Origin of the sequence: uncultured Kordia sp., assembly GCF_947489565.1 — a bacterium.
Classification (GTDB): Bacteria; Bacteroidota; Bacteroidia; order Flavobacteriales; family Flavobacteriaceae; genus Kordia.
The window spans coordinates 57,672-173,014 of sequence record NZ_CANLEA010000011.1 but is presented as its reverse complement, the minus strand read 5'-3'; the positions used below and the strand labels follow the sequence as shown (position 1 = coordinate 173,014).

The following is a 115,343-nucleotide window of genomic DNA, read 5'->3' as shown; positions in this document are numbered from 1 at the left end:
CCTGTTCCGTATCCGCCACCTTTAAGAATAATTTTTTTGTCAATTTCAAAGTCAAATCGCTTTTCTTCTCGTTCACCAGGAATTCGTTCCCATCCAACATGGCTTATATTTTTGTATCCCAATTCGTCATGCAAAAACAAGGTAAGTTTATACAAACGAGTTCGTTCCGATAACGAAGAAAGTGGTGCAACTATCTTAATGTTTTTCATTGTCAAAAAACTTAATGGCGTAGGTATGAGAAATGATCAAACGCATTGTCCAATGCAATGCTGTTAAGCCTGCAATTCCAACAACTAAGACATTTGTGTCCATACCTGTGATTAGTACTACTAAAATTAAAATTATATATGCTATTAAAACGCTCCAGTTGAGTCCGGCCGTTTTGTATAGATGTTTGTTACTTGCAAAAACTCCCAAGTATAGCGAAGATGTTGTGTATACCGTTCGAATCATACACGTTATTAATACAGCTAAGGTTAGCCATAAGTTTATTTCGCTAAACGAAACATTTTTGAATCTATCTAATAAAAATATACCTACTACAAAAGATATTGTTGCCATTACAATCGCAAAGATGATAAGCTTCAATTGTAATGAGTTGTAATCTTTTCTGGTTACAGTTTCTTTGGCTCTTAGTTTTGGTCCGATAATAAATCCAATAAATCCGTTGGCACTTAGTATGATTGGACTAAAGATGGCAAAGTACATAAACAACTCTGACGAAATAGCATCGTTTCCGTAGAGGTTAATTATAAATTGTTCTCCATACACCGCACTTGTAAGCGTCATGTTATGAAGAAAAAATGCGACTCCAGTTTTTCGGTAATCTTCGTATTTTAATGCAACCGCATCTTTTTCAGGAGCTCTGTATAGATTTGTATAGATTACGATGAGCGTAAGACAAATAACAGCAAGACTGATTCCTAAAAAGCTAAGCATTTGTTTTTGAGCCACTAAAAAGAAAATGATCACCAATACTATTTTCCAACCGTTGGTAGCCAATTGTGCTATGGTATATTTTTGATTGGCTCTAAAAATTCCGGATAGAAAAACAGTAATTGAAAATAGGTTGAGTATGATGAAGAATAACCAGATTCTTTCTATGGGATAAAAAATCCACACGAGTGTCGTTCCAATAACACTCAGTAAGAATGATTGAAATAAGAACTTTTTCTTGATGTAGAAATGCAATTTAGGTTCGCGAACCATTACCTGATCAAAACCTAAAATACAGAAACCACCGAGAATAAAGATACTGGATTTATAAAATGCCCATTGGCTTATAAATTCTTTACTATAATCAGCAGTTGATATGTAAATATCTAAAAAGAAAAAACTAGCGAGTCCTAATCCGTACAGCGCTAGTGACGGTAAAATTTTAAGAATTCTGTTCATTGAGTTCCTCCACATTTCTCATGGCAATCTTTTTCGCTGGATTTCCAACATAGATTCCATAAGGTTCTGTATCTTTTGTAACAATAGCTCCTGAGCCTATGATACAACCTTCTCCCAAACGTTTTACTGATGGCATAATAAGTGCATCAGATCCAACCCATACATAGTCTTCAATAACTACATCAGAATAGGTAATACCATTTTTTTGCCAATTTTTAAATTTACCATTCACATCATGATTGTGTGTAAATATTTTAGCTCCTGATGAGATGGCAACTGCGTGTCCTATTTTCACGCCTCCAGAGTAGTCGATATATACTCCTTTTCCAAGGTTTATTTTTCCTGTACCTTCAAAACTAGCATTACTGTTTCTGTGTGCAGAAGAGATATCGACACCACTATCTACGTATAGTTTCGGAGCAGCGTAATATTTTCTATAAAAAAACCATCGTATACCTCGCAAACCACGAACTTGAAAAATATCCATGTTCTTGGTTAAGAGGATCATTATTTTAAGAATGACGTTGTTCTTCACTACTTTTAAAAATTTTTAGCAAATGTAGTAATTTTAGGCTTCTTCGTTTGATTTTACTGAGAAAAAACAATAAAAGAACGTGAAAAATGAAATTCCTACATATCGATTTAATACCGTTTCAGAAACAGAAAAAATAAATATTAATGCTATGAATGAATATTTTAAATATTTGTATTTTGAATGTTGACGTATAATCGTAATCACATAGGTTATTAATACTGCCAAGTATGCAAGAAAACCAAAAACTCCTGCTTCTCCAAATACTTGCAAATATTGATTGTGCGAATTGAATCCTACCTTATCTAAGATGTTGTAACTCCAACCTACATTTTCATGCATTCGTGCGTTAAAAGCAATGTCAAAGCCTTCTTTTCCGTAGCCCCATAAAGGATTTTCGCAAACGAGTTGATACGAACCTTTCCACATTTCCCATCGGAATCGTAAGAAGTCTTTAGGAATGGACTCAGGTTCATTGATATATTTCCAGGTTTGCGATACATATTCTGAAAATCTTGGCGAAATGAACATCGCTACGATGAAGAATAACGGAAATAACAATAAAATGTATGGCTTTTTAGCTTGTAGGATGACAAAAAATAAGATGACTCCTAAACCTAAGATTCCTATTAAACTGTTGGATAGAAATATGTTGATGACAAAAAATAAAATCAGCAGTAATTTGTGAAGCATTTTCCAACGCAGCACATACCATACAAGCGCAATAGCCAAACATAAGTACACGCCATAGTAAGAACGATCCATGAAGTTTGGAAAGTGAATGGAATAAAAGTGATTCATCCAATGTTTGCTTCCTTTGAAAACTATTTTCTTTTTGTCCTCTATTTCTAGGAATTCAAATGTGCTCCAATTAAAATCGTTGATAAAAGGCTCTATAAAGTTTAGAACACATCCTAAAACCACACCAAATACAAAGAATTTACATATGGCGTAAAACGTTTTTTTGTCTATGTGAACCACCGAAAATATAATAGGAACTGCCACTAATGAAAACCGTTTTTCAATGGTTTTGATAGAAATGACTTCATCTACCAAAAAATGAGTAAAAATGTAAATACTGAATAGAATCAGCAATACACTTAAAGGTTTTAGCTTTTTAAGGTTGAGTTTTTTGATGTTGAATATGCTGAGTGCAAAAAGTGCCACCAATAATAGTGTAGAAATCTTTTCGCTCACATTCATTACAAATGCAAAGGCTATGAGCAATAAAACGATGTAATCGTTCAGCGTGTTTTTCTCTTTGAAATAGTTTTGAATTGCAGCTTTCATGTATAAAATTATAGCTTATTTGTGGTTGATACACTTTTACTTAAATATAAAAAGACAACTACAAAACAAAAAGAATTTGTAGTGGAGAAGAACAGGTTTCCGCCAAGAGAACACACAAATAATACGACTAAAAATAATACTACATATAGCGTTTTTGGTTTGTTGGCTAAGAATACTTTCTTTAATACTAATAAGTACAAGCAAATACCTATCATTCCAAAAAAGAGGAAAATGTCTATAAATTCAAATTCTACGCGATGCATTCTGAAATCCATTCCACCAATAACGTATTGCAAAGCCGACCAGTTTTCGCTGATGTATGCAATGGTATCTTGTAGTAGCAAATCTCTCTTTGAGGTAATGAACGTTAAGAGTCCATGTTTTTCATACAAATAGGTTCCAAAGTTGAACGAATTGATTGCAAGTTGAATGAGTTTATCTTTCAATACAAACCCGGATATTAGCAAGATAGCAATGAACGATATTTGATATTGTAATTTTTTTAGCAGATATAAAATGTGAATAAAGATCAATATTCCGATAAATAAATAACCCGATTTTGTTCCCAAAAACACAATGGCAATGAGCATAAATACCGTTGTCCAATAGCTGTAATTTTGATAGCGATAACGCAAATAGGAAATTATAGCTAGTAACATGTACAGATAGGTACTGATACCAGGTTCGGCCATAATTCCATTAAAACCGAAACGATCTGTATGCGGATAGGATTTGAAAAGATTGATATCAAACAATGCACCTAGTAAAATGAGCATTAGATTGAACTTTCCTATGAAAAGCAAGACATTGATAGGCTTTTCAAGTTCTTTTTTTCCTAAATCTTTGATTCCGATAATCAGCAGAAAAAAGAAGATTCCTTTAAAAAAATAATACGATCGGTTGTAAATGACTTGATTGGGAACTTCTTGAAATATTTTTATTAAAAGATCAACTCCAAATACGATGAGAAGTCCATAAATATACCATGCAAACTTCTTTTTTCGCAAGTACATGACAAAATAAATAAAAAGCAGTGCTACTGCCGATAATTTTAAAATGGTACTTGGATAGAGTGGAATCCTTACGGAAAAGATTTCTTTTAAAAGTTTGGACAAGAAGTTAAAGAAAAAAAGGAGCGCAGTAAAAATAGCTAAGCTTTTGTTAGATATAAGATTACTAAATATTTTTTGCATCCTTTTTTTAAGTCTTATATATGAATGTATGCGATAAAGGTCTCTTTGGATAGGATTCCAAAAAGACCTTTAGCATGTATTGTTTTGAATTATAAAGAAAAGTTTTTAATAAGTAACTTTTGCTTTTTAGGATTTAAAATTCCATCCTTGGTGTATAAATATGCTTTTACTTCCTTCACTTTGGTAACATTAGCAGGATAATCCGCAAACACTACTACAGGATATTTTCCTTCTCTCATTACTTTACATTTGGTACTTTTTACCATAAATCCTTTTTTCTGGTCTTTTTTAGCCAGTTCTTTAGGGTTTTCTGGATATAGCATTACTGCTAATGTGTACTGAGATAGTGCTTCTAAGTTTGTATCATCTCCTACATAAAAAAGAAAACTATGTGTTCCTTCAGCGCTTCCTTTTACCACTCCAACTTCTTCAAATTGAATATCTTCCGAGAATTCATGTACATCTTCACGAATGATTAATGGTTCCGCAGAAAGCTTCGAAATTTCAGGAAGTGCCATAATTGCCAATTCTTTTTCTGTTGGCTTTTTTACTTCCGGTTTTTTAGTTTCTTCCTGCTTAGGCTCTTCCCCATTTTTCTTTTTTTCGTCTGATCCACATGCAATCAGAAAAAGACCTAAGGCTACTACTAATACTTTTCTCATAATTACGTTCTTATGTTTTATTTATAAATTCCACAAAAATCTAGTGTTTGCTTTACTCTTTCAGAATTAGCAAACTCTCTATGCGCAACCAAATATACAATAATATCTGCTTGTTCTATAGCATCTTCCCTATCGTAAATTTCATATTTGTTGTGCGACTTAATATTTGGCTCAACTGCCAATACGTTGAAACCATCATTTACTAAAGTAGCTACTACTTGTAATGCTGGAGATTCACGTAAATCGTCAATATTTGGTTTGAAAGCCAATCCCATACAAGCGATTTTAGCGTCTCTACCATTGTCTATCTTAAATTGTAACGCCGTACTTTTTACTTTTTCAATAGCCCATTCTGTTTTGTAATTGTTGATTTCTCTTGCCGAACGAATGATTTTCGCTTGCTCTGGAAATTCAGAAACAATAAACCATGGATCTACTGCGATACAGTGTCCACCAACTCCTGTTCCCGGTTGTAAAATGTTTACACGCGGATGCTTGTTGGCTAAGTTGATCAATTCCCAAACATTGATTTCTGCTTCATCACAAATCATAGAAAGCTCATTTGCAAAGGCAATTTGAACGTCTCTTGATGAGTTTTCAACCAACTTACACATTTCTGCTGTTCTAGAGTTGGTTTTGTGCAAGGTTCCTTTTACAAAGTGTCTGTAAAATTCAACTGCTTTTTCAGTAGACTCAGGGTTGATTCCACCAATAGCTCTATCGTTGTGCTCTAATTCGTAAATTACATTTCCTGGCAATACACGTTCTGGACAGTATGCCATGTATATTTTTCCAATCAATTCTGGACGTTCAGCTTCAATAACTGCTTGCATTTTTTCAGTAGTTCCTACAGGACTTGTAGATTCTACAATAACCAATGCACCTTCTTTTAACGTTGGTAATAAAGCTCTTGTTGCTGATTCTACGTATGAGATATCTGGCTCATAATCGCCTTTAAATGGTGTTGGCACAGCAATTAAATATACATCTGCTTCTACTGGCGATGTACTTGCTGTTAGGTATCCATCTTTTACTACTTTGTGTACCAAACCATCTAAGTCTGGTTCTACGATGTGGATTTCTCCTTTGTTTATTGTATCTACAACATGTTGATGAATATCAACTCCTGTTACTTTAATTTCTCTACTTGCAATTAACGCTGCGGTAGGAAGTCCAATATATCCTAGACCTACCATCACAACACTTGGTTTGTTACTTCCCATGATTCTTATTGTAATTTTGACATGTATTTAACGATCTTATCACAAGCAGTTCCGTCTCCGTAAGGATTGTGTAGTTTACTCATTTTGTGATAAGCAGATTCGTCTGTTAGTAATTTGTTAGCTTCACTGATAATTTTTTCGGTATTTGTTCCCACCAATAATACGGTTCCTGCGTCTACAGCTTCTGGTCGCTCTGTAGTATCACGCATTACCAATACTGGTTTTCCTAAACTTGGTGCTTCTTCTTGCACACCACCACTATCTGTAATAATTAAGCTCGATTTATCCATTAACCATACAAATGCAGGATATGATAACGGTTTTATTAAATTCACGTTATCTATGTCTGCTAATAATTCATATACAGGCTTTTGTACGTTTGGATTTAAGTGTACAGGATAAATAATTTGTGTATCAGGATGATCGGTTGCAATTTGCTTTAAAGCCGTGCAAATGTTGATAAATCCTTGTCCGTGATTTTCTCTACGGTGACCAGTTACTAAAATTAATCGTTTAGAAGTGTCTAAAACTCCTTTTACGTCTTCAATTTCTTGGTCTTGGAATCCGTCTGATTTTACTTTGTCCGCACTAAAATGCAAGGCATCAATCACGGTATTTCCTGTAATTAATATATTTTCATCTGCAACATTTTCGTTAAGCAGATTTTGCTTTGAAGTTTCTGTTGGCGAAAAGTGATAGTCACAGATACTTCCTGTAACACATCTGTTGATTTCTTCTGGGAAAGGCGATCTTTTGTTAAAAGTACGCAATCCTGCTTCTACGTGACATACTTTTGCACCCGAATAAAACGCTGCAATACTTGTTGCCATTGTCGTAGTTGTATCTCCATGAACATATACATAGTCTGGTTGAAAATCTTCCAATACAGGCTTTAAGTTCGTGATGATATCTGCTGTTAAACCATATAAATTCTGATTAGGCTTCATCAAGTCCAAATCATAGTCTGGAGTTATTTCAAAAAATGAAAGTACCTGATCCAGCATTTCTCTATGCTGTGCCGTGATACAAACTTTTGTTTCAAAAGTGTCTTGGTGTTTTAAAAATTCCTTTACCAGCGGTGCCATTTTAATAGCTTCTGGTCGTGTACCAAATACAATTAGGTTTTTTTTCATCAGTTTGTTTTTGTTCTTTGTTTACTTTATTGTTCTTACGGCTATAATCTCTCTGTTACGATTGGTTTTGGGAAGAAATTTTTCGCGTCAAAAATAATACATCCTGCTTTAAAAAAGGGAGTTACGTCAATTTTATTGAAACTTTTATGTGCAACTGCCAAAATAATCGCTCTAGTGTCTTTTGAAATAGAAGACACCAAGTCAATATTGTATTCTTTCTTTACTTGTGATGTATCTACGTTGTCGTCAAACACCTCAACTTCAATCCCATATTCTGTGAGTTCATGCACAATGTCAATCACTCGTGTATTTCTAATGTCTGGGCAATTTTCTTTAAACGTGATACCTAATATGGTCACTTTTGCACCTTTGATTAGTTTTTCTTGTTTAATCATGAGTTTTACCACGCGTTCTGCGATGTATTTGCCCATGTTATCGTTTATTTTTCTTCCTGCTAAGATGACTTGTGGAATGTATCCTACACTTTTTGCTTTGTGTGTTAAGTAATACGGATCTACACCAATGCAATGTCCACCAACCAATCCTGGCGTAAACGGTAAGAAGTTCCATTTGGTTCCTGCAGCTTCTAATACTTCATGTGTATCAATACCTAATTTCCCAAAGATTAAGGCTAATTCGTTGACAAACGCAATGTTGATATCGCGTTGCGAATTTTCAATGACTTTGGCAGCTTCCGCTACTTTGATGGAAGATGCTTTGAACGTACCAACCGTTATGATACTTTTGTAAAGCTCATCAATGATTTCTGCAATTTCAGGCGTGCTTCCCGAAGTTACTTTGACAATATTGCTGACTCTGTGTTTTTTGTCTCCCGGATTGATTCTTTCAGGAGAATATCCGCAGAAAAAATCTGAATTAAACACCAAATTACTTTGTGCTTCTAAGATTGGCACACAAACTTCCTCTGTACATCCTGGAAATACTGTTGATTCATAAATGACAATATCTCCTTTTGCCAACACAGCGCCAACTAAGTTTGAAGCAGCTTCTAACGGTGTTAGGTCTGGAAATTTATGTTCGGTAATCGGTGTTGGAACAGTTACGATATACACATTTGCTTGCGCAATGGCTTCCGCTTTGTTTGTGTATTGTAAGGTGGAAGCTTCTTGTAGTTCTTCTTTGCTAACTTCAAGCGTATGATCTTCTCCTTGTTGTAGCTCTTGAATTCTAGCTTCATTGATATCAAATCCGATGACTTGATATCCTTTTTTACTGAATTCAACCGCTAAGGGCAATCCAACATATCCTAAACCTATTATGGAGATTACCTTATTTGTCATTTGTTAAAGATTGCTTTTTAAAAAAGTCGTACGTAATGGACAAACCATCACGAACTGTATATGTAGGATTGTATTGCAATAGTGTTTTTGCTTTTGAAATATCGGCCAATGAATCGCGCACATCTCCTATCCTGCTTTCTCCATGAGATGCTTCTATTGTACTTTGCGTAATTTCTTTGATATTATTCCACAAATCATTCACACTAATACGATCGCCAACGGCAACATTGACTACTTCATGTTTTGTAATTTCTGATAATGCTGCTTTTATATTTGCTTGCACTACATTCTCTATAAAAGTAAAATCTCTGGTTTGATTTCCATCACCATTGATTGTTACTTTTGTGTTATGTATTCCTGCATTGAAAAATAATGGAATTACGGCTGCATATGCACCTTTTACGTTTTGTTTTGGTCCAAAAACGTTGAAATAACGCAGTCCTACCGTATGAAAGTCAAAGTTTGTAGAGAAGTTATCTGCATACAATTCGTTTACATATTTCGTAATTGCATACGGAGATAAAGGTTTCCCAATAATTTCTTCTTGTTTTGGTAATGCTTTGCTATCGCCATACGTACTTGAAGAAGCTGCATATACCATTCGTTTTACACCTGCATCACGCGAAGCGACTAACATGTTTAAGAAACCTGCAATGTTTACTTCATTGGACGAAATAGGATCGTTAAAGGAACGTGGCACTGAACCTAAGGCAGCTTGATGCAATACAAAGTCCATTCCGTCGACAGCTTTCTTACACGTTTCCAAGTCTCTAATATCACCTAATACAAATTCGAAATTTGGGTTTGACTCAAATTCCTCAATATTATGTTTAAAACCTGTAGCTAAGTTATCTAATACACGTACTTTTTTGGCGCTGTGTTTTAATAGATATTCTACTAAATTGGATCCTATGAATCCTGCGCCGCCAGTGATTAAAAAACAGTAATTATTGAGGTCTTCTTGGTGATATGCTTCTTGATACATGTTGCTATTATTCGCTGCAAAACTAGCTATAAATTTTAATTCTAGGAAATAAATGAATTTTAAGGGGAAATACCCTTTTTGGAAAGGGTTTTATCCCCTTTTATTTTATCCTATTTTTCTAACAAGAAACCACGGATTTAGTAGATTTTCTTTGTTGTATTTTAGGGGTTTGTTGGTTTCTAGAGAATATACTTCAAGTCCAACAGCATTACAAATAGCGTGTCCTGCTGCCGTGTCCCATTCCATTGTTGGTGCACAACGCGGATAGTATGACGCTTTTCCTTCTGCCATTAAGCAAAATTTTAACGAACTTCCTGCTTTGATTAAGTTGATCTCTTTTCCTTCTGTGTCAAGCGTATCGATGAGTTCTAACACATCTTGATTTTTAGAGAAATGACTTGATGCTATTGTAACTACATCATTTTCTGGAGTTGCAAATATTTCAACAGCATTTTGCAGCATACTTTCGGTAATTGTATGTGCTTCTAATTCTATTTTGAATGCTTTTTTTTCTTCTGTTATCGCAAAATATAACGATTTTGTGACAGGAATATAAATGACACCTAATAATGAGATGCCGTTTTCTACCAACGCAATATTGACAGTAAATTCGCCATTTCGACTGATAAATTGTTTGGTGCCATCAAGTGGATCTACAATCCAGCATTTTTGCCAATTTTTACGAACTTCATAGTTTGCGTGTTCGCCTTCTTCACTTAATACTGGAATTCCTGTACTTTGTAAAGCATTTTGAATGTATATATCGGCTTTTTTGTCTGCGATAGTTACGGGAGAATCGTCCGTTTTTCGTTCAACATCTACGATTTGATTTTCATAGATATTCATAATAATCGCACCTGCATCAACAGCAGCTTTTATAGCGGTATGTAGGTAGTTGTTCATCAAGTTATAAGTGATTTTGCATCAAATTACGGAGACTTTCTTGCCATGGGATCGTCATTATCATACCACGGACTTTCGTTTTGTCTAAAACACTGTTTTTGGGACGTGCGGCTTTGGTTTTATAGCTATCCACACTTTTTAACGAAGGTTGGTCCGCTTCCGCCAAATTTAAATTTTGAATAATTTCTTTGGTAAAATCGTACCAAGTAGCTTCTCCTTCGTTGCTAAAGTGATAGATTCCGTACTGTGTATTTTCTGTATTTATTATGTGTAGAAGCAATTCCGCCAAATCATTTGCGTTTGTCGGTGTTCCTTTTTGTTCTGTAGTAATGGTTAGGTTTGCTTTTTCTGCTGCTTTTCGCAGAATAGTCTTGTAAAAGTTTTTTCCAAATTCAGCATATAACCAAGAGGTACGGATGATAAAGTACTTTTCTGTAACTGCTTGAATGTTTTCTTCGCCTTTTAGTTTAGATGCGCCATATACACTAATCGGATTTGTAGTGTCTGTTTCTACATACGGCGATGTTTTGGTGCCATCAAACACATAGTCTGTAGAAATATGAAGTAAAGTCACATTATTGTCAGCACAGGCTTTCGCTAAATTTTTAGCAGCTTCTGCATTTACTAAATAAGCTTTGTCTTCTTCGCTTTCGGCCAATTCTACATTGGTATAGGCAGCACAATTTACACAGTAATCAAAAGTATGATTTGAAAAATAGTCTTGTACTGAAACTGTGTCTGTAATGTTTAATTCCTTAGAGGATTTAAAGTGAAAGTTGATGTTTGGATGTTGCTGTTGTATCTTTTGAATACATTGTCCTAATTGACCATTGGCGCCCGTAACTAAAACCGTTTTCATAGCGATAATGATTTCAGATTTGAAAGCAGTTTGTCTTTATCGGAAAGTATGATTTCATTTTCTTGTAACATCCAATCAACAGCAATGTCTGGATCGTTATAAATAATTCCTGATTCCGCTTCTTTGTTGTAAAAGTTATCACATTTATACGCAAATATTGTATCGTCTTGCAATACTGCAAAACCATGTGCAAATCCTCTCGGCACAAAGAGTTGTTTATTGTTTTCAGCGTTCAGAATGATCGAAAAATGCTGTCCGAAGGTTTTAGAATCTGGTCTTATATCAACGGCTACATCCAATACTTCTCCACGAATTACACGCACTAGTTTTGCTTGTGCATGCGCTCCTTTTTGAAAGTGCAATCCGCGCAACACACCTTTTTGAGATATGGATTGATTGTCTTGTACAAAATGAACGTTTGCTGGAAATTTTTGTTCGTTGTAACTTTCCATAAAGCTTCCTCTAGAATCCCCAAATACTTGAGGTTCTATGACAAAACAGTCTGCTAATGGTGTGTGTGTTATGTTCAAGACGTTTTTTTATTGTATTTCTAATAGATGTTTTCCGTACCCACTTTTTAATAATGGCGCCGCCAATTCATCCAATTGTTTTTTGCTAATGAATCCCATTCGATATGCAGCTTCTTCAATAGCACCAATTTTGAGTCCTTGACGTTCTTCAATGACTTGTACAAATTGCGATGCTTGCATTAATGAGTTGAATGTTCCGGTATCTAACCAAGCCGTTCCTCTGTCTAGAATACTTACACTTAGTTTTCCTTTTTCTAAATATACACGATTTACATCGGTTATTTCGAGTTCTCCTCTTCCACTTGGCTGAATGTTTTTGGCAATTTCAACCACTTCATTGTCATAAAAATAGATCCCAGGAACTGCATAGTTTGATTTTGGCTGTGCTGGTTTTTCTTCAATAGAAATTGCATTGCCATTTTCATCAAATTCTACGACTCCATAACGTTCCGGGTCGTGTACATGATATGCGTAAATGATTCCTCCTTGCGGATCGTTATTTGCTTGTAATAAGTCTGCTAAACCTGAGCCATAAAATATATTATCACCCAAAATTAACGCAACTTTGTCGTCGCCAATAAAGGCTTCTCCAATGATGAAAGCTTCTGCCAATCCGTTTGGCGCTTCTTGTACTTCATAGTGAAATTCGCAACCAAATTTTTTACCATCGCCCAGTAATTTTTGGAATAATGGTAAATCTTGTGGTGTAGAAATAATGAGTATTTCTCGAATTCCTGCACTAATTAAAGTTGAAACGGGATAGTATATCATCGGTTTGTCATACACAGGCATCAATTGCTTGCTTACGGCTAAGGTAAGTGGATGCAATCGTGTTCCTGATCCTCCTGCTAATACTATTCCTTTCATTTATATATTATTTCGTTTCGTATTTATTCAAATACCATTCAATGGTTTTTAAAATGCCCGATTCAAAAGTTTCCTCCGCTTTCCAACCAAGTTCATTTTCTAACTTATTAGCATCAATTGCATAGCGAAAATCGTGTCCTGGTCTATCGGTTACAAAGGAAATTTGCTCTTTATATGAAGTTTCTTTTGGACGTAATTTGTCCAATAACTCACATATTGTATTTGCAATATACACATTGGTACGCTCATTTCTTCCTCCAACATTATAAGTTTCACCTACTTTTCCTGTTTGGTATACGAGATGAATTCCTTTGCAATGATCTAATACATACAACCAATCGCGAATATTCATTCCGTCACCGTAAATAGGAATATTTTCTCCTGTAATTGCTTTACGTATGATGGTTGGAATTAGTTTTTCATCATGTTGTTTTGGTCCATAATTGTTTGAACAATTTGTCGTTACCACATTCATTCCATAGGTATGAAAGTAACTGCGCACAATAAAATCAGACGATGCTTTGGAAGCACTGTACGGACTGTTTGGTGCGTACGATGTATCTTCTGTAAACAATCCTGTTTCGCCTAAGGTTCCATATACCTCATCGGTTGAAATGTGATGAAATCTGCACGCTTCATAGCCAGCTTTCACTTGGTTTGGACCATCCATCCACGATTTTTTGGCTACATCTAATAAGTTAAATGTTCCAAAGATATTCGTTTGTATGAATGCATCTGGATTTTTGATAGAATTGTCTACATGTGATTCTGCAGCAAAATGAATGACTCCTTTAAAATCATACGTTTCAAAAAGCTTCTCTATCAAACTTCTATCGCAAATATCACCTTGTACAAACTTATAGTTTTCATGATTGCTTATTTCTACCAAATTACTTAAGTCGCCAGCATACGTAAGCTTATCAATATTCACAACAATTGTGTCTTGGTGTTGTTCCAAGAAATACGGAATATAGTTTGCTCCTATAAATCCAGCTCCACCAGTAATAAGTATAGCATTTTTAGGCATTCGATCGTTTGTTATCAGCGTATGTATTTAAATATTTATTTAATTCTCTCAATAAGATAAACATTAATAACAATGAAATTGTTACCATTGGAATTCTGTATAGATATTTATCGTAGAAAGATCTAATCCTTGCTCCAGGAGAAAAATCACTCAATACATTAATCGTTTCTTTTTCTAATTCTTTTTGTCTATTGATTTCAAGAATTCTATTCGCAAGCTTTTCGTTTACAGCTAATAACTCAATTTCTTTTGTTTTTCTTTCGTTATTTGCAGCCAGTTGAATATAAGTATTTGAAGCTTTTCCTGCTGTTTCTTTTACAGGTTCTTGCAATAATATTTCCTTATATGCTTTTCCTAACGAATCAATATTTACCAATTGCTTTGCAAGTGCTTCTGCCTGTTTTTCAAGACTCTCTAAATTGATTTCTTTTTGTCTCTTGATATGAAAGTTTTCTATATTTTCGGTAATAATTGGGTTTTGTAGCGTAGGAATAACATCTTTATCAGCCGAATAAACAGAAACTTGATGTACAGAAAAATCTAATGGGCTTACATTTCGTTTAAACTTGTCAAAGTCAATTTCTCTTAAAACAAATGTAGTATCAGCCGTTTTCATAAATTCATTATATGCTTTCAGCATTCCATTATCTGTCACATCTGGCTCTATTACAAATCCACGTAAACCTCCTGCTTGATCTTTAGTGATGTTAAAAAGACTTGCTAATTTTGTACTATCTCCTTCTTCTACAAGTCCTTGATAATATTTAACATTAGAGTATAGTTGACGTGTACTTCCGTAGTTTGTTTGCACATACATACTTGAGCCATATACCGCCTCTTTTCTAGAGTCAATAAACCAGCCAATAACAATACTTAAAAACCCTACAATCACAAATTTTACGATATGTACCCTAACTATAATTAAGGCTCTTATTAATAAGTCTAGTAGGAATAAAAGTATATTTCTTATAAATAAAAAGAGTCTGTTAAAAGCACTTCCTATCATTCTGAAGAGCTCTTTCAGATCTATCTCATTGCCAGTTTGTGGTGGTTTTTCAGGCAGCACATTTTGGTTATTTTCGCTCATATTCTCGTTATTAGTTGTTAAATAGTTGTTCTAATATTTTTCTTGTTATTAAATATGTTGGTTTTACACCTGTTGTTCCTAATCCTCCAGAAGCCAATGTACTTCCTGTTTCTAGCGGATTATCAGATGCATAATACGCATATCTTACTTTTACATTTTCAGAGATACTTCCTCGTATCTTAGAAGCCGATTGAATGGCTTTTTGATAATGTGCTCCTTCCATTTCGAGTCCAATGACATTCCAAGTAGAATCGTGGAAGAATTTTAAAATGTCTTTGTTTTGCAAAGACGTTCCTAATACGGTAATCATAGAACCTTCAAATACTTCCAATCCATGACCTTCCAAATCTTCTTTTTCCAGTTCATTTTTAAAAGGATAGTTATCTGCTGTTCCTTCAAAAATGTGTGCCGACGGAATCATAATGTCTCCTTTTCCTCCTTCTAAAATTCCCGCTTTTCCCATAATGGAAATTGACGCCACATTTAGGTATTCTTTTTCTGTTTTGTCTGCGCTAGTATATGGCTTTAAAAACTCGTCTATGGTTTCATAGGCTTGTTCTCCAAAAGCATAATCCATGACAAACAATACTGGTTTTTCATCATCATTTGTAGCACAACACGAATAACTTGTTTTGCTAAAATCTATTTTAGACGTATCAAAGATTTGCACGTTGATGTTTGTTCCCGATTCATCTTTGATATAAATCATTCCCTTCTTCAACGCTTCTTTTTCTACTTTATTTCTAAGTGTATTTTTTCCTGAGGCACTTAAGGCTTCAAAAATATCAAATTCATCGGTAGTATTGAGTTCTTTTTGCAATAGTTTTGGTGCAAATATAGAGTTCATCACACTGTGCATATTGGCACTAATGATATGAATAGGTCTATGCAACAGTTTATTGTCTTTAAGTACTTTTTTAATATTATTTGCCCAAACTTCTCCGTGAATATGATGTCCTAAGCGTTCACGCAATACAGGACTAAACGTAATGGTTCTTTTTTGTCCCAAAACTACTTCATCTATGGCCAATTTTCCTAACCAATAAATGATATTTAAAAAGCGTTCTGGATTTTCTTTCGTAGAAAACGTTTTATGGGCATGTAAAATTTCTTCAAAAGTTCTGCCTAAAATATTCGCGGTGTGCGTAATAGCAATTTCACGTTCGGCTAAACTTAATTTTTTCTTTTTACAGACTGCTTGTTCTAATTTTTCCCAATCGCGAATGGTTTCTCCATCTTCACCAATAAGAACACGATCACTTATTTTGTGTGATTCTATAAATAAAAACGTCAAGTGTGTTAGAATATCATAGATTTCAGAGCGACCTCGCGTAATTTCGATGTTCATTTGCTCTTTATCGATTCGGTAACAATTTCTACGTCTTTTGGGTGGAATTATGACTTCGAAATGCGAATTTTTGAAGCCTTCATCAGAAGTTAAATTGATAAAACGGCATTCTTCTATACCAATAGGCAAACGATCAATTACGTATAGTAAACCGTTAATTTCTGCCTTGTCTTCAGCTACTGAGCCATATATTTCGGGACGTAACAATAGTAAAGACTGTCGCAATGTTTCCCCAGAAACTCCCATAGGTTTGTAAAAGCCACGATTAAATAAATGTCTCATGGTAATATACAAACGTTCAATGGCTCCCGAAGATTCTTGCGCTCTCGTTCTTTCGTGTACTCTGATGTTACTCATAAATGGTTTTTCCGCACAAAAATACAAGTTAATTTGATATTTCTAAGCTTTTTTATGATTCGTTAGTATTTCAGCGATTTTTCTATCGTTTGACAATCTAGGAATTTTATTTTGTCCACCCAATTTTCCTATCGATTTCATATAGTTTTGAAAGCCGTCTTTTTGAATTTGGGTAATTTGTAATCGTTTTAAAACTTTCCCTTCTATTAAATCAAAATAATAACTGTTTTGTTGCTGCAATGAAGCATCAATAGTTGCTGCAAATTTTTCTATGTTTTCTGGCGCTTTTTCAAATTCAATAAACCATTCATGATAAGGTAAACCTACTGCTGGATTGATTTGCGGTGCGACTGTAAATTCATTGATGCTTGCGCCAGCATCTTGCAAAGCATCGTTGAGTGCTTGTTCCACTTCTTTTCCGATGACATGTTCGCCAAAAGCCGAAATAAAATGTTTGATACGTCCAGAAACAATAACTTTATAAGGTTTTACAGAAGTAAACTCCACAGTATCGCCAATATTATAACTCCACAGTCCTGCATTGGTAGAGATAATCATGACATAATTTACACCTACTTCTACATCTTTTATGGTGATTCGCGTCGGATTTTCATCAAAAAAATTGTCTGCTTTGACGAATTCATAAAAGATACCCGAATTCAGTTGCAACAACATTCCTTTGTCATTTTGCTCGTCTTGAAAGGCAAAAAACCCTTCACTAGCAGGATATAATTCGATGCTATCTACTTTTCTTCCAATTAGATTTTCAAACTTATTGCGATACGGCTCAAAGTTGACTCCGCCAAAAATAAAGAGATTGAAATCTGGGAAAACTTCGCCTATTTTTTTGCCAGTTCGTTCTTCTATTCGCTCAAAATACATTTGAACCCACGAAGGAATTCCGCTGATAATTGCCATTTTTTCGTCCAAGGTTTCATCGACAATGGCTTCTACTTTGGTTTCCCAATCTTCGATGCAATTGGTTTCCCAGCTTGGCATTCTGTTTTTTTGAAGATAGCCTGGTACATAATGCGCAACAATTCCGGAAAGTCTTCCGAGTTTTACACCGTTTTTTTCTTGCAATACAGGACTTCCTTGCAAAAAGATCATTTTTCCGTCTACAAAGTCTGCATTTCCAGTTTCAGCAATATAAAGCAAGATGGCATTTCGAGCAGCTTCTACATGTGTTGGCATCGATTCTTTGGTAATGGGAATGTACTTGGCACCAGAAGTGGTTCCTGAAGTTTTGGCAAAATATACCGGTTTTCCTTTCCAAAGAATATCTTTTTCTCCTGCGACAACTCTATCTACATACGATCGTAACGCTTCGTAATCGCGAATGGGAACACGTTTTACAAAATCATCATGTGACTGAATGTTTTTAAAATCGTGATCTTTCCCAAATTCAGTATTCGCTGCTTCTTTAATGAGTTTTTTAAAGACTTTTTCTTGCGTTTCTATTGGATTATTTGCCCATTTTGACACTTTTTTTCGAATGTGCTTTGCAAAAGGTTTTGCTAAAATGGCTTTGATTGATTTCATCTGTGTGTTTCCTTTCTTAAATTAAAATCAGATGTATATTTTGTATTGACTTTAGGGTTTAAAATCTATAAATGATTCTGGATCAATGGAATATCCTTCGCTCCAGAGTTCAAAATGTAAATGTGGTCCTGTGGTTAATTCTCCTGTATTTCCTACTTTGGCAACCACTTCTCCTACGCGTACCAAATCACCTTGTTGTTTGGTTAAGGACGCATTATGCTTGTAAACCGATATCAAATTGTTTGAATGTTCAATGATAATTACATATCCTGTTTCGGCAGTCCATTCGGCAAAAATAACCATTCCGTCAGCAGTTGCTTTTACAGGCGTATCTTTGGGCACTACCACATCTACTGCAAAATGTTTTTCTTTGGCGTTGTATTTTTGAGATACTTCTCCTTTTACAGGCGGAAACAATTTAAAATTGACTTTGGATGTCGCTGTTTCAAACAAATTGTATTTGTCTTCCTGTGCTACTTCTTCACGCAATAAAGAATCTTGCTTGTTTGGCGCTAAGCTTACCTGATCAGGATCTGCTTCAAACGACTTAAATAAGGAATCTTTATTTATGCTTTTGCTTTTCACTTCTCCCGTAAGGACATCACGAATCGATTTTAAGTAAATAGAATCTCTACGTGCAATTTGTTCTAAGGAATCAATTTTTTCATTCAAATGAATCGCTTTTTGCTTTAATGCCGTAGACGAATATCCCGGAATATATTCCCGCAAGGAAGTAAACGCAATTAAAAAAGTGGTTAATACAATGAGCATGATAGCAGAAAATGTAACTAATACAAATACATTTAAGCGTGTGAGTTTAAAAGAAATACGCTCTTCAAAAGTATCTTCATTGAGAATAACCAAACGATACTTGTGCAAAAGCTTCTTTTTGAGTTGTCGTTTTTTTCGATTTTCTTTTGCCATGATTATTTTCTGCGTTACAAACTTAAAAGAAAAATATTAGGAATAAATTGTATTGAAGTGTTTTTTTTATGCTTCTTTAATGCTAAGTATCTATTTATTTTTACCTTTGTAACTTAAATAACAAACATTATGATGTCATTAAATATGTTTTTAGCTATCCCAGGAGGAACTTCGATTATCTTAATTGTAGTTGTTGTATTACTTTTGTTTGGAGGAAGAAAGATTCCAGAATTAATGCGCGGTTTAGGAAGCGGAATTAGAGAATTTAAGGATGCAAGTAAAGGTGAAGACGAAACTAAGAAAGTAGAAAAAGAATAATTTCCTTTTTAGATATAAAAGATACAAAAATCCACACTGTAGCAGTGTGGATTTTTTGTTTTTAGACCAGAAAAGAACTAGCTTTAGATTTATAACGAAGATTCCAATTTTATTATGAAAAAAATAACGCTACTTATATTGTTTGTGTGCACTAGTTTCAGCATTTATGCACAAGACTCATGGAAATCAATAACTCGAGACGCATATTCAATACAGTATCCTAGTGATTGGAAAATTGATACTTCTGGAAGTATTGGAGCAGATTTGATTATATACAGTCAACTAAGTTCAGCGGATGATATTTTTACAGAAAATATAAACGTATTGATTCAAGATTTGACAGGTTATAATATGGATCTTGATTCGTATACTGAAATCTCTGAGGAACAAATAAAAACGGTGATTCAAAACGGAAAAATTATTGAAAGTAAACGAGTTACCAGCGGCTCAAATCCCTATCATCGCGTTGTTTATCTTGGAGAACAAAATGGTTATAAGTTAAAATTTGCACAGCATTATTATGTTATAGATAATAAAGCCTTTGTACTTACACTTACTTGTGAAGAGGATCAATATGATAACTATATCAGTACTGCAAATACAGTTTTTAAGAGTTTTCAGTTAAAATAATATACTTTCACTTTTTTAGAAGAAGAAATTCAACCTATGGAAATTACCCAAAAAGAAGTTGCTCAACTCATTGTCATTGAAAAACCCGATACATTTCGGGCGCATTTTTTGTGTTTTCTTTTTAAGAATAAAAAACTACATGGAAGTAGCACTGAAAGAGAAGTTCGACTTTGGCAACAGAATAGTTGGACTGCGAGTTTGTATGCTGTTTTCATTTTTACATTTAACAGTCAACATCACTTGATCAATATTAAAGCAAAGCCCAATATATATGGAAAAGTATTTTTCTCAGGAATATTTGTGCTATTGTTTGGCTTTTTTTCTTGGAAGCTTTTTTATTTATATGAAAACGAACGTTTTTGGTTGTATACAGGTATTGTTGCTGTTTTTATGATACTGTATATTTTGTTTTGTGTTATTGTGTATCAAAGCGAGAAACGTTTTCAGCGGCAAGTCATTTATGAAAAACTCAATATTGACAAGACTGATTAGTATATAGTTTTTGCATATTTTACTACTGATATCAAAAAAAACACATAAACCATTTCCTATCGAAACGACCGAAAACATATTTGAACATTTTGAGCAATACATTAAACTTTCCGATAAGCTTAAAGCTGAATTGAAAGATAAATTGCACGTCGTTACATTTAAAAAAGGGGAACTTGTATTAGATGCGGATCAAATTTCCACCAAAAGTTATTTTATCCGAAAAGGAATTTTGCGCACGTATTTTTTAAAAGATGGCAAAGAAGTGAGTGAATATTTTTGCAGTACAAATGAATGGATAAATTCTCCCAGAAGTTTTATGCAACGCAAAAAAGACATCTATTATATTGACGCCATTGAAACCACCGAAGCTTTTTCATTGCACGTAAACGATTTGGTATATTTGTTTGATCATTTTCCTGAGATGGAACGTTATTCTAGACTTTCTATGGGAACTATTTTTGGGCATTTGATGGAACGAATTACTTCGATGCGTTTTGCTTCTGCCAAAGAAAAATACGCCCATTTTTGTGAAACTTACCACGATATTTACCATCGCATTCCACTAGGAATGGTCGCTTCTTATATTGGAATTACGCAGGAAACTTTGAGTAGAATTCGCGCTGAAAAATGATTATTTGATTTATGTCAAATGTTTTGAATGTATGATACAGTTACTTTGTCTAAAAGCAAACAACTATGATTTTATTCAAAAAAGTACCATTCATATTTTTTCTATTACTGTTTTTTGTTGCTACAAAAAGTTACGCACAAGAAACTCTTTCCACTAAAAATACAGAAGCAGTTTTATATGTTGGAAACGGCAACAATCAACCTTTAGTGGTTGGACTTGGCGGTTCGGAAGGCGGAAATGCTTGGACCTCTGATTATTGGAAAAAAACGAGAGATCAATTTCTTGCAAAAGGATATGCGTTTTTAGCCATTGGCTATTTTAATGCAAAAGGAACACCCAAAGTTTTAGAGAAAATTGCCATTGAAGATATTTACAATGCTATTGTGAAAGCTACAGAACATCCTCTCGTACATACTGAGCGAATTGCGATTGTTGGCGGTTCTCGTGGTGGCGATTTGGCTTTGTTGCTCGCTAGTTATTATGATGAAATTGATTGTGTTGTCGGAATTGTTCCAAGTCATGCTGTATTTCCAGGAAACACACAACATTTTTCCACCTCATCTTGGACGTATAATAAAACTGAATTGCCTTTTATTCCTGTAAATGAAGCTGCTGTACCTTTTATCATGAAGCGCGATTTACGCGGTGCTTTTAACGCCATGCTACAAGACAAAGAAGCAGAAAAAAAAGCCTTGATTACCGTTGAAAAAATACAAGCGCCTATTTTACTAATTTCTGCCACCGAAGACGAAATTGCACCTACAACACCTATGTGCAACAAAATTATGAAACGACTGGATCGTTTTCAGTTCAAATATGATAAAGAACATATTGCTATTGTAGGTTCGCATGCAGCGCCACTAAAACATTTTGAATTGGTTTTTAATTTTTTACAACATGTATTTCCTGTGAAAAAATAATTTAATTTTGGTATTGTTTGTGCGAAACTATTACAAACACTACCAATCTTTATTATGAAAAAAAGCATCCATACGTTGATCATCTGTATACTTGTAAGCACAAGTTTTTTTTATACAGCTGCGCAATCCAATCAAAATAATTTATTTCAACTCGGAACTAAAGATATTATCTATTCAAAAGTTCTTGCAGAAAATAGGCAAGTCTGGATTCAAATTCCCGAAAGTGCTAAAGCAATTACAAATCATCCGAAAAAATATCCTGTTGTATATGTGTTAGATGGCAGCGTACATTTTTTATCTATTTGCGCCGTACTGAACCAATTAACACCAGACATTATTCCTGAAATGATTGTTGTTGGTATTGAAAATTCTCAGCACAGAGTCCGTGATTTAACACCAACAAAAGTAACAGAAGCTAATGGCGCATCTGATTGGGTAAAAGATTCTGGTGGCGGAGAAAGATTTACTGATTTTATTGCAAACGAATTAATTCCATATATCGATAAAAAGTATCCAACGACAAGTCATAGAATACTTGTGGGACATTCATTTGCAGGATTATTTGTGGTGAATACACTTTTAAATCATTCTGAATTGTTTTCCAATTATATGGCAATTGATCCTAGTTTATGGTGGGATAATGAAGTTTTAAATACACAACTAGCCGAACGTTTGTCTGATAAAAAATACAGTGGCAAATCGTTGTTTATTTCTATGGCAAATCCGTTTCCGCCAGATACCGAAAAAGACATCAATGTACTTGTAAAAGACGCTACACAGAGAACAGAGCCTTTTCGCGCAATACATAGATTTTCTAAAATTGCTTCCGAAATACCTTCAAGCACGTTGGAGTTTGCCTATCAATTTTATGAAAATGAAAACCACGGAACTGTTCCGTTAATTTCTATCTATGATGGAATGAATTATTTGTATTCTTGGTATAAAATGAGTGGGCAATTTATAGATGTGTTAAGAAATCCTCAGGCTTCCGTTGAAGCTGTCGAAAATGCTTTTAATGAGCGTTATAATACCCTTTCCAAACGAATGGGTTACAAAGTACATCCTGAAGAAGATTTGCTCAATAATTTAGGATATGCGTTTATGAATAATGACCCAAAAAAGTCGTTTACAGTGCTTAGCATGCTTATAGAAGCTTATCCTAAAAATGCAAATGGATATGATTCTATGTCAGATTATTATATTTCGCAAGGCGATATTAAAAATGCCATCAAATATGTGCGGATAGCGTATACCATAAGTGGTTCTAACTATCACAAAAAGAAACTTGAAGGTCTACAAAAAAGGTAATTCATTTTGTTGTACATTGATAACATGAAAACATACTTTGCTTTTTTATTGGTTCTTTTTTTAGGATTTTTTGTTGCTTGTAAAGAAAAAGCAACCACAATTCCTACCAAAAAACCACAACCAAAAGTTGTAAAAGACACAATTTCGCCAAGCGTCAATTCTCACGAAAGTGACACTGAAAAACAGATAGATTTAACTTCAAAACTAAAAGAAAAAGTAACGCAATTAGCGACTTTGAAATACAACTATCAACTGAAAAGTTTAGATACGGTAGTTGCTAAAAAAACCATTCTTTTAGGAGGTTTGAAACGTTTGATAAAATTACGAGATACTGTTTATAAGGATATAGATTTTACCATTTTTGAAAAGGAAATGCATCAAATGTCAACGTCATTTTTAAAAGGAACAAAGCCAATGCCACAAACTACAAATTTGTATCCTAGAGTCACCGTAGAAGAATATATTTTTAAAACTCCTGAAAGTGCTCAAAACGCACTAAATCTGCTGGAAAAATTAAAGAAATACCGAGGTTTATGGACATATATTGGCAAAGCACCACACGATTTGTTTCGAGAAGAAAACCGAATCTATTTTGTCAGTACGGGCGGACATTATATGATGGGAATGGAAAAAGATATTACTTCATTACTTAAAGAATAGTCTGTATGAAAAAGTACGTTAGGTAATTGGTTGTATTATAAAAACAGCATTCACTTTAGTAGAATATTAAATTTCAAACAATTAACAACGAAAAAATTAGTTGCTAAAAAGTCTTTTCTTAAGAAGAATGTATCTTATAAGGCATTGATACATTCTTCAGGAAAACAAAAGACTAACAAATTAAAGCTTACTAGCCTTTTAAATTCTAACCAAAATTATGTTTATCCGTTTGCAGGTGCGCTTGGACTTGCTGGTGATGGCGAATTTCCTACAGGTGGAAACTCACAACAAGTAGTTCGTAAACAGGAATTACATGTAATTTGAGATGGACACGCACGATCAGATGGAGGCAAACCTCCTTCGATTTGAAGTGTAGTTACATCAGAAATAACCCTTTTGTTAAGCTTCAGTGATTTTAAATTTCTTTTTTTCATGGTTAATTAGTTTTTGGTGGTTTTTAGAAACCATTTTTGACTTCTTCCTGTCCATATAACCTGTAGAAATTTAAAAGGTGACATTTTTTGTAATTTAGAAGCTGTTTTCGGCGTTGTTTATTTGACGTCTATATATTGAAGCTTATGAAAAAATATTTCCTGTTATTTTGTGTATCATTATTTCTTCTTTCTTGTAAAAAGAAATGTATTGTCGTTAAAGATTTTATGTTAGCTAAAACTGAATATACGATATTACCGTTTAGTGAAAATCGTCCGTATCTTTTTGAGAATGCAACAGAAACAACGCTTTCAGATAAAGAGTTGATTCTTATAGAGGAATTATTCCAACAAATGAGAATTGAACACAATGCAAAACTAGCGGAATCACGTATTCAATATAATAAGGAAGATCCTTATGGAAAGTCTGGTTTGGAATTAGAAACCAAAGGTTTTAAACGTCAATATTTGCCTGTAATTAATGAAAAAGGCGAAAAAGAAGTCTGGATTAATTTTTTCTGTGCAGCTCACTTAGAAGGTTCTTGGTGGAAAACAAAAAGATACCAAGTAGCCGATGGAGGAAATTGTTATTACAACCTAAAAATTAATTTGGCAACAAAAGAAATTTATAATGTGCGTATTAACGGTGTTGCCTAATAAAAAAAGTGCCGTTCCTTAGAGAAAAACGACACTTTCATAGTTAATTGCTAATCAATCTAGACCTAACTCAATGAAAAATTGAATTAATTTTTAATGATTTTTTCACGCAAAATAACCGCTCCATTTTCATCTAATAAGTGTACAAAGTAAACTCCTGTTTGTAGCTTTGAAGTATCTACTGTTGTTTTCTCAGTATTCAATATTTCTTCTTTTACTACCATTCCTTTGCTATTGTATAAAATTGCACTGGTAGCTTTGTCTTTTCCTAAATCTATTGTCAATTCATTTACAGAAGGATTTGGATATAGTTTTACATCAATAGCCGTAAGAGTAGCTGCTTCATCAATGGTAATAGTACGTTTTGCTATTGGTTGCTGCGTTGTTGCGCTTCTTGCTGCTTCGCATGCTGCTACCGTAAAACGTACAGTGTATGGCGCACAACCTGGCCTTGATACTGTGGCAGTATATGTTCCTGCAGCTACATTAAATGTAGTTGATGTTCCTCTTGATAATGTAAAGTTTGCTGAACCTATTTGAACTGTTACAGGTAAAAAACTGCTACTATTGTTTGCAAATTGCACTTGGCGCAATCCGTTTGTGTTACAGTCTAATTGTCTTACTACAAAGTTTCTTGCATAAATGTTAAATACTTTGCTAGATTCACAACCATTTGCATCCACAATGGTTGTTCTATAGGTTCCTGGAGGCAATCCAATGTTTAATGATCTTGAGTTTGTAGTAGTCGCTGCTGTTAAGCTAGAGTTTACATCATCAATTGTAAAGTTAAATGGTGCTTGTCCGTCAACAATAGCAATATTTACAACTCCATTGCGTCCACAGTCGTCAATGCGTGATGAAAAGCTAAGGTTTTGATCAAAACTATCACAATTTGTTTGTGCTGTAACTGAAGTGAAGCTACACAGCATTAACATGAAAATAGATAGTACTTTTACGGAATTAGAAAATCTGGTTTTTGTAAATTTTGGTTTCATAAATTGTTAGTTTTTGTTTGGTTCAAATATAAAGTTGCTTTGTACAGCAATACCAATATTTAGCCTTGACAAAAACTAAAATACACCTTGATTTGTTCTTGAAATTAAATTTTTAAAATGATGATTTTCATACATTTAAATTTTAAAAACCGATTTTAAATTTCTTTAATGTACTCGCTTAGTTTTTGCTTCTTTGGTACATTTATTTTGTTTCGAATTTTAGATCGATACGTATCAACACTATTGATAGAAAGTTGTAAGCGCGTCGCAATTTGTTTGGAAGATGCATCTAAACGTAACATGAGTATAATTTCTTTTTCTTTCACTGTTAAGTCAGGATATAACTTGCTCAGGTTCTCTAGAAAGTCGCCATTATTTTCTTGTACTTTGGTATACAATTCAATTTGAGATTCATTCTTCCGAATATCTTCATTGATTGAACTTAATACATTGGACAATAAAGGTTTGTTGTTTGCATCTTGTTTGTAGATTTTAAGTATTTTTTTCTTTATGTTTTGTAGGAGTTTGTTCTTTTCTTTGATGTGTAGAGAAAAATCAATGACTTGTTTATTCTGAAACTCAATCGTTTGTTGCAACGCTTCTTTTTCTAATAGTTGTGTTTTGCGTTCTGACCGAAGTAGTTTTCGTTGTTTTTTAAATACGAGGATTAGCAGTAGTAATAATAAGATAAAACTAATTCCTAAAATTGTATTGTAGAGCGAACGCATATTGCTTTTTTCCTCCATATATGCAAGTTCTTCTTCTTTCTTTTCGAGTGCAAACGTTGCTTTTTCGGCATCAAAATCGGCTTTTAAAAAAAAGGCTTCACTCGCTTTTCCCAATTCGTAGATACTATCGTTTATGGCAATATATTCTGCTAAAGCTTCATTCGATTTTTTATGATTACCTATTTCTTCATAGGCTTTTGCAAGCAGTGAAAACATGATTTTTTGATGTCCCAAACGTTTGAAACGCAATACATCATCCAACGTGTTTTCTAAAATTGAGATGGCTTTCTTATGATCTCCCAATTTCAAGTATATATCAGCTTCTATCATGTTTAACGCCACATGATAAGAACTCGATTCATCTTTTAAAGTTTCTCTTGCCTTTTTTACATATGAAAGTGCTTTCGTGTACTGTTTCTTATTCACATAAATACACGCCCAATTGTAATAAATACGTATCAAATGATCGTAATAGTCAATGTTTTCATCAACCGTTTTTAATAAAGCTTCTGCCTTTTCAGTTTCTTCAAACTGCAAATACGCAGATACCATATTGATCCGATTTCCTCTAATGTTAGTTTCGCTAAAATTACCATCTGTTTCTACAACTTTGAGTCCTTCTTCCATGTACTTCATAGCACTTTCAAACTCTTTTTTGATGATAAAGAGCTGCGACATATTTGTGTACACTTGTAATAAAGCACGTTTGTCGGGAAATGGCAGTGCATATGTTTGTGCTTTAGAAAGTCGCTGTAACGCCTTTGGGAAACGAGAATATATCGAATAAATAGCACCTAAGTTGGTAAGGTTGATAATTTTTGTGAGTGTGACTTTTTCTGTTTTCTTATAAATAAATTCAGATAGTGAATAATAATCTAGCGCACTTTTTTCATCATTTATACTTTCATAAATCTCTCCTATTTCATTGTAACAATAGCCTAAATCTAAATCATTATTTTCTTCTTTTAATAATAAAATAGCTTCCAATAAGGTTTCTATGGCGTCTGAAAATAATTCCTTTTTGCGAAATTCGTAAGCATCAGCTATTAATAACTTTGCTTCGTCGTTTTGAGTGGTAATTTCATGCAAACGTTTGGGCAACTTCTTTAGTTCAGAAGTACCTTCTTGATCTTGAAAAAAACCCACAGTGGTATTTCCCAAAGTATGAGTGCTCGTTAAAAAAAATAGTAGACAACTTAAAATAAACAGCCGTTTCATCTTTATTTTTTTGATCGGTAGCTAAGGTAATCAATCGTAGGGAATTGCTTTCATATATTCAAAAAAGCATTCATGGTTACGTTTTCAACTCCGCTTTATGCGATACACAATCTAATCAATCATAGACAATTGAATTCGTTTGCGTGCTTCGTCTACCTCAACAACAGTAACTGTGACATGTTGGTGTAGTTTGACAACGGCATTGACATCGCTGATAAATTCGTTCGCCAATTTTGAAATGTGCACCAAACCACTTTCTTTGATTCCGATATCGACAAAACACCCAAAATTGGTAATATTGTTGACAATTCCCGGCAACGACATGCCTACTTTTACATCGGAAATGGTTTTTACATTTGGATCAAATTCAAAGAGTTTGGCTGCTTTTCGCGGATCTACTCCAGGTTTTTCCAATTCTTTGATAATATCGTTTAAGGTTGGCAAACCAATGGTTTCTGTGCAATAGTTTTGAAGTTTTATATTGCTTAAAATAGCTTTGTTTCCAATTAATTCATCGACAGAAATCTTAGCATCTTTCGCCATTTTTTCTACAATATGATAACTTTCTGGATGCACTGTCGAATTGTCTAATGGATGTTTGGCATCTGTAATTCGCAAGAATGCAGCAGCTTGCTGAAACGCTTTTGGACCTAATCGCGGTACTTTTTTCAAGCTATTACGCGAATCAATTTTTCCGTTTTCGGTTCTGAATTTCACGACATTTTCTGCCAAATTCACACCAATTCCAGATACATAACTCAACAAAGCGCTACTTGCGGTATTTACATTCACGCCAACAGCGTTTACACAACTCATTACAACCGTATCGAGTTCATCTTTGAGTTTTGTTTGATCGACATCATGCTGATATTGTCCCACACCAATCGCTTTCGGGTCAATTTTTACCAATTCTGCCAATGGGTCTTTGAGTCGTCTTCCAATAGAAACGGCTCCACGAACCGTAACATCATAATTTGGAAACTCGGCACGTGCAATTTTAGACGCAGAATACACTGATGCGCCAGCTTCATTCACAATAAAAACTTGCAAATCGCGATCAAATTGAATCTTTTTTACAAAGAATTCTGTTTCACGCGAAGCCGTTCCATTTCCGATAGCAATCGCTTGAATTTTATAAGCATTCACCAACGAACGTATTTTTTTTCCTGCTTCTGAAGTTTTTCGCTGCGGCGGATGCGGATATATATTTTCATTATGTAATAAATCGCCTTTTTCATCCAAACACACCACTTTACATCCTGATTTAAATCCTGGATCAATCGCCAATACACGTTTTTGTCCTAAAGGAGCTCCTAATAATAATTGCTTTAAGTTATCGGCAAAAACTGAAATCGCAGTCGTGTCAGCCTTCGCTTTTACATCATTCATGACTTCATTGACAATTGCGGGCGATAATAAACGTTTGTAGGCATCTTCAATTGCAATAAAAACCTGATCGGTACAAGAATCAATATTCGTTTTAATGATTAAACCGTCAATACTATCTAATGCTTCTTCTTTGTCAACGGCAACTTTAAGTTTGATGAATCCTTCTTTTTCGGCGCGCATCATGGCAAGCAATCTGTGCGAAGGTGCTCTGTGAAGCGATTCGCTCCAATCAAAATATTGCTTGTATTTCTGCGCTGTATCGTCGTCTTTTTTTGTTTTGACAACTTTGGTCGTTATGGTAGCTTTTCGTTGATAGAGACGTCTTATTTTGTTTCTAACATATTCGTTTTCGTTAATCCATTCCGCCATAATATGTCGCGCACCTTCAATCGCTTTTTCTACCGAAGCAACTTCTCCTTTTACAAATCGCTGTGCGGCGTATGCAACGTCTTCATGTTGCTGCTTCATGATGATTTTAGCCAACGGTTCCAATCCGTTTTCTTTGGCAATTGACGCTTTGGTTTTGCGTTTTTTCTTGAACGGTAAATACAAATCTTCCAACGCTGTCAAGGTTTTAGCTTGTGCAATTTTTTCTTGTAATTGTGGCGTTAGCGCATCTTGTTCTGTAATTGCTTTTAGAATTGCTTCTCTTCGTTTTTCTAGCTCTTCGAAAGCCGTTTTTAGTTTTACAATTTGCCCTATTTGCACTTCATCCAAGTTTCCTGTCATTTCTTTTCGATAGCGAGAGATGAAAGGAATGGTACAATCTTCATTTAGTAATTCAATCGTTTTCAAAATACTTTTTTCTGGCAATGAAAGCTGTGATTGTATGTATTGAAGTTGCGTCATAAAATTTGTATTGAAAGATTATTTTTGGAGACGCAATTTAGTTTTTTAGTTGATTGAATGAAAGATTATTTTTATTCGGTTAGTATTTGCTAAATTAGTTGCTAAAATCACACACTAACATATTATTGGCAAAATCAAAAAAATAAATCGATGAGCAAATACAAAGGAATATTGAATAACATAGCCAGATATGTTGAGTTAACAGATGATGAAATAACGCAGTTTACTTCAATATTAAAAACGACAAGAATAAAGAAAAGGCAATTTGTGATTCAACCTGGATTTGTATCAGAATATCAAAACTATATAGTAAAAGGTTCAGTCAGAGTTTTTTATTTGGATGATCTTGGAAAAGAGCATACGATAATTATTGGTATTGAAGATTGGTTTTTTTCAGACTTTTATAGTTATGTACATAGAACTCCTGCAAAATATTTTGCGGAAGCACTTGAAGATTCTATCATCCTGCAAATGAAATATGAAGATGTTGAAGAAATCTGTTCTAAAATACATCCGATATGTCAATATTTTAGATACATCACGGAAAAAGCGTTCTCCTATGCTCATCAAAGAATTGTTTCTAATATTAGTAAAACTTCAGAAGAACGCTATTGGGAATATGTTACTAAATATCCTGAAATTGCAAATAGAATTCCGCAGTATGTCTTAGCATCGTATTTAGGAATTTCTCCAGAGTCATTAAGTAGAATCCGTTCGCGTTCATAGCTAAAAAGTTGATTCAAATCAATTTTACTTCTTGATACAGATCAAGCGTTTTTCTTACCACACGTCATATAAATCTCTTCATATATGATGCAACTTTGCCATGTTAATAATTGACAAATCAGTGTAAGGTGTATTTGAACATCAGTGCAATACAACCAAACCTGATTCTTTAAAAAAAGAACCCAATTAATATTGTCATGAATAAGTATTTACTTCCAGTTATTGCCATCGTTATAGGTGTTATGATTGCTTTGATCACCAGAAAACAAAAATCAATAGGCACTAAGCTATTGTTATCGTTTAGTGGTGCATTTTTATTAGCACTAACACTTTTTGATTTATTGCCAGAAGTGTATCATCATTTAGAAGCCAAGCAAACGGGACTTTTTATCATGTGCGGAATCTTATTGCAAATTATTTTAGAATTTTTATCTAAAGGTGTTGAGCATGGTCATGTGCATACACATACAGAAGGAAATGAGTTTCCGTGGATACTATTTATAAGTCTTTGTATTCATAGTTTTTTTGAAGGATTTCCTATTCATCAACATAATGACATGGTGTATGGTGTATTGATTCATAAAATTCCGATAGCGGCATTGATAACTACATTTTTGTTTCAATCTAGCTATAGCAAAGTTCAAATTATTGGTTTCTTGGTCGTATTTGCTATAATGACACCTTTAGGTACTTACATATCTAACAATACTGTTTTGGCAACCGAATATATAGATATTGTGAATGCCGTTGTGATTGGTATTTTTTTACATATTGCGACAACTATTCTCTTTGAAACTGGTGAAGGTCATACGTTCAATGTATCAAAACTAGTAGTGATCTGTTTGGGTGTTTCCGTTGCTCATTTTATCTAAATGTCTTCAAAAACTTGATATAGATCAAGCTTTTTTCTTAACACTAGTCATTTTAATCTCTTTAAATCTAACCCAACTTTGCCATAGTATTAAGTAACAAATAGTTGTGTTCAACTAAACCTTAATCTTATTAAAAACAAAAAAATTAAAATATATGAAAGCAGTAGTTTATAAAGAACGAGCAAAAATTGAAGTCGTGGATATACCAAAGCCACAATTAGTAAAAGATGATGATGTTATTGTACGCATTACACTTGCAGGTATTTGCGGAGCAGATTTAGAATTTACCCAAAACGGACCTGAAATGGGTTTATTTAAAGGCATGCGAATAGGACATGAATTTGTGGGTGTTGTAGACCAAGTAGGGAAAGATATTCATAGTTTAAAAGTTGGAGATCGTGTGGTAGCTTCCGCCATGTTTATTGATGGAGAATGTCATTACTGTAAACGTGATTTACATTCGGCATGCGAACATGGAGGTTTGTTTGGTACGCCATTATTTGCTGAGCATGGAGGTGACGATATTCAAGGAGGTCAATCTGAATTTATACGTGTTCCTTATGGTAATACGTCACTATTTAAGCTTCCTGAAGGTTTAAGTGGCGATGAGCACGATACAAAAGTGCTTCCATTAGGAGACAATTTTGCAACAGGATATCATGGTGCATTAAATGCCAATATTAAGACTGGAGAAACTGTAGTTGTTATTGGTGATGGTGCAGTAGGTCAAAGTGCGGTAATGGCTGCTACATTATTTGGCCCATCTACTATTATTCTTGTAGGACGTCATGAAAGCCGATTGGAATTAGCAAAAACGGTTGGAGCAACACATGTAGTGAATTCAAAAAATGAAGATCCTGTAGAATTTGTAAAATCGCTCACTGACGGACGAGGCGCAAATTCTGTGATTGACACTGTTGGTAATAAAATAGCAATTGCACAAGGTATGGAAATGACTCAGGCGGGCGCATCGATCAGTGTTTTAGGATTTGGGCATCTTTATGAACCTGTTGAGCAACCGTATTCATCAGCCTTGTTTAGAAATATTACGATTCATACAGGTGTTGTAAATGTAGCTGCATATGTAAAAAAATTACTTCCATTGGTAGAAAGAGGTGTTATTGATCCTAGTGCAATTTTTACTGATATTTTACCCTTATCAGAAGCAGAAAAAGGCTATAATTTAATGCGTGACCGTTCATCAGGAACTCTTAAAGTTGCATTGCGACCTTAATATTTCACAATAGAAATTATAAAAAAAGCACCTAATTTTTAAACTTAGGTGCTTTCTGTGTTTTATATGATTTTAGAATTTACTTCTGAATCTTCAATGATTTTAAAATCGCTTCAATTTCAAACATAAAATCTCTTTTGTCTTCCGATGGTGCAAAGGTAAATCCTTCAATAACCATTAAACGATTGTGCTCTTTATCTTCTACCACATAATTGATAAAAGGACCTGCCATTTGGTAGCCATATACTTCCCACATTCCTTTGGTTTCAAATGCAAATTTATTGTCTACTGTAGCTTCAAATAAATAAGGCGCATAGGCTTTTTCAGTAATCATATACATGGTTTCCGGATCTCTTCCTGGCACATAAGCTTCTCCGATAGAATCGCGCATTTTTATAATTGCATCAATCGTGGTATCGTCTTTTGGAATACTTCCTAGTGGCATTGTATAGGCAATAATATTCATGGTTCCAGTTTTCACTTTTCGCTCAAACCAAACAAAGTTGTCTTCCTTTTTTACCATGTTATAAACGGAAGGAATGTTGAGTGAAATTCCAAATGTTTCTTGCAATGCCTTGTCTTTATTTATAGACTTTCGGATAAATTGCTGTTTTGAAATAAGCTCATTTTCTTTAAGCGTTTTTATGGAACTTTTACCATTTTCGCTTAGCTGCTCTACAATTTCTTGTTCATTTCCTGAAACATAGATAATTTTTTGAGGCTTAGCGTATATGTTTCCACGTATTTTATATTTCTTTTTCTTGGATTCCTTTACCATTAAAACACTTCTGTATTTGGTCACTGCTCCTTTAAATACTTCTGGATTTAAATGTCTTAGTGAAAAAATAGGTTCTTCCATAGGTAAACCATCCGTTGGTACTCCATAAATGCTACGAATACTGTCACCTATTCTTCCTTTCCACTGATCGCTATCCATCACAACCGCTATCATGTTTACTGTTCCAGAAGATACTGGCAAATATTGTTCTGCCACATCTTTATCTTTTGGGTCTTCGCATGCTGAAAATAATGCCAAGACAAATAGAAATACGTATAATTTTTTCACGTCAAATCGGTTTTATGATTGTTTACTATTTTTTAGAAACCCGCAATTTCATTCCAGGTTTTAATTTATTCCCACTAATATCGTTCCATTTTTGAATATTTTTCACAGAAATTCCAGGAAATTTTTGCGCAATGCTCCACAAAGAGTCGCCAGACTTGACCGTATAGGTTTTTGCGTTTCCATTATTTTTTTTCGTTTTGGATGGTTTTTTAGTCGCAAAACCAGGTTTTCGAGGATATACGGTTAAGCGTTGTCCAATTCGCAATCGGTTTGAGCGGAGTCCATTCCATCGTTTTAAGTCGCTCACACGCACTCCAAATCGTCTTGCAATTTTCCCTAAATAATCTCCTTGGCGAACACGATATCGTGTACGTTTATCCATTTCAAAAAGTTGTGGCAATGGTTTTTCGCGTTTGGCGAGTTCTTCTTTTGCTAAATCATAAATAGCAGCTTCATTGTTGACAAACTTTCCAACTTCCTGAACAGGCAATCGCAATGTATAGTTTCTTCCTTTTATGTGTGGAATGATGTCTAGTTTATACGCCGGATTGAAAAATTGTAAATCTTCTACTTTTACGTTTAAGACTTCTGAAATTTGATCGAACGTCAATATTTGTTTTACACGAATGGTATCGGTTGCAAAATGCGGCACTTCTATTTTTTCAACCTGAAATCCGTGTTCGTCTGCATATTCAAAAATATACATGGTTGCTAAGAATGCTGGTAAATATCCTGCTGTTTCGCGTGGTAAATTTGAACGAATATTCCAATAATTTACATATCCGCCAGAGCGTCGTATAGCTTTTGATACATTTCCTGGTCCTGAATTATAGGCGGCTAATGCCAAATCCCAATCGCCAAATATTTTGTATAAACTGGCTAAATATTGACAAGCGGCTTTGGTTGATTTTTCAGGATCGCTACGTTCGTCCACATACGAACTCACATTTAAGTCGTATTGCTTTCCTGTTTGATACATAAATTGCCATAATCCTGTGGCACCAACACGTGAACGCGCTCGTGGATTTAAAGCAGATTCTACAATGGCTAAATATTTTACTTCTAATGGAATGTTGTAATTGTCCAATTCTTGTTCAAACATTGGAAAGTAATATTGACTGATTTTCATCAATCGTTCCATAGATTTTTTACGTCTTTTTAGAAATCTACGAATCACACTTTCCAACGACGGATTGTACTCAATATTGAAAGGTGTTTTTGCATTCAATCGTGCCAAACGCGCTTTTAAGGTATCTGTTGGCAATTCTTGATATACTACAGGATCATATTCTAATTCAGAAATTTCTTTGTGAATGGTATCAAACAATGCTGCTCCACCAAGCTCACGAAGCCATAAACTATCAATTTTAGCTGCCATTTTGTTGTCTAACAGCTTATAGTTTTCATCTACCTTGTTAAGTCCATTAAAACCTTCCAAAGCCGTTTTCGTACTATCCAATTGCGGAAGTGCATCATCAAATGTACGTTTGATTTCGTTTTTCGTATCTAGATAAATAGTATCCGTCATGATGGTTTTCTTGCCATCAAGAATGATTGTGTCTTTTACTATCTTAAACGCAGGTTTTTTTATTTCCGGCTTTTTTTCATCTTCTTGGGCAATTCCTATAGAAGCCAGTAATAAAAATACAATGCTCACTAAATATTTCATGTATGTAGGTCGTTTTATCGTTTTTATACAAATTTCTATGTGTAGAAACGTGATTGCTGCTAAATTCGTGTTTTTTCTTCGAATTTTGAAATTCACACATATTAAAAAAGTCTAACTACAGGAATTAGACTTGGTTTTAGGGTTCGTTTTTATTGAAATTTTACTCAATAATTTAAGTTTTAAATTCGCTATAAACTTGCTGTTAAGTGATTTATTCTAAGATTTCAAGGGCTTTCTCCATCATCATATCTCTTTCTGGTTGCGAAGCCATTTGGGTTACTTTATAATCTATTTTTACTCCTTTTCGTTGCACATTGGTTCCATCAGGATAAAAAGCACCCATACTCGTAAAGTTTATGGCTGCTCCTTCTGGCATAGGAATGCTTGTGATATTCATAACTGCGCCCAAAGTTTCTTCTCCAATAGTGATACAGTTTGGACTATTTTGAATGGCCATAGAAATGTATTCTGCTTGACTTATGGTCGATTTATTTACTAGTAAGATTACTTTTCCTTTGTAATAGTTTTTATTTTTTCTTCCTCCCGAAAACGGATCTGACACAAAATTTAAAGGCGCTTCCGCATCGTATTCTCCTAAACCAGGCACTTTTGTGGGAAATAATACTTTGATAAATTTACTTCTATCTGGATAGAGCCATTTGGTCAATTTCGGCAGCTCTACATGTTGCGGATATTTTCGCAAGTCAAAAATGACAGCTTCGTATTTTGCTGCTTTTTTTAGGAGTTTTTTTAAATCGTTTTTTTCTAAGTATCCTAATCCGATATAGGCTGTTTTAGGTGTGATTTCATAGAATTTCTTTCCATAAAACGCTTGTTTTGGTAGGCTTTCCTTTTGCTTATCAACTTCCATTCGGTCAAATAATTGAATCGTTTTTGATTCACTTGTATCATTGTTAGCATTTGTATAACGTATGTTGATTTCATTTCTATTTTCTTGATATAAAGCAATTGATTCCGCTCTATACATCAATGCGTTTTCATGTGCATGATTGTAAAAAGTTTTGAAGTTTGCTTTTATGTATTCTTTGACCGTTTTGCCTTCTATTTTGGTGATCATTCCTCCGAGTTGCACACCGTTTTTTTGACAAAGTTCTTTGTTCCAGAATTTTGTAATAACCAGTGTATCATTGATATAAGTAGTTTGAAAAGGAGCTTTGTATTTAAATTTCGGATATCCGTAGGTTTTCCCGATGTAAAAGGTATGCGAATCGTTCAGCTTTGCGATGAGTTCCGTTTTTGCTTTGTCATAGGTTTTGGCGTCGTGTGCATGTAGAAATTGATCTAGTGAGTTTTCTAAAACATCATTCCAATTTTCCTCTGCTAAATATTTATTGACATCGTAATAATTGATCACATTCCAAAAGCGAAATAGTGTAAGCATTCTATGTGCTAATTTTTTAGGAGAAAAATCTTCTAGCTTTTTTTCGGCATCAAAACTTACAAAACGTGTGAGTGATTCCAATTTGGCATAGTGACCTTTGCAGTTTTTTACGTTGGCGCGCAATGCCAAAAGTGTTTGTTGAAGTGCTGGATTAAATGCTCCATTTTCAATCCAATCTAGGTTTAGATTTTTTGTGAATTTATAAGCTTCTTTTGGTTTTTTGACTTTGTTTGAAACTTCTCCATAGCTCTGAATCCAATTCAAAAAGAATGCATTTAATTCTTTTCTATCCGAGATATCTTTTAATTGTTGGAAGTGATTTAGAAATTCGACATCAATGTCTTTTTTTCCTGCCGAAAGTTCTGGATGGTGGTATTTTAAAAATCCCCATATAAGTCCAAATTCTTTGATTTTTACTTTTTCATTTACAGACTGTGCTTTTGCACTGACCATGAATAGCAAACATGCTATAAAAAGTAGTGGTTTTTTCATGTAGTTTATTTGATCGGAAAAATATAGCTAGGCAAAGAAATAGCCGTTTTTTTTAACATTTTTAACGCTGGTTAACTAGAATTTAAGTTTTCTTAAAAACGAAAAATCCCGCATAATTGCAGGATTTTTTTATGTTCAATTTAAGTATCTAATTAAAAATGGCTTATTTCATAAGCGTCTCATGAGCTCCGCTCGGTATCTACGATAATGCTCAAAGTGACAATTGTAAATTCTTTGTTACGATAAAATCGCAGCAATTCCAGGTAATGTTTTTCCTTCCAAGCTTTCTAACATGGCGCCACCACCTGTACTTACATAACTTACTTTTGGTTCAAAACCAAACTGTTTTACAGCAGCTACAGAATCTCCACCGCCAACTAAAGAGAAGGCTCCGCTTTTTGTAGCTTCGGCAATAGCTTCCCCCAAAGCAATGGTTCCTTTAGCAAAGTTTGGCATTTCAAAAACGCCTAAAGGTCCGTTCCAAAGAATGGTTTTTGATTGCGCTATAACCTCAGCAAATTTTGCTTGTGTTGCGGGTCCAGCATCTAGTCCCATCCAATCGTCAGGAATTTGTGTTACATCGACAACTTTGGTGTTTGCATCATTTGCAAAAGCATCTGCAATCACTGAATCTACAGGCAAATGAATGGTTACATTTTTTGCTGCAGCTTCTGCCATAATTTCTTTGGCCAATTCCAGTTTGTCATCTTCTACCAAAGAGTTTCCAATGCTTCCGCCTTGTGCTTTTATGAATGTAAATGTCATTCCACCACCAATAATTAGGTGATCTATTTTGTCCAAAATATTATCAATAATGGTAATTTTTGAAGATACTTTAGCACCACCAAGTACGGCAGTTACTGGTTTTTCTCCTACTTCCATCACTTTGGCAATACTTTCTATTTCTTTCGCTAATAAAAGACCAAAACATTTATTATCTGCAAAATTTTGTGCAATCACTGCTGTTGATGCATGTGCTCTGTGTGCAGTTCCGAATGCGTCATTTACATATACATCTCCATGTTTTGCAAGTTTTGCCGCAAATGCTTCATCTCCTAATTTTTCTTCTTCGTGAAAACGTAAATTTTCTAACAGTAAAACTTCGCCATTTTCTAATCCTGCAACTGCTTTTTCAGCTTCTTCACCAATACAGTTTCCTGCAAATTTTACTTGTACACCAATAATTTGTGAAACTTCTTCTACGATGTGGCGTAATGAAAATTCTTCTTGAAATCCTTTCGGTCTTCCTAAGTGAGACATTAAAACGCAACTTCCGCCATCTTCTAATATTTTGATGATGCTTGGTTTTGCTGCGCGAATACGCGTATCATCAGTTACTTGAAATTCATCATTTAACGGTACATTAAAATCGACACGAATTAATGCTTTTTTATCCTTAAAATTAAAATCGTTTAGCGTTTTCACTGGTATTGTTTTTAAGAGTTATTTGTTGTTTTAAATCCTGAATCAGCAAGCAATATAAGTTCTTTTATATTTTCGGGAACGACTTTTTTGAAGTTTTTTTTCATCAAACGTTTTAGTAAGATACCGAAAGGCTTAAAATCGACAAATATCTCAATTCGAAGGCGTGTTTTTTGATCATTTTCGGGAGTTAAGACATAATACACATTCAATTTTTTGGTGAACGGAACTTCGGTTGTCGATTCGCCATACACCAATTGATTTTTAGCAGATTTTTTGGTGACTGTCGTCGGATTGATTGCTTTTTTGTCAATTAAACATTTGTGCTTGTCTCCTACTCGATTGACTCTGTTTTTTTCGTATTCTACTTTGTCTATTCCTTTTGCCCACAACAAACGGTAATCAAAATTGCTTATGATTTCATAGAGTTCTAACACTGGCATATTGATACTTGCTTCTGTGCTATATAAGTTGTGTTTGGGCACATTGTCTGGTATTGGCGAAATTTCAGGAAGTTCGCTTTTGTAGTCAGAAAGCGATTCGTATGCATAGTTAATTGCTCCAAAATCGTAGTTGGCTTGCAATGTATGTTCTGCATTTTGAACCGTTGTTGTATCAACATCTTGTGTAAATAAAGCGTATTCTGGAATAGGCACGTCGTTTTTGAGCAATCGATGTACTTTGATGACATTACTCCCATACGGTTTGTTGGTGTCTTTTACAGAAATGAATTCTATATCGCCGTAGTGAATGATAAATTTTAAAGAAAGATTGTATACCGAAGAGCAGGCGCCACATTGACAAATTTTCTCATATTCATAGCGTTTTAAATATGTATGAAATGCCAAATACATTCGTTTGACTTGCTCTCGAATTTGCTTGATATCTACATCACCAATTCTGTAAAAAAACAAGGCATCACCTTCTATTTCTGCTAGTTGCAAACCTATGATGTTGTTATCAATCAATAATTCCAATAATTCTGAAATGATATGGCGACTGTGTTGAATGGCTGTGTGTTGTACAAATTCGGTAAATCCGGAGATGTCAGGTATAAATAGAAGCGCTTTGTCTGCCATTTTGAGAGTGTTTTTGATCGAGTTGGTATAAAGATATTGAGTTTGTCGTAATTTTTAATCAAATCCTTCAAAAACTCCTATTAATTCCACATTTTTAGAAGCTTTTCTGATTTAGAGTAAGATTCCTAGTGTTGATGGTTTTAAATCTGAAAAAGCAGAAAAATTAAAAAGAGTATGCCTTTAATGTGGATTCAAAAAAAATTACCTGCTTTCATTCCTGATTTCGCAATTTTTTATTATTTTGAAGTATGTATCAATTTTGAATGTAATCTCATGAAAAAGTATCTTTTTTTAGCCGTTATTTTTAGTTTTTTCTCAAGCGTTATGTATGCGCAAAGCTCCAATGTGAACGTAGGAGATGTTTTTACAATTGGTGAAGCTTATAATAATAATTACAAGCATATCAATTTTCCAAAAGCAAATTTTATTATCAAAAAAGGTGGAATTGCGAGTTATAAAAACATTAAAGGCGCAAAAGTTACCGTAACTTCAGTAGATGAAAAGAAAGATGGAAGTGTGATTGCTACCATTAAATTAACTTCTGATACGTCTTTTTTTAATAGTCACAAGTATGTAACTGTGAATGTTGAAGAAGCGCTTCGTCAAAAAGAACTCTTTAAGAACTAAAATAGCGTTCTATTGATAAAAGTTTTATTCTTGGATACTTTGAGTTCTATAATTCAAAGGTTACTCCTATATTTGCCACATGCTTTTCCAAGATATTTTAGGACTTACACATATTAAGAAACATTTGACCTTAAGTGCCGATCGTGGACGAATTCCGCATGCGCAGCTTTTTGTGGGTCCCGAAGGTTGCGGTACGTTACCTATGGCCGTTGCGTACGCGCAATATGTGTTGTGTAAAAATATAGATGGTGAAAATGCAGGCGGAAACGAAGCGTGTAATTTAAAATTGAACAATCTTTCGCATCCCGATTTGCATTTTGCTTTTCCTGTGGCGGGAAATCATAAAGTGAAAAGTCATCCTGTGTCCAAACATTTTTTAGAAGAATGGCGTCAATTCATCAAAGAGCAACCGTATGGAAATCTTTTTGATTGGTACAAAATGCTTGGTATTGATAATAAGCAAGGACAAATTGGTGTTGATGAAGCGCTCGATGTGGTAAAATCGCTGTCGCTAAAGTCATATGAAGGCGGTTATAAGGTAATGGTTATTTGGATGGCAGAACGCATGAATACGGCTGCGGCAAATAAGTTACTGAAATTGATTGAAGAGCCGCCAAATCAAACATTGTTTATTTTGATTGCCGAAGACGAAGAACAAATTATCAATACGATTCGTTCACGTTGTCAAATTCTACATTTTCCACCTTTGGGTGAACAAGCCATTAAAGAGTCGCTGATTAAAAATTTGAATGTTTCCGAAGCTGAGGCTACTAAAATTGCACATCAAGCGAATGGAAATTATAACAAAGCGGTTGATTTGGTGCATCAAGATTCAGAAGATTTGATGTTTGAAACTTGGTTTGTGCAATGGGTTCGTTCTGCTTTCAAAGCAAAAGGAAATAAAACTGCGATTCGCGATTTAATTTCTTGGAGTGAAGAAGTTGCCAAAACAGGTCGTGAAACTCAGAAGAAGTTTTTAGGCTTTTGCCTGAACCTTTTTAGACAAGCGTTGCTACAGAATTATACTGCTACCGATTTGGTGTTTTTTGAACCACATACCAAAGGATTCTTTTTAGAAAAATTTGCACCTTTTGTACACGGAAATAATATTTTAGATATTACCAATGAGTTGCAAGATGCTATTTATCATATAGAACGCAACGGAAATGCCAAAATCGTATTGACCGATTTATCTATTAAATTGACACGATTGCTACACAGAAAAGATCTTCCTTTGTAGTTTTTTCATTTTTTAACTTTTGTTTTGGGTTACGTTTTTCATGATGATGAACTTTAAGTTGAAACTTAAAACAATTCATTATGAAAAAACAAGCATTTAAAAAGATTCAATTAAATAAACGAACTATTTCTTCATTTGACGCACATCAAATTGGTGGAGGAAAAGCTATTAGTATTACTTGTGTTTCTTGTGATTTTGCAGGTTCAGACGATCCAACAGATCCAAATGCAGTTTGTTTGGATGAGCCAAAAAAAGAAGATTAGAAATCCACTCTAAATACTAAATTAGGAGTCATTCCTAAAGAGAATTTATCAACCGTTTCTAAACGAAATTGCACATTGTTTTCTTGGTTTAGGAACGGTCTGATTTCATAATAACGTTCTAACAAGTTATTACGATTGTAGATATTGAGTAACGAAAACCCTATTTTTCCTTTCCAATTGTTCTTTTTGTCAAAATCAAATGTATACGTCCCTGAAAAATCCAAACGATGATAGTCTGGGATGCGCGTACTGTTCGTTTCTCCAATAAAGACGAATAAGTTACCGTTAGGCTGTGTTTGAGACGTTACAGGCGTGTATGGCGTTCCTGTTCGGTAATTCCATCCAAGAGAGAATTTAAAGTTGTTTATGGTGTACGAATGTGCCCAACGAAAGTAGTGACGAATGTCATAATTCCCAGAAAATGATAGTCCGTTATTGATACGTGAAAATTCAAAGTCATTTTCTGTGAATGAATAACTCATCCACGTTTGGTAATCATTGACCTTCTTTTCAATCAATACATCCACTCCATATATTTTGCTATTCCCTTCAGTAAAGGTTTCTAAAACACTTGTGTTACCAAAACTTCTGTTTAATGATGTTAGTCCTGTAATATTTTTTTGGTAGGCATCTAAGTCAATACGCCAACCATTTTTGCTGAATAAAACTCCAGCAGAAACTTGCCTACTTTTTAATACTGGAAATTCATTTCCGTTTGCAAGAGCCCACACTTGGTTTTCCAATCCGAAGTTTATCGTATTAAATTCTAATATTTGACTTACCGCTTGGTGTCTTAATTCTCCTGAAAAATTGATACTAAAAGCATCATTTAATTTTTTCTCTATATAGAGTCTTGGTTCAAAGAATGCAGCATCTACGGTACTAAAATAATTCATTCGCAAACCTGCGTTAATGATCAACTCATTTTTATTATTGTATTTAAACGACGTAAATAGTGCATGCGAATTGTTAATACTTTCTTCTCCTACATTATACGTTTCTACTCCTTCTTCGGTACCACTAAAGCCAGAGAAACCAAAAGAGACTTCATTAGAAGAGAATTGATATCCTGATTGTAAACTACGTTTTTCATCTATTTTCCAATCGGTATTGTATAAAAACCCAATGTCTTTGATTTTGTTTCGTTTTTGATCTTGTTCTGTAGCGCCTACAATATTGCCTCGAAATGTTCCTAAGTAGTCAAAATCAAATCGTGAATAATACGCATCAAAAGTATGCGAAAAGTTAGGATTCCATTGTCGTTTCCAAAATCCACTTATACCATCATTGTTTATGCTTAGTTGGTCTCTGGAGGTTTCTTCAAAAAGATCTACTTCAGACATAAAGTCGAGTTCATTTTTTGTACGTAGGTTACTTACTGTGATTTCGTCTTTATCTGAGAGTTTTGCAATCAGTTTTATGGTATAATCCGTAAAAAAGAATTTATTTTCTGTTTCTGAAAATACATCTTCTACAATTTCGGAGCTCTTGGTAATTTTCGTATTCTGAAATACACGATCTGAAAAGTTATTATACGTAAATGTTTCCCAGATATCTGTAAATGCTCTACGTGCAGAAACCATTACACCAAGGTTTTTAGTAATTGGTACTTTTAAATACGCATCAGCATGCGTCATATTAAATCCGAATCCTCCTGATAGTTTTTCTGGCACTTTGGTATCGGTTTGAATGTCGATAACTCCTGAAATACGATCGCCATAACGGGTTTCAGTTCCGCTTTTGTACACAGAAACTTCTTCTATTACATACGGATTAAACGCAGATATTAGCCCAAAAAAGTGCCCTGAATGATACATTTTTATTCCATCCCACAAAATTAAGTTTTGATCGGGCGTTCCACCACGAATAAAGAGTCCTGAAGCAGTTTCATTTGGACTTTGAATTCCCGGTAATAGTTGAATACTTTGTAATACATCTGGCTCAGTTAACCCTGGAAGTATTCCTAGTTTTGAAGGAGAAAGAGACAAAGCTCCGTCGTTATTTTTATTGATTCCTGAAGTAAGATAGTTGCTAATTAAAACCGTACCTAGATCAAACTGACCTGCTTCCATTAAAATGGTTTCACACGGATCTTTTTGCAACTCTTGAGCTGTTAGGCGTTGTGTTTTATATCCTAGGAAACGTAGTTCTATGGTATCTGTTGGAAATGCTAAGAACAATTCAAACTTTCCGTTTGCATTGGTTACAGTTCCTTTTTTTTGTGAAATATTGACTGCTGAAGCTTCTACAATTGGTAGTTGACTTTTGGCATCGACCAAAACACCACAAACTCGTATTTTTCCTTCTTGCGTTTGACTTCGGATGATATAAAATCGATGATTTACTTTTTCAAAAACTATAGGTACTTGTTTTTGTATACGCTGAATAACAGTGTTTAAGGTAACTTCTTTTAAAGTGAATGTAATGGTTTTATTTTCGGCAAGTTCTGCTTTATAAGAAAACTTTATATCGTAGGCTTCTTCTACCTCGGTAAGTACGTTTTTCAGTGGTTCTTTTTCAAAAGAGAACGACCCATTGTTTTGGGCTAACAATGAACAGGTGATGAACAGAAAGACAACACTTAAAACACTTCTCATAAACGTAACTGTAAAACTTCATTTCGCGAATCCTTATTTTGTAAAAAGGACAGGTTCTTATTTCGCTTCTCTGAGTATAACCGTTTTTTCGCCCTTAAAAGTATATGAAATTTCCATAGGATCAAAAACTGTTCGCAACGCAAGTTTTAAATTGTTGTGTGAAAAAGTTCCCGTAAAACGTTCTGTAGTGCTTATATTTTCGAAAATAAATTGTACTTCGTATTGATCTTGTAATGCTTCAATCACATATTTTATAGGCATTTCCCTAAAATTGCTTTCGTCATTTCTCCAGCTAGGTTCGTTTGTATTGAAGCTCCAAGAACTAGTTTTTCCTTCAATAGAAGAAAATGCTTTTCCTTGTGTTAATATTTCAGTTTTTTGTGCTTTTGATGTTGCTTTAACTTTTCCTTCGTGACATTTTACTTCAAAAATAGTGTCATCATGCGTAAGAACATTGAATTGAGTTCCTAATACTTCTACAGTTCCAGAAGTTGTAGCAACTGTAAATTTTTCTCCTTTTTTTACTTTGAAATACGCTTCTCCATCAAGTGAAACCGTTCGATCCGTATCCCAGGAGTTTTCATTGAATGACAGTGTTGTTTTTGCATTAAGCATCACTTCAGAACCATCTGGTAAGTTTACTGTAATTTGCTCACCAAAACCTGTCTCAAAAGTTTCATCAGCATTTAAGTACATATATGAGAAACCAACAAATAAAAGCACCACAGCTGCCGCTGCAGTATATAACCACGAAGTGCGTAGTTTTCGGACTTTAGGGGTATGTAATTGTTGTTTTTGTTGAATTGAAGTCAACACAGATTTCTTATCAAAAGAAGGTGCTTCCATAAGGTCTACACTTTCTATGATATTTAGATAGTCCTGATGCTCAGCAGAATTTTCAAAACGGAGTTTTTCCTCTTCTGTGAGATCGTCGGCAAGCCATCTTGCTAGGAACGTATCATCATATTTTTCTTCCATCATTTGTGTTTGATTCGCTTATTAAACAGTTTCTCTGTAAAATACCCTACTTTTTTTTAAATATTTCCTATTTCTTTTCTCAATGTCACCAAAGCTTTGTGCATTCGCTTCTCTACAGCTTTTACAGAAAGCCCTATAATTTCTGCAATTTCCGCATAGGTTTTCTTATCTATTCTGTTGAGTAAGAACACTTCACGTTGTCCTTCTGGCAATTTTGCAATGGTGCGTTGTAGCTTTTCTTGAAATTCTTTTTGTCTTAATATAAATTCAGGCGTTTCATTAGAAATTTTGCTCCCTACTTGTTGTTTGTACTTTAAAACTACTTTTTTATGTGCCACTTCGTTTAAAAACATATTGTTTGCTACCGTGAATAGGTACGACTTGGCTTTTGTGAAAATAACTTTTGCACAGTTTTTCCAAAGCTTAATGAAAGCTTCTTGTACAATATCTTCAGCTTGTTGTTCACTACCGCATTTGTAATACACAAAATTCCGAAGAGTTTCGGCATGTGTATTAAAGATACTTTCATAGTGTTTTGATTCGCAAACAGATTTGTCTTCCGAAGTCATTAATTACTGGGTTATTAATTTCGTTTTCCAAAACTACGTAAATTTATTTTTAAATTTTTTTTAAAATATTGGTAGGGTATTTCCAAAGTTACCTGTTTTATCATCAAAATAAGCATAGAAAAGATATTAATCACTTAGAAATTTAACATTTCTAATACGTTCATAAAACAAATTAAGTTCAATTAAGTCGGTTTTTTATTAGTTGAAAATAAGCGGCAGCAAAGCTATTGAGATCGAGGCTAAAGTCTTTGTTGCCCTTTTTTTTAACTGAACTAAAGAATTAGGATGGGAAACGAATTGTTATGAAAAAGAAAAGCAACTATTTCGATAGTTGTCTCACAAAATTCGGGAAAAAGAAAATACATCTCAAAACCTATTTACTAGTTTTTCTTCCCTCGGTAATCTCTAAATATTACCGAGGTTTTTTTATGCCTTTTTTTAACCTAAAAGCTAAAATTTGTCTTTTATTTTTTTCTTTCTTCCCATATTGAAGATTCCTATTTTTAAACCAATACCAACAGAAAACCCTTTGATATTTTCTTTTCCATAGTAAGGCAACCGGAAAGATTCAGAGATGCGATATCGAAATCCTGCTTCTATTTGTAAAAAGCGGGAAACGTTGTAAAGTATATTTACACCAGGTTCTGCAATAAAAAAAGAATCATCATCACCAGTATCGTTTTCCAGAGGTGATTCATCAAATTCGCCATCTTCTTTTTTTTCTAGAATTGTTGCCAAGCCACCTCCAATCATTAAAGGAAATGATATACTTACGGATCTGTTTCCATAAAGAATTGGTTCTAAATGCAAGCCACCGTAACCACCTGCTAACAATACTTCATTGCCTCTGTAGATGTTGGTATTGTTGGGTTGTATACTCCCAAAAACAGTTCCTGAGAAGCCTATTTCAACCTTTCTATTAGCTACATAAGCAAATTTTATATTTAGAAAACCTGCATTTTCACCAGAGATTCTTCCGTATTGTGGTGTAACGCCTAAATAAATTCCATGCACTATGTTTTTACGATCGTCAAATTCGACATACTCGTCTGTTTCATTGGTTTGTGCAATAAGAGAATTGAAAATGAAAAGTGTGAATACTGCAGTGATTAACTTCTTCATTTTTATATTTTTTTCTTAGTTAGTTTATAATTCTTTTAAAATAATGACGCCTTTGTATCCTTTACAGGTAATTTGTCCGTTTTGATCACCATAAGAAGCGCTTATACGTCTTATTTTGTCTTTTCGGTTGATGACTTCACTTTCTATGTTATCCATTTTTTTAGGAATGCGCAATACGCCTTGTTCAAGCATTGCATTGAACGTAAAATTGGTTTCTGAAATATTTATATATACCTCTGCTTCTTTTTGATCGATATTGATTTCTGGTGAATTTGTGAGGTGATTTAAAATTCTCAATTCACCGTAATACAAATCAAGTATTGTTTTTCCGCCCAAATTTTTTAGAAAGGTTTTGGAGTGTTTTATCGTTCCAGAAACTCCTTCTAGCTTTAAGATATCTAGATTGTCTTTATTTGAGTTGATGTCTAGATTTTTGATGTTATTCAACGTCATTTCCGAACCATCGGAATCAATTTTGAGTCCAGTTCCGCTATGAATTGTCACAGTTGCATCTTTGCTTTTGATATGTGAATCGTCTAAACTTACAGCATTGAGTTTGCCAGATTTTATAGCTAAATCGGCGTTGTGTAATGCTGTTGATAGTTGCATATCGCCATGTTCAACATCGGCTTTTAGTATTCCGTTCCAATCCGATATGACAAGATCTCCATATTGATTATAAGCTTCCATCATGGATTCTTTGGGAAGATAAATGGTGTAGTTAATTTTTGTTTTCTCGTTTTTAAACGGATCTAATCTTCCAAGAAAACCACCTTTTTTGGGCGAAATTTTAGAGAAAGCCTTTATTTGATTGTTGTTTGCTACAATAGAAACCTGTACTCTGTCTAACAATTTTTGCGCTTTTTCAGCATTTTTACTTTCGGCTTCTACATCAACTACTATTTCAATGCTATTTTTGTCCCAGCCACTCACAAAAATGTCGCCGTACTTATTTTCTAAGTATAGTGTACTTTCATTGCTAAAGGCATGCGTTTCTTTGATTTCTTTGGTGAGTTTGTGTTGTGCTACTGCACTTTGATACGACAGCAAACAAAACACCACTAACCAGCATGTTTTATAAAATGAGTTCGCCATCGTCTACTGAATTTTTTATAGGATAAGATCTTCGTAGCAGATCTTCCATGATTTGTATTTTTTTTCTATAATTGTTAATAATTGCTTCTATAATGATTTGATTGTTAACACCTTGCTTTAATTCTTTTTTTAGCTTGATGTATTCTTGATCCAATTCATCAATATAACTCAGAAAATCGGCTTGTTCTTCTTTTGTGAGATGCGCATTATTTTTTACCAATTGAATCTGGTTTTCAACCAACGATTTGTAATGTCTATCTATTTGACGAAATTCATCACTAACCATATCATATTCTCCTTCAACTTCATTTGTAGTATAGTAAGCAAATAAGCATGCAACTAGTAAAACAACTGCAGCTGCAACTCTGAAAGAAGCTTTTTTCCATAGCGGAATTACTTTTGTAGGAGTTTCAGGGAGTTCTTCACTAATTTTTGCCCATAGTTTTAGCTTGTCGGCTTCTTCTATGGAGTGATCATCGAATTGATTTTTATGTGCTTGTATATACTCTTTTAATTCGTCTTTCATGATCAATTAATTAATTGGATTAACTTCTTTTTGGCTCTGTGGTACTGTGATTTAGAAGTTGACACACTTATTTCGAGTATGTCTCCTATTTCATTATGGTCATAACCTTCTATGAGGTATAAATTGATAATTGTTTGATAGCCATTTGGTAATTTTTGAATGGCCGTTTTTATTTTTTTTATGTCTAATTGTTCTGGTTGTAATTCTTCTGCTTCCGGAGTCCAATATTCTTGATTTTCGATCTCTACTAAGGGAATGCGTTTTACTTTTAAATAGTTAATGCTTTTGTTGATGACAATGCGCTTTAACCATGAGCCAAACGTGCTTTCGTATTTGAACGATTCCAGATTTTTAAATGCATCTACAAAACTGTCTTGTACCACATCTTCAGCATCTTCTTTTATTTTCACTATTCGAATACTTACATTGAACATAGCGTCTACGTATAATGAATACAGTTTGTATTGCATTTTACGATCTCCAAGCTTGCTCTTTTCTATAAGATCTTTATGTGTAAATAAGATAGCGTTGCTCACTATGCTCTAAAATATGGTGACAATTATGGTGTTTCTTTTCTTTATAGACAACTGAAATAACAAAAGGTTGCATTTTTTCAAAAAAATACTTTTTGATTGCTAAAATTATAGGTTTTCAACGTTTTTTTGAGATTAAAATTTTTTCAACGTGAACATTATTTTTGAAAACAAAAAAGCGCAATTTCATAAGAAACCACGCTTTTTCTCGAATATGAATAATTAAACAAACTATTCTTTTTTATCTTTTATTGAAAGGTATAATCAATTTGATCAAATTCTGTAACTCTGAAATAACCAAAAGCGTAATTAGCTTCGTTGGTTTGATTGATACAGTTTCCTCTAATTTCTGCTGGCGTTACTGCAAATGGATCTCCACCAGAATCATATTGTTCAATGAGTAATGAAATATAATTGTAGTAACGTTGCGAAATTCCATAGAGTTTTATGTTTACAACATCTCCAGGATTGTATTCGGCGGTTTCATCTTCATCATCTCTTTCTTCTTCAAAGAATTCTTCTTGTACATTTCCATTGGTAAATTCATCCGATTGCGTTTCTAAATATGCCAATAAATCGCCTTCTTCTTTTACACGAATCATATAAAAGTTTTCTTCATCTGCGGGATCATCAAAAAATATGGTTACGTCTAGCACCTCATCATCAAACCCGCCTTCTAAAGATTGTGTAGGATTCATAATTGGCGATACTGCCATCAAAGTTTCCGTTGCTGTATACGTTTCTCCTTCATGAAGTACCGTTAAGGTATACGAGTTGTTGAAAACAGGTACAAAGTTATCAATAGTATAGTTTCCATCATTTTGATCTGTAAAGTTGTATACTACGTTCGAATTGTTGTTTCTAACACTTACAGTAGCGCCAATAACACTTGTATTTAAAGTTGTTTCAAAATACGGTGTTGACGTGCTTAGTTTTATGGTTTGATTGTTTCCAGTAGTTCCTTTTTCCCAATCCAAAGAAGCTTCAATTACCAAACGTGGAGCTGCTTCCGGAACATCAACATCAATTTTGTCATCACAAGAAATAAACGTGATCAATATGACTAAAAGCGTTGCTAGTTTTATATATTTTATCATGATTTTAAAATTTAAAGTTATAGGTTATAGATGGAATTACACTTCCAAAGATGGAAAGTCTACGTGCTTCATTGACACCTGAGTCGAAATCTTGCGTAAACGAGATTGAAGCTGCGTTTCTTCTAGCGTAAGCGTTGTAAAGTCCAAAAACCCATTCGCTCTGCCAACGTCTGTTTTTATTTTTACTTGGTGTATAAATTGCTGATATATCTAATCGGTGATATGCTGGCAAACGATTGGCATTTCGCTGATCGAAACTAGCAATAGATAAACCTTCATATTCATATTGTCCATTTGGATAAGTTACTGGACGACCTGTTTGGTATACAAAATTGGCGCTAAATTTCCATTTGTCATTAAAGTCATAACTTCCTGTAACCGATATATCATGTGTTCTGTCAAATGGCGTATTATACCAATTTCCACGGTTGATTCCTGGTCCGCCAGCATTTCCGCCAAGCGCTCTTTGTTCTGATTTTGATAAAGTATATGCAAACCAACCTGTGAATTTTCCTTTGTTTTTTCGAAATAAAATTTCCAAACCGTAAGCTCTGGCTTCTCCATTCAAAATTTCAGTTTCAATAGTATTGGTTCCAATTAAGTCTGAACCATCAATATAATCGATTCTGTTGTCTACATTCTTATAATAAGTTTCTACTTCTAAAGAATATTTTTTGTCGTTGAAATTTCGATAATATCCAACGGCATATTGATTGGATTTTTGTGGTTTTATATAACGACCACTTGGTGCCCAAACATCTAATGGCGTTACTGAAACTGTGTTGGATAATAAATGTACATATTGTACAGAACGTGTATAACTAGCCTTTACAGATGATTTGTCATTTAATTGGTATGAAAGTCCTAATCTTGGTTCAAAGTTTGAAAATGTTTCAATGCTTTCGCTTTTCTTATAATTAGTAGTACCAATTTCTTCACCTTCTTCATAAATTCCAATTTCATCATTGTATACTACTGGCAAATCGTTGGCATAATCAGATAATTCTTGTCCGCCCAAACGACTAAACGTACTAAAACGCACACCATATTGCGCTGTAAGTTTGTCTGTTAATTCATGTTCTGCACTGATATACGCAGCTGCTTCAAACGCTCTTTTTTGATCGAGTTTTCTAAAGTTAATGGACGAACTTGGATCTGAAGGTTTTACTTCTCCCGGATTAAAATCATAGGTAATTCCGCTAACTCCAAAGTCTAGTTTTATTTTATCATTCGCATAATAGCGCAAATCGTATTTTAGGTTGAAGTTTTTAATGTCTGAAACCCAATCGAGTTTGATAAAATCTAACACAATTCTGTAATCGTATTTACTGTAGATTAAGGATAAATTAGAGAATAATTTTTCATTGAATACATGATTCCAACGCAAGTTTGCCGTAGCGTTTCCATATCGGTTTTTGATGAATTTAGAAATGTCAAAAATATCTCGACCAAAGTATCCCGAAAGATAGATTCGGTTGTTTTCATTGATCTCGTAATTTGTTTTTAAATTTAAATCGTAAAACGAAATTTTGTCATCTTTTATTTCTTGAATTAATGGCATGAATAAGTGTGCGTATGATGTTCTTCCTGCTACTAAAAAAGAGCCTTTTTTATTGAACATTGGTCCTTCTACCGCCAAACGACTTGATATTAAACCAACGCCACCGTTGACTTCTAAATTTTTACTATTTCCATCTTTCTGACGTACGTCTAATACAGAAGAAATTCTTCCTCCAAATTTTGCTGGAATGTCTCCTTTATAGAGTTTGATATCTTTAATCGCGTCTGCATTAAAGACGGAGAAAAAACCAAAAAAGTGGGAAGTATTGTAGATAATTGCTTCATCGAGCAATACCAAATTTTGATCGGCTGCTCCACCACGTACATTAAATCCTGCCGTTCCTTCTCCTCCATTGGTAACTCCTGGTAGCATTTGAATAGATTTAATCACATCTACTTCTCCCAAAACTACAGGCATTTGTTTAATAGTTGCCGCATTGAGTTTAGAAACACTCATTTGCGGTTTTCGAATGCTTACACGTTCGGATTCTTCGGCTTCTATGACAACCGTTTCTAGTGATGTAGAAGCTTCTTTGATTTCAAAATTTACCGTTTGATCTAGCTCAAGTGTAATTTCTTTGGTAACATTTTCATAGCCAAGAAAAGAAACCACTAATGTGTATGTTCCTTTCGGCGCTGTAATGGAATAAAAGCCATATTCGTTGGTAACGGCTCCGTTGGTAGTTCCTTTGAGATACACTGTAGCACCCAATAGCGTTTCTCCATTTTTGCTGTCTTTTATGGTTCCGCTTACGCTAAATTTTTCTTGCGCAAACAACATGGTACTCATTAAAAGACATATCCAAATAAGATTGTTTTTCATCTGTTTGTTTGATTTTTTTCGATTGATATTATATCGCTATTGACAGTTGCTAAAATGAAAGGTTGCACGTTTAACATTTTTTTAAGAACAAAAATAACGCTATCCAAGCGGAGCCTGAACTTTTCATGGATTTTTTAACAAAGTATTATAAAATCAGTTAAACCGATCATAGAATCAACTCAACAGTTCTTATGACTACTATATAATATTAGTCTTCTCTACTTCATATTTGCTGCATTCATTACGTAATAATACAAATTAAACTAGGCGGAAACCGAAAAGCCTTTAAAGAATAGAGTAGGAAATTTTAAATAAAACATATTTATGAAGACTAGTAAAAACTGTACTGAAACACGAGCAATTAAAGGAACATATTCTTGTGATAATTATGCCGATGTGTATGTTGGCGATTGCAACCAAGTACAACGCAAAATAGCCAATAATAGCTCGTTAGAAGCTGTTCGCTTTGAAGCAAAAGCAACCTGTGAAGAGTATTTATATTTTGTGTGTTGGAGTGATAATGGCGGATTGAATGGATTGTTGGCAGAATTGCATGGAGCAACTACTGTTTTTTCTGGAACACATGCAAAATGGGAAGTGTTTCCAACAGGAATTAATTTTAGCTCACACGCCACAAGACCTTCTGAAAAGTTAGTAAATACAGAGCTTAAAAAAGCACATTGTAAAAAATGGAAAGCTGTGACTAAAGGTACCGCAAATGGAAAAAGACCTTTTAGAACGTATAAAGAAATTGACAAAGCAGCGCACTTTATTTGGTACAATTCAGGAAAAGATCCTTCTGGTGGCGCACCTTTTCAGGGATTTAATCATGATGAATTTTTAATTTTCAGATTCCCGATAAAGGAATTGTTCAAAGAAGAATGTTACGATTGCACTCAAGAGTGTGACTGTAACGATGATTGTCACTGTTCTGTTTGTGCCGATAGCATTCAGGAAGGAAGAAAGGCATTAAAGACAGAAGCGCTTAAAAAATCATTCTTAATTAAAGGAAAAGAAAACAATTTGCGTCGATGCAAAACGCCTTATACTGAAGAAACTTGTTCGATGCTCGATTTACCAACGCTTGAGCCTTGCTTTTACTTGCATTGGGGCGATAGTAGTAAAGATCAAATGGAAACACATGATGATGAAGTACTGTATATCACAGCATGCAATCCGTATGGAAATTTACGCTTTAGAGGTTTGACAATTACCAATATTAGCATTGTATATAAAACAAGAATTAAACCTGGATTACATCAAAAAGATGATGTAGCTATCGTACAAGGAATTGATCCTCATATTCCAATTGATCAAGAGCCAATAGACATTATTCCTTTGCCAACTCCTATTGCAACGACGGTTCCTGTTACTGACGGAAGCATTCAACTCGTTCCAAATCGTTTGATTCAGCTAGGTGATTTATGTGGTTGTAGTTGTGCGAGTCAGGCAGTGTATTTATCTATTCAAAATGCAAAACCACAAGACTATCAAATTTTAGTTGAGTACTGCATTGATCAAATAGAAATCAATCAAGATAATACAGGAAAAACACAATTTCCTATCACATTGGTGAAGAGTTAATCTAAAAAATCAGCAACGTTCCGCTGGTGCAAACTGGCGGAACATAAAAACAAAATTATGAGAAAAAATATGCACTATTTATCAATTATATTCTTGCTTTTGATCACAAGTTCATGTTCTTGTTTACGGTGGAATGGACAACAACCTGAAGGCTTAATTAGTCCGGAAAAAGCAGATACTTTAGAAATGAATTATGTAAAAAATCAATATCGTTTTATTAATGGCTCCATTGCAAATGATTCTATTATTTATGGAGAAGAAACCATTTTTTCGCGTGAATCAAAGCCATTTCCTATAAACAAGAAAAATAAACAACATAGTATTCAACTTGATAATCTCGACGTTTGGTTTTCTTTCAATGAGATTGTAGGTTTTTTAACAATGGCACAAAAACATGCAGATAGTAAGGGATATAAAAATCTTGGAATTCGCATTTATTTAGGTTCCTATATAAAAGATGGAAAGCCAAAGACGACGGTATTTTTAGTTGCCACATATCGGAACCCTGATAACAATACTATTATTAACACCTTTATAACGAAATCTGGTTCTCAAACTATTGACCCAAACCACCCAGAACTTCAAATAGATATGGAAGGCGCGGGTTATCTTAATATGGGAAGTTCGAGAAGACGTCCACCAGAGTAAAGTCCAGATAATAAAAAAATAGGAAAAACACGCTTTCCTATCAATCTAATAAACAGTTAATTAACATTTTAAAAAAGTTCCGCTTGTGTAAATGAGCGGGACACAATACTACGATTATGAAAAATAATACAACATATTTAACAATTTTATTCCTACTTTTAATACTGAATGCTTGTACAAATCCAGTTATCGAACCAGAGAATGCTTTATGTACACAAGATGCTAGAACATTTGCACAAAACTATATAAAACACCGATGTGATACTTGTGATAATAGAGTAATTTCATTTACATACGAGCAAGTCAAAGAGTATTTAGAATACATGCAATCAAAAGCAGAGGAACTATCTATTGATGAAGATATACTAGGCTTCAGAGTGTATTTAGGAGCAAAACATGAACAGGAATTTGAAGAAAAAGATCTTATCAAAGGAGATGCAAGGCAAATAGGCAATGCAGAAGGCGATTTTTATACTACTGTATTTTTTGTACCAACTATCAATCTTAAAAATTCATCAGATGCAGGAGATTATGAGAACATGTATGAAATAGCACCTTTTAATCATGGAAGTTCTCGAAGGCCTCCTAATCCGTATGATCCGGACGAACCGTGTCCTGTAGCGCTTACGAATTCGAGTCACACACATTAATTAAACAATTATACTAAATACTTATGCTATTTTACCTTTTTTTAGTTTTTCAAATAGCTGCCTTAGCTGCAGCTATTTGGTATTGGGATGCCTATAAAAATACTACACAACGACACTTTTTATGGTTTTTAATATATGTGGTTTGTAATGAGATTATAGGAATTGCCTATCAACATATCTTTGATCATTATAATGATATTGTTCATAATATATTTATACTCATTTCTTTTCCGTTTTATTTTCTGTGGTTTTATAAAATTTTACAGCAACGGAAGTGGATTACTCAGGTTTTATTCGTTGTGTTTATGATGGTGTTTTTGTATGATCTTTTTGATAAAAGCCCAATTTATAATTTATACCTAAACCCAATGATTGTAGGCGCTTTTTGCCTTTTAATTTTAACCGTTAGTTATTTTGTAGAACTACTGAATACAGATACAATTACGACCTTTATTCGTTCACAAAAATTTTGGATTGTCACAGGATTATTCTCATTCTATATTGGACTACTTCCTTTGTTAATATTTCATAGATATTTAAACTACAGCGGAAATTTTTACACCATTGTCATCACTGTATTGAATGCTGTTTTATATGGTTGCATTTTTAAAAGTTTTTTATGCCTAAGAAAGACGAAATAGAGAACGTATTTTCAGAAGAAATTTTCTTCTTATTATCTGGTGCTGCTTTGTTAATTGCTTTAGCAGTTGTCATTCTGTTTTATGTGTTTGTGACACGAAAAAATAAATTATTGGCAGAAAAAGCCATGTCTATTGATAGATACGAAAAAAAAATGGTTGATCTTGAGTTACACGCTTTGCGATCGCAGATGAATCCGCATTTTGTGCATAATTCGCTCAATGCAATTCAGTATTATATTCAGTTGAACGATATTGATCAATCGGAAAATTATTTAACTCGTTTTTCAAAGTTAGTGCGTCAGTTTTTTGAATATTCGCGTAAGCAATTGATCTCAATAGAAGAAGAAATTGATCTAATTTCTAATTATTTAGCATTAGAAAAACTCCGTTTTGAAGATAAACTTTCGTACGAAATTATTTGTGATAAAACGGTAGATGTAGAAGCCTCTATTCCATCTATGGTGTTGCAACCTATTGTCGAAAATGCTGTAAATCATGGCGTTTTTCATAAGAAAGCACCTGGAAAAGTAACCATTACATTTTCACAACTCTCAGACCATAGTTTTAGCGTTGTGGTAAAAGACGATGGAATCGGGATTAAAAATTCTAAAAAATTAGCTAAAAACACTCTTAAAAACCAAGAATCACACTCTTCTCAAGTGTTGGATGAACGTCTAAAACTGTTGGAGCAAATAGATAATTGGTATGTATCATATACTATTAAAGATCGTTCTGAAGTTGATGATCAACAAGGAACGATTGTTACCCTAATTTTTAAACTACCAAATACATTATGACTGTAACTGCTATCCTTGTTGACGATGAGCATAAATCGTTAGCTATTTTAAAAAACAAACTCGAAAGATTATGTCCAAACGTAAGCGTTATTGGTGAAACTCAAGATCCTGAAGAAGCCATTGATTTGATTGTAAATTTGAAACCGCAACTCGTGTTTTTGGATATTGCCATGCCTGGAATGAATGGTTTTGAAGTACTCGAAAAGATTCCGCAACCCACTTTTGAAGTCATTTTTGTCACGGCTTTTGATAATTATGGAATTGAAGCGATTAAGCATTGCGCTATTGGATATGTGGTGAAACCAATTGATAGCCAAGATTTGATTCAGGCTGTTTCTGTTGCGACGCAGAATATTTCCGATAAAACTGCCTTGCAAAAAAACACACAATTGATTGAAAATTTAGGCATTCAATCGTTTCAACAGAAGAAAATTGTGATTCCTTCACAAGATGGTTTGGAGTTTGTAAAAGTGGAAGATATTATTCATTGTCAAGGAACCGATGGTTATACTAAAATTCATTTTCAACACAACAAACCAATTATGAGTTCGTATAGTATTGGACATTTTTTTAAACTCCTAAAACATAAAGACTTTTACTTGATTCACAAATCGCATTTAATTAATATTAATTATATTTTGAAGTATTTAAATGAAGGATATGTGGTGTTACAAGACAATCATAAATTGCCTGTTTCACGGAATAAACGCAGCGATTTTTTGGATATGATACGGAATGTTTGATCGTTAGCACGAGTTGGAAATTCGCGCTAGCTTCTTTTTTAGACTTACTTAGACTTCTTAGATTGTTGGACTGTTAGTATTTTTATTTGTTAGCATGAGTTGGAAACTCGCGGTAACAAATAAAGTTCAAACAAAAAAAGACCTTCTTTCGAAAGTCTTTTTTTTTGAATCTTGTATGTAGTTTGTATTACTTTTTCTTAGCTGCGTACTCTTTATTAAGCGCTTCTAACAACGTTTTAGTAATGTTGTGTGCTTCTTTTCCATAGTATAAGTTTCCAGTAAACTCGTTTTTACCCATGATAAAGTCATAGCCATTCGTTTCTCCGTAATTTTCTATGAATTTTTTGATCTTATTGATGATAGAGTCATTCTGTGTTTTACTTTCTTCCGAAATACGATTTTGCTCTATATTAATTTGCTGATCCAAACGTTCTCCTAACTGCTGAATTTGCATTGACAATTCTTGTTGTTGTTTTGGAGATGATTTTGCTGCTTTTTGTTGCGCTTGTTTCAATTCAAGATTGAACATTTGCTGCATGCTATCCTTTCTTTTGTTGAAATCTTCGATACGTGATTTAAATACTGCTTCTAAATCTTTTTTCTCTTGATATTCATTAATCAACTCAGTATTGTCTACAAAACCAACTTTTGCAGGTTTCTCACATGAATAGAATGCCAAAACTGCCATTCCTAAAACAATTAGTTTTTTCATTTGTATAGTTTTTTGTTGTTATCTAATCTTTCTTTTCAAAAAAATGATAAATCGACATTTTCTATTTTATCATTTTCTACGCCGCAAAAATAGAAATAAAGTTTACATAACAAATTGTGAAGTTTGGATGATTTTTTGAGAAAATCACAACTATAAACATAATCTATTTTAAAAATAATAACTATAATCAATAACAATTAAAAACAGCTCTTTTTTTGATGTGTTTTAAACCGTTTTAGAAAATAGACACCACATTATATTAGTTTCACTTAAAACCATGCTTAAAACGTCTTTAAATGCGTTTTTAATCATTTTTTAGCACATAAATGAGTGATGAATACTCCGAAGAAGTGATTGCTTTAAAGTTGGACACAAATCCTCTGTAAAATCCTTTGATCGGATTCATTTTTCCAGTTTTGTGTTTTTCGGAAAGTAAACTTACATAATAAGCATCAAATTTCATTGGTAAGATTTTTACTACTTTCATGTTTTCCTTTGCAAAAAGTGATTTTATAGATTTTTGAGAGAAATGCCATAAATGTCGAGGAACATCATACGCTGCCCAAAATTCTTTGTAATGTTTTGCATCGTGACTTTTAAAGTTTGGAACCGCAATAAAAATACTTCCATTAGGTTTCACAATTCTTTTTAAGGTTTGAATCTGCTCTTCTAGATTAGGAACATGTTCTAACACATGCCACATGGTTACGGCATCAAAACTATCATCTGCAATTTCAGAAAGCCAATCGTTGCTATGAATTTCTGTTGCTGTTTTTTCAGTAGCAATTTTTCGCGCTTGTACATCTGGTTCAATTCCGGCAATCTCCCATTTGTATTTTTTGGCCATTGCTAAAAAGTCTCCTGTTCCACAACCAATGTCTAAGACTTTTTTACCATCGCTTTTTGTATGCATGTCTACAATAGACATTTTTTTAGAAAGCATATATGTGCGAACCCAATGATATATTTTTTCAAAGAGATTTCTTTTGGCATCGGTATGCGAAATATAATCTTCGCTTTCGTAATACGAAGCCAAGTTCTCTAAACTTGGTTGCGGTTCGGTTTTATACATTTCTAAACCCGCATCAAAAACTAATTGAAATTCTTCGCCCGAAACGGAATGATCTTTTACCGTTATGTTCTCCATTTTTTTATACTTCTAAAATGTTCCACGTGGAACATTAATTATTATTTATGATAAAATCTAATTCTTTTACCGATCCTATTCTTTGATATTCGTCCATTAGATTTACTAAATATTTTTCTACAATTGCTTTGTGAATTGATTCATCTTTCAAACTATCTGCTTCAATATCGCTTTCAACATATACAGCTACATAATGATATTCAAACTCGTCAACTTGTATGTCTTCATTAAATCCTGTATTCAATGAATTGTTAAGCGCTCTATTTACAATTGGCGAAAATAAGTCTAATGTTTTATCTTTTGATTTAACCGTATAGAATGTCATTAAAAAACCAATGTCGTTAATCTTGACAGGCATATTTTGCAAATAACTATTATCATCTGCATTTAGCTTGTACATGATAAACGAAGTAAGATCGCTTTCACTCAAATGATTTAAAAAGATAAAATGATTTGACTTTCCTAAAGACTTTTTTAATTTCTTTCCTTCAATAATAGAATATCCAACTTCTGTAATTTCTGGAGCCTTTTTTATAGAAATACAATTTGTGAGTAATAAAAGTAAAGTGAGATTCGCAATAAGTTTTATAGATTTCATATTTCAATATTTTTTTAGAAGTACTAACAAAAATCTAACCAAGATTAAAAATTCTTAGATTCCATAAAACCAAAATCAAAACTCATATCATACTGATCGATATAATTGTCAAAGTCCATTTCTTGAAAGAAATCATGAATCTTTTTATTTTCTGTATCTACATTAATGATATTATAATTTCCTGTTGGCAATCCTGTAAACAAAATACTCCCGTATTTTTTCCAATTGTTTTCCTTTACTCCTAGCCTATGAATCCTTTTTGAAATTTTATGCAAAATTAAATACGCAACAATTTCTTCTCCATAAAAAACACAAATAGCTTTTAAATTATCTTTATACTGGTTTAGGCAATGGTTTTGATTTTCTATAGAAGGTTCATAGTTTTTTAAATGTTCAAAATCTTCAAATTCAAAATCGGGTTTTTCTTTTATATCATATATTGATCCAACAGCAACTTCTTCCCAATGGAATTTATATAAATGATATTGTCGGTCAATCGAAAAACCTACTTTTTGATACGCTAGAATGGCACGCTCATTTTTTGTGATGCATTCTAAAGTGCTTTTTTGAATTCCGTTTTCTTGTAACGCTGAAATTGCTTTTTCATATAATTTACTCAATAAACCTTGCCTTCTATATGTTGGAATAACTCCTGTAGATGCATTGTAGGCAACTTTGGTTTCTCCGTAAAAATTAATTGCATGAATGATAAAACCAACGAGTTTATTGTTGTCAAAAACTCCAAACGACAAACTATAATCTACGCCTGAAGCTGTCCAACGTTCATTGACATATTCCTCAGTAAAATTGATCGGAATGAAATAATCTGAGAACGCTAAATTTAATGTCGAAACGATCTCACTTATAGCTATGTTTTCTAATGATTTTATTTCCATAAAAAAAGTGTTCCACGTGGAACACTTAGAATTTCATCTGTTTAAATATACTAACATGACACTTATATCACTTGGTGAAACTCCACTAATTCGTGAAGCCTGTGATAAGTTTACAGGACGAATTTTAGCTAGTTTTTGTCGTGCTTCCATCGAAAGATTTGTTAATCCTTCATACTTGAAATCAGCCGGAATTTTTACACGCTCCAAATTATTTAACTTGTCAGCATTGCTTTTTTCCTTATTGATATAACCTGCATATTTTACTTGCACTTCTGTTTGTTCTAATACATCTTTTCCAAGATTGTTTTCTTGAATAAAGTTTTCTACAGAAGCTACATTTCGCATATCGTCCATGCTAATATTTGGACGCGAAAATATCTTAAACATCTTGTCTTGCTGTCTCACTTTTGAAGAGTTCTTCGCTTCCAATACAGGGTTTATTTCATCTGGCTTTACACTCGTGTCTTTAAAGAATTGAATGAACGCATCAGAGTTTGTTTTCTTCAGCTCCATAGCACGCAAACGTTCTTCACTAGCCAAACCTAACTTATGACCTACAGGTGTCAATCTGAAATCTGCATTGTCTTGTCTCAATAAGGTTCTGTATTCTGCACGAGACGTAAACATTCTGTATGGCTCTTCTGTTCCTTTCGTGATTAAGTCATCAATTAGAACTCCAATATAAGCTTCGTTTCTTTTAAGAATAAATTCTTCTTTTTCTTGAACTTTTAATGCTGCATTTATTCCTGCCATGAGTCCTTGTGAAGCGGCTTCTTCATATCCAGTAGTTCCATTAATTTGTCCCGCAAAAAATAATCCGTCTACAATTTTTGTTTCAAGCGTATGCTTTAATTGTGTTGGTGGAAAGTAATCGTATTCGATGGCATATCCAGGTCTAAAGAACTTTACATTTTCAAAACCTGCTACCGAACGTAATGCATTAAATTGAACATCTTCTGGAAGCGAGGTCGAAAAACCATTTACATATACCTCAACCGTATTCCAACCTTCAGGTTCTACAAATAATTGGTGACGATCTTTGTCTGCAAAACGATTGATTTTATCTTCGATCGAAGGACAATATCTTGGTCCAATCGATTTAATTCTTCCGTTAAACATTGGCGATCTATCAAAACCTTCACGCAGTAAATTATGTACTTCTGGAGACGTATACGTCATATGACAAGCACGTTGATTTTCTAATGGTTTTGTGCTTTTTAAATACGAGAATTTATCAGGTTGTACATCGCCTGGTTGAATAATCATTTTTGAATAATCCAACGATCTTCCATCGACTCTTGGTGGCGTTCCTGTTTTCATTCTTCCCGATTCAAAACCAAGTGCTACCAATTCTTCTGTAATTCCAGTTGCGGCTCTCTCTCCTGCTCTTCCTCCACCAAAATTTTTATCTCCAATATGGATCAATCCGTTAAGGAAAGTCCCATTGGTTAAGACGACCGTTTTTGATCTTATTTCTAATCCTAAAGAGGTTTTTACACCTTTTATTTCTCCTCCTTCAATGATTAATCCACGCACCATTTCTTGATAGAAATCAAGGTTCTCAGTTCGCTCCAACATCAAACGCCATTCTTCTGCAAAACGCATGCGATCACTCTGTGCTCTTGGTGACCACATTGCTGGTCCTTTTGACTTATTCAACATCTTGAATTGAATGGCAGAATTGTCCGTAACAATTCCGCTATATCCACCAAGTGCATCGATCTCTCGCACTATTTGTCCTTTCGCAATTCCGCCCATAGCAGGATTGCAAGACATCTGTGCAATGTTCTGTAAGTTCATCGTAACGAGCAAGGTTTTGCTTCCCATATTCGCAGCAGCGGCGGCAGCTTCAGATCCTGCATGACCAGCACCAACTACGATAACATCATATTCCGTATTAAACATATCTAACGATTGAAATTCGGTTATTCTTTTTCGATTTTTTTGAAAGACATTTAAGAGTGTTCCACGTGGAACAATTCAAGTTTTTCATTTTCTTTGGATGTCATTTCATTTTGCTCAGCTTCCGTTTTGTCTTTGTATCCGCAGTAATGCAATACTCCATGAACCATCACGCGACGCAATTCTTCTTCTGTGGAAACATTGAAATCTTTTGCATTGTCTGCCACACGTTCCACAGAGATAAATATATCACCGTGCAATTCGTTTCCAACAGAATTATCAAAGCTAATGATATCTGTAAGCGTATCGTGATTTAGAAATTCCACATTCAATTTATGCAGATATGCATCATCACAAAAGATATAATTTATATCTCCTTCTCGTTTGTCTTCAGATGCAATTACCTTGCTAATCCATTGCTCAATTTGTGCTTCATTTGGAAGTTCAAATTGTGTCTCGTAATGAAAACTAATCATCCTTTTTCTTGAAATACTCTTGTACTTTCTTTTTGTAATTATTCCGCAAAGGTAATACTTGTCTGTTTAATATTTCAATTTGATTGAAATACTGTCTCACATCAGGCATTTTTTCATTTGTAGTATTGTTGAAATCTTTGCGATTTGTAGTAGATTCTCGTTTGCTTTCTTTCTCTTGTTCAAAGGCAGCTTTGTCTAGTTTTTGGAGTTGATATTTCAGCTCAATCATCTTCTTCATCGTTTCATCATTGAATCCTTTTTCAAGCAATTCCGTTTCCACCTTTTCCATTTGTTTTAAGATTTCTTTGGCTTGTGGATCGTTGATTTTATCTCCGTACTTATCTTTTAGCTGTCTTTCTAGTTGACTTCGAAGCGCTTGTTGTTGTTTAAAAATGTCATATAGTTTTCCAGATTCATCTTCGTTTCCTCCACTTCCAGATCCGCCACCTTGCTGTCCATTTTCACCATCTTTTCCATCTTTATTTCCTTGACCTTTGTCACCATCTTCCTTTCCTCCTTCTTTGCCACCTTTGCCATCTTTTCCTTGACCTTCTTTCTTCATTCCTTTCTCCATTTGCTTGTTCAAGTCATCTTGAGATTGAATGATATCTGGCAATTGAAATCCTTTTCCTTGACCTTGATTTTGTCCACTTTGCCCCATTCCTTGATTACCTTGCCCTTGACCTTGTCCCATGTTTTGGTTCATATTGTCTAATGCGCCACTTAGGAAATCTGCCAATTTGTTGGTAGATGTCAATGCGTACTGTTGTGCTGCAACTCCTCTGTAGACATTATTCTCTGCCAATTGTTCTAGCGATTTGTCGATGTTATAATAAATCTCGGTGATTTCGCCATTGATTCTTTCTGAAATTGTAGGCTGGCGTAAAGACAATGAAAACAAACTATCGTCTACATGTTCGAACATTTTGCGCAGTTCTTTTTGTCGTTTTAGTTTGGCAGCATAACCCGCATTTGTATTGTCAATTTCCTCAAATCCTTTCATCAATTCTTCTTCATCAAAAGAGAATAAAACTAGATTGTCTAGAATTTGGCGCAACATTTCAGCATCTTCTTGAATGCTTTCCTGTCCACTCATTTGCATCGCAGTTTGCATGCTTTTGCTCATGCGCTGCATTTTTTGAGCGGCTTTCTTTTGCTTTTTCTTGGCGCTTTGTTGCTGCTCACTTTTTTGTTGTTGACTTTCAGATTCTTCGCTGTTTTGTAAATCTTCCGAAGCATCTTGCTGTTCTTGCTTAATGTCTTCTTCATCATTTTTGTTTCGCTCTAAATCAAGTGGCTTTTTCAGCTTGTTGTTTTCTTCATCCAATTCGTCCATCTGCTTTTGCAAATCTTCGAATTTCTTATTCAGTTCTTCCTGCTTTTCTTTTGTATTTTCTTCGCCAGTTTTCTTAGATAATTCTTCTTGTTCTTTGGCTAATTCTTGTAATTCTTGCTGAATCTTCTCTGCTTTTTTCGTTACATAATAACGCTTCGTAAGCTCTAAAATTTGCTGAAGATTCTTTTTGTTATTTTGTTGTTGCTTTCCTAGTTCTTCTAATTTTTCTTGAAGTTCTTCTTCACTAATTTTTTCAGCTAACTTCTTTAGCTCTTCCATTAGCTTTTCATTCTTCTCCAATTCTTTTTGTTGACGTTCTAAACGTTCTTGGAGCAACTCTTTATCTTCATCATCTTGCGTTTCTTCCTTTTGAAAATCCTCTAAGTTTTGTTCTAATTGTTCAGAGAATTTCTTCATCATTTGATCGCTTTGTTCTTGTCGTTGCAAGAATTTTTCAAGCTTTTTGCGATCGTTAAAATTCAGCTCACTTTTCTCTTTTTGATTTCGTGTAATCTTTTTAAGTTCGTCTTGTTGCTTTTGAAGCTTCTCTAAGGATTTATCTAAATCTTTGATTGTTTCATTTTGTTGCTGTAACTGTTCTGTTTGCAACTCCGTATCGGTAAGTTTTCGATAGTTAAAGATTTCACTTTTGACTTTCTTTCCGCCACGAATTCCGTCATTGTCTCTTAGTTCAAAATAGAACTCATAATTCACACCTTTTGCCAGTTCTAAGTTTCCTGGAAAAGTATATTGGAATTGATCAATATTTGAAGTGCTGATTGGAATATTTTCTTGGAATTTGTTCGCAGCACTTTCTGCTGGATAGTATACCAACTTCAATCCTCGCAATCCGTAATCATCTGAAACTTGTCCTAGAAAATACATAGTTCTACCATCTACAGAATCTCTTTTTGACTGTAAATCCATTTTTGGATACTCGTCTTTGATCACATTGATGTTAAATCCAAGGTTTTCATAGTTTTTGAGTTCAGAATTACTTGTACTTATCTGATAATCAAGTTTTTGATATATTTTTTGTGTCAGTTTGAAGTCATTTGCTTCTTTCCCAAACACATACGTACTATCTTTTGAAATTAATTCTAGTTTTTCTGTTTGTTTCGCCTTCGCTTCCCAGGTAATTTTAGTTCCTTCTGGAATCGTGGCATTTCCTGTACTTTTTAAAACCTCATCTTTTCGTTTGGTATATGCTGGATAATCCAACACCATTTGAAAGTTAACCAATGAAGGTACTTTTACCACATTGAGCGTATATGGTTTTGAAGTTACTTCATTCGCGGTTAAGGTAAAAGTCGTTGCTTCTTTGGGTTGTGTAAATGTATATTCAAAAGTTCCTACTCCTTTGTTTTGAAGAAAATAAGTTTCGTCACCTAAAGATATTTGTACTTCTTCCGGAGTCACATCGCCTAATGTTTGTACTTGCAATTTGTACGCTTGATTTTCAATAGCTTGCAAACTATCATTCACTACAATAAATTGAAATGGCGCTGGCGGCTCATAGGCCGTTTTGTAATTTACAACACGTTCATAGCTTTTGCTAAACAACGAACTGTTCCCTGAAATCCAAACAAACAACACAATGGCCAATGGCAATATTGCATACTTTGCGTATTTAATATTTTTCTTAAAGTTAATTGCTACCTGAAACGGAATGGGTTGTAGTTCTTTCGATTTTTGTTCGATACTTGCCAACAACAATTCAGATTCCTGAGAAGTTTCAGACAATTGCAAAACGTTCAATAGTTTATCGCTTACTTCTGGGAAATGATTCCCGATAATGGTAGACGCTTCTTTGAAACTAATTCCTTTCTGTAGTTTAAACAGTTTGGTTAATGGTAGCACAATAAATTTCGCGAAAAGCGATACTTCTACTAGAATAAAAATCCAGAATAAAGCGGTTCTTGCTCCAGTGCTTAACCATAGAAAATGTTCCACCAATAAGGTGATGATAAAATATAGCAGACCGATACTGAAAAATAATATCGTTCCTTTGATAAGCTCGTTTGTATAGTATTTGGTCACAAACTGACTTAGTTTCTTCTGTATGTGTTCGTATGCATTCGTCATATAACTGATAAAAATAACATATTTAGCCAATTAATAGTATACGAGACTTGTTAAACATTCTGTAAGATTTTTAAAAAACTTACTACTAAGCCATCATAAACAAGCTAATTATGAAAAATTTATATACAATTATTGCACTTTTAAGTTCCGGAATTTTGTTTGCGCAAAGTCCTTGGACACAAGAAAAAGGATCGTTTTATACACAACTTTCGTTCACCACAATTTCAAATTACGATGAAATTTTTGGCGATCCAGATTATCAAACTGATCGAGAAATTACCGACAATACACTACAATTATATGGAGAATACGGAATATCCAACAAAACTACATTGATTGTAAATCTTCCTATAAAATTCATCAGTACAGGAGATGCTGTGAATGGAACTGCTTTTCTAGCAGAAGAATCAAAATCTGCTTTTGGAAATGTTTCAGTTGGATTAAGACATCAATTTTACAATAAGAAATGGATCATTTCAGGACAGTTAAATGTAGAAGCTAATACAGGAACTTTTGAAGCTGCTTCTGGAATTCGCACTGGACAAGATGCTTGGACCTTTACTCCTACTGTAAATTTTGGACGTAGTTTTGATAAATTCTACATTCAAGCATTTACAGGAATTGATTTGAGAACCAATAATTATAGTAACAACTTTAAAATTGGTGGAGAAATAGGAACCAAAGTACATTCAAAAATTTGGTTGGCTGGTTTTGTTGATATCGTAAGTTCATTTAATGATGGTGATGTCAATTTGCCTTTGAGCAATGCAGCTACAGCTTTGTATGTAAACAATCAAGAATACGGCGCATTTGGATTGAAGGTTATTGGAGAATTCAACAAATCTTTTGGTGGCGTGTTAGGTTTTGGTGGCGCTTTCTCTGGAAACAATGTTGCCAAACAAGGTGCATTGACTCTTGGATTGTATAAGCGATTTTAAAAGTGTTTTTGTTACGAAAGTTCTCTAAAATTCAAATTCAGCAAAAAAAGTAGTAATTTTAAGAGCTTTGAATTTTGAAATTGACGTATGCGAGACTTAAAATATTTAGCGGCATTTTCTACACCTTTGGTTGCCGTGATTGCTTTATACTTAGGAGGATATTATACATTTTTAACACCCATTTATGCCTTCGGAATGATTCCGTTGATGGAATTGATTTTTTCGCAAAGCACCGAAAACTTATCAGAAGAAGAAGTGGAACAGAAATCTGTGAATCCAATTTTTGATTGGTTGTTGTATTTAAACATTCCTGTCGTTTTTGGATTGCTCATTGTAACGCTTTTAAATGTTTCTTCGGGAATGTATGAAACTTATGAAGTGGTTGGATTGATCTTTTCTACAGGAATTGTATTGGGTTCCAATGGTATCAATGTCGCACACGAATTAGGTCACAGACAAACACAGTATGAGCAAATTATGGCAAAACTCTTATTGCTTCCTTCAATGTATATGCACTTTTTTGTAGAACATAATTTTGGACATCATTTGCATGCTGCTACAAAAGAAGATCCTGCCACTGCTAGATACAATCAGGTTCTGTATTCATTTTGGATTACCTCAACAGTAAGACAATATTTGAACGCGTGGAAAATTCAAAAGAATTTACGCCAACGTGGAAAGTTTTCATTTTTTTCCTTGAAGAATAATATGTTTTGGTTTACACTTCTGCAACTAACGTATTTGGCAATTGTATTCTATTTTCTAGGAGCTCTAACATTACTTTTTGCAGTAGCAAGTGCCGTAGTTAGTTTTTTATTGTTGGAAACTATCAACTATATAGAACATTACGGATTGCTGAGAAAGCAGTTAGCTTCTGGACGTTATGAACGTGTTCGAGAAATTCACTCTTGGAATTCCAATCACGTTATTGGGCGTATCGTTTTGTATGAACTTACGCGCCATAGCGATCATCATTACAAAGCTTCTAAAAAATACCAACTGCTTGATTGCCATGAGAAAAGTCCGCAAATGCCGTATGGATATCCAACGTCAATGGTCTTGGCATTAATTCCGCCTTTATGGTTTAAAATAATGAACAAACGCATTCCTGCAGAAATGGTTTCTATTGCTAACTAAGTTGCAAAAGGGTGTTTTTCCTGTAATACTTACGGTTTTTCTATAATGTTTTCTGAAGGCAAAACACTTCTATAATCTTAGTGATTTGCTTCTACCCTATTGTTTCCTTCTGGCGCATCTTTGCCCTGAAACAAATTATAGAAACTTAAACATTTTACATTATGAAAAACACAATTACTTTGTGTTTGCTCCTTTTTTATGGAGTAAGCTTTGGACAATTCTGTGAAGATTTTAACGATCAGGATATATCAAATTGGAATGGCGTGGCTGCTGGCGCTAGTACAGCAGATCCTTTTGGACCAAGCGGAAATGCTGATGATTTCTTTTTACACTCATATGATTCTTCAGGTTCATCATACATTTATAACGATGTAGATTATGGTGGCGATTGGCGTGAATATGAAGGACAATGTTTATGCTGGGATTTTCAAGTAATTGAAGATGGTGGCTTAGGAGAACCTTTATCTCCAAGGCTTATTATTTATAGCGGATCTCCAACAAGTCCTACAGCTACTGCAACTTTTGTAGCTAGTGTACAAACTGTTGAAGATGGAGGTTGGGTACATGTATGTGCGCCAATTGAAACGTGTCAAGGAACCGATTTACCTTCTAATGCAAATGGACAATGGGTTATGGGCGCTGGATTAGAGTGTGACGATTGGAATACTTTATTAAGTAATATTGATGGAATTCGTTTTTACTTAGACTTAACTTCAAGTCCTACAGAAGAATACGGGTACGATAATATTTGTATTCAAGATTGTGATATTGATACGGGCGAACCAAATAATGAAGGTGCTTTTTGCTGTGAAGGTGAGAACCTTGTAGAAAACGGAAACTTTGAAAATGGCGCTAACGGATTTGGTACCGATTATACAGAAGATGCAAGTTTATATCCTGGTGCATATCATGTATCAAACGATGCAAGTATTTTTGGAACTGCCGTAACAGATCATTCTGCGTGTGAAGATCCAGAACAATATAGCAACAATACAAACTTCTTATTGGTAAATGGTCGTACGACACAACCTTCGGGAACCACAAGTATTATTTGGGAACAAAGCATTCAAATTGATTTTGAAAAAACCTATAAGTTCTGTGCAAACTTCAAAGATTTGCCACAATGTACTTTCAATATCAAGCCAGAAATTCGTTTGGAAGTAAACGGACAGTTATACGATTGGATTACCATTGATACCAACAGCGACGATCCTTGTGATTGGCAACAAATCTCAGAATGTTTTGAAGGTGAAAACGATGTGCTAGATATTAAAATTCATTTAAAAGAAGATGGTTTGGGTGACGGAAATGACTTGGCAATTGACGATATTTCATTGCAAGCAAAACTCGATCAAAACCTCAACATTAGTGTATTGCACCAAGGAAGTCCACAACAATTAACAGGTTCTATCAACAGTATTGACACTACAGATGATGCGTTATTGGTAGGTGATATTTGTACAGAACAAAATAATGGATATCAATATACATGGTTTGTATATGAATTAGAATATTCTTCATTCCCATTCACAGATCCTGTAGACTTTATCAATATGGTTCCTAATACATTTGCTTGGTCTAGTAATATGGGCGGATTCAACAATCAATTACCAACTTCTGCAAATCCAGTTTGGGGACTTACTACCACCTTCCCTAACTATAACTTTGAGCACAATAAGCTATATGTAATCGGATTATATGTTCCTTCTTGTTGCGATAGCTGTTACGACGAAGCTTGGTCTTACCAAATTACATTAAGTACTGAAAGTGATTCGGGTACAACACTCAATGTATTTACATCAGAAGTAAAAGATCATTTACGTTCGTTATTTGTTATGGGAGATTCACAAAGTGGAACCTTAGGAAGAGACGAAGCCGATTTGGTCAACTTTAACATGTTTCCAAATCCAACATCAGATGTATTACGATTCAATAGTGACGAAGCAATTGTTGCCTATCAAATCACAGATATTACTGGAAAATTGGTACAAAGCAAAGCTACAGAGGTTTCAGAAATTGATGTTTCACAATTAAGTGACAATATGTATTTCTTAACTGTAGAAACTGCATCAGGCATTAAACACACTGAAAAGTTTATTAAAAAATAATGGATTTCAAGAACTAATTATACTTCTTATAAAAAGTAGCATTTTTTCTCAACTTGCTGATTAATCGAAACCCTCAAGGCTAAAAACTTTGAGGGTTTCACTTTTACTCAATAATCGAGATTTAAAATACGATCGCTTGCATTTTCTTTTCTGCTTCATCAAAAGAGAACTGCATTTTACAGACACAATTTTAAAGGAAAAATAATATTACATTTGCACTTTAAAACCATATACTATTACCTATGACTAAAAAAGTTCGTGTTCGTTTTGCACCAAGTCCAACAGGACCATTACACATTGGAGGCGTGAGAACTGCCTTATTTAATTATTTATTCGCCAAAAAACATGGTGGAGATTTTGTATTACGTATTGAAGATACAGATCAAAACCGATTTGTAGAAGGTGCGGAAGAATATATCATAGAATCATTGGAATGGTGTGGAATTCCGTTTGACGAAGGTGTTGGAAAAGATGGAGGATTTGGTCCATACAGACAAAGTGAGCGTAAGCATTTGTACAAGCAATATGCAGATCAATTGATTGAAAAAGGACATGCTTATTACGCTTTTGATACTGCGGAAGCCTTAGACGGACATAGAAGAGATCATGAAGCTAAAGGAAAAACCTTTATTTATAACTGGCACAATCGTTTAAAGTTGACAAACTCTTTATCGCTTTCGGCGGAAGAAGTTACTGCAAAATTAGACGCTGGCGAACCGTATGTAATTCGTTACAAATCGCCACAAGATGAAACGTTGCATTTAAAAGATATTGTTCGTGGTGATGTAAAAATTGACACCAATATTTTAGATGATAAAGTATTGTTTAAAAGTGATGGAATGCCAACGTATCACTTAGCCAATATTATAGATGATCATTTAATGGAAATCACGCATGTAATTCGTGGAGAAGAATGGTTGCCTTCATTAGCATTGCACTATTTACTATATCGTTCGTTTGAATGGGAAGCACCACAATTTGCACATTTACCATTAATTCTTAAGCCAACTGGAAAAGGAAAATTAAGCAAGCGTGATGGAGCTAAGTTTGGTTTCCCTGTATTTCCAAAAGAATGGCATGATGATAAAGAAGATCAATTGTATATGGGATTCAAAGAAGAAGGATATTTCCCTGACGCACTAATCAATTTCTTAGTCTTTTTAGGATGGAATCCAGGAACAGAACAAGAAATCTTTAGCTTAGAGCAATTGGTTCAAGATTTTGAATTGGAACGAATCAACAAAGCAGGAGCACGATTTGACATCAAAAAAGCTGATTGGTTCAACCAACAATACATGCAATTAAAATCTAGAGAAAGTATAGCAATTGCATTTAGAGAAAGTCAAGCTGAATTGGCAGATATTGATATCCATTATATTGAAATGGTGGTTGACTTAATTAAAGAAAGAGCTTCGTTTACCAAAGATTTATGGAATTTAAGTCACTTTTTCTTTGTGGCACCAACAGAATATGATGCAAAAGCTCAGAAAAAGGCATTAAAAGAAGGTACAGGAGACATTTTAAATAAATTGGTAGAGATTATTAACGCTACTGAAGATTATAGCGTAGAAAGCTTACAAACAAATATCAAAGGTTGGATTACTAGCAATGAAATTGGTTTTGGAAAAGTAATGCAGCCCTTACGTTTTGCATTGGCAGGCGCATTAAGCGGCCCTGATTTATTTCAGATTATGTTTATGATTGGAAAACAAGAAACCATCAAGCGTATTCAGAAAGTATTGGGAATGTTGTAAGATGACATTTCGATAGCTACGCTAGGTATTTTTCAATGTTATTAGCGAAGTTACATTATAAAAAAAGAGCGCTTATCGGCGCTCTTTTTGTGTGTTAAGATCCCGCTCTAAAACGGGATTAGCTCAACTTTTGAGTTTGAATGTGTCTTTCGGCTTTTCAAAATCGAGTTTCACTAAATTACAAATAGAAAGTGGCTAAAACACTCAACTGTTCTATATTTCCTTTTAGTTTATTATTATCAACTGTCAGTTTACTTAAAACGTTTGTAAATCCATATTCGTATTGCAACGAGATTTTAAATGATTGAAATCCGGCTGAGATTCCCACAACTCCCATCACATTTAGTCGATTGGTTTGGCGTGCTTCTTTAGCGGTAAACGAATCGTATCCTTGTAAAATATAATCTTCAAACTGGCTATCAATTTCAAACTTTTCAGTCAATTGCAAAGCTGGTCCAAATTCCACACTTAAATGTTTTTCAACGATTTTATAACTTCCCAACACTCCAATTTTTGCTGCCAATAAGCTAAATGGAATTTCTTGATTTAAAGAAGTAACTGTTTCTCGTCCTAAAACATTCAATTCATGAAAATTAAGATGTAAAAAGTACACCATATCAAAATGTCTGGCAACGGTTCCACGTGTAGACAATCCACCTTGAAAGCCTGTAGATTTAGTAGTTACAAGGTCATCCGTACGAATATCAAATTGATGAAATCCTGCCGAAATTCCCAAACGATTGTAGTTGTCATAGCGACCTTGAGAAAAAGAATTTGTAACAAAAAGTAGTGTTACAGCTACTAATAGTAGATAAGTAGGTTTTTGCATTTGAGGGTACCTTTAGATTAAAGTCCCCAAAAGTATCTTTTTTTACTCAAAATAAATTATTTTTATATACTAACATTTTAAATACTACAAATTATGCCAATAAATCCATACTATGTTGTTGCAGGTGTACTAGCACTTATTATTATACTAGGTTCTGTTTTTACTGTAAAGCAACAAACAGCTGCTATTATTGAACGTTTTGGGCGTTATAAGAGCATTCGTCAATCAGGATTGCAATTCAAAATTCCTTTAATCGATAGAATTGCAGGAAGATTAAGTTTAAAAATTCAACAATTAGACGTTATTATTGAAACAAAAACGAAAGATGATGTATTTGTTCGTTTAAAAGTTTCGGTTCAATATAAAGTAATCAAACTTAAAGTGGAAGATGCTTTTTATAAGTTAGATTATCCGCACGATCAAATTACATCGTATGTATTTGATGTCGTTCGAGCCGAAGTTCCAAAAATGATTTTGGATGATGTATTCTTACGTAAAGATGATATTGCAATTGCAGTAAAGTCTGAATTGAATGAAGCGATGATGGAATACGGATATGACATTATTAAAACCTTAGTAACAGATATTGATCCTGATGCACAAGTAAAAGCTGCCATGAACCGTATTAATGCAGCTGATAGAGAAAAAACGGCTGCACAGTATGAAGGTGATGCACAACGTATTTTAATCGTTGAAAAAGCAAAAGCAGAAGCAGAAAGCAAGCGTTTACAAGGTCAAGGTATTGCCGATCAGCGTCGTGAAATTGCCCGTGGTTTAGAAGAATCTGTTGAAGTATTGAACAAGGTTGGAATTAATTCGCAAGAAGCTTCTGCCTTAATCGTAGTAACGCAGCATTATGATACACTTCAAGCTATTGGTCAGGAAACAAATAGTAATTTAATTTTACTGCCAAATTCTCCACAAGCTGGAAGCAATATGCTCAACGATATGGTTGCTAGTTTTACCGCAAGTAATCAAATTGGTGAAGCCATGAAGAAAACAAAAAATAATAAAAAAGATGAGTAATACGCTCTAATAAACCCTAAAAGCCCGAAATTGAATATTTCGGGTTTTTTTATGTGTATCTTTCAACTCACAAACAAATAATCAATATGAAAAAAATCGCTTTCCTCCTATTTATATTCTGTGCTACACAGGTATTTTCACAAGATATGGAAGCTCTTAAAGCGAGTGCACTAAGAGACGCAAAAGCTACTGCTGAAGCAACTTTAAAGCAAGATTTTAAAACTTTACTTACTTATTCGCATCCTAATATTGTAGAAGGATCTGGTGGTGCAGAATTTATGGAAAATTATTTAATTCAGTCATTTGAACAAATGAAAACGCAAGGTTTTGCTATTGAATCTGCAGAAGTAAAGTTTGTATCAGATGTTGTAAAAGAACAAGGAGAATATCGCTGTTATGTACAAAATAAGATGGTGATGAGTGTAAAGAAAAAGCGCTTTTTCCTAACAGGTTATACTATTGGTTTTTTTAATGAAAGTACTAAAAAGTGGACCTTTGTAGAAGCGAAACAAATGAAAGATACGGGAAATGGAATTCCTTTTTTCCCAAATTTTAAAACATCTATGAACATTCCTGAAAATACTACTGAGATTAAGGATATTAAAGAGTAATGAAATTAAAATACTGATTTTCAATCACGCTCATCAAAAACTTTTAAACGTTCGTCAAACGAATTATATCCTGTACGTTTTATGTGGTTACTTTGAAGTATCAAAAAAACAATCATCATGAAACGAACAATCATTTATCTAATTACTATTTTTCTTTGTGTTCATTCTGTGCTTTCGCAAGATAAAGCCGTGAATGCAATTGATACCCGTAATTTTTCTTCTGAGATAGGAAAAGTTATTGCAGAAAACAGCGAACTTTTTCCAAATAATGTGCAACTCTCTATTGCTTTAATTGATGGTGAAAAGACACAATATATTGGAGTTATTCGTAAGAACGACACACTACAAAATATAGAAAATAAAGATGCAATTTTTGAAATTGGCTCAAATACAAAAGTCTTTACTTCGCTCCTATTGTCACATCAAGTTCAGACAGGAAACCTTCAACTGAATGATAAACTAGTAGATGTGTTGCCATTCAAAATTGAAACATTACCCGAAAATACAGATAAGATTACGCTACAAATGCTTGCTAACCATTCTTCTGGTTTGCCAAGATTGCCACAAAATATCTTTCCGCTATTGCAAACAAACATGGAAAATCCGTATAAAGAATACACAATTGACATGTTGCATAATTATTTAAAAAGCGGAATTGTTTTAGAAAAAGAACCTAATAAAGTAAGTTCCTATTCCAATTTAGGTGCTGGCTTGCTAGGATACATTCTCACAGAAAAAACTAAGAAAAGCTATGAAGATTTGCTACAAGAACAAATTTTGAAACCTTTAGGAATGCATCATACTACTACAGATTTATCTAAAGTAGATTCTTCTAAATTGGTCATTGGAATAAAAGCAGATGGCACAGAAGCTTCTAATTGGGATTTTACAGATGCATTGGTTGGTGCTGGCGGCATGAAATCGAATGTAATTGATATGGAAAAATTTATCCGTAAAAACTTTGAAGAAGATGTCGTTTATAATTTACCTCAACAAGAAACTATTAAAGTCAACAAAATGGTTCGCGTTGGTTTGGGTTGGCATATTATTACCAAAGAAGGAAAAACAGTATTGTTTCACAATGGCGGCACTGGCGGATATTTGTCGTGTATGATTATTGATAAAAAAAACAAAAAAGCCGCGCTGCTCCTATCTAACCTTTCTGCATTTAGTCCGCAAGGTCCAAAAATTGATAATTTATGTTTTTCTTTGATTGAACTTTTGTAATTATACTAATTCAGTTTACGTGTCAAATCAAGCATTATTAAGATCAAAATACATTTTGATTGAAAATACCTAGCAAAGCTATCGAGATTCTAAGAAAATCTATATATAATATAGCACTGCTCGACTGCGCTCGAAGTGACAAATACTAACTTTATTAAAATTAATAGTTTCAAATAAAACCATGTCCAAAACAAAACTGTACATACTCATCTTCGCGCATCTGGCTTTTTGGGTGTTGAATTATTTGTATATCACTTCGGGAAATATAACCTGGATGGGATTTGACAATGTTTCAGGTACGATGCCTATTGTGTATAGTTATGGAATGTTTTTCAATGCACTTTTATGTTATATACAAGTTTTTTGGCTGGTTCCACGGTTCTTTATCAAACATAAAAAACTGGCATTTTGGAGTTATTCTTTGCTCTTTTTGTTAGGAATCACAGCTGTAGAGAGTTATTTAGATCTTTATGTTGCCTCAAGTTTTAACATGATTTATCCCGTAGCATCGTTTTCAATGATTCTATTTTCGGTATTTATCCAGAATTTGGGTTTTCATGTTTTGTATAGTGCTTTTGGGTTTTTGTATCGCTTTTTGTTTGAATATCGCAAGGCAGAACGCGCCAAACAAGAATTATTAAAAGAGACACATCAAACTGAATTAAAGTATTTAAAAGCACAGCTAAATCCACATTTTTTATTTAACGGAATCAACAGTGTGTATCATTTGATTGGAAGTAATAATACTTTGGCAAAAGATACCTTAGTTCAGTTTTCGGGTTTGTTGCGATATCAATTGTATGAAAGTAGTGAAGCGTTGATCAATTTAGAAAAAGAATTGGATTATGTGTCACAATACATTCGCTTAGAAGCAATTAGAAAAGGAGACGATATTTTATTAGAACATACAATCGATTATGAAAATGCTTCTTTAAAAATTGCACCATTACTGCTAACTCCTTTTATTGAGAATGCATTCAAACATATCAGTCATCATGATGAAGCTGAAAAAAATAGTATTGTGATTGACATCAAAGAATCGCAACAAAAAATACAATTGTTTGTAAAAAATACAACCGACTCTTCTATACAAAAATCAACGATTGGTGGCGTTGGTTTGCAAAATGTAACCCGAAGATTAGCGCTTTTGTATCCTAAAAAACATACATTGACAATTACAGAAGAAAACGATTGTTATCAGGTAAATTTAAGTATTGATATTTCATGAAGCTACTTAACTGCATTATTATTGACGATGAACCATTGGCTCGAAAAGGTTTGCAAACGTATTGCAACGATATTTCCTTTTTGAATGTTGTTGGTGTTTGTAAAAATGCACTGCAAGCAAATGATATATTACAGCAGCAAAAAGTAGATTTGCTTTTTTTAGATATTAATATGCCTATTGTATCTGGTTTAGATTGGTTGAAGAGTTTGACTTCTTCTCCACTCGTTGTCATGACTACGGCGTATCCTCAATATGCTTTAGAGAGTTTTTCTTATGAAGTGATTGATTATTTGGTAAAACCTATTTCGTTTGAACGTTTTTTACAAGCTGTGAATAAAGCGTATCGTTTGGCAAAAACAACAGAAGATGAATCGGTGTTTTTTGTAAAGAGTGACAAATCATTAAAAAAAATTAAGCTCCATGAAATTCTTTTTGTGGAAGCGATGCAGAATTATGTGAAAATTGTCACGATTTCTGAAACTGTTATTACACATTCAACCTTAAAACAATTACGAGACAATTTGCCTGAACAATTTTTTGTGCAAACTCATAAATCGTATTTAGTTTCTAAAGCACAAGTTTCAGAAATTACAGGAAATCAAATTTTGATAGGTGAACATAAAATTCCGATTAGTGTTCGACTAAAAAAGGAAGTTTTACAGCAAATTTTGAATTCGTAAACAAAAGTTTTACAAAATATACTGCCACTTCCCTATTTTCTATTTTTAGGTGGTTTTTACAGCAGTTCTTCCACAAGTAAACAAAGTAGTTTCAACTTTATTTTTTATGTGTTAAAACGCTTCTGAAAAGGTCGTTTTTAATAATTATTTTAGATACTTTTTTTAAAGTTTATCAATAAAATTTATAGGTGTTTTTGAAGCAAAAAAAATCCCGAGAATACAAATGATTCTCAGGATTTTTATAATGGTTGGATTGGTGTTTCTCTTTTAGTTTACAATCAACTTTTTCGTTACTGATTGGTTTCCTACTTTGACTTTTACAAAGTACAATCCTGTTCCGTATTGAGAAACATCTAAGTTTTGTGTTGCTCTTGCATTAAAACGTGTTTCTTCAATTTTTGTGATTGTTTGTCCAAGACTGTTCATCAATTCAATTTCATAGGTATTTCCTACTGAAGTATTGATCACAACATTTACATTGCTTTTTGCTGGATTTGGATACATAGAAATTGCTCTGTCCAAAGTATTTTCCTCTACAGATAATATACTTGTTATTACTCTGATATTATCAATATAAGTTGTGTTACCAAATCCGTTAACATGTGCAAATCGTAATAAAATATTATTCCCTACATATGCATCTAAACTAACGGCTTCTTCTCTCCAATCTGAAGCATCTGTTGGTTCAAATAGACTTGTTGCATTTGCAACTGTTGCTAAATCTGCTCCATCTTTAAAATAGATTTGTGTGAAGGTAGCTCCGCAATCTGTAGAAATATCAATCCGTAAATCATCTTGTCTAGTGGCATCGTATTGCGCTTTAGATAAATCGAACAATAACGTAGCATCTGGAACAGAAGTTAAATCAAAATATTCTGTTACTAACCAATCTTGTTGACCTAACGCATTATTATAATTGAATCCATTTATAAAAAGCGTTTGTGTAGGATTTCCATCAGCTCCAGTAATGTTTGATGCTGAAATCCAAGTCGTTGAATTATCAAAATTTGTAAGTGTCCAATCTTCAGGTATAGCATTTGTTGTTTCAAAATCTTCAAGGAAGTTGACAGCAGATCCACTCGAACGTGCATTAAAATTAAATACGCTCTCATCATTATTTACAAACTCATCATCTGCTAATGAAGTCCATACACGTAGTGCAGTATCACCATTTGTTGTTAAGGTTGCTGGAGTTGAAAATACATAGGTATCTGATGCTCCAGCAGCCAACGTACCTGTATATGTTTCGTTAACTATTGCCTCAGAGCCTACTTGATACGAAATTGTAAAGTTAGACTGTGCATCTGTACCATCATTCTCTATATCAGCAGAGATAATGATTGGATCTGTATTGCAAAGTTTATCAAAATCACTTTCTGTATTATTAATAGCTGTTACTGTTAAATCTTTGGCTAAAGGACAAGCAAATAATCCTCCATTTCCTTGGTTTACAGTTACAGCATTAGAACGAAGCGATTCCCATCCATTTCCTCCTTTAGCAGTTACTGATACCCATAAAGGATCTACTGGGTTTGGAACTACAATTGTGGCTGAAGTTGTAGTTGAAGTTCCTACCACTTCCATATATTTTTCTCCTAATATGTATACATCATACGAAGTTGCATCTGGAACAGCTGTCCAAATTATTGTTGTTTCATCAGGACATACTTGTGAAATACTCACTCCAGAAACTCTTCTTGCTGCAGAGAAAACAGCTGGAGACTGGTCAGTAAATGTACCATTAGTAATTCGTAGTAAACATTGTCCTGAAACTAAGTTGTTTGGAACATTCCAAGTATAGTTTCTTGATGATGGTGGTAATGTTGCTAAGTTTATCCAAGTAGTTCCATTATCTTCAGAAAGTTCTATTTGAGTATTGTTTACTGCATTTTTTGAATCCCAGTGAACAACAGTTGGAGATCCAGCAATTAATTTTTCACCTCCTATTGGGTATGTTAATGTAATTCCGTCGGTAATAATTTCATACACTATATAATATTTTTGAGGTCCCATAGGAACATTAAACCCTGCAATATTAATATCATAAGTTCCTGCTGCTGGATTTGAAACTACAACTTGTTCTACATTGTTTAAACGGTCAATACCAGTAGTTGCAGGTAAGTTTAAGAATGCAGCATTTGGTGTTGTATCTAAAACCCAAGGTTGGTGTGTTGTATTACTTGGATCGGTTACTACTAAATCTAAGTCATTTACTAATGCTGGTGAAGCTGCTGCTGCTGCTGCTGCATCGTGCCAATATACCATAAAACGTACTTCGCTTGTATTTGCTGGCACTGTAATAGAGTGATCATTACTTCCTCCTTGAGAAACTGTACCATCTAAATAACGTCCGTCTTCAATAAGCATTGCTGCTCTTAATCCATTTATCATTCCCCAACCAAAACTAAAGTCAGGTCCAACATTTCCATAGTCTGTTGCAGTATTTAGCATGGCAGCTTTGATTAATGCAGATTCTGGTAATGCGCCACCATTTAAAATAGTATATGCTTCGTATAACTGAGCTGCTACTCCAGCAATTCCTGGTGATGCTCCTGATGTACCACCAAATGATTGATAATTGTTATTTTCGTTTGTAGAAACTTGACCTTGTCCATGTGCAGTAATATCTGGTTTGATACGTCCATCAGCTGCTGGTCCTCTACTACTTGAACTTACTAACTGTCCGTTAAAAAATGTATTTGCTGTTGCAATCGTATTTTTCGATTCGTTAGCGCCTCCACCAATGTTTCCCCATCCTGCTCCTGCTCCATATCCGCAGTTATCATTTCCAAAGTTTCCAGCTGCAAATACGTGTAAAACTGTTAGGTTTGCTTCTACTTGTTGATCAACTGCTCTTCCTAAGCCATCATAACCATCATTACAACCTGTTCCGTAAGAGTTGTTGGTAATTTGTACATCTCCACTATTAATGAGCGTAACCGTTGGAATGTCCGAAAATGTAAGAGCAGCAGTATTCGTAATTGAATTGGTTGTGTAAAAATCACTTCCTACTGCCATTCCTCTATTTGTGGGATTCAAATTACCAGCTCCTGTCATAATTCCAGAAACTCCATCAGCATGTGTACCACCATCTGTTGTAATTGGGTTTTCAAGCCTTCCGTGAAAATCAATATGTGGTCCTACAACTCCATCATCACGAACTAAAAGTCCAATTCCTGCTCCTGTATAGTTTCTTCCTGTTGGTGTTTGTGTGTCCAAGTTTGAAGATCTGTGTAAGCTTCTACCTCTAATATCTGCAAGTACTGGCGGTGGTGAAATTAATTCTACCCATTTTATAAAAGACTTAGATACTACAGCATCCATTTGGTTTTGTGGAATAGCAACTTCTAAATAGTTATTATGGCTATCAATTCTTTTAACAACAACAGCGTTTATTTTAGAAAGCTCTCTTAATACATAACTCTTCTTAATGAAGTTATAATATTCTAACGTCACAATGACATTATTACCTTCCATCGCATGATCACCTATGTTATTTAGTTTAATGTCTGTTGATTTTTTAAAGTTGTTTTCTATTGGAATAATAGAAACAATTCCTGATTGTTGTAAATACGAAATTTGTGTATTTTCTGGAAAATATGCTAAATACGTTTGATCAGGGTAATACTCAATAAGTTTAAGATTTCTTTGTGCAAACTGATCTTGAATATCCTGCGTTGGTGTTTGGCTAAAATGAACCCAAGCAAAGTATCCATCATCAAATTTTGCGGTTTCTGGCATTGAATCCCAATTAAATGATGCTATATTGTTTGGCATTGTAATCACTTCATCTTGAAAGTATACCATATTTTGAGCAGATGCTACAGTACAATTCAAGAAGATTACTGCCATTAGTGTAAGCATGAAAGAGCATTGGAGACCCTTTCCTAGAGTAATTTTTTTCATAACAATTTTAATTAAATTTTGTGTTAGGTCTAAGCAATTTTTTACCCACTATCAACACTATTTTGATGGTAGTTTTTCGTAAAAATTCAATTAGTTTTTCAATATAATGATTTGTTTCTAAAAAAGTGTTAAGATTTTTCTGTGTATAAATGGTTTTATTTACCTCTTTTTTAGTGCTTTTATGATTAGATTTTTAAAAAAGTATCAACAAAGATTATAGGAGTTTTTGAACCAAAAAAAATCCCGAGAATACAAATAATTCTCAGGATTTTTATAATGGTTGGATTGGTGTTTCTCTTTTAGTTTACAATCAACTTTTTCGTTACTGATTGGTTTCCTACTTTGACTTTTACAAAGTACAATCCTGTTCCGTATTGAGAAACATCTAAGTTTTGTGTTGCTCTTGCATTAAAACGTGTTTCTTCAATTTTTGTGATTGTTTGTCCAAGACTGTTCATCAATTCAATTTCATATGTATTTCCTACTGAAGTATTGATTACGATATCTACATTACTTTTTGCTGGGTTTGGATACATTGCAATTGCTCTTGCTAATGTGTTTTCTCCAACAGATAAAGTACTTTGTAACTCAATATTATCAACAAATGTACTGTTACTGTAATCATTGATATTGGTAAATCTTACTAAGATATTTTCACCTACATAAGGAGTTAAGTCAATAACTTCATTTCTCCAGTCATTCATTGAACTTGGCGCCCAAGCTGCATTTGTATAAGGAACTGTCGCTAAGTCTAGTCCATCTTTAAAATATACTTGAGTAAATGTTGCTCCACAATCAATAGAAACTTCCACTCGTAAAGCATCATTATAAGTAGCGGACCATTGCGCTTTTGCAATATCAAATGTTAACTCTGCAGTACCGTTAAATACTAAGTCAAAATATTCTGTTGTAAATGCATCTTCCTCTCCTCTAGTAGTATAGTTTGCACCATCTATAAAAGCGGCAAGAGTTGTATTTCCATCAGCTCCTACAAGGTTCGCTCTTGCTTGCCATGTTCTTGCATCATCAGGATTGTCTAATACCCATCCTTGTGGTATTACTCCGTTTACATCGAATGGTTCAGCAAAGTCAAGTCCTGTTCCACTTACTACTGCAAAATAGTCTAATGTTTTCTCATCATTGTTTTCAAATTCATCTCCAGCTAAATCTGTCCAAACACGTAATGTATCGTTACCATTGGCTGTTAATGTAATTGGTGTAGTAAAGTTATACGTAGCAGAAGCTCCTGCTGCGATAGAAGCTGTATATGTTTCAGATACAACTGGCTCAGAACCTACTTGATATGAAACTGTAAAGTTTGATTGTGCATCTGTACCTTCATTTAATAAATCAACAGAAACAACAATTGGTCCTGTACTACAAATAGCTTCAAAATCGCTTGCTACATTGTTAATAGTAGTTACAGATAAATCATTTGCTAATGGACAGTTAAATAATCCGCTTCCTAAGAAGTTTACAGCGTTTGAACGCAATGATTCCCATCCGTTTCCACCTTTGGCGCTTACAGCTACCCAAATAGGCGCAAATGGATCTGGAATTGGAATTGTAGCAGAAGTTGTTGTTGAGTTTCCTACTACTTCCATGTATTTATCTCCTAATAAATATACATCATATGAAGTTGCATCAGCAACTGCACTCCAAGTTACAGTAGCTTCCGTTGGACATACTTGTGTAATATTTACACCTGAAACACGTCTTGCGATAGAAAACGTAGTAGATTGATCTGTTAAGACACCATTTGTAATTCTTACCAAACACTGTCCAGAAACTAAGCTACTAGGAATTGTCCATGTATAGTTAGTTGTCGCTGGTGGCAATGTAGCCATACTCGTCCAAGTATTTCCATTGTTTGTAGAGTATTCTAATTGGTGTGTGTTTACTGCATTATTAGCATCCCAGTGAATTACTGTTTGTGCTCCAGTGATTAACTTTTCACCTCCTATTGGATGAGTAAGTGTAATACCATCTGTAATGATTTCGTATACTATATAATATTTTTGAGGTCCCATAGGAACATTAAATCCTGCGATATTAATGTTGTACGTTCCAGCTGCTGGGTTAGTAATAGCAACTTGCTCTACATTGTTTAAGCGATCAGTTCCTGTGGTTGCAGGTGAGTTTAAGAATGCTGCATTTGGCGTAGGGTCTAATGTCCATGGTTGGTATGTTGCATTACTAGGATCTGTTACTACTAAATCTAAGTCATTTACCAATGCTGGTGAAGCTCCTGGCGCTGCTGGAGTATCATTCCAGTATACCATAAAACGAACTTCTCTTGTATTTGCTGGTACTGTAATAGAGTGGTCATTGCTTCCTCCTTGAGAAACAGTACTGTCAAAATAGCGTCCATCTTCAATTGTCATAGCCGCTCTTAGACCATTTACCATTCCCCAACCAAAACTATAGTCAGGTCCTACATTTCCGTAGTCATTTGCAGTATTTAATAAGATCGCTTTGATTAATGCTGATTCAGGGAAAGCTCCTCCGTTTAAACCTGCATATGCTTCATATAACTGAGCTGAAACTCCAGCAATTCCTGGCGCTGCTCCTGATGTACCACCAAAAGTTTGGTATGTATTATTTTCTGCGGTAGATATTTGGTTTTGTCCGTGTGCAGTAATGTCTGGCTTGATACGACCATCATGTGCAGGTCCACGACTACTAGATCCTGCTAATGAACCGTTAAAGAACGTATTTGCTGTAGCAATTACATTTTTACCTTGTTTGTGTCCTCCAGTAATATTTCCCCATCCTGGTCCTGCTCCATACCCAAAGTCTTGAGTTCCTGAGTTTCCAGCTGAGAATACGTGTAATACAGAAGGTAAATCTGTTGTTTGTTGGTCTACTGTTCTTGCACCAACTGTATATCCTGTGTTGTTTCCATCACTAAAAGAAGAGTTTGTGATTTGTACAGATCCGTTATTGATCAAATCTGTAGTAGCTCCATCTAAAAATGAAGGAACATAATCTACTGCATATACATCAGAACCTGCAGCCATTCCTCTATTGGTAGGATCTAAGTTTCCAGCTCCAGCCATAATTCCTCCAACTCCATCACCGTGTGTTGGTCCTGCTGAATTAGATGCTGAATTGTCAATTCTTCCTTGAAAGTCAATATGTGGTCCTACGATTCCGTCATCACGTACCATAACTCCAATTCCTGCTCCACTATAGTTTCTTCCTGTTGGTGTTTGTGTATCTAAGTTTGAAGATCTGTGAAGACTTCTTCCTCTTATATCTTCTGGTTCTGCTGGTGGCGCTACTAATTCAACCCATTTTACAAAAGGTTGTGACACTACAGCATTCATTTGAGAAGAAGGAATTGCTACTTTAAGAATGTTTCCTCCTTTATATTCTTCTTTGATAACTACTGAACTTATTTTCGTAAGTTCTGTTACCGCATAGTTTGAACTGATAAAATCATAGTATTCCAACATTACAATAATGTTGTTTCCTTCCATCGCATGACTACCAATGTCATTTAATTTTATTTGAGACGATTTTTTAAAGTCGTTCTCTACTGGAATGATAGAAGCAATTCCTGATTGTTGTAAGTACGAAATTTGTGTGTCTTCTGGAAAATACACTAAATATGTTTGATCTGGAAAATACTCAATAAGTTTTACGTTTCTTTCCGCAAACTGATCTTGAATAGCTTGTGTTGGCGTTTGGCTAAAATGTGCCCAAGCAAAATATCCATTGTTGTACTTTGCATTTTGCGGCATTGAATCCCAGCTAAATGATGCCATATTGTTTGGCATTGTAATAACTTCGCCTTGGAAATTCACTGTGTTTTGAGCCGATGAAATGTTGCAATTTAAAAAGATTGCTGCCATTAACAAAGGAATGAAAGAGCCTGCAAGACGCTTCCTGAGAGTAATTTTTTTCATGACAATTTTTAATTAAGTTTTGTATAGGGTCTATATTCTTTCTTCAAGTTATTAACACCCTTTTGGTGATAATTTTTTGTAAAAAATGCAATTAGCTCGCTAATATAATAATTAGTTTGCAAAAAAATGTTAACATTTTTGAGGATATAGCTGTTTTATCTGCGTCTTTTTTAGGTTTTTAGCAGCATAAATTTCCTTTGTACCTAGACTTTTTTCTTTGTGAAGCTGTATTATTTTTAACTAATAAATGATTTGAGATTCTTTTACAATACGTAATGTCTGATGTTATTGCTTATTTTTTATAGGTATCAAAGGCATTTGTACTTTATGAATAACTATATTTTCCTAAAAAACATGCGGTTCAAAAAATTCAGCAATCAAACTAAGATATCACATTACATCTGTGTTTTGTGATAATTTACTGGAGAATAGGAGTGGAGTGAAGAATTTCAATGAGGTATATAAAAAAAGACTGCACGTTTGTACAGTCTCTTTTAAATCTATATTGAATTATATGTTATAGTTGCTGTGCTTCTGCTACCAACAATTCATTTTTGTCATTCAATGCTTTTTCAATGAATTCATCAATGTTTGCATTGCGTTCTTGTCCATTTTTCAACAAAATACCCAAAGTAATCATGGCAGCAATTCGTGTTCCTGCTTTCTTCGCTGCTGTTGCAAACAAAGGTTCTAAATCTTCATACGCTACATTTGCCGCTAATGTTTGAATCTTTCCTTTAGCAATTTGCTGCTTTTCTTCTGGAAGATTGGTATACTTTTTACCCAATTGTTTGATTTCTTCAATTGGCGGGCGTTGGTGTTGTTGTTTTTGCTGTTTCGGTTGATTTTGTTGCGGCTTTGGCTTCTGTTTTGCCCAAGTATCACGCAAACCAACTGTTTTATTGAAAATTAATTTTTCAGCAGAAGTATCTTTATCAACACAGAAATATCCTAAACGTTGAAACTGAAAACGATCGCCAATTTTTGCTTCTTTTAAATACGGTTCAACAAAAGCATTTACTACATTTAATGAATTCGGATTGATGAATTCCATATAGTCTTTGTCTTTGTGATTTCCTGGCGCTTCATCAGAGAATAAACGATCGTATACACGAACCTCTGCTTGAACTGCATGTGCAATAGAAACCCAATGTAGTGTTCCTTTTACTTTACGCACACTAGCTTCTGTTCCGCTTCCGCTTAAACTATCGGTATCATATGTACAGTGAATTTCTGTAATGTTTCCATCTGCATCTTTTACTACATTTTCTCCTTTGATGATATATGCATTCTTAAGACGTACTTCCTTTCCTAGTGTCAGTCTGAAAAATTTGCTTCCAGCTTCTTCTTTAAAGTCTTCACGTTCAATATATAATTCTCTTGAGAAAGGTACTGTATGACTTCCTGCATTGGCATCTTCTGGATTGTTTTCTGCTTCTAACCATTCTTCTTTTCCTTCCGGATAGTTTGTAATGATCAGTTTTACTGGATTTAAGACTGCCATGACACGATTGGCCGTTTTGTTTAAATCTTCGCGAATGCAGAATTCTAATAGTGAAACATCAATAACATTTTCACGTTTGGCAACACCTACAGTTTCTACAAATTTTCTGATGGCAGCTGGCGTATAACCTCTTCTACGTAAGCCAGAAATTGTTGGCATTCGTGGATCGTCCCAACCAGAAACTATGTTTTCTTCTACCAATTTGAGTAATTTTCGTTTACTCATGATGGTGTAACTTAGATTTAAACGCGCAAATTCACGTTGTTTTGGTTGTAATGGATATTGACCTTTACTGTATTCAAAAACGTGCTCCTTGAACCAATCATAGAGCTTTCTATGTGGTTTAAATTCTAAGGAACATAAGGAATGTGAAATTTGTTCAATGTAATCACTTTCTCCATGTGTCCAATCATACATTGGGTAAATACACCATTCATCTCCAGTTCTATGATGATGTGCATATAAAATTCTGTACATCAACGGATCACGCATTAACATGTTTGGATCTTCCATATCAATTTTTGCACGCAATACATGTGTTCCTGCTTCAAATTCGCCATTTTTCATGCGTTGAAACAAGTCTAAATTTTCGGCTACACTTCGGTCTCTGTATGGACTATTGGTTCCCACTTCTGTTGGTGTTCCTTTTTGTTCCGCCATTTCTTCTGAAGATTGCGAATCTACATAGGCTTTTCCGTCTTTGATCAATTGAATGGTCCAATCATACAATTGTTGGAAATAGTCTGAAGAATAACATTCGTTTTCCCATTGATACCCAAGCCAAGATATATCGTGCTTTATAGCGTCTACATATTCTTGTTCTTCTTTGGCTGGATTGGTATCATCAAAACGAAGATTTACAGGTGCATTGTATTTTTCGCCCAAACCAAAACTAATACCAATAGCTTTGGTATGTCCAATGTGCAAATACCCATTTGGTTCTGGAGGAAATCGAAAACGCAGCTTGTCTTTTGACATTCCATTGGCCAAATCTTCTTCTATGATATGCTCAATAAAATTGAGTGATTTTGTTTCTTCAGACATTATTTTGTATTCAAATAAGTGTTAAAATAAACAGCAAAATTAAGCAATTCAAGCGAATATATATGAAAAACCTTTCTTGATATTTTGCAAGAAAGGTTCTTAAACATAATTAATAAACAAATGATTTTAACTGGTAAATATTACCGTATTCATTTTTTATTAATTCGTAATATAATTTACTGCTGCTTCCATATGAACATCATTTCCAGCATTTACTTGTGCTGTGGTAGGTATTATAGATTCATCAGGAGTAATTCCTATACCTTCAAAAGATTGAAATGTATTGTTATACATAATTTCGATATCGTGTGTAGATACTCTTGTTCTCCATGTTCCATTTCCGTTTGTTAGTGTAAATATGTCACTTCCTGCAAAGATTCCAAAAGTAGTATCGCCAATAGTTCTTACATGATTTTGTGTTTTCAATGCTCCGGTAAAATATTCAGCAGCACTTGCGGTTCCTCTAGCTGTTAATACAGCTACTTTATTTGTATACTGAAACGTTCCTGAAGCAGTTATGGTGTTGTCTTCTGGAAAAACACCTGCTACATATCCGCCTTCAACTCTAGCATCTGCATAGCCTTCAAATTCAGTTGTTGCCCAATTTCCTAATGACGCCGTTGTACTTCCTGTAGTGATTTTTATACGTTGTCTGATCAATTCTATGAGCGTATTATTTGCAAAGAATCTTCCCGCTAAATAGTATGCAAAAGGACCTTGTCCGCCACCATTGGTTCTAACATCTATGATAATTCCGTCTTTGTTTTGTAATGCTGTTAAAGCTTCGTCTACAATAGCTTTAAAGTTATTGAATTCACTACCACTTTCATTGACAGGTTCGAAGTTTTTAGAATTGATATATCCAATATTTGAGTTACTTACCAAGGTTCCGTAAGATATGTATGGATTGTTTACACTACTAGCTACAATATTCACTTTGCTAGCAATGTTGTTTTGTATCATATTTTCAATATTTTCATTGAATTCTGGTTCAAAACCTGCTTCTTGCGTATTATTAAAAGTTAGACTTGAATGTCCGTCTTTTATAATAGTTCCCATAATGGTTTGAAAAATTCCTAACAATTGAGAATCTGTTGTTGTTGCTGTTATTTCTGGATAATATGTGTCATAAACTGTTTGCCAATTTATATTTTTTCGGTGCATTAGTGGATAATGTCTATCGTAGATATCCCAAAATTCTTGAAACACTTTTTGTTGCTCGGTTGTTTCAGTACCAGTAGTTGTAGTTTGTACCGTATTATCATCATTACTGCAAGAACTTATCAAAAAGAAAAGCCCTAGTAATACTATTTTTATCTTATAAATCATTTTCATCTTGAATGTATTAGTGGTTGTAGAGCTATTATTTTTTACGAGAAAGAGAAACCTTTTGCTTTTAAATAACAGCTCACAACACTTGTTATTTTAGTGTTTATAGGTTCCGTCGGGTAATACAGTTGGCATTTTATAGGTAGGATTTGTTAACAGATTATAGATTGCTGTATCTGTATTTTGTACCAAAGCACTTGTGTTTAATCGCCATTCGTTATCTATTTCATTCAGTCTGTTTTCTTGTGCTCCCAACATAGACGTTAATGCCCAATATAGATATTCAATGGTTTGGCATGAAGCATAATCGCAAGTTGTATCATCGTATGTATACCAAGCATTTGCTGGATATGGGTTTGGAATGGTCATAAATTGTCCGCCTCTAGCAATATCCATAGCATTTGCTAAATCTGAACCTACATTTTGTCCAAATGCATTTGGATAGGCATAGGAATGTCCTGCGTTGTTAATAATATGCAACACTTCTTCTAAAGCCGCATCAAACTGTCCTGTTCTTCCGCCAGATACAAATGAAGGATGGGTTTCATCGTTTCCAAGATCTTGTCCAATTCTTCCTGCAGGTGGATCTATGTTTAAGTCACTTTCACTTGCCCACATCACTAAAAACGCTTTGTTTTCCAGCATTTTATCTATCACTAGTGAATTATCCACAACACCATCTTCATCATTGTCTAAGTATTGTGCCATGACATTAGCTGCATGTAATAATTTAGCATCTTCTACACCAGCTACGGCATAGATATCAATGCCAAAAACCATTACTTTTCTATTGAAGTTTGTAAAACCATCATCTGTATTTGCTACGATGGTAAAGTTTGGATCATTTCCAGGATTGATTCCTGTAGTTGGGTTTGTTGTTGTACTATTATTATCATCCGTGGAGCAAGAAATACAACTAAATGTTGCAATTGCTGTTATAAACATTAGTACGATATAGATTCTTCTCATAACTATCATTTTTATGTATGTTTTTATTTGATAGCAAAATAACGACCATGCTTAATTTTTATGCGTTTCAATGAGTCCTGCTGCGCTTATTCGGACTCTTTTATAGCGTTTTCATACTGTTTTGGAGTCATGCCTTCTAGCGTTTTGAATGTATTGTAAAATGTTGATTTTGAAGAGAATCCTGCTTCTTGTGAGAGTCCTAAAATAGATAATTGTTTGGCTTTGGGAGATTGTAGTAGTCTTTTGAATTCTTCTACTCGAAATTTGTTGATGAAGTTGTAAAAATTAGAATCAGAACAATGATTGATCACTTTAGAAAGTTCTCGTTCTTTCATTTCGAGTGCTATAGAAAGTGTTTTGAGGTTTAATTTTGGATTTGTATAGAGTTTTTCTGTGCTTATTATGGCTACAATTTCTTCATATTTCTTTTGAAGTTCTTTAGAAAAATCTTGGTTTTTATTCGTTGTTTCTGCCTCTGAATCTTCTCTTTGAAATAGGTATTGTTTGAAAATTTCTGGTTGAGAGAAACCATTGTAACCTATCCAGTATACTGTAAATAGTAATAAAACGACCGCTGAGAATTGAAAAATACCTTCCCATAATTCATTTTCGGCTTCTTCCACACCAGTGATTCCTTCTACAATTAAAATAAAATGAAATAATAAAATGGCTATTAAAATACTTTTCAACCAAGAAAGCGACTTAAATTCTAGTTCAGAATAGAAATTGCTAATTTTCTTTTTGTGGTTTCTAAGAATTCTAAATACATATACAAGCAATAGAATTTCAACAAAATAGAAGACTAAAATTAAATCATAATAGTCTGCAAATACCTCATCTAAAGCTTCTACATTGATACTAATATTATGAATAACACCTGGAATGAATAATATATAATACCATTTGTTGATCGTTTTATTGATTGTAGTATTTAAATAGAAGAATAAAAATAGTAGTATGAATAATATTGGGTCAAAAAGGAGAAACGTAAATTCTAAATCTTCTTCTTCATAATAGTCAAATACAATTCCATTTACCAATTGTATAGAAATACTCCATAAAAATAAGCCGAGAAATAAGTTTGCTTTTCTGTTTTCAGATTTTATCGTGAAAAATAACAAGCCTAACATGAATGCCGTTGAAGCTGTTAGTATATCTAAAATAGAAAGAAAGGAAATATCTATTTGCATATGCTAAAATACTATAATAAATGATTTTCCATTTGTAACGATACCAATGAACTTTATACTAACTGTATATATTTATATATCGTATAACCTTAACAAAAACTTATGAAACACCCTAATTATAAATGTCCGAAATGCAATAATAGAACCTATAGCGTAGGAGAATTAAGAGCTACAGGCGGCACTTTTTCTAAAATATTTGATATCCAAAATCAAAAGTATACTTCTGTAACTTGCGATCGTTGTTCGTACACAGAATTTTATAAAACAAAGACAAGTGCTATTAGTAACGTATTTGATTTCTTCACAAATTGATAAAATTGGTGTTTTTTTCTCTGTAAAAGAATCTATGGTATAGTTTCAACAAACTAAAGCTATCATCTTCTTTATTTTTATTGAAAATTTGATGGTATTGTATATAAAATAAGCTACCTAAATAAAATTTAATATCAGAATACATCTTTGTAGGTAAAAAGCTTTTGTTTAGTTATTATTCATATACAATTTACAGTATGATTCCTTATATAAGTTATCGTATTTATTCGCTTCTTAGCGAGTTGATATTTTGACAATAATACTGTACATTAGCTATATTAAGGAAGAATTTTTATGGGAATTATTCGCGTTACAAACATTCGTATATATGCTTTTCACGGATGTCTTGAAGAAGAAAGTAAAATAGGAAGTGATTATAGAGTAGATGTTGCTGTAAAGGCAAATTTGCAAATTTCTGCTAAGAGTGATCAACTGCAAGATACTGTTGATTATGTTCATATCAATAGAATTGTAAAAGAAGAAATGGGCATTCGTTCTAAACTACTAGAACATGTTGCCAAACGTATTTTAAACAGAATTTTTAACGAAATTGATATTGCTAATGAAGCAACTGTTGAAGTTTCTAAAATAAATCCTCCTATAGGTGGTAATGTTCAAATGGTTACCATTGAAATGACTTCTAAGCGTTCGTAACAATACTATTTAATACTATTTTTTTGTTGCATAGAATGTAAATTTAGTTAAATTTGCAATCACAAATGGCGTCGTGGCCGAGTGGCTAGGCAGAGGTCTGCAAAACCTTGTACAGCGGTTCGAATCCGCTCGACGCCTCTAAAAAAAGAAAACCTTCTGATAATCAGAAGGTTTTTTTGTATCTCTATTTTTATTTTCTCTTAGGTAATTCTAGTATAGCATCCTTTTACAATCATTACGACTCCAAAAACGATGATAATGATGCTCACCCATTTCTTTGCTTTGAAGATAAAACGTGGTGTCATTTTATTTTTTAGCTTTTTAGCCAGCATAATTTTAAGAATATCCATCACTAATAAAGTGACCAAAATGGTGGATATAAAGATGAATAAACCAAATTTAGTATCTCCGGTAAGCTTACTTGCAGTAGCAATAGCAACAATCCAACCTGCTAAAACACCGAAGTTTATAAAGTTTAGAAAGAATCCTTTTATAAATAAACCTATGAAATTCTTTTTAGTATTCGTATTGGTGTCTACGTTGTAATGTTCACGTATTATTTTCCGAAATGATTTGGCTGTTTTTATATATGAAATAACTCCATACGCACAGAGAATTAACCCTCCAAAAATGATGAGGTTAGGATCGTCTTTTATTTTTTCAATAAGACCTGAAGTACTATAATACGCAAAAACGATAAAAATAATATCTGCGAAAATAGCTCCTAAATCAAACGCTAAAGCACTTCTAAATCCTTTAGTAATGCTTATTTCAAGTAAAAGGAAAAATATAGGTCCAATTGCGACAAAGGATAAGAATAATCCGTATAAAACTGCGTACTGTAGTCCGTCAACCATAAAACAAAAGTAGTAAAAGTGATGTAATTAGAGCTTCTTATATTCCATTTCTGGTGTAATTTTTTTTACTTTCCTACCTTTTTCTTTCTTTTTCGCTATTTTTTTATACCATTTCTGAATTCTTTCTTCAAGTTTAACGGCTTCTTCTGCTATTTTTTCTGTGTCTCTAACAAGGATATCTTTTTTCTTAAATATCTTGTTTATTTTCTTCATTTGTCGCTTATCCGTGAAATCGACTGGAAATAGTTTTACGGAAGCTTTTATCATTCCCATTCTTGCTTTGGCTTCTATAAAATAGACTGAATTTGCTTTAAGGTCAGCTTCTATGAAATCAATATTTTCAGATTTTGCCCAGAATGTATGTTTTCCGGGATTACATTCGTATCTGAAATAGTGTCTTCCATTAAATTTTCCAAGGTATTTTTCGCCATCAAAGTATTTAAAATTGATTAATGATCCTGCTTGCGTAGTTCTGATAATATACACAACCGATTTTCCTTCAGTTGGCGGAGTTATACTTTCTTGAGCTGTTATAAATTGAATGTTTAGTAGCATGGTAAGTACTAAAAATGTGTACAATTTTTTCATTATATCGGTTTTTAATTTACTAGTGCAAGTTACTTTCTTTTTTACACAATAAAAAAACGTCTAAATGGCAGTTTAGACGTTTTAAGATTGATTGATGAATTGTAAAATAGGAATCTATTTTACATTTATTTTTCCTCCGAAGACTTTATTTTTTTTGATCGTTTCTGGATCGCCATGAATTTCAATATATCCGCCAGCACGTACTCTAGCATCTGCCAATACAGAAGCAGAAATATACGCTTCTCCACCAGCACTTACTTTGACTTTTGTTTGTTCTGTCATAAGTTTTTTTCCTTCGTAAATTCCTCCAGTATTTAAAACTACTTCTTGATGCTTTACTTTTCCTGAGGTTTCAATAATACCACCAGAAACTGCTCTTGAATCTAAATTATCTACTTCTAAGTTGGCAATAATTCGTCCGCCTTCTTGCGTTTTTAGTTTTAAATACGGTTGTGTCATGGTTTCATTGGCCACAATTATTGCACCTTCATTGGCATCAATAATATCAACACTTTTATAATATACTTCTACAAAAGTTTGTGAACCATCAAAAATTCGATCGAATTTCATGCGTATTTTTAGTTTTCCGCGCTTATTAATGATTTCTACATCATCAGTATCGGCTCCCGTAATAACGACCTTATTTTCGTCTGATTTGATTAAGTTGATTTCTATTAAATCAAAAACTTTGACTTCTTCAAAATCACCTACTTGTTTTTCAATTGGTGTTTGCGCAGTAACTGTAGCAGCAACTAAGCAAAAAATGAATGTGAAGATATGTTTCATAACGTTTGGTTTTATTGTTTGTATGTAAAAGAGTATATAGAAAACGTTTTGTTACAGTTTTTATTTATTTTTTTTGTAATTCTTTGTGAATTATGGTTTTACCGTAATTAATGTATATATATCTTTAGTACATTGAGCTTGAAAACTTAAAAATTTTTATCATGAAAAAAAAGAATTTAAAATCGTTAGAATTTAACAAGCAAAAGATTTCTCAATTAAACCCAGAAGAAGTTACTGGTGGAACAGGAGGATTTCTATCTTTTATTCCAGGATTATTTTGTGGAGCAGGACCTTCTACAAGTTTTGGACCATTAGCATGCGAAGTTGCTTGTTTGTGTGATGAAACAGAACACTAGTATTTCTATTATTAAAATACAGAAGCACGATTTTTTAGGAATCGTGCTTTTTTATGTTGTTTTAATTGATTTTGGTATAAAGTTCTAGTTTTCCTTGTTCAGTTGTGATAGATAGAATATTACTATTGATGAGTTTAAAGAGTTTCATTCTAAAAGCTAATTGACTTTATTGTAAACATATATTTTACCATTCCCCATAAATCTCATCGATAATGTATTGTTATTATCATAATTAGCACCGTACAATTCATAACAATACTCATCTAAATCTTCACTATCTATCATTTTTAAAAACCAAGTATTTACATCTAATTCTTCTTCACATTGATTAGAAATACTATAACTAAAAGTATCTGATAATACAGAATCATAATATTCTAAACATTGTCCATCAGAATTAAAAACTAATTTAATTTTAGGATCATCTTCTGAAACCCAAGTTCCTATGATTTCTGTATCAATATTGACTTGTGCTTGCTGTGCTTTGCATTCTATTGTTAGTATTAAACTAAAAAGTAATATTAATTTGATATATTTCATAATTACTATTCTATACAAGTTATGAATTTAGTTTATCATTGACTTTTTGTAAATAAATTCAGGTTTCCTCTTTCAGAAGTAATAGATAAAGTAATAGTTCCATTTGTATCAATATGAATTCCATTAAATATATCACAAGTTACATCAGCTTCTGTATCAGTTGTTTTTAAAAATAGACCATTTGAAAATGAAGTATTCGTATCACAGGTGTTTGTTAAAGAATATGTGTACGTATCTGTCAAATCTCCTTCATAATAATCTTTTCTAATATTATTTTCTAGAAATTCTATTTTCCATAAGTTATCTTCATTTGATATCCAAGTTCCAATAATATCAGTATTAGAAGAAGTATTATTATTAAATGATAATATAATCAGCATTCCTATTATCATAGCAACACTAAATAATATTTTATTTGTTTTAAATATTTTCATAATATTATTCTATACAAGTTATTGAATCTTTTGCTTTTTTAAATCGTTTCTTTCTATCTTTTAATCCTTTCTTTCTTTTTCCATTTATTTTTCTGGTAATCTTTGATACTGTTGTAGTGCTATCAATATCTATTTTATCTAGCACTTTATCTTTAAAAAACCACATTCCACTCAATATTGCTAGTGTATCATTAGTTGCTATGTGTTCAGGAGTTGTGACAAAATCAATATCAGGATCATATTTATTATTATACCAAGTTTTAAATTCTGTATAATTACTTTTCCAAGTTAATTGCATTATTCCTCTTCCCCTATATTTCCAACCATCTCCACTATTTTCATCTCCGTTACTATATTTACAACAATATGCTACATTAGCAAGTTTTTCTGCATCTCCAGTATAATCTGGAGCATATTTTTTAGTTGGATTTGCAATTGTATCCATAGTAAACATACTTGAATAACTTTTTGGAATTCTTGATGCAGTTGTATAATTCAAATTTTCAGTAACATTCAAAGTAGTAAATCCACCTGTTTCATGACCAGCTTGAGATAAAAAGTGCCAGAGTTTTTCCTGTGTATCTATTCCAAAATCAGTACCTTTTTCATTGATAAGTTTCGCCAAAAGTGTAGCATCATCATCTGACATATTTGGAAATATTTTTTGTAAATCATCTTTAGAAGTGTCACAATCATCATCAACATCTAAAATAACACCAACATCACCATCGTCGCAAGGATCTAAAGTATCTCGTTTGGTAAATGGTGTATCGTAGGTATTGTTTCGTTGTACTACACCATTGCAATCTACCATAACCATCATACTTCCTCTACAGCAAGCATTTCCGCTTGGGCGATGTCCATTTGCAAATTGCGGACCACAACCACAATCGGTAAAAGCCCAGCTTACACCACAATCATCATTGGTATCTACCAGTTCGCCTCCGCTTCCAACACTCGTATTATCATAATAAGTATCTCCATACTGTTGTTGTTCATCTTCGTTTGTACCACTTGAATTGTCTGTATTTGCATCAGAACCGCCTGTATTTGAAGTATTGGTATCATCTGATGGTTCTGGTTCATCATTTGTTGGACAAGGCGTTAAATTGCCTGTATTGTCAATTATAGTACTATTTTCTACACTTATGCTACCTATGATTTCCCCGTTATTATCAAATGTTTCAATTGTTCCACTAAATTGTGAGAAGTCTACAGCAGTTTTGTCTTCATTATATGGAATTTCACCATTGAACGTGTATTTTAAAAAGTACTCATAAGTTGTATCTCCTTTTTCAACAATGATTACATTGATGACAGTAGTTGAATCTTGATAAGGTGAAATAACTTTGAAGGTATGCTTGGTAGTAGTTTCATTATGAACTACAATTTCTTTACTGGTATCAATAATACCAAGTTCTGTAGATTTATTAAGAAAGGAATTTTGAGAAAACATAACAGTACCTTTACGTTGCATAATAGTAAAAGCATTGTTTGTTTTCATCTTGATAAAGTTTACGGCTTTTTGTGAAACCTGATTTCCCCGTTTGTACTGAACTTTTGGTTGTGGAATTGTTAGTTTATTTTCTTGTTGATCATTGTCTCTGAAATCATCTGTATCACAAGAGAAAAGTAACAGCAAACAACACAACTTTAGAATATTTCTCATGAATGTATTAATTTTACAATCACAATTTTAGAAATATTCCTACAAATATACTTACGGTAAGCCGTAATGTCAAGATTTTTTTTTATTTCAGTTTTACCGCAGTTCCTGTAATGCTTACCATTACTGCGCCTCCAGCACTAATTTCCATGTCTACATCGATTCCTACAACACCATCTGCATTGAGTTTTACAGCATTGTCACTTAGTTTTTGAAATGTTTTTTCTTTCACTTCTTCGATAGCTATTTCTATTTGGGAATAGTATTTTTTCATGTTGAACATATCTTTGAAAGACATGCCTTTATAACTATAGTTTACGCTATACGTCATTCCTGAAACTAAGCCTAAGTATTCTGAAATTTCTCTGTTTTGAAATGTGTCTGTAGTTGTAAATATCATAACTGGATTTTGTTTTTAGATTTTTTAATTGTTTAAAGTTAGTATTTGTTTTTTGAAAATGTTACAAAGCAAAAAAAGTTCCCTTCGAGAATCTCAGGGAACTTTGTTATTATAAAAATATTATTATTAAAAATTATGCTTCAACCTCAACACGTTTTCCAATAAGATCGAAGTCTAAGTGACGTTTTACTAAGTCAGTATTTTTAACTTTTACCACAACTTCATCACCCAATTGATACATGTTTTTGGTCACTTCTCCAACCAAGGCATATTGCTTTTCATCAAAGGTGTAGTAATCATCTTTGATTTCACGAATACGAACCATACCTTCACATTTGTTGGAAATGATTTCCACATAAATTCCCCATTCCGTCACACCCGAAATTACTCCTAAGAATTCTTCGTCTTTGTGATCTTGCATGAATTTGATTTGCATATACTTGATAGAATCACGTTCTGCACTAGCAGCCAAAGCTTCCATATTGGAAGAATGTTCACATTTTTCTTCATATTCTTCCGCATTTGCCGATTTTCCACCATCTAAATAGTATTGCAATAAACGATGTACCATAACATCTGGATAACGACGAATTGGCGAAGTAAAGTGCGAATAGTAATCAAATGCTAAACCATAATGACCAATATTATTCGTTGTATATTTTGCTTTGCTCATGCTTCGAATTGCTAGCGTATCTACCATGTTTTGTTCACCTTTTCCTTTGACATCTTCCAATAATTTGTTCAAAGAACTTGTGGTGCTTTTTCTCGATTTTAGATTCAAAGAATAACCAAATCGAGAGATTATTGTATGTAAATTGGCTAGTTTTTCTACATCAGGTTCATCGTGAATACGATATACAAATGTTTTTTCTGGTTCTTGTTTTCCAATAAAAGCAGCTACACGTCTGTTGGCTAATAACATGAATTCTTCAATTAATTTATTAGCATCTTTTTGTGTTTTAAAATATACACCTTCCGGATTGTTATCTTCATCTAAGTGGAAACGTACTTCTACTTTGTCAAATGAAATGGCACCTTGATTCATACGTTTTCCACGCATGATTTTTGCCAATTCATCTAGTTTTAACGTTGCTTCTACAATGGAATCATCTACTGTATATGCTTCTCCACTGAGTGAAATATCTGCAGGAATTTCATTGCCTTTTGTTTCAATGATAACTTGTGCTTCTTCATAAGCAAATCGTTTATCAGAATAGGTTACTGTACGTCCAAACCATTGATGTAATACTTCTGCTTTTTCATTGATTTCAAAGACAGCTGAGAAAGTATATTTTTCTTCATTTGGTCGCAATGAACATGCTCCATTTGACAGTATTTCTGGCAACATCGGTACTACACGATCTACTAAATATACAGAAGTTGCACGTTGATATGCTTCATCATCAAGTGCTGTTCCTGGTTTTACATAATGAGAAACATCTGCAATGTGAATTCCAATTTCGTAGTTACCATTTTCTAGTGTTTGAAAGGATAATGCATCATCAAAATCTTTCGCAGTTTTTGGATCAATGGTAAACGTTAATACATCACGCATGTCTCTACGTTTTTTGATCTCTGTTTCTTGAATAGATGTATCTAATTTGTTTGCAGATCGTTCTACGTGTGCAGGAAATTCATACGGCAATCCATATTCTGCTAAAATTGAATGAATTTCAGTATCGTGTTCGCCTGGTTTTCCAAGTACTTGTGTTACAATTCCGAAAGGAGAATCAGCTCTCGCTGGCCAATCTTCTATTTCAACCAATACTTTATCACCATCTTCCGCTTTGTTTATTTTACTTTTTGGAACAAATATATCTGTATACATTTTTTGATTGGAAACAACCACAAAAGCAAAGTTTTTCTGCATTTGTAATACACCAACAAACTCTGTTTTTTTACGTTTTACAATGTTGGTAATTTCTCCTTCAGGACGATTGTTTCTTCTACGTTTGTACACATATACTTCTACTTCATCACCATCCAAAGCTCTGTTGAGTTTGTGACTTGGTACAAAAATATCTTCTTCAAAATCATCACAAATCACAAATCCTTGTCCACGTGAAGTCATATCTACAATTCCTGTGTAGTATTCTGTACTTCCAACTACACGATATTTTCCACGATCTACTTCCTCAATTTTCTGTTTTGCTTTGAGTTTTTTGAGTGTTTTTATAATTTGATTTCTTCCGCTGGTATCTGTAATATTAAGTTTGGAAGCTATTTGTTTGTAGTTATAAACTTTATTGGAAGATTTTTTAAATATCTGTAAAATCGCATCTGTTAGATTTGGAATCTTGTGCGATTTCTTTTTTTTCTTTCTTGTCATTATATCATTCTGTTTTATACGTATTTACGTATATTTTCGGCTCATTATTATTATTTTATTTAATCACTGAAAAAAGCATACCGAAACTACTTTTTTGTTCTTTTTACTCGATCATCGAGATTTACATACTTTTTAAAGTTCGCGCTATTAAACTTTCTGAAAAGTACAAATTAATTATGTCAGGAAAATTATGTTTCTGGGAAATTAACAGTTTCATTTGAAACATAATAAATAGGAGAGAAGCAGTAATAATTCTGATGCAAATATATAAATATTTTACAATTTGTATTTTGCAACAGATTAAATTCGTGTTATGTATGCGTAAAGATAAATGGTTTTTGATAGTAAATCCGGCTTCGGGAAGTTTTTCAAAAAAACGAAAATGGAAACAGATTACTACAGTTTTTGATATTGAAAATATTCCTTTTGAATTTGAATTTACAACAAAACCTCAACATGAATATGAGCTGGTGATACAAGCATTGGAAAATGGCTATCGAAAGTTTGTAAGTGTTGGTGGCGATGGTACGTTGCATCATATTGTAAATGGTTTGATGCAACAAAAAATCGTTTTATTATCTGAAATAAAATTAGCCGTAATTCCTTTAGGAACCGGAAATGATTGGGTAAAAACGTATAAAATTCCAAAGAATATTACAAAAGCGGTCCAAATTATTAAAGAAGAACATACTGTTTTTCAAGATATTGGAAAGTTATCATTGCTACATGAACAGAAAACCGTGTTTTTTAATAATGTGGCAGGATTGGGCTTTGATGGATATGTAGTAAAACGCAATGAACGTTTAAAATTTTTAGGCGCTATTTCTTTTTTAGTCTCTACCGTTTTGGGATTGATGCGCTATAGATCTTCTGAATTTTTTATACAAAGTGAACAGAAAAAAATAACGAGTAAATCCTTGTTAACTATTGTTGGTATTTGTCAATATTCTGGTGGTGGCATGCAGCTGACCAAAGATGTTGATGCTACAGATGGATTGTTTGATATTTCGGTAGCTAAACATTTTACTTTGTGGACTTTAATTAGAAATGTAGCTGGTTTGTTTAGTGGAAAAATTGTCAATCATACAGAAGTAGAAACTTTTAAAACTGATTCAATAACGATTGAAACTTCTCAGGAAACTGTATACATTCAAGCAGATGGTGAACTGATTGGAACTGGCGGATTTAGTGCAGAGATTTTACCTGAAGTTTTGCAGTTTGTGGTTCCAAAATCAAGTGATGAAATTTAATTTTTTAAAGTACTTCTCGATACAATTTTCTTCATTTTATTACGAAAAAAATCGAACTGACCTTATGCTTTTTTTACTAGTATTAACACATGAGATCAAATGAATTTGCAATGTAAATTTGTATAAATAATTATTCTAATTTTCGTCTTATTTTAATTCCAAAAAGGCAACTTCATTTTTTTTCTTAAAAAAAGTTAAAAAAATCTTAATAAAAGTGTAACATATCCGTTTTTATATCGTCTATAGAATAAGAACCAAATTTAATTTTGCTTCAACAATCATGAAACGAGTGTATAAAGTCATCCTATTATTTGTATCGATCTTTTTGATCGGTGTACTCTCGTTTGGTAGTTATATTAACTCTTCTTTGAAAACTAAAAATGATTTTAGAGATGATATTAGAGCTGTAGAAGTTCCTAATGATTCTATAAAAAATGCGGCAATTGATACGTATTATTTAAACTAGTTTTCTTATTTTTAGTACATTACGTTTTACCTTTATTTTTAATTTATGCTCAATTTTGTCACAGTAGCTACATTTACGTATCACTATGAATATGCTATTCTTCGCATTGTCCTTGATCAAAAAGGAATTAAACATGTGTTTGAAAATGATATGATGTTGAGTGTATTTCCTTTCTATTCGAACGCAATTGGTGGTATTTCGTTGAAAGTCCATAAAAATGATGTGGACCTTACCAAACAAGTTTTAGATGATTTTTACGGCAAGCAATCGCATTTACGGATTGTGTAAGTTTCTAATTAACCGATTCTCTTCGTTTCACTATCAAAATCACTCAAAGTGACAGTTTGTGAAATTGAAACTAGACCCAAAATTGAATTTGAAATATCCAACGTTTGTTCGATTTCTATAACAAAAACAAGTGGTTTTAATAAAAAATAGAGATGTAACCTTCTAAATAAGTACGCTAGAAAATATTCGTGAATTCGTGGTTAAAAACTATGTAACTGAAAGTATTTTTAATGAACTATTTTTTGTCACGAATTCACGAATAGTGTTTAGTCAGCAACTAACTTTATGACTATACGCACGAATCAATTGTGGTACATACAACATATACGTTTTGCTAGAAACAGATTACCACGTCGCAAGCTCCTCGTAATGACATTTCAAATCATTTGTTTTCTTATAGCAATCAAAATAGCATTTCCAGACTTTAAACTATTATCAGGTTATCAACAACCCTCATACAAATTTTCTATTTCTTTCAATTTCCTCAAAAGAACAATCAAACAATTCGTAAAAACAACCAATATTCTATTTCAAAAAGATTCAATTTTACAGAAATGTTATAAACATTAATAATATATATATTTCTTTCTTTTATAAATTTAAAAAAAATAATGATGGTTATTATAGCTTGTGAATAGTTAGCAAAACTTTTGAAGTTTTTTATAGGAATTGTTTCTTATTGAATTTGATGAACAACTTATGAAAAGTGTAACTCGTTCTAAGTAAGAATTATTAGCTAGGTTATCAACAGTTATTAACAACCTTTATACACAGCTTATTTTTGATAAAATATTAGTGAATTATTGTTAACAATCAAGAAAACGACTTTTAATAAGTTTTCTAAAAAGAAGTGCTAAATAATTTGCGATGTTTTAAAATTTGTTCCTATTGTAAAATAATTTGAAGTCACAAAATTTTCTTCTTACTTTCTCATCACTAGATATCAACAATTCATGTTAACTTATAATAATCTAAAGCTTAAGGTTTTATAAAATTAAATTAACACTGACTTTTTTCGGTTGTTCAAAAGTCGATTCATACCTTTGTTTTCAACAAACACAACACCATTATATATGAAAACTATTGCCATCGGAAACGATCATGCCGGAACCGATTATAAAAATGCTATTGTAGCGCATTTGGAAGCGAAAGGATATGCTGTTCAAAACTACGGAACAAATACTGACGATAGTGTCGATTATCCAGATTTTATTCATCCAGTTGCTGACGATGTAGAGAGCGAAAAAGTTTCGTTTGGAATTATTATCTGTGGAAGTGGAAATGGGGCTGCTATGACTGCAAATAAACATCAAAAAGTACGCGCTGCACTTTGTTGGACCAAAGAAATTGTTGCTTTAGCAAGACAACATAATGATGCAAATATTTTAAGTATTCCTGCACGTTTTACTTCTTTACCACAAGCTATTGCTATGGTAGATACTTTTTTAGACACTGAATTTGAAGCTGGAAGACACCAACGTAGAGTGGAGAAGATTGCGTGTAGCTAGATTTTATTAGAGTCTTTAGATTATTAGATTTATAGAAGATATTAAAAAACCCGCTGACTGTTGTAGTTGGCGGGTTTTTTTGGTTATTAATATTCTTCATCCCAATATTTGTCTTGATAATTCCATTCTATAAAACCTGATTGATCTTTTAGAATAATTTTTTCAATTCCTTCTATAAAATTATTAGTAAGCTTTACAGGATATTCTCCCATAAGGTAGATAGCTCCAGTTTTATCACATTCTACAGAGCCAGGATCATGAGGATTTTGATAGTATCCAACGGGAAATGTAAGTACATTTCCTTCAAGAGAAGGTTTTAGTAAATAAGAGTTTATTTTTAATTTTCGTTTCAAATTTAACGATCCTGAAAACGTATTACTCAAATCGTTAGTTTCGACTAATAAACCACCATATTCATACAAGAATTCTTTTAGAAAACTAGGTAATTTGTTGAATTTATTGATTTTATCATATCGTTTTTGAAGATTTCTACCTTCATACCAACCTGCTTTTTCGAATTGTTCTTGGACTTCTTTTCTGAATTTCATTCTTTCAGATATAAAATGATACTTTTTTCAGGTTTCAATATTTATAAAAATAGTAAAACCCAACTACATGAGTTGGGTTTTTATCTTTAAAAATTATATCTAAAATTATAAGTTTCTAAATTAACAATGGTACTTATACCTTTTTTGTATTCTAACCATATTTCATCATCATCATTTGCAGGGTCTAATTCTAAAGTATCAAAAACTCTCATTCTTATGATGTTTTCTATACCTTTATATAGTTCTTTTCCACAGCAAAAAGCATATTCTCCTAGTAAATATACATACCCATTTTCATCAATAGAAACATCGTATGATTCTGGTGTATAATATGCAATAGGATATAACTTTCTACCTAATTGTTCAGCATATCCTTCTGATATTCCATGTATTCCTTCTGTTTTTGAAATATCAAAATTTATATGATTTGTTACTTCAGATTTGACAGGAATTTCAGGTGTGAAATCTGAAATTTTTAATTTTCCATATTCAAACATAAAATTTTGTATGAATTGCGGGTAATTATTTTGTTCCATGTATGTTTTATTTGAAAAGTCCTTTCTATTAGGTTTCCATCCATGGTTTTTGACATGTTTTTGTAGTTCTTTTGAGAAATTCATATTTAAATAGGATTTATATCTTGAAGTATATTAAAATATTTTAACATAGGTGCACAACTTTTACAAGCTGGTTTAAAAGATCCTCTTGTAGCAGCATTTGTACTTAAATCAGCAGCTTTAGAAATAGTGCCTTCCAAAATTTTTCTAATTTTATTAATATCCATTTTTCCACTAGGGTCAATCCTCCATAATAATTCTGATAATACTTCCGCTTCTGCACATTTTCCATGTTGCCAACTTCTGGGTATTACACCATCATCCATTTTTTTTAATACTCCTTGTAACCAATCTTTCAGAACAGGATGAAAATGATCAGGTAATATACCTCTAGCTAAGCCTTTAATACTACCACCACCAATTGTGCCATATTTAGGATGTTCCATGATAGAAACAGCTCCCTTTCTTTTATTTCTTTTTAACCTTAATAAATCGTTCCAAACATTTCTCACTAAATCGTCTAAGGCACTTTTTGATACAGATGAAATTTTAACAGCTAATCCTTTCGTATTGTAGGCAATGTCATATATATGATCCTCCAATGTTTTTCCTGCTACTTTCGCATCATCACTATATTTTGCCATTTGTTTTATAGCTTGACTTTCTGTTAATCCATCATGTAAAATATTTCCATATTCATCTTCAATAAAATATTTTCCATTATCACTTTGAAATACTTTTAGACACCCTAATATAATAGAAGTATTTTTATGCTTCTTTAATTTTAATTTAGCTTTTTTTAGTAAAATATTAAATTCTTCTTTACGTTTTCTTCGTTTTTCCCATGGATACATGAGAATTTTTAAAATTTTTCTCATTGTATATTATTTTATAGGACAAAAGTTTATTGAATTTCCAGCTGCATTTACTTTTGTTGGCTCAAATCCAGCTTTGGTAATTTTATCTCTTGCACTTTTATTTGGAAATAATTTTTCAAAAGCTTCTTGTGCTACTTTCTTCGTAGTAGAAACTAGTTTACGAATCCATTCTAGTAAAGTGTCTAACGCTTTTTTAAGATCAAACTTTTTGATTTTATTGAATAGTATGACTAGAGAATCTATAAAATCACCTGCTTTTTTTATAGAGAATCTCGCGGCTCTTGCTGGAGCTGTAAGTAACTTTTTAAGAGAGTCTGCCGTAACTTTTAGTGCTTGGACAATATTTCCTGTACCTAAGGTTGCCATGGCTATTAAGACTTCTTCAATGACAAATCCGATAATATATCCTACGATATAACCAATATTATCAATATGCGTTTTCACGAAAGAAGCACCTTTTTCAAATTGTGTTACTACAGTTTCTGGCTTAGAAAAAGAAGTTTTAGCTAAGTCTGCCGCTTTTATAGCAAAATTGATAACTGCGCCTAAGTTTTTTAAAGAAAATAGTTTTACAAATCCTTCAATTCCGTTTTCTAAAAGTTCAAAAACCAAGCTTACATAAGAACCCTTTTTTTCGTTTTTAGCTGCACTATGTAAATAATATGGTAAACTTAAAATCATTCCCACTAATGAAAAAATTCCACCAACAGCTTCAATCAAACTATTTAATACTCCAATAAAAAGTGCATTTAAATATATGAGAGTAGAAGCCAATCCTTCTCTTATAAAATTGATAAACTTTGTATATAATTCAGAAAGTTTTATCAACATTTTAGGAATAAAAGATAGTTTCTTTTTAAGGTAATTTCTAAGTGTTTCATGAGGAATATAATCCATGAAATCATTGTAACCTTTTAGGATATTTTCTTTGGTTTCTTTAAAAGAAGCTTCTTGTTGTTCAGCTTCTTCTTTAGAAACTTGTAAGGTATCAATCAGACTTTTAAGACCTGGAAAAATTGGACTGAATTTAGGATCAGGTTCTCCATTTTCATCATAATATTTCCATCGGTGTTTTGCAAATTTTAAACTTGTAATTGTTTCTCCTATAAACATTAAACCATCTCCAAAAGTTTCTTTAACAAACCAAGAACCTACACCGATAGCAATGTCTGCTACTTTTCCTAAAAAGTATAAAATTCCCCACTCATCTTTTGTTAGCTTTTTTTCAATATGCTCATTGGCAATAGCTTGAATTTCTTCTTCATTGGTATTTACATTGAGCAATTTTGCCATTTTTACAATTGCTTTTGTTGGAAATACTTTAGCAGAATTTATATTGGCTCCAGTAAGAAGACGAGCAACTGATCCGAAGATGTTATAACTATCACTTTTTTCTAAGAAAAATACAATTTCATTAGCTCTAATTTTATCTACAGTGATATGTGTATTATCAATTTTTGCTCCATCATTAGAGAAAAAGAAAATAATTGAGATATCAGGATTATCTTGAAGTTCATTTAGAAATCTATCTGAAAGTGCAAAAATCTTTTTCTTTAACTTCTTTTTCTTTTTAGGTTTTGCAGTAACTGTTATTTGTTCTAAATTGAATCGTTTGTACAATTTCATTGCATTTACTGCCGTATATCCTGGAAATGCAAATTGTAGAAATTCTAGCGTAACAATTTTTGCAAAATAACGATCATTGTACTTATATACTTGAAAGCCATCATCATTGTAATCTTGAATGGTATTATTATTTCCTAAATCTTCTAAATATCCATTAGGAATCATGTATTCTTCAGCAATTTTTATATCTAACCCTACTTTACCATCTAATAATTTAAAATTTCCTTCATATCTTCTTTCTACTTCAAAATATGCATATTCACTAAAAGAAGGTTCATGACTTGGGTCTCCAAGAATTTTTGACTCATCAATAATTTGCTTTTCTGCATCATCTTCAGAATCATCTTCAATGATAATTTCATCATTATAAATAACAACATTTGGCAATGGTTGGTATTTTTTAGCATAGTTGCGTAAGCCGTATTCGTATGCGTACATAATTATCTTTTTTAATTTTTTATACTTCGATTTTTTGTCAGAATTTGACAATAGAAAAGCTTCCCGAACCTAGTTCGGGAATACTTTTTCTACTAAAATCTGTGATTAAATACTATGTTATTGTACAGATGTACCGCCTACAGTATCGCTACCAACACCAGCTTCAATACCACCAACAAGTTCATCGCTTTGTACAATTGGATTGTCTGAAATTGGGTTTCCATCCGCATCTACAACAGGATTTCCGTCTGTGTCAAATCGTAACCAATCGTCACATTGATCGTTGCATGGCAATCCTTCTACATTCAATCCGATAGCACCAGCTTGAATGACTGTTAATGAAGTTGGTACACGAGTTTCCCATGTTTCTTCTACTTCACTTTCAGGATTACGTAATTCTTCTACAATCGATACAAATTCTTCATCGTCAAGTGTTGGTACTTGTCCACCATTCCAAATTTGTCCAGTAGCCATATACCAGTTTACCATTTCTTCAAATCCTGGACGAACGGTAATAATTACACGTGCCATTCCACTTTGTAAGAAAGCTTTAAATAATGGATCGTTGTTTTGAATTTGGTATAATTCTCCCCATTTTTCTTTATTTGCCCAGTAAAAAGGATAGAAATAATAGCTCATAATATCCCATTCAAAAGCTTGTTCAAAGAATTTTACTTTGGCCGCATAATCATCTAATGAAGCATTTGAATATCTGGCAGTAATTTCGGTGATAGATTGTCTGTTACTGATTAAATCTTTTCCTAAATTATCATGCCCAAGTAAGTAAGTGATACAATTTTTACGCAATACCGTTTTCTCAATTTCTCTGAAGAATCCTGGATTGATATCAATTTTTTGATTCTTCATTTCTTTTTGAGCAGCTAATTTTTCATTGTATTCTGCTATACGCTCCTCATACGCTTCAATGATAGCATTGAACGTTTCAAGTTGCCATTTTTCTTTAGCTTCTGGTAAAATTTGAACTTTGATACTTACGGTAGAGTTTCCAGATAAATGTCCTAATGAAGAAAATGATACAGGAATAGAGTCTACGTGTTTAGGAATGCTAAATAGAGCACCTTTTGTAGCTATTTTTTCACTACCTACAATAATTTTTGTAGCATTTGGAGTGTATCCATCTGAACTGTCTTCCCAATATGCTTTTGCATAGGTTGTATAATATCCTTCAGGAATTGTAACTTCTTCATTTTCACCATATCTTTCATAACGATCGTCCACGATTTCCGTTGCTTGGTATGAAAATGCCTTTCCAATATACATGCTTTCTACTGGCGGTTCAGAAACCTCAGCATTGTAAATAGCTGCCCAATGTTTGTACGTAGTAGCATTTACAGCTTTGTGATCTTTCATTTTTTGGAAAGAAGCTGTTCTTGGATCTACCGGTTTTACCAATACATCTTCTTCATTGGTCATTTGAATTGCTAAATCGTGGAAAGACGCTGGCTCTGGAATCATGAATTCGTACATTAAACGTTTTCCATAATTCAATAATTTGTTTTCATACACTTTGTCAACCCAACGATATACGCCAGAAACATGTTTGTCTCCTTTACGGTTGTCAAATCCGTGTGAAGTAGTTTCTTCATATTCTTCAACAACTTTGGTAACACGCTCTTCACGTACTTTTTGAACCACTCTGTCTAAAGCTCTTTCTGTCAATTCTTTTGCATGAGTAATAGCTTGACTTTCAGATTCTTCGGAAGATGTGCTATTTGCAAAACTTGCGCTTGCATCTCCACCAAATTTATTTCCGCCCCAACGAATTCCTGCACTTGCATTTGTTGATTGATCTTGCGCACTGATAGAAGCAATTTCTTGATTCATCTCAAAACGATCTGTAGAAGTTGTTTCTGTTAAGTTCTCTCTTTCACTTTCGCTAGAGAATGTATCGGTAGTTTCTTGACGACGTGTACGTTTTACATCTTTTGATTTGTACTCACGCGCCATGATGTTTTCAATGTGTGAAACTTCTCCCGGTACATAACAGCAAACTTCTTGTTCTACTTTACGATAATCAGCAATTCCTAAACGTTGAATTCCAAAAACTACAGGAGCTTCGACACTAGTAGAACCTCCTAGACTAGCAGGATATAATTGACTTAATTTACATTTGTTCGGTGTAATATTTAGAAGATTATCATCATAAATTTCTCCATTAGAAAATTCAATTTCTATATCAATTTCTGGAGATTGACTTAAATCAATACCTTCGGTACATAGAACCAATGAAATTTTTGATCCTAAGTTAAATTCTGTAAAACTTGTAAACGTTCCATCATTATCATCAACTAGCACATTGACAACATCATAGGAAGAATTAGGAACATTTATCGTCATTAATAAATTATATAACGAAGTTCCAATCTTTTTTCTTGGACATAAGCTATAGGAGAAAGGAGCAAGGTTTGCATCCGTAGAAACTGGAACTGAAATTCCACCAGGAATTACCACTTGCTGCGATTCGAAATCTGTATTTTCAAAAACCTCATCAGTATTTGTTTGAATTTCAATAGCAATTGCATCTTCAATTTCTTGTAATGTTGTTGCATTGTTTTGTGCTTCTAAGTCATTAACAACTTGTAATGCAGGAGCACTTAAACGACTTGCTAAAACGGTTTTGTCTAATTCATCAGTTGGTAAAAAATTATAATCAGGAATAGTTAAGTTGGTATATTCTTTTACCACTGAAGTTTCTCCAGTATTTGAATCTGTAACAACTCTTTCTGTTACGGTAGCGGCATCATAAGCTGCACGTACTGAAGTATCGTAAGTTTTTTGATAGGCAGCTTTTGCTTTTGTGTTATCTGCATCATAAATACTTCTTGCTTTCGCAACTTCTTTGGCAATACTTTCTAGTTCAATTATATTTTGTTTTGCAGCAACAGCATTTATTTCTTTTTTAAAGTGTTTTTCTGCAATTTTTGGTGTTCTTGGTTCTTTAGGAGCAACTTCGTAATCAAATAAGTTTTTATTAATTACAACTCTAGCTTGCGCCATTTTTTGCAAGTTTTCTGCGGTACGCTCAACAATATCACGATTTGTTAAAAAGAAATCGGCAACAAGCCAAGATAATAACATATCTCTTAGATAAGAATCTCCATTTGTCAGGATATTGTAATGTAAATCATCCCAAACTTGTACCATATTAGGATATGTACTTTGAGGCGCATAATATGCGTCAACTCTAGCGGTAATTTCTTCTAGAGAAAATTTAGTTCTATTGGAAGTAAGCCAAGTAGCAAAGTAATAAAAATAGATATTTTCATTCTCTAAATCTTTTTTAGAAGAGAAATTAGGTGTGTACGTATTAATTGCATTTTCAATAGCTAATTTTTTAGCTTCAGGTGTTGTAGCTTGTGAAGCAGGCGTAATAAAAGCACTTGTTTCATTTTCTGGAAAATTTACAAATCCGATTAATTTTTCAGCGCTTCCAATAAGTTCTGGAGCACGCATGGTTACGAATCTGTACAATGTGTTTTTGATGTTTTGTTTCATCTTTTAGATTTTAATCGTTTAAATGTATTTGAATAAACTGTTTCCGCTTTTCTAATGACAGTACTCAACTTTTGTACGATTAAAAACTAACTTTCATTCTAAATGATAATTCAATCAAATGTTTGAATTTTATAGAAAGAAATTAAAAAGATCCATATTTTAAGCTATTATTACTTTATTTTGTAGCTTTATGCTCAAATATTAATGCAAATATACAACATATTACAATAAAAACACAAACATTTTACATTAATATTTGTAAAATGTTTGTGTTTATTTTTAACTTATTGATTTTTAAACCTATGCTAACAGTTACTGTAAAATCCTTTAATGAATTTACTATTGATGAATTATACGATGTACTACAATTGCGCAGTGAAGTTTTTGTCGTAGAACAAGATTGTGTATACCAAGATATTGATGGAAAAGATAGAAAAGCGTTGCATGTTATTGGTAAAAATGAACAAGAAAAAGTTGTTGCATATACGCGTATTTTTGATGCTGGCGAATATTTTGAGAAAACGAGTATCGGTAGAGTAGTAGTCTCCAAAAGTGCGCGTGCTTTTGGATATGGTCATACTATTATAAAAGCTTCTATTGCTGCAATTTCAACACATTATCATACAAAAGATATTAAAATTTCGGCGCAAACGTATTTACGAAAATTCTATGAATCACATGGGTTTGAACAAATAGGAGCGGAATACCTAGAAGATGGAATTCCGCATATAGCTATGATAAGATAAAATGACTATTATCTTAGTTTAAAATATTGTCGTATTCACTTTTATTTGCTAATACTTCCGTAGCTTTCTTTATAGCTTTATCATTTGTTAATTGATACTGATATAAACCTTCACGGTAGAAATAACGCTTTAAAATTTCATTTTGAAGCTCTATTTCAATTTGTGATTTATACGTGTCTAAAGCGTCTAATTTGCTTTGTTCGATAGAAGCTAATAGTTCTTTGTATTCTTTAGAAACAGTATTTCCAAAACCTGCCGCTTCTTTTGTACCCATGATTTTTTTGAGTTCTTTTTCCGTATTCGTTTCGTAATAACTCATTCCAGAAGCAGCTACACTTTGTTTGAATGCTTCGTAGTTTATATTATCAATAGAAAAATCATTCATAGAAGCAAATGAATTTTGATTGTAAAACTCAGTCGCATAGTTGAAAATAGCTAAGTTTCCAATCAATGATCGTGTAAAGTCACTCGTTTTTTGCGAAGAAATTTCAATATCCGGATTGATTCCACCACCATCATAAACCGTTCTTCCTTTTTTCGTTTTAAAAGCATTATAATCATCTTCACCAGTTCTTACCGCATTTCCATTAGCATCTCTATTCCAATAATCTAACGCTTGAATACAACGTCCAGAAGGTGTATAGTATCTAGAAATAGTTACTTTTAATTGTGTTCCGTAGGTTAGTTTTTTAGGTTGTTGTACCAAACCTTTTCCAAAACTACGTGCGCCAATGACAACGGCTCTGTCTAAATCTTGTAAAGCTCCAGAAACAATTTCACTTGCAGAAGCACTTTTTCCATTCACCAAAACAACTAATGGAATTTCTGTATCTACAGGTTTCTTTCTTGTTTTATAGGTTCTATTATATTTTTTTACTTTCGATTTTGTCGTTACTATTACTTCCCCTTTAGGTACAAAAAGATTCACAATGGCAATAGATTCGCGCAACAAACCTCCAGGATTTCCACGTAAGTCCAATACAATTCGTTCGGCACCTTCTTCTTTCAATCTTTCTAAGGCATCTTTAGTTTGTGCACTTGCTTTTTTATTGAATTTAGCCAAAACGATATAGCCAGTTTTATCATCAATCATTTTATAGAAAGGAACAGCATCTACTTCAATTTTAGTTCGGACCAACTCGGTTGAATATTCTTTTCCTTGGCGTTTGTATACAATATTCACTTTACTATTGGCCGCACCTTTTAATAATTCGCCAGTATCTTCTTTAAAATTTGCAATCACAATGTCACCAATCTTTACAATTTCGTCACCAGCTTTCAATCCCGCTTTATCTGCAGGATAGTCTTTATAAGGCTCTATAATGGTAATTTTATTTTTGTTTCTACGAACAGAAGCACCAATACCTGAATATTCGCCTGCATTTCTAATTTTGGCAGCTTCTACATCTTGTTCGTTATAAAATTTGGTATATGGATCTAAGTCATTTAGCATTTCTTTGATGGCATCATCCATCAATTCGGCAGGATTGGTTTCATCTACATAATTCATATTTAATTGCTTAAACATGGTAGTGAATATTTCAATTTGCTTAGCAATTTCAAAAAAATCACTTTTAAAACCTACAGCACCAAAAAAAATAGTGATTGCCAATATAGG

General features: G+C 33.5%; 102 protein-coding genes and 1 tRNA gene (2 of these 103 cut by a window edge). 38 read left to right on the top strand and 65 right to left on the bottom strand.

Going from position 1 to position 115,343, the window contains the following annotated elements; translation table 11 throughout:
- The 19 genes from Q0845_RS16230 to Q0845_RS16140 form a co-directional block, all read right to left on the bottom strand.
- Positions 1–209, bottom strand: partial view of a hypothetical protein gene (locus Q0845_RS16230; RefSeq protein ID WP_298515377.1) — the 5' end (the start) only. The gene continues 919 nt to the left of window position 1, outside the view; only the first 209 of its 1,128 coding nucleotides appear in the window; it begins with the start codon at positions 207–209; its stop codon lies beyond the left edge, outside the window.
- Positions 196–1,395 carry a hypothetical protein gene (locus Q0845_RS16225; RefSeq protein WP_298515374.1) on the bottom strand — a complete coding sequence of 400 codons (1,200 nt, stop codon included), beginning with the start codon at positions 1,393–1,395 and terminating at the stop codon, positions 196–198. Before Q0845_RS16225 ends, Q0845_RS16230 begins: the two co-directional genes overlap by 14 nt.
- Positions 1,379–1,882: an acyltransferase gene (locus tag Q0845_RS16220; protein ID WP_298515371.1), complete on the bottom strand. Its 504-nt coding sequence runs from the start codon at positions 1,880–1,882 to the stop codon at positions 1,379–1,381. The genes Q0845_RS16225 and Q0845_RS16220 overlap by 17 nt, the downstream gene beginning before the upstream one ends.
- 81 nt (positions 1,883–1,963) lie before the next feature.
- Positions 1,964–3,217 carry an O-antigen ligase gene (locus Q0845_RS16215; RefSeq protein ID WP_298515368.1) on the bottom strand — a complete coding sequence of 418 codons (1,254 nt, stop codon included), beginning with the start codon at positions 3,215–3,217 and terminating at the stop codon, positions 1,964–1,966.
- An 8-nt stretch (positions 3,218–3,225) separates the two neighbouring features.
- Positions 3,226–4,410: a hypothetical protein gene (locus Q0845_RS16210; RefSeq protein ID WP_298515365.1), complete on the bottom strand. Its 1,185-nt coding sequence runs from the start codon at positions 4,408–4,410 to the stop codon at positions 3,226–3,228.
- An 89-nt stretch (positions 4,411–4,499) separates the two neighbouring features.
- The gene (locus Q0845_RS16205) at positions 4,500–5,072 is read right to left on the bottom strand and encodes a hypothetical protein (RefSeq protein WP_298515363.1); all 573 of its coding nucleotides are present in this window, start codon (positions 5,070–5,072) and stop codon (positions 4,500–4,502) included.
- A 17-nt stretch (positions 5,073–5,089) separates the two neighbouring features.
- A complete protein-coding gene (gene wecC / locus Q0845_RS16200) occupies positions 5,090–6,295 on the bottom strand; it encodes a UDP-N-acetyl-D-mannosamine dehydrogenase (protein ID WP_298515361.1) in 1,206 nt (401 codons plus the stop codon).
- Between the two features lie 5 nt (positions 6,296–6,300).
- A complete protein-coding gene (wecB, locus tag Q0845_RS16195; RefSeq protein ID WP_298515358.1) occupies positions 6,301–7,428 on the bottom strand; it encodes a non-hydrolyzing UDP-N-acetylglucosamine 2-epimerase in 1,128 nt (375 codons plus the stop codon).
- A 41-nt stretch (positions 7,429–7,469) separates the two neighbouring features.
- Complete coding sequence (locus Q0845_RS16190; protein ID WP_298515355.1) at positions 7,470–8,729, bottom strand: nucleotide sugar dehydrogenase; 1,260 nt, start codon at positions 8,727–8,729, stop codon at positions 7,470–7,472.
- On the bottom strand, positions 8,719–9,714 hold the full coding sequence (locus tag Q0845_RS16185) for an SDR family oxidoreductase (RefSeq protein ID WP_298515353.1): 996 nt from the start codon (positions 9,712–9,714) through the stop codon (positions 8,719–8,721). Before Q0845_RS16185 ends, Q0845_RS16190 begins: the two co-directional genes overlap by 11 nt.
- Positions 9,715–9,819: 105 nt before the next feature.
- Positions 9,820–10,617 carry a 3'(2'),5'-bisphosphate nucleotidase CysQ gene (cysQ, locus tag Q0845_RS16180; protein ID WP_298515350.1) on the bottom strand — a complete coding sequence of 266 codons (798 nt, stop codon included), beginning with the start codon at positions 10,615–10,617 and terminating at the stop codon, positions 9,820–9,822.
- A 4-nt stretch (positions 10,618–10,621) separates the two neighbouring features.
- Positions 10,622–11,476, bottom strand: a complete 855-nt coding sequence (gene rfbD / locus Q0845_RS16175) for a dTDP-4-dehydrorhamnose reductase (RefSeq protein ID WP_298515348.1) — start codon at positions 11,474–11,476, stop codon at positions 10,622–10,624.
- Complete coding sequence (gene rfbC, locus Q0845_RS16170; RefSeq protein ID WP_298515345.1) at positions 11,473–12,006, bottom strand: dTDP-4-dehydrorhamnose 3,5-epimerase; 534 nt, start codon at positions 12,004–12,006, stop codon at positions 11,473–11,475. The genes rfbD and rfbC overlap by 4 nt, the downstream gene beginning before the upstream one ends.
- A 9-nt stretch (positions 12,007–12,015) precedes the next feature.
- The gene (gene rfbA / locus Q0845_RS16165) at positions 12,016–12,873 is read right to left on the bottom strand and encodes a glucose-1-phosphate thymidylyltransferase RfbA (RefSeq protein ID WP_298515343.1); all 858 of its coding nucleotides are present in this window, start codon (positions 12,871–12,873) and stop codon (positions 12,016–12,018) included.
- 7 nt (positions 12,874–12,880) lie between these two features.
- Positions 12,881–13,900: a dTDP-glucose 4,6-dehydratase gene (gene rfbB, locus Q0845_RS16160; protein WP_298515340.1), complete on the bottom strand. Its 1,020-nt coding sequence runs from the start codon at positions 13,898–13,900 to the stop codon at positions 12,881–12,883.
- Positions 13,893–14,987, bottom strand: coding sequence for a hypothetical protein (locus Q0845_RS16155; RefSeq protein ID WP_298515337.1), 1,095 nt, complete (start codon positions 14,985–14,987; stop codon positions 13,893–13,895). Before Q0845_RS16155 ends, rfbB begins: the two co-directional genes overlap by 8 nt.
- A gap of 10 nt (positions 14,988–14,997) precedes the next feature.
- Positions 14,998–16,692 carry a hypothetical protein gene (locus Q0845_RS16150; protein WP_298515335.1) on the bottom strand — a complete coding sequence of 565 codons (1,695 nt, stop codon included), beginning with the start codon at positions 16,690–16,692 and terminating at the stop codon, positions 14,998–15,000.
- A 42-nt stretch (positions 16,693–16,734) separates the two neighbouring features.
- Positions 16,735–18,234, bottom strand: coding sequence for a GH3 auxin-responsive promoter family protein (locus Q0845_RS16145; protein ID WP_298515333.1), 1,500 nt, complete (start codon positions 18,232–18,234; stop codon positions 16,735–16,737).
- A 51-nt stretch (positions 18,235–18,285) separates the two neighbouring features.
- Positions 18,286–19,158, bottom strand: a complete 873-nt coding sequence (locus Q0845_RS16140) for a M23 family metallopeptidase (RefSeq protein WP_298515331.1) — start codon at positions 19,156–19,158, stop codon at positions 18,286–18,288.
- Positions 19,159–19,287: 129 nt separating this feature from the next.
- On the opposite strand from Q0845_RS16140, the gene tatA reads away from it, so the two are divergent.
- The 7 genes from tatA (at position 19,288) to Q0845_RS16105 (ending at position 24,117) form a co-directional block, all read left to right on the top strand.
- Positions 19,288–19,476: a twin-arginine translocase TatA/TatE family subunit gene (gene tatA / locus Q0845_RS16135; RefSeq protein ID WP_298515329.1), complete on the top strand. Its 189-nt coding sequence runs from the start codon at positions 19,288–19,290 to the stop codon at positions 19,474–19,476.
- Between the two features lie 114 nt (positions 19,477–19,590).
- Positions 19,591–20,106, top strand: coding sequence for a PsbP-related protein (locus Q0845_RS16130; protein ID WP_298515326.1), 516 nt, complete (start codon positions 19,591–19,593; stop codon positions 20,104–20,106).
- A gap of 36 nt (positions 20,107–20,142) precedes the next feature.
- Positions 20,143–20,598 (top strand): hypothetical protein, encoded by a 456-nt coding sequence (locus tag Q0845_RS16125; RefSeq protein ID WP_298515324.1) that lies wholly within the window; start codon positions 20,143–20,145, stop codon positions 20,596–20,598.
- 10 nt (positions 20,599–20,608) lie between these two features.
- The gene (locus tag Q0845_RS16120) at positions 20,609–21,229 is read left to right on the top strand and encodes a Crp/Fnr family transcriptional regulator (RefSeq protein WP_298515322.1); all 621 of its coding nucleotides are present in this window, start codon (positions 20,609–20,611) and stop codon (positions 21,227–21,229) included.
- 65 nt (positions 21,230–21,294) lie between these two features.
- The gene (locus tag Q0845_RS16115; protein ID WP_298515320.1) at positions 21,295–22,149 is read left to right on the top strand and encodes an acyl-CoA thioester hydrolase/BAAT C-terminal domain-containing protein; all 855 of its coding nucleotides are present in this window, start codon (positions 21,295–21,297) and stop codon (positions 22,147–22,149) included.
- Between the two features lie 54 nt (positions 22,150–22,203).
- Entirely contained in the window at positions 22,204–23,457 is a 1,254-nt protein-coding gene (locus tag Q0845_RS16110) for an alpha/beta hydrolase-fold protein (protein WP_298515318.1), read from the top strand.
- A gap of 24 nt (positions 23,458–23,481) precedes the next feature.
- Positions 23,482–24,117 carry a hypothetical protein gene (locus Q0845_RS16105; protein ID WP_298515315.1) on the top strand — a complete coding sequence of 212 codons (636 nt, stop codon included), beginning with the start codon at positions 23,482–23,484 and terminating at the stop codon, positions 24,115–24,117.
- A gap of 221 nt (positions 24,118–24,338) precedes the next feature.
- Here the strand turns inward: Q0845_RS16105 and Q0845_RS16100 are convergent, their stop codons facing one another.
- Positions 24,339–24,551: a hypothetical protein gene (locus Q0845_RS16100; RefSeq protein ID WP_298515313.1), complete on the bottom strand. Its 213-nt coding sequence runs from the start codon at positions 24,549–24,551 to the stop codon at positions 24,339–24,341.
- 225 nt (positions 24,552–24,776) lie between these two features.
- Here Q0845_RS16100 and Q0845_RS16095 point away from each other — a divergent pair, with 225 nt between their 5' ends.
- Positions 24,777–25,205, top strand: coding sequence for a hypothetical protein (locus tag Q0845_RS16095; protein ID WP_298515310.1), 429 nt, complete (start codon positions 24,777–24,779; stop codon positions 25,203–25,205).
- 86 nt (positions 25,206–25,291) lie between these two features.
- Here the strand turns inward: Q0845_RS16095 and Q0845_RS16090 are convergent, their stop codons facing one another.
- From Q0845_RS16090 to Q0845_RS16080, 3 genes are all read right to left on the bottom strand, one after another.
- Positions 25,292–26,200, bottom strand: coding sequence for a T9SS type A sorting domain-containing protein (locus Q0845_RS16090; RefSeq protein WP_298515308.1), 909 nt, complete (start codon positions 26,198–26,200; stop codon positions 25,292–25,294).
- A 155-nt stretch (positions 26,201–26,355) separates the two neighbouring features.
- On the bottom strand, positions 26,356–28,089 hold the full coding sequence (locus Q0845_RS16085) for a LuxR C-terminal-related transcriptional regulator (RefSeq protein ID WP_298515306.1): 1,734 nt from the start codon (positions 28,087–28,089) through the stop codon (positions 26,356–26,358).
- Positions 28,090–28,257: 168 nt separating this feature from the next.
- Positions 28,258–30,384, bottom strand: a complete 2,127-nt coding sequence (locus Q0845_RS16080; RefSeq protein WP_298515304.1) for a Tex family protein — start codon at positions 30,382–30,384, stop codon at positions 28,258–28,260.
- A gap of 150 nt (positions 30,385–30,534) precedes the next feature.
- Between Q0845_RS16080 and Q0845_RS16075 the strand changes: the two genes are divergently transcribed.
- The 3 genes from Q0845_RS16075 to Q0845_RS16065 all read left to right on the top strand — a co-directional run bounded on the left by Q0845_RS16075 (position 30,535) and on the right by Q0845_RS16065 (position 33,216).
- Positions 30,535–31,110, top strand: coding sequence for a Crp/Fnr family transcriptional regulator (locus Q0845_RS16075; RefSeq protein ID WP_298515301.1), 576 nt, complete (start codon positions 30,535–30,537; stop codon positions 31,108–31,110).
- A gap of 197 nt (positions 31,111–31,307) precedes the next feature.
- Positions 31,308–31,982, top strand: a complete 675-nt coding sequence (locus Q0845_RS16070; protein WP_298515299.1) for a ZIP family metal transporter — start codon at positions 31,308–31,310, stop codon at positions 31,980–31,982.
- Between the two features lie 154 nt (positions 31,983–32,136).
- Positions 32,137–33,216, top strand: coding sequence for an alcohol dehydrogenase catalytic domain-containing protein (locus tag Q0845_RS16065; protein WP_298515298.1), 1,080 nt, complete (start codon positions 32,137–32,139; stop codon positions 33,214–33,216).
- A 79-nt stretch (positions 33,217–33,295) separates the two neighbouring features.
- On the opposite strand, the gene Q0845_RS16060 is transcribed toward Q0845_RS16065, so the two are convergent.
- From Q0845_RS16060 to Q0845_RS16040, 5 genes are all read right to left on the bottom strand, one after another.
- Positions 33,296–34,282, bottom strand: coding sequence for a DUF4837 family protein (locus Q0845_RS16060; protein ID WP_298515296.1), 987 nt, complete (start codon positions 34,280–34,282; stop codon positions 33,296–33,298).
- Between the two features lie 25 nt (positions 34,283–34,307).
- Positions 34,308–35,951: a LysM peptidoglycan-binding domain-containing protein gene (locus Q0845_RS16055; protein ID WP_298515294.1), complete on the bottom strand. Its 1,644-nt coding sequence runs from the start codon at positions 35,949–35,951 to the stop codon at positions 34,308–34,310.
- 211 nt (positions 35,952–36,162) lie between these two features.
- Positions 36,163–37,845 carry a S41 family peptidase gene (locus Q0845_RS16050; RefSeq protein ID WP_298515292.1) on the bottom strand — a complete coding sequence of 561 codons (1,683 nt, stop codon included), beginning with the start codon at positions 37,843–37,845 and terminating at the stop codon, positions 36,163–36,165.
- A 237-nt stretch (positions 37,846–38,082) separates the two neighbouring features.
- Complete coding sequence (pgk, locus tag Q0845_RS16045; protein ID WP_298515288.1) at positions 38,083–39,270, bottom strand: phosphoglycerate kinase; 1,188 nt, start codon at positions 39,268–39,270, stop codon at positions 38,083–38,085.
- Positions 39,271–39,281: 11 nt separating this feature from the next.
- On the bottom strand, positions 39,282–40,346 hold the full coding sequence (locus tag Q0845_RS16040; protein WP_298515285.1) for a DUF2652 domain-containing protein: 1,065 nt from the start codon (positions 40,344–40,346) through the stop codon (positions 39,282–39,284).
- A 273-nt stretch (positions 40,347–40,619) separates the two neighbouring features.
- Between Q0845_RS16040 and Q0845_RS16035 the strand changes: the two genes are divergently transcribed.
- The 3 genes from Q0845_RS16035 (at position 40,620) to Q0845_RS16025 (ending at position 42,476) form a co-directional block, all read left to right on the top strand.
- Positions 40,620–40,973 carry a dihydroorotase gene (locus Q0845_RS16035; RefSeq protein ID WP_298515283.1) on the top strand — a complete coding sequence of 118 codons (354 nt, stop codon included), beginning with the start codon at positions 40,620–40,622 and terminating at the stop codon, positions 40,971–40,973.
- Positions 40,974–41,052: 79 nt separating this feature from the next.
- Complete coding sequence (locus Q0845_RS16030; protein WP_298515280.1) at positions 41,053–42,213, top strand: DNA polymerase III subunit delta'; 1,161 nt, start codon at positions 41,053–41,055, stop codon at positions 42,211–42,213.
- Between the two features lie 80 nt (positions 42,214–42,293).
- Positions 42,294–42,476, top strand: coding sequence for a hypothetical protein (locus tag Q0845_RS16025; RefSeq protein WP_298515277.1), 183 nt, complete (start codon positions 42,294–42,296; stop codon positions 42,474–42,476).
- On the opposite strand, the gene Q0845_RS16020 is transcribed toward Q0845_RS16025, so the two are convergent.
- The 9 genes from Q0845_RS16020 to Q0845_RS15980 form a co-directional block, all read right to left on the bottom strand.
- Entirely contained in the window at positions 42,473–45,073 is a 2,601-nt protein-coding gene (locus Q0845_RS16020) for a TonB-dependent receptor plug domain-containing protein (RefSeq protein WP_298515275.1), read from the bottom strand. The two genes, Q0845_RS16025 and Q0845_RS16020, sit on opposite strands and share 4 nt — an antisense overlap.
- 57 nt (positions 45,074–45,130) lie before the next feature.
- Complete coding sequence (locus tag Q0845_RS16015) at positions 45,131–46,054, bottom strand: FecR family protein (protein ID WP_298515272.1); 924 nt, start codon at positions 46,052–46,054, stop codon at positions 45,131–45,133.
- Between the two features lie 53 nt (positions 46,055–46,107).
- Entirely contained in the window at positions 46,108–46,620 is a 513-nt protein-coding gene (locus Q0845_RS16010; protein ID WP_298515270.1) for an RNA polymerase sigma factor, read from the bottom strand.
- Between the two features lie 450 nt (positions 46,621–47,070).
- Entirely contained in the window at positions 47,071–47,742 is a 672-nt protein-coding gene (locus tag Q0845_RS16005; protein WP_298515268.1) for a hypothetical protein, read from the bottom strand.
- Positions 47,743–47,766: 24 nt separating this feature from the next.
- Positions 47,767–48,837: a hypothetical protein gene (locus Q0845_RS16000; RefSeq protein WP_298515266.1), complete on the bottom strand. Its 1,071-nt coding sequence runs from the start codon at positions 48,835–48,837 to the stop codon at positions 47,767–47,769.
- Positions 48,818–49,363: a hypothetical protein gene (locus Q0845_RS15995; protein WP_298515263.1), complete on the bottom strand. Its 546-nt coding sequence runs from the start codon at positions 49,361–49,363 to the stop codon at positions 48,818–48,820. Before Q0845_RS15995 ends, Q0845_RS16000 begins: the two co-directional genes overlap by 20 nt.
- Positions 49,364–49,365: 2 nt before the next feature.
- A complete protein-coding gene (locus Q0845_RS15990; RefSeq protein ID WP_298515260.1) occupies positions 49,366–49,899 on the bottom strand; it encodes a sigma-70 family RNA polymerase sigma factor in 534 nt (177 codons plus the stop codon).
- Between the two features lie 245 nt (positions 49,900–50,144).
- Complete coding sequence (locus Q0845_RS15985; protein ID WP_298515257.1) at positions 50,145–50,993, bottom strand: DUF4249 domain-containing protein; 849 nt, start codon at positions 50,991–50,993, stop codon at positions 50,145–50,147.
- 4 nt (positions 50,994–50,997) lie between these two features.
- Positions 50,998–53,376: a TonB-dependent receptor gene (locus tag Q0845_RS15980; protein WP_298515255.1), complete on the bottom strand. Its 2,379-nt coding sequence runs from the start codon at positions 53,374–53,376 to the stop codon at positions 50,998–51,000.
- Between the two features lie 324 nt (positions 53,377–53,700).
- Between Q0845_RS15980 and Q0845_RS15975 the strand changes: the two genes are divergently transcribed.
- The 6 genes from Q0845_RS15975 (at position 53,701) to Q0845_RS15950 (ending at position 58,439) form a co-directional block, all read left to right on the top strand.
- Entirely contained in the window at positions 53,701–54,960 is a 1,260-nt protein-coding gene (locus Q0845_RS15975) for a hypothetical protein (RefSeq protein ID WP_298515252.1), read from the top strand.
- Positions 54,961–55,017: 57 nt separating this feature from the next.
- Entirely contained in the window at positions 55,018–55,608 is a 591-nt protein-coding gene (locus tag Q0845_RS15970; RefSeq protein ID WP_298515249.1) for a hypothetical protein, read from the top strand.
- A 116-nt stretch (positions 55,609–55,724) separates the two neighbouring features.
- On the top strand, positions 55,725–56,258 hold the full coding sequence (locus tag Q0845_RS15965) for a hypothetical protein (RefSeq protein WP_298515244.1): 534 nt from the start codon (positions 55,725–55,727) through the stop codon (positions 56,256–56,258).
- A gap of 23 nt (positions 56,259–56,281) precedes the next feature.
- The gene (locus Q0845_RS15960; protein ID WP_298515241.1) at positions 56,282–56,899 is read left to right on the top strand and encodes a hypothetical protein; all 618 of its coding nucleotides are present in this window, start codon (positions 56,282–56,284) and stop codon (positions 56,897–56,899) included.
- Complete coding sequence (locus tag Q0845_RS15955) at positions 56,878–57,696, top strand: sensor histidine kinase (RefSeq protein WP_298515238.1); 819 nt, start codon at positions 56,878–56,880, stop codon at positions 57,694–57,696. The genes Q0845_RS15960 and Q0845_RS15955 overlap by 22 nt, the downstream gene beginning before the upstream one ends.
- On the top strand, positions 57,693–58,439 hold the full coding sequence (locus Q0845_RS15950) for a LytTR family DNA-binding domain-containing protein (protein WP_298515235.1): 747 nt from the start codon (positions 57,693–57,695) through the stop codon (positions 58,437–58,439). The genes Q0845_RS15955 and Q0845_RS15950 overlap by 4 nt, the downstream gene beginning before the upstream one ends.
- A 187-nt stretch (positions 58,440–58,626) precedes the next feature.
- Here Q0845_RS15950 and Q0845_RS15945 read toward each other — a convergent pair whose 3' ends face one another.
- The 7 genes from Q0845_RS15945 to Q0845_RS15915 all read right to left on the bottom strand — a co-directional run bounded on the left by Q0845_RS15945 (position 58,627) and on the right by Q0845_RS15915 (position 67,591).
- Positions 58,627–59,151 carry an OmpH family outer membrane protein gene (locus Q0845_RS15945; RefSeq protein ID WP_298515233.1) on the bottom strand — a complete coding sequence of 175 codons (525 nt, stop codon included), beginning with the start codon at positions 59,149–59,151 and terminating at the stop codon, positions 58,627–58,629.
- Positions 59,152–59,455: 304 nt separating this feature from the next.
- Positions 59,456–60,298 carry a class I SAM-dependent methyltransferase gene (locus tag Q0845_RS15940; protein ID WP_298515230.1) on the bottom strand — a complete coding sequence of 281 codons (843 nt, stop codon included), beginning with the start codon at positions 60,296–60,298 and terminating at the stop codon, positions 59,456–59,458.
- 34 nt (positions 60,299–60,332) lie between these two features.
- Entirely contained in the window at positions 60,333–60,896 is a 564-nt protein-coding gene (locus Q0845_RS15935; protein ID WP_298515227.1) for a hypothetical protein, read from the bottom strand.
- 44 nt (positions 60,897–60,940) lie between these two features.
- Complete coding sequence (locus Q0845_RS15930) at positions 60,941–61,792, bottom strand: GNAT family N-acetyltransferase (protein ID WP_298515225.1); 852 nt, start codon at positions 61,790–61,792, stop codon at positions 60,941–60,943.
- 33 nt (positions 61,793–61,825) lie between these two features.
- The gene (gene mnmG, locus Q0845_RS15925) at positions 61,826–63,697 is read right to left on the bottom strand and encodes a tRNA uridine-5-carboxymethylaminomethyl(34) synthesis enzyme MnmG (protein ID WP_298515222.1); all 1,872 of its coding nucleotides are present in this window, start codon (positions 63,695–63,697) and stop codon (positions 61,826–61,828) included.
- A gap of 50 nt (positions 63,698–63,747) precedes the next feature.
- Positions 63,748–64,170 (bottom strand): rRNA maturation RNase YbeY, encoded by a 423-nt coding sequence (ybeY, locus tag Q0845_RS15920; protein WP_298515218.1) that lies wholly within the window; start codon positions 64,168–64,170, stop codon positions 63,748–63,750.
- Positions 64,163–67,591, bottom strand: coding sequence for a DUF4175 family protein (locus tag Q0845_RS15915; RefSeq protein ID WP_298515216.1), 3,429 nt, complete (start codon positions 67,589–67,591; stop codon positions 64,163–64,165). Before Q0845_RS15915 ends, ybeY begins: the two co-directional genes overlap by 8 nt.
- Before the next feature lie 110 nt (positions 67,592–67,701).
- Here Q0845_RS15915 and Q0845_RS15910 point away from each other — a divergent pair, with 110 nt between their 5' ends.
- From Q0845_RS15910 to gltX, 4 genes are all read left to right on the top strand, one after another.
- Complete coding sequence (locus tag Q0845_RS15910) at positions 67,702–68,529, top strand: transporter (protein ID WP_298515214.1); 828 nt, start codon at positions 67,702–67,704, stop codon at positions 68,527–68,529.
- Between the two features lie 87 nt (positions 68,530–68,616).
- Positions 68,617–69,666, top strand: a complete 1,050-nt coding sequence (locus Q0845_RS15905) for an alkane 1-monooxygenase (protein ID WP_298515210.1) — start codon at positions 68,617–68,619, stop codon at positions 69,664–69,666.
- A gap of 161 nt (positions 69,667–69,827) precedes the next feature.
- A complete protein-coding gene (locus Q0845_RS15900) occupies positions 69,828–71,774 on the top strand; it encodes a T9SS type A sorting domain-containing protein (RefSeq protein ID WP_298515207.1) in 1,947 nt (648 codons plus the stop codon).
- 242 nt (positions 71,775–72,016) lie between these two features.
- Positions 72,017–73,528 (top strand): glutamate--tRNA ligase, encoded by a 1,512-nt coding sequence (gltX, locus tag Q0845_RS15895; protein WP_298515203.1) that lies wholly within the window; start codon positions 72,017–72,019, stop codon positions 73,526–73,528.
- 178 nt (positions 73,529–73,706) lie between these two features.
- Here the strand turns inward: gltX and Q0845_RS15890 are convergent, their stop codons facing one another.
- On the bottom strand, positions 73,707–74,357 hold the full coding sequence (locus Q0845_RS15890) for an outer membrane beta-barrel protein (protein WP_298515201.1): 651 nt from the start codon (positions 74,355–74,357) through the stop codon (positions 73,707–73,709).
- A gap of 93 nt (positions 74,358–74,450) precedes the next feature.
- Between Q0845_RS15890 and Q0845_RS15885 the strand changes: the two genes are divergently transcribed.
- The 5 genes from Q0845_RS15885 (at position 74,451) to Q0845_RS15865 (ending at position 79,129) form a co-directional block, all read left to right on the top strand.
- Positions 74,451–75,383, top strand: coding sequence for an SPFH domain-containing protein (locus Q0845_RS15885; RefSeq protein ID WP_298515198.1), 933 nt, complete (start codon positions 74,451–74,453; stop codon positions 75,381–75,383).
- Between the two features lie 86 nt (positions 75,384–75,469).
- The gene (locus Q0845_RS15880) at positions 75,470–75,994 is read left to right on the top strand and encodes a hypothetical protein (protein ID WP_298515196.1); all 525 of its coding nucleotides are present in this window, start codon (positions 75,470–75,472) and stop codon (positions 75,992–75,994) included.
- A gap of 117 nt (positions 75,995–76,111) precedes the next feature.
- On the top strand, positions 76,112–77,221 hold the full coding sequence (locus Q0845_RS15875) for a serine hydrolase (protein ID WP_298515194.1): 1,110 nt from the start codon (positions 76,112–76,114) through the stop codon (positions 77,219–77,221).
- Between the two features lie 181 nt (positions 77,222–77,402).
- Positions 77,403–78,449, top strand: coding sequence for a sensor histidine kinase (locus Q0845_RS15870; protein WP_298515192.1), 1,047 nt, complete (start codon positions 77,403–77,405; stop codon positions 78,447–78,449).
- Positions 78,446–79,129, top strand: coding sequence for a LytTR family DNA-binding domain-containing protein (locus Q0845_RS15865; RefSeq protein WP_298515190.1), 684 nt, complete (start codon positions 78,446–78,448; stop codon positions 79,127–79,129). The genes Q0845_RS15870 and Q0845_RS15865 overlap by 4 nt, the downstream gene beginning before the upstream one ends.
- A 267-nt stretch (positions 79,130–79,396) precedes the next feature.
- Here Q0845_RS15865 and Q0845_RS15860 read toward each other — a convergent pair whose 3' ends face one another.
- From Q0845_RS15860 to Q0845_RS15835, 6 genes are all read right to left on the bottom strand, one after another.
- The gene (locus Q0845_RS15860; RefSeq protein ID WP_298515187.1) at positions 79,397–82,993 is read right to left on the bottom strand and encodes a S8 family serine peptidase; all 3,597 of its coding nucleotides are present in this window, start codon (positions 82,991–82,993) and stop codon (positions 79,397–79,399) included.
- A gap of 341 nt (positions 82,994–83,334) precedes the next feature.
- Positions 83,335–86,946, bottom strand: a complete 3,612-nt coding sequence (locus tag Q0845_RS15855; RefSeq protein ID WP_298515185.1) for a S8 family serine peptidase — start codon at positions 86,944–86,946, stop codon at positions 83,335–83,337.
- Positions 86,947–87,463: 517 nt separating this feature from the next.
- Positions 87,464–89,494: a glutamine--tRNA ligase/YqeY domain fusion protein gene (locus tag Q0845_RS15850; protein WP_298515183.1), complete on the bottom strand. Its 2,031-nt coding sequence runs from the start codon at positions 89,492–89,494 to the stop codon at positions 87,464–87,466.
- A gap of 159 nt (positions 89,495–89,653) precedes the next feature.
- The gene (locus Q0845_RS15845) at positions 89,654–90,829 is read right to left on the bottom strand and encodes a S41 family peptidase (RefSeq protein ID WP_298515180.1); all 1,176 of its coding nucleotides are present in this window, start codon (positions 90,827–90,829) and stop codon (positions 89,654–89,656) included.
- 90 nt (positions 90,830–90,919) lie between these two features.
- Positions 90,920–91,792 carry a hypothetical protein gene (locus Q0845_RS15840; RefSeq protein WP_298515178.1) on the bottom strand — a complete coding sequence of 291 codons (873 nt, stop codon included), beginning with the start codon at positions 91,790–91,792 and terminating at the stop codon, positions 90,920–90,922.
- 86 nt (positions 91,793–91,878) lie between these two features.
- Complete coding sequence (locus Q0845_RS15835) at positions 91,879–92,982, bottom strand: AraC family transcriptional regulator (protein WP_298515176.1); 1,104 nt, start codon at positions 92,980–92,982, stop codon at positions 91,879–91,881.
- A 102-nt stretch (positions 92,983–93,084) separates the two neighbouring features.
- Between Q0845_RS15835 and Q0845_RS15830 the strand changes: the two genes are divergently transcribed.
- From Q0845_RS15830 to Q0845_RS15820, 3 genes are all read left to right on the top strand, one after another.
- Positions 93,085–93,294 carry a zinc ribbon domain-containing protein gene (locus Q0845_RS15830; RefSeq protein ID WP_298515175.1) on the top strand — a complete coding sequence of 70 codons (210 nt, stop codon included), beginning with the start codon at positions 93,085–93,087 and terminating at the stop codon, positions 93,292–93,294.
- A 294-nt stretch (positions 93,295–93,588) separates the two neighbouring features.
- Positions 93,589–93,948: a dihydroneopterin aldolase gene (gene folB / locus Q0845_RS15825; protein WP_298515173.1), complete on the top strand. Its 360-nt coding sequence runs from the start codon at positions 93,589–93,591 to the stop codon at positions 93,946–93,948.
- Positions 93,949–94,015: 67 nt separating this feature from the next.
- A tRNA-Cys gene (locus Q0845_RS15820) sits at positions 94,016–94,086 on the top strand.
- 62 nt (positions 94,087–94,148) lie between these two features.
- Here Q0845_RS15820 and Q0845_RS15815 read toward each other — a convergent pair.
- The 3 genes from Q0845_RS15815 to Q0845_RS15805 form a co-directional block, all read right to left on the bottom strand.
- The gene (locus Q0845_RS15815; RefSeq protein ID WP_298515171.1) at positions 94,149–94,805 is read right to left on the bottom strand and encodes a LysE family transporter; all 657 of its coding nucleotides are present in this window, start codon (positions 94,803–94,805) and stop codon (positions 94,149–94,151) included.
- Positions 94,806–94,832: 27 nt separating this feature from the next.
- Positions 94,833–95,393 (bottom strand): hypothetical protein, encoded by a 561-nt coding sequence (locus tag Q0845_RS15810; protein ID WP_298515169.1) that lies wholly within the window; start codon positions 95,391–95,393, stop codon positions 94,833–94,835.
- Between the two features lie 114 nt (positions 95,394–95,507).
- A complete protein-coding gene (locus Q0845_RS15805; RefSeq protein WP_298515168.1) occupies positions 95,508–96,179 on the bottom strand; it encodes a head GIN domain-containing protein in 672 nt (223 codons plus the stop codon).
- 161 nt (positions 96,180–96,340) lie between these two features.
- Here Q0845_RS15805 and Q0845_RS15800 point away from each other — a divergent pair, with 161 nt between their 5' ends.
- Positions 96,341–96,535 (top strand): hypothetical protein, encoded by a 195-nt coding sequence (locus Q0845_RS15800; RefSeq protein WP_298515165.1) that lies wholly within the window; start codon positions 96,341–96,343, stop codon positions 96,533–96,535.
- 156 nt (positions 96,536–96,691) lie between these two features.
- On the opposite strand, the gene Q0845_RS15795 is transcribed toward Q0845_RS15800, so the two are convergent.
- The 5 genes from Q0845_RS15795 to rnr all read right to left on the bottom strand — a co-directional run bounded on the left by Q0845_RS15795 (position 96,692) and on the right by rnr (position 101,904).
- The gene (locus Q0845_RS15795) at positions 96,692–97,075 is read right to left on the bottom strand and encodes a hypothetical protein (protein WP_298515163.1); all 384 of its coding nucleotides are present in this window, start codon (positions 97,073–97,075) and stop codon (positions 96,692–96,694) included.
- A gap of 35 nt (positions 97,076–97,110) precedes the next feature.
- On the bottom strand, positions 97,111–97,509 hold the full coding sequence (locus Q0845_RS15790; protein WP_298515160.1) for a hypothetical protein: 399 nt from the start codon (positions 97,507–97,509) through the stop codon (positions 97,111–97,113).
- A gap of 4 nt (positions 97,510–97,513) precedes the next feature.
- The gene (locus Q0845_RS15785; protein ID WP_298515157.1) at positions 97,514–99,178 is read right to left on the bottom strand and encodes a hypothetical protein; all 1,665 of its coding nucleotides are present in this window, start codon (positions 99,176–99,178) and stop codon (positions 97,514–97,516) included.
- 82 nt (positions 99,179–99,260) lie between these two features.
- Positions 99,261–99,575 (bottom strand): heavy metal-binding domain-containing protein, encoded by a 315-nt coding sequence (locus Q0845_RS15780; protein ID WP_298515154.1) that lies wholly within the window; start codon positions 99,573–99,575, stop codon positions 99,261–99,263.
- A gap of 133 nt (positions 99,576–99,708) precedes the next feature.
- On the bottom strand, positions 99,709–101,904 hold the full coding sequence (gene rnr, locus Q0845_RS15775) for a ribonuclease R (protein WP_298515152.1): 2,196 nt from the start codon (positions 101,902–101,904) through the stop codon (positions 99,709–99,711).
- A 317-nt stretch (positions 101,905–102,221) separates the two neighbouring features.
- Between rnr and Q0845_RS15770 the strand changes: the two genes are divergently transcribed.
- The 4 genes from Q0845_RS15770 to rpiB all read left to right on the top strand — a co-directional run bounded on the left by Q0845_RS15770 (position 102,222) and on the right by rpiB (position 105,416).
- A complete protein-coding gene (locus Q0845_RS15770; protein ID WP_298515150.1) occupies positions 102,222–103,154 on the top strand; it encodes a diacylglycerol kinase family protein in 933 nt (310 codons plus the stop codon).
- Between the two features lie 280 nt (positions 103,155–103,434).
- A complete protein-coding gene (locus tag Q0845_RS15765) occupies positions 103,435–103,620 on the top strand; it encodes a hypothetical protein (RefSeq protein ID WP_298515148.1) in 186 nt (61 codons plus the stop codon).
- A gap of 45 nt (positions 103,621–103,665) precedes the next feature.
- The gene (locus Q0845_RS15760) at positions 103,666–103,908 is read left to right on the top strand and encodes a DUF2007 domain-containing protein (RefSeq protein ID WP_298515146.1); all 243 of its coding nucleotides are present in this window, start codon (positions 103,666–103,668) and stop codon (positions 103,906–103,908) included.
- Between the two features lie 1,073 nt (positions 103,909–104,981).
- Positions 104,982–105,416: a ribose 5-phosphate isomerase B gene (gene rpiB, locus Q0845_RS15755; RefSeq protein WP_298515144.1), complete on the top strand. Its 435-nt coding sequence runs from the start codon at positions 104,982–104,984 to the stop codon at positions 105,414–105,416.
- An 86-nt stretch (positions 105,417–105,502) separates the two neighbouring features.
- On the opposite strand, the gene Q0845_RS15750 is transcribed toward rpiB, so the two are convergent.
- From Q0845_RS15750 to Q0845_RS15730, 5 genes are all read right to left on the bottom strand, one after another.
- Positions 105,503–105,964: an SUKH-3 domain-containing protein gene (locus tag Q0845_RS15750; protein ID WP_298515142.1), complete on the bottom strand. Its 462-nt coding sequence runs from the start codon at positions 105,962–105,964 to the stop codon at positions 105,503–105,505.
- Between the two features lie 86 nt (positions 105,965–106,050).
- Positions 106,051–106,584, bottom strand: a complete 534-nt coding sequence (locus Q0845_RS15745; protein WP_298515140.1) for an SUKH-3 domain-containing protein — start codon at positions 106,582–106,584, stop codon at positions 106,051–106,053.
- Between the two features lie 2 nt (positions 106,585–106,586).
- A complete protein-coding gene (locus Q0845_RS15740; RefSeq protein ID WP_298515137.1) occupies positions 106,587–107,399 on the bottom strand; it encodes a YwqJ-related putative deaminase in 813 nt (270 codons plus the stop codon).
- Positions 107,400–107,405: 6 nt separating this feature from the next.
- Positions 107,406–109,463, bottom strand: coding sequence for a hypothetical protein (locus Q0845_RS15735; RefSeq protein WP_298515135.1), 2,058 nt, complete (start codon positions 109,461–109,463; stop codon positions 107,406–107,408).
- Between the two features lie 117 nt (positions 109,464–109,580).
- A complete protein-coding gene (locus Q0845_RS15730) occupies positions 109,581–112,979 on the bottom strand; it encodes a hypothetical protein (RefSeq protein WP_298515132.1) in 3,399 nt (1,132 codons plus the stop codon).
- A 302-nt stretch (positions 112,980–113,281) separates the two neighbouring features.
- On the opposite strand from Q0845_RS15730, the gene Q0845_RS15725 reads away from it, so the two are divergent.
- Positions 113,282–113,725 (top strand): GNAT family N-acetyltransferase, encoded by a 444-nt coding sequence (locus Q0845_RS15725; protein ID WP_298515128.1) that lies wholly within the window; start codon positions 113,282–113,284, stop codon positions 113,723–113,725.
- A gap of 13 nt (positions 113,726–113,738) precedes the next feature.
- Here the strand turns inward: Q0845_RS15725 and Q0845_RS15720 are convergent, their stop codons facing one another.
- A protein-coding gene (locus Q0845_RS15720) for a S41 family peptidase (RefSeq protein WP_298515125.1) crosses the window boundary here: on the bottom strand, positions 113,739–115,343 show its 3' portion. 33 nt of this gene lie beyond the right edge of the window; the window shows 1,605 of its 1,638 coding nt (coding positions 34–1,638); the start codon falls outside the window, past its right edge; it ends in the stop codon at positions 113,739–113,741.

What these genes read in the sequence shown, in the direction of transcription:
- Q0845_RS16225 (WP_298515374.1), bottom strand. Translation starts at nt 1,395, where the DNA reads ATGAACAGAATTCTTAAAATTTTACCGTCACTAGCGCTGTACGGATTA.
- Q0845_RS16220 (WP_298515371.1), bottom strand. Translation starts at nt 1,882, where the DNA reads ATGGATATTTTTCAAGTTCGTGGTTTGCGAGGTATACGATGGTTTTTT.
- Q0845_RS16215 (WP_298515368.1), bottom strand. Translation starts at nt 3,217, where the DNA reads ATGAAAGCTGCAATTCAAAACTATTTCAAAGAGAAAAACACGCTGAAC.
- Q0845_RS16210 (WP_298515365.1), bottom strand. Translation starts at nt 4,410, where the DNA reads ATGCAAAAAATATTTAGTAATCTTATATCTAACAAAAGCTTAGCTATT.
- Q0845_RS16205 (WP_298515363.1), bottom strand. Translation starts at nt 5,072, where the DNA reads ATGAGAAAAGTATTAGTAGTAGCCTTAGGTCTTTTTCTGATTGCATGT.
- wecC (WP_298515361.1), bottom strand. Translation starts at nt 6,295, where the DNA reads ATGGGAAGTAACAAACCAAGTGTTGTGATGGTAGGTCTAGGATATATT.
- wecB (WP_298515358.1), bottom strand. Translation starts at nt 7,428, where the DNA reads ATGAAAAAAAACCTAATTGTATTTGGTACACGACCAGAAGCTATTAAA.
- Q0845_RS16190 (WP_298515355.1), bottom strand. Translation starts at nt 8,729, where the DNA reads ATGACAAATAAGGTAATCTCCATAATAGGTTTAGGATATGTTGGATTG.
- Q0845_RS16185 (WP_298515353.1), bottom strand. Translation starts at nt 9,714, where the DNA reads ATGTATCAAGAAGCATATCACCAAGAAGACCTCAATAATTACTGTTTT.
- cysQ (WP_298515350.1), bottom strand. Translation starts at nt 10,617, where the DNA reads ATGAACAACTACCTACATACCGCTATAAAAGCTGCTGTTGATGCAGGT.
- rfbD (WP_298515348.1), bottom strand. Translation starts at nt 11,476, where the DNA reads ATGAAAACGGTTTTAGTTACGGGCGCCAATGGTCAATTAGGACAATGT.
- rfbA (WP_298515343.1), bottom strand. Translation starts at nt 12,873, where the DNA reads ATGAAAGGAATAGTATTAGCAGGAGGATCAGGAACACGATTGCATCCA.
- rfbB (WP_298515340.1), bottom strand. Translation starts at nt 13,900, where the DNA reads ATGCCTAAAAATGCTATACTTATTACTGGTGGAGCTGGATTTATAGGA.
- Q0845_RS16155 (WP_298515337.1), bottom strand. Translation starts at nt 14,987, where the DNA reads ATGAGCGAAAATAACCAAAATGTGCTGCCTGAAAAACCACCACAAACT.
- Q0845_RS16150 (WP_298515335.1), bottom strand. Translation starts at nt 16,692, where the DNA reads ATGAGTAACATCAGAGTACACGAAAGAACGAGAGCGCAAGAATCTTCG.
- Q0845_RS16145 (WP_298515333.1), bottom strand. Translation starts at nt 18,234, where the DNA reads ATGAAATCAATCAAAGCCATTTTAGCAAAACCTTTTGCAAAGCACATT.
- Q0845_RS16140 (WP_298515331.1), bottom strand. Translation starts at nt 19,158, where the DNA reads ATGGCAAAAGAAAATCGAAAAAAACGACAACTCAAAAAGAAGCTTTTG.
- tatA (WP_298515329.1), top strand. Translation starts at nt 19,288, where the DNA reads ATGATGTCATTAAATATGTTTTTAGCTATCCCAGGAGGAACTTCGATT.
- Q0845_RS16130 (WP_298515326.1), top strand. Translation starts at nt 19,591, where the DNA reads ATGAAAAAAATAACGCTACTTATATTGTTTGTGTGCACTAGTTTCAGC.
- Q0845_RS16125 (WP_298515324.1), top strand. Translation starts at nt 20,143, where the DNA reads ATGGAAATTACCCAAAAAGAAGTTGCTCAACTCATTGTCATTGAAAAA.
- Q0845_RS16115 (WP_298515320.1), top strand. Translation starts at nt 21,295, where the DNA reads ATGATTTTATTCAAAAAAGTACCATTCATATTTTTTCTATTACTGTTT.
- Q0845_RS16110 (WP_298515318.1), top strand. Translation starts at nt 22,204, where the DNA reads ATGAAAAAAAGCATCCATACGTTGATCATCTGTATACTTGTAAGCACA.
- Q0845_RS16105 (WP_298515315.1), top strand. Translation starts at nt 23,482, where the DNA reads ATGAAAACATACTTTGCTTTTTTATTGGTTCTTTTTTTAGGATTTTTT.
- Q0845_RS16100 (WP_298515313.1), bottom strand. Translation starts at nt 24,551, where the DNA reads ATGAAAAAAAGAAATTTAAAATCACTGAAGCTTAACAAAAGGGTTATT.
- Q0845_RS16095 (WP_298515310.1), top strand. Translation starts at nt 24,777, where the DNA reads ATGTTAGCTAAAACTGAATATACGATATTACCGTTTAGTGAAAATCGT.
- Q0845_RS16090 (WP_298515308.1), bottom strand. Translation starts at nt 26,200, where the DNA reads ATGAAACCAAAATTTACAAAAACCAGATTTTCTAATTCCGTAAAAGTA.
- Q0845_RS16080 (WP_298515304.1), bottom strand. Translation starts at nt 30,384, where the DNA reads ATGACGCAACTTCAATACATACAATCACAGCTTTCATTGCCAGAAAAA.
- Q0845_RS16075 (WP_298515301.1), top strand. Translation starts at nt 30,535, where the DNA reads ATGAGCAAATACAAAGGAATATTGAATAACATAGCCAGATATGTTGAG.
- Q0845_RS16070 (WP_298515299.1), top strand. Translation starts at nt 31,308, where the DNA reads ATGAATAAGTATTTACTTCCAGTTATTGCCATCGTTATAGGTGTTATG.
- Q0845_RS16065 (WP_298515298.1), top strand. Translation starts at nt 32,137, where the DNA reads ATGAAAGCAGTAGTTTATAAAGAACGAGCAAAAATTGAAGTCGTGGAT.
- Q0845_RS16055 (WP_298515294.1), bottom strand. Translation starts at nt 35,951, where the DNA reads ATGAAATATTTAGTGAGCATTGTATTTTTATTACTGGCTTCTATAGGA.
- Q0845_RS16050 (WP_298515292.1), bottom strand. Translation starts at nt 37,845, where the DNA reads ATGAAAAAACCACTACTTTTTATAGCATGTTTGCTATTCATGGTCAGT.
- Q0845_RS16040 (WP_298515285.1), bottom strand. Translation starts at nt 40,346, where the DNA reads ATGGCAGACAAAGCGCTTCTATTTATACCTGACATCTCCGGATTTACC.
- Q0845_RS16035 (WP_298515283.1), top strand. Translation starts at nt 40,620, where the DNA reads ATGAAAAAGTATCTTTTTTTAGCCGTTATTTTTAGTTTTTTCTCAAGC.
- Q0845_RS16030 (WP_298515280.1), top strand. Translation starts at nt 41,053, where the DNA reads ATGCTTTTCCAAGATATTTTAGGACTTACACATATTAAGAAACATTTG.
- Q0845_RS16025 (WP_298515277.1), top strand. Translation starts at nt 42,294, where the DNA reads ATGAAAAAACAAGCATTTAAAAAGATTCAATTAAATAAACGAACTATT.
- Q0845_RS16020 (WP_298515275.1), bottom strand. Translation starts at nt 45,073, where the DNA reads ATGAGAAGTGTTTTAAGTGTTGTCTTTCTGTTCATCACCTGTTCATTG.
- Q0845_RS16015 (WP_298515272.1), bottom strand. Translation starts at nt 46,054, where the DNA reads ATGATGGAAGAAAAATATGATGATACGTTCCTAGCAAGATGGCTTGCC.
- Q0845_RS16010 (WP_298515270.1), bottom strand. Translation starts at nt 46,620, where the DNA reads ATGACTTCGGAAGACAAATCTGTTTGCGAATCAAAACACTATGAAAGT.
- Q0845_RS16005 (WP_298515268.1), bottom strand. Translation starts at nt 47,742, where the DNA reads ATGAAGAAGTTAATCACTGCAGTATTCACACTTTTCATTTTCAATTCT.
- Q0845_RS16000 (WP_298515266.1), bottom strand. Translation starts at nt 48,837, where the DNA reads ATGGCGAACTCATTTTATAAAACATGCTGGTTAGTGGTGTTTTGTTTG.
- Q0845_RS15995 (WP_298515263.1), bottom strand. Translation starts at nt 49,363, where the DNA reads ATGAAAGACGAATTAAAAGAGTATATACAAGCACATAAAAATCAATTC.
- Q0845_RS15985 (WP_298515257.1), bottom strand. Translation starts at nt 50,993, where the DNA reads ATGATAAAATATATAAAACTAGCAACGCTTTTAGTCATATTGATCACG.
- Q0845_RS15980 (WP_298515255.1), bottom strand. Translation starts at nt 53,376, where the DNA reads ATGAAAAACAATCTTATTTGGATATGTCTTTTAATGAGTACCATGTTG.
- Q0845_RS15975 (WP_298515252.1), top strand. Translation starts at nt 53,701, where the DNA reads ATGAAGACTAGTAAAAACTGTACTGAAACACGAGCAATTAAAGGAACA.
- Q0845_RS15970 (WP_298515249.1), top strand. Translation starts at nt 55,018, where the DNA reads ATGAGAAAAAATATGCACTATTTATCAATTATATTCTTGCTTTTGATC.
- Q0845_RS15965 (WP_298515244.1), top strand. Translation starts at nt 55,725, where the DNA reads ATGAAAAATAATACAACATATTTAACAATTTTATTCCTACTTTTAATA.
- Q0845_RS15960 (WP_298515241.1), top strand. Translation starts at nt 56,282, where the DNA reads ATGCTATTTTACCTTTTTTTAGTTTTTCAAATAGCTGCCTTAGCTGCA.
- Q0845_RS15955 (WP_298515238.1), top strand. Translation starts at nt 56,878, where the DNA reads ATGCCTAAGAAAGACGAAATAGAGAACGTATTTTCAGAAGAAATTTTC.
- Q0845_RS15950 (WP_298515235.1), top strand. Translation starts at nt 57,693, where the DNA reads ATGACTGTAACTGCTATCCTTGTTGACGATGAGCATAAATCGTTAGCT.
- Q0845_RS15945 (WP_298515233.1), bottom strand. Translation starts at nt 59,151, where the DNA reads ATGAAAAAACTAATTGTTTTAGGAATGGCAGTTTTGGCATTCTATTCA.
- Q0845_RS15940 (WP_298515230.1), bottom strand. Translation starts at nt 60,298, where the DNA reads ATGGAGAACATAACGGTAAAAGATCATTCCGTTTCGGGCGAAGAATTT.
- Q0845_RS15935 (WP_298515227.1), bottom strand. Translation starts at nt 60,896, where the DNA reads ATGAAATCTATAAAACTTATTGCGAATCTCACTTTACTTTTATTACTC.
- Q0845_RS15930 (WP_298515225.1), bottom strand. Translation starts at nt 61,792, where the DNA reads ATGGAAATAAAATCATTAGAAAACATAGCTATAAGTGAGATCGTTTCG.
- mnmG (WP_298515222.1), bottom strand. Translation starts at nt 63,697, where the DNA reads ATGTTTAATACGGAATATGATGTTATCGTAGTTGGTGCTGGTCATGCA.
- ybeY (WP_298515218.1), bottom strand. Translation starts at nt 64,170, where the DNA reads ATGATTAGTTTTCATTACGAGACACAATTTGAACTTCCAAATGAAGCA.
- Q0845_RS15915 (WP_298515216.1), bottom strand. Translation starts at nt 67,591, where the DNA reads ATGACGAATGCATACGAACACATACAGAAGAAACTAAGTCAGTTTGTG.
- Q0845_RS15910 (WP_298515214.1), top strand. Translation starts at nt 67,702, where the DNA reads ATGAAAAATTTATATACAATTATTGCACTTTTAAGTTCCGGAATTTTG.
- Q0845_RS15905 (WP_298515210.1), top strand. Translation starts at nt 68,617, where the DNA reads ATGCGAGACTTAAAATATTTAGCGGCATTTTCTACACCTTTGGTTGCC.
- Q0845_RS15900 (WP_298515207.1), top strand. Translation starts at nt 69,828, where the DNA reads ATGAAAAACACAATTACTTTGTGTTTGCTCCTTTTTTATGGAGTAAGC.
- gltX (WP_298515203.1), top strand. Translation starts at nt 72,017, where the DNA reads ATGACTAAAAAAGTTCGTGTTCGTTTTGCACCAAGTCCAACAGGACCA.
- Q0845_RS15890 (WP_298515201.1), bottom strand. Translation starts at nt 74,357, where the DNA reads ATGCAAAAACCTACTTATCTACTATTAGTAGCTGTAACACTACTTTTT.
- Q0845_RS15885 (WP_298515198.1), top strand. Translation starts at nt 74,451, where the DNA reads ATGCCAATAAATCCATACTATGTTGTTGCAGGTGTACTAGCACTTATT.
- Q0845_RS15880 (WP_298515196.1), top strand. Translation starts at nt 75,470, where the DNA reads ATGAAAAAAATCGCTTTCCTCCTATTTATATTCTGTGCTACACAGGTA.
- Q0845_RS15875 (WP_298515194.1), top strand. Translation starts at nt 76,112, where the DNA reads ATGAAACGAACAATCATTTATCTAATTACTATTTTTCTTTGTGTTCAT.
- Q0845_RS15870 (WP_298515192.1), top strand. Translation starts at nt 77,403, where the DNA reads ATGTCCAAAACAAAACTGTACATACTCATCTTCGCGCATCTGGCTTTT.
- Q0845_RS15865 (WP_298515190.1), top strand. Translation starts at nt 78,446, where the DNA reads ATGAAGCTACTTAACTGCATTATTATTGACGATGAACCATTGGCTCGA.
- Q0845_RS15860 (WP_298515187.1), bottom strand. Translation starts at nt 82,993, where the DNA reads ATGCTTACACTAATGGCAGTAATCTTCTTGAATTGTACTGTAGCATCT.
- Q0845_RS15855 (WP_298515185.1), bottom strand. Translation starts at nt 86,946, where the DNA reads ATGAAAAAAATTACTCTCAGGAAGCGTCTTGCAGGCTCTTTCATTCCT.
- Q0845_RS15850 (WP_298515183.1), bottom strand. Translation starts at nt 89,494, where the DNA reads ATGTCTGAAGAAACAAAATCACTCAATTTTATTGAGCATATCATAGAA.
- Q0845_RS15845 (WP_298515180.1), bottom strand. Translation starts at nt 90,829, where the DNA reads ATGAAAATGATTTATAAGATAAAAATAGTATTACTAGGGCTTTTCTTT.
- Q0845_RS15840 (WP_298515178.1), bottom strand. Translation starts at nt 91,792, where the DNA reads ATGAGAAGAATCTATATCGTACTAATGTTTATAACAGCAATTGCAACA.
- Q0845_RS15835 (WP_298515176.1), bottom strand. Translation starts at nt 92,982, where the DNA reads ATGCAAATAGATATTTCCTTTCTTTCTATTTTAGATATACTAACAGCT.
- Q0845_RS15830 (WP_298515175.1), top strand. Translation starts at nt 93,085, where the DNA reads ATGAAACACCCTAATTATAAATGTCCGAAATGCAATAATAGAACCTAT.
- folB (WP_298515173.1), top strand. Translation starts at nt 93,589, where the DNA reads ATGGGAATTATTCGCGTTACAAACATTCGTATATATGCTTTTCACGGA.
- Q0845_RS15815 (WP_298515171.1), bottom strand. Translation starts at nt 94,805, where the DNA reads ATGGTTGACGGACTACAGTACGCAGTTTTATACGGATTATTCTTATCC.
- Q0845_RS15810 (WP_298515169.1), bottom strand. Translation starts at nt 95,393, where the DNA reads ATGAAAAAATTGTACACATTTTTAGTACTTACCATGCTACTAAACATT.
- Q0845_RS15805 (WP_298515168.1), bottom strand. Translation starts at nt 96,179, where the DNA reads ATGAAACATATCTTCACATTCATTTTTTGCTTAGTTGCTGCTACAGTT.
- Q0845_RS15800 (WP_298515165.1), top strand. Translation starts at nt 96,341, where the DNA reads ATGAAAAAAAAGAATTTAAAATCGTTAGAATTTAACAAGCAAAAGATT.
- Q0845_RS15795 (WP_298515163.1), bottom strand. Translation starts at nt 97,075, where the DNA reads ATGAAATATATCAAATTAATATTACTTTTTAGTTTAATACTAACAATA.
- Q0845_RS15790 (WP_298515160.1), bottom strand. Translation starts at nt 97,509, where the DNA reads ATGAAAATATTTAAAACAAATAAAATATTATTTAGTGTTGCTATGATA.
- Q0845_RS15785 (WP_298515157.1), bottom strand. Translation starts at nt 99,178, where the DNA reads ATGAGAAATATTCTAAAGTTGTGTTGTTTGCTGTTACTTTTCTCTTGT.
- Q0845_RS15780 (WP_298515154.1), bottom strand. Translation starts at nt 99,575, where the DNA reads ATGATATTTACAACTACAGACACATTTCAAAACAGAGAAATTTCAGAA.
- rnr (WP_298515152.1), bottom strand. Translation starts at nt 101,904, where the DNA reads ATGACAAGAAAGAAAAAAAAGAAATCGCACAAGATTCCAAATCTAACA.
- Q0845_RS15770 (WP_298515150.1), top strand. Translation starts at nt 102,222, where the DNA reads ATGCGTAAAGATAAATGGTTTTTGATAGTAAATCCGGCTTCGGGAAGT.
- Q0845_RS15765 (WP_298515148.1), top strand. Translation starts at nt 103,435, where the DNA reads ATGAAACGAGTGTATAAAGTCATCCTATTATTTGTATCGATCTTTTTG.
- Q0845_RS15760 (WP_298515146.1), top strand. Translation starts at nt 103,666, where the DNA reads ATGCTCAATTTTGTCACAGTAGCTACATTTACGTATCACTATGAATAT.
- rpiB (WP_298515144.1), top strand. Translation starts at nt 104,982, where the DNA reads ATGAAAACTATTGCCATCGGAAACGATCATGCCGGAACCGATTATAAA.
- Q0845_RS15750 (WP_298515142.1), bottom strand. Translation starts at nt 105,964, where the DNA reads ATGAAATTCAGAAAAGAAGTCCAAGAACAATTCGAAAAAGCAGGTTGG.
- Q0845_RS15745 (WP_298515140.1), bottom strand. Translation starts at nt 106,584, where the DNA reads ATGAATTTCTCAAAAGAACTACAAAAACATGTCAAAAACCATGGATGG.
- Q0845_RS15740 (WP_298515137.1), bottom strand. Translation starts at nt 107,399, where the DNA reads ATGAGAAAAATTTTAAAAATTCTCATGTATCCATGGGAAAAACGAAGA.
- Q0845_RS15735 (WP_298515135.1), bottom strand. Translation starts at nt 109,463, where the DNA reads ATGTACGCATACGAATACGGCTTACGCAACTATGCTAAAAAATACCAA.
- Q0845_RS15730 (WP_298515132.1), bottom strand. Translation starts at nt 112,979, where the DNA reads ATGAAACAAAACATCAAAAACACATTGTACAGATTCGTAACCATGCGT.
- Q0845_RS15725 (WP_298515128.1), top strand. Translation starts at nt 113,282, where the DNA reads ATGCTAACAGTTACTGTAAAATCCTTTAATGAATTTACTATTGATGAA.